Here is a 115,343-nt window from a genome sequence, read left to right as displayed (position 1 = left end):
ATATTAACCTGCGGATAGGAGAGAACCTTGCGAACAATTTTAAAGTCGGTTTGTTTATTCCAAGCTATTTCGCCATCCTCGCTTGTTTCAATATCAGGCCTCTCAACTACTGTACCGTCTGCAAATTTAACCTCTTTTTTAAAGAAGTTCATCAAATTTGAATAAAAGAAATATTTTGCTGTAGCTTTTCCAATTTCCTTATCAGATTTCGCAATAAATTTACGGACATCATATTTTTTGAATTCACCATATACAAATTCTGATGCAAGTTTGGGATATTTTTTCAACAAAGCTGTTCCAATAACTGCATTGAGATAAGCGTCATGTGCATGGTGATAATCATTAATTTCACGTACTTTGTAAAACTTAAAGTCCTTTCGAAATTGTGAAACTAGATTAGATTTCAAAGTAATGATTTTAACATCTCGAATCACTTTTTTATTCTCATCATGCTTTGCATTAAAACGAGCATCTAAAACCTGCGCAACATGCTTAGTAATTTGTCTTGTCTCAACTAACTGACGTTTAATAAAACCTGCTTTATCATTTTCGGTCAGACCGCCACGTTCTGCCTTGGTTAAATTATCAAATTTGCGTTGTGTAATCAGTTTTACTGAAAGAAGTTTGCTCCAAAATGACTTCATTTCATGAACAACTTCTATACTTGGTACATCATCAGATTTACCTCTGTTTTTGTCAGAACGAGTCAGCACACGGTTATCAAGTGAATTATCCTTAATAAAGGCTTGCGGAATAATGTGATCTATATCATATTGGCTTAGATTGTTAATATCTAAAGTTTCTCCTGTATACATATCCTTGCCATTTTGGATATAGTACAAGAATAATCGATCATTTTGAAGTTGCTGATTTTCCACATTCTTAATATTTACAGGATTGTCCAAATTCTTCAATGAATCTTGTAATAATTTAAGACGTTGCTGAGAATTTCTACGCCCCTTATCTGTCGTTTGATTTTCACGCGCCATCTCTATAATAATATTAGTAGGGTTATGCCCCATTACTTTGACTAATTCATCAACGATTTTGACACTTTGTAAAATCCCTTTCTTGATAGCAGGACTTCCAGGTAAGTCATGCACTACATTTGCAATATCATCAACATCACCAATGATTTGTGCCCTAGCAATTTCTTCTTTAAAAGAAAGAGCATCATCATTAATCAACTGCATAAAATTACGATTAGCATAACCATCATCGATTAGATAGTCTAATATTGTTTTCTTATTCTCTTTATTTCGGATGCCATTGATCAACTTGTATGACAAGCGTCCCCAACCAGTGTAATGACGGCGTTCCAATTCTTTCAATTGCTGTGTTGTAAAAATATCACTATACTTTTGAAGACGCTGGCGAATCATTTCTCTGTCTTCAAACAGAGTTAGTGTTTGAATGATATCCTCAATTATCTTTTCATTTACTTTATCATCTAAGAATGATTTATCTAAAATCTTACGCAAATCGTGATAAGTTCCAAGACTTGCATTAAAGGCTTTATTTTCCTTATCCAGTCCAGTTAAGTTAACAATTCTAAATTCTTCAAACTCTTTATTCAAATAATTTAAAAGTTTATCTTTCGTAACTTTCCGATTTTCTTTAAAAACATGATCAAAAATCTCTTGTTTCATATTTGTATCAAAGAATTTAGCTTCACCCTGTTCATTAACATACTTAACTTTGGTCAACTCGTTGTAAACGGTAAAGGTTTCGTATAGAGGACTGTGTTTGGGTAAGACTTTTTCTTCAGGTAAATACAAATCATTTAAAGTCATGCGTGTGATGAATTTTTCTGCTGATTTTTCTTTATCAAGAATATCATCAAAATTCCATGGCGTAATTTTTTCATCCGCCTTATATTCTGCCCAGGCAAAACGGCTGCCTTTTCGCGCCAAAGGACCAACATAGTAAGGAATTCTAAACGTTAAGATTTTTTCAATCTTATCTTGATTTTCTTTCAAGAATGGATAGTGTTCACCTTGGCGTCGCAAGATAGCATGCATTTCTTGCAGATGGATTTGATGCGGAATAGAACCATTATCAAATGTTCTTTGTTTTCTCAGAAAATCTTCACGATCAATTTTGTCAAGAAAATAATCTGCACCTTCAACTTTATTTAAAATCCCCTTCACGTATTTATAAAATTCTTCTTCAGTTGCTAATTTCCCACTTCTTTTTCGTAACTTTTTATCAGCACCAACATAGCCTGCATAACCGTTTTTTGTATCATCCTTAAAAATTTCCTCATATTTTTTAGGAAGTTTTTCCTTTATAAAACGTTTAAAAGCAGCTAATTCTTCTTTGTGTTCTTTATAGCGTTTAACCATTGAAGCAGACAAAGGTGCTTTTGTTGAGTTATCATCTACTGTCAAAATCCCTGACAGCAAGATGGCATCGTAAAGATTTTTAGCAGATACAAACAGGTCCGCATATTCATCTCCAACTTCCCCAAGTAACCCTTCTAAATCTTCTTCGTACGTATCTTTAGAAAATTGCAACTTAGCATCTTCAGATAATTGGAAATTCGTTTTAAAGTTTGCCTGTAGCCCCAAAGATAAAGCAATAAGATTCCCAAATAAAGTATTTTTCTTCTCAGTTGGATAATGAGCAATAAGGTTTTCTAAACGGCTAGACTTACTAACCTTTTCTGTTAGGATACTTAATGCATCAACTGTTATTTCTGATAAATGGCTTTCTTCAATAGTCTTATCATATTCTTCTACAAAATCCTTAAATAATGCTTGAACATCTGTATTTTCAGCTTTTAGGTCGCCCTCATAGAGAAAGTGACCACGGAATTTAATCATATGAGCCAAAGCCAAATACACCAAACGCAAATCAGCTTTCTCTTTTGAATTTGCTAATTCTTCCCTTAAATGATAAATCGTTTTAAATTTTTTATGATACTCTTTTTCCTCTTTTAAAGTTCCAAAAATAGGATATTTGCTTCCTTGCTTATCTTCTTCAACAAGAAATGAATCATCCAAGCGCTGAAAAAAACTCTCATCGACTTGCATCATTTCCTCAGCAAAAATTTCTTGCAAATAGCGTAGACGATTTTTTCGGCGAGTATAACGGCGCCTAGCAGTCCGTTTCAAGCGTCTTCCCTCAGCTGTTTCTCCCCCATCAAACAAAAGGGCACCTAAAAGATTTTTCTTGATATAATCTCGATTTGTATTCCCTAAAACTTTCATCTTCTTAGCTGGAACTTTATAGTCATCAGTAATCACAGCCCAACCTACACTGTTGGTACCAATATCGAGGCCAATTGAGTATGGTTTAGTCATAATACTCCCCTTTTATAAAATTGTTATTTATATCAATATTTTAACACAAAAGCGTTTACATTTAAATAGAAATATTGTATAATAATTATGTTGGAATCATTCGAAACAACACAGCAAGTTAAAATAAGGCTTTGTCCGTACTCAACTTAAAAAGTGCGCACCGATTCGGTGCTTTTTTATTTCAATCAAGAACACAAAAAAACAGCCTTACGACTGTTTTTATTTTTATCCTACTGAGCCTTCCATACTCATGTTAATGAGTTGGTTAAGCTCCACTGCGTATTCCATTGGAAGTTCTTTGGTGATCGGTTCCATGAAACCATTGATAATCATAGCCGTTGCTTCTTCTTCGCTAATGCCACGGCTCATGAGATAATAAAGCTGATCCTCCGAAACCTTAGAAACCTTAGCTTCGTGTTCCAGTGCAACATTCGAATTGTGAATTTCATTAAATGGAATGGTATCTGAGCTGGATTCACCATCCATAAGAATCGTGTCGCACTCAATGTGAGACTTTGAACCAGCACTGTTCTTGCCAAAACGGACTTGACCGCGGTAATCCGTCTTACCACCGTCTTTGGCAACAGACTTGGAAATCAATGTGCTAGAAGTCTTTGGCGCATTGTGATAGACTTTACAGCCTGCATCCAAATGCTGACCATAATTAGCAAAGGACATGGAAAGAACAGAAGTTCTTGCATTGCGGCCATTCAAAATGCTGCAAGGGTATTTCATATTGACCTTGCTGCCCAGATTTCCGTCAATCCATTCCAGAGTACCGCCTTCTTCAACCGTTCCACGCTCTGTCACCAGATTATAAACATTGTCTGACCAGTTTTGAATCGTTGTATAGCGGAAAAAAGCATCTTTTTTGACAATAATTTCCACATTGGCAGCATGAAGACTATTGGTCGTATAAGTCGGCGCTGTGCAACCTTCAATGTATTGAATAGAGCCACCCTCTTCTACAATAATGAGCGAGCGTTCAAATTGACCGGCATTCTCTCCATTGATACGAAAGTATGTCTGAACTGGCACCTGACATTGAACATTTTTAGGAACATAGATAAATGTACCACCTGACCAAACAGCACTATTTAAAGCGGAAAACTTGTGCTCTGCATTAGAAATGACTGTTCCAAAGTATTTTTTGACCAAATCCGGATATTCTTGTACTGCCGTGTCGGTATCGGTAAAGATAATGCCCTGCTTGGCAAATTCTTCTTTCATATTGTGATAGACTACTTCAGATTCATACTGAGCAACAGTTCCTGATAAAAATTGACGCTCTGCTTCAGGAATCCCCAGACGCTCAAAGGTTTTCTTTATTTCATCTGGCACTTCATCCCAACTTCTAGCCCGATCCCCACTTAATTTTTGATAATAGACAATATCATCAAATCGTATGCCGGATAAATCTGGTCCAAAATCAGGCATGGGCAATTTATGGAACAATTCTAAAGAACGCAAGCGATAATCCAACATCCATTGCGGCTCATTTTTAATTTCAGAAATTTCACGAACAACCTCTTCTGTCAGACCTTTGCCTGTTGAGAACAAAGGTTTCACATCGTCATGAAATCCAAAAGCATAATCTCGTACTTTCGTCATCTCATTCCTCCCATTGATACAAATTATCTTCTCTTATTATACTATTCTATATTAGAAATGTCAGAATATATGCCTAAAATCGAATAAATTAAGCTAAAAAAGGCTAGGAAAATTTCCCAGCCTTCTTACATGATTACCGTACTTTTTCGGCTAATGCTTCAGCGAATTTCTCCAGATTTTCAATATCTTCATCTTCTGCTGATAGATCGACTTTGACATTTTCAGCACCTTTTTCAGCACCTGTCGCTGCAAAAGCGCGATCAAAGTCATCTACTGCCTTACAAAACTCATCATAAAATGTATCGCCTGATCCAACAACACCGTAAATCTTTCCAGTCAAGTCAAGACTAGCTAAATCTTCATAAAAATCAACAATTTCATCAGGCAACTCGCCGTCACCGTATGTGTAAGAAGCAACGATTGCGATGTCTGCTTCTAGAAATTCCTCTGCATCAACCGTTGTGCACTCATCAATATCTACTTCTAAACCAAGTTCTTTTAATTTATCAGCTACAATATCTGCGATTTCTTCTGTATTTCCTGTCATACTCGCAAATACAATTTTTGCTAAAACCATAATTTCCTCCAAAAAATTCTATCAGTTTATTATAACACATTGAACAAATTGTTGCACTTCAAATCTCTTAAAGTTCCCTACTTTTCCCTTTTACTTTTTAAAATAATCATCTTATGATACAATGAATAAAAGGTAGAGCGGAGGTTATCATATGGAAATTTTCAAGCAAATTTTACATAAAATTAAAGAATATGATACGATCATCATTCATCGTCACATGCGACCTGATCCTGATGCCTTAGGAAGTCAAGTCGGTTTGAAAAAATTACTTCAAGTCAATTTCCCTGAGAAAAAGATTAAAGTAGCAGGAAAGACTGAACCTACTCTTGCTTGGCTGGCTAAAATGGATGATGTTTCAGACGATGATTACAAACATGCTTTAGTTATTGTTTGTGATACGGCAAATACTGCTCGGATTGATGATGAACGGTACAACAAAGGAGATTTTCTCATCAAAATCGATCATCATCCAAACGATGACATTTACGGAGACATTTCTTGGGTGGATACTAGCTCTAGTAGTGCTAGTGAGTTAATTGCTCTCTTTGCATTGGAAAATAAACTGAAACTAGATGATTATTCTGCTAAATTGCTTTATGCTGGAATTGTCGGTGATACAGGACGTTTCCTATATCCTGCCACAACTGCCCGCACAATGGCTGTCGCAAGTAAACTTCGCGAGTATCCCTTTGATTTTGCTGCTTTGGCTCGAAAAATGGACTCTTTCAGCTATCAAATCGCTAAACTTCAAGGCTATGTTTATGACCATTTAGAAGTCGATGAAAATGGTGCAGCTCATGTCATTTTAACTCAGGAACTTCTCAAAGCCAATCATTTAACAGATGCTGACACTTCTGCTATCGTTTCAGCTCCGGGGCGTATTGACAGCGTTGAATTATGGGGAATTTTTGTTGAGCAAGAAAATGGCAACTATCGCGTTCGGTTGCGGAGTAAATTTATCCCGATTAATGAAGTAGCTAAAAAACACGACGGAGGCGGTCATCCTCTTGCCAGCGGTGCCAATGCTTACTCCAAAGAAGAAATCGAAGAAGTTTATCAAGAATTGAAAGAATTGGCAAAAAGGAAATAATTTGGTAGAAAAGACTTGTCAAATCCGCTAGAATTTGGTAAACTATCAAAGTAACGAATCTATGGCTCGCAGAGAGACCATGGCAGAAAGGAAATTTTTAAAAATGAGAAAAGATATTCATCCTGAATACCGTCCTGTTGTCTTTATGGATACTTCAACTGGCTACAAATTCCTTAGTGGTTCTACTAAGTATTCTAGCGAAACTGTTCAATGGGAAGATGGAAACACTTATCCTTTGATTCGTGTGGAAATTTCATCAGACTCACATCCATTCTATACTGGACGTCAAAAATTCACTCAAGCAGATGGACGTGTGGATCGTTTCAACAAAAAATACGGTCTCAAATAAAAATCGTATTTACATTACAAAAAATGTTGATAATAAGCCTTTTCCAATTTTGGGAAAGGTTTTTTATATAATCAAAAAAACTTGGAATCTACGACAGTATGACATCCAAGTTTTCACCTTTTTTCACATTCAGTATTTTAATTGCTGAATAACCAATACATGGCTATCTTTTACACCATATAAACTATGAAGTTCATTGGGTTCCATGGTTAAAAAACTTCCGGGAACAAGTTGAACGGTTTGACCAGATGCTGTAAAATCAACCTTTCCTTCTAGACAAACAACAGTCACCAAAACATCAGCCTTGTGTTCAGGAATCATTTTTCCTTCTCCTAAGTGAAGGTGACGGATGATACGACTAGTTTCTTCAACAGGTGTTTCCACGACATCAATAGTAGGGTTTATTGTATAAATCTTCATGTGTATTGTCTCCTTGTGTTCAACTTTAATCCTTATAATCTCCCCCAGCAAAACCGTAATATTCTTCTAAAGATAGTCCTGAATCTGCAATCGCTTTTGCTTCTTTCCCAACATAACGCAGATGCCATTGCTCTGGCATATATCCAGTTTTGTCTTCTTTACCATTTAGATAGCGCACGACAAAACCATATTCGGCTGCATGTTTCAAGAGCCATTGGCTAGCCTTTTCTTCTGTTACTAAATTTCCGTCTGTGCCAATCAAGTCAAAAGCCAAGCCTGTTTGGTGTTCACTATAGCCAGGTCGAGCAGAATAACGATCTGCTGCTTCTTTCCCGTCTTGATTGACATAATTTTGATAAAGTGTCATTTGCATTTGATAGCTACGAAAACCGCTATATTGATGACTGATAGGATAGCCTTCGCGCTGCATAGCAGCAATCAACTCCAGCAATTTTGCTTTAGCAGTAGGATTTTCACCAGGATTGTAATCTGAAGATAATGGATAATGTTTATTTGCGATGACAATTTCATCGTATTTTCCTTTTACACTATAATAAGAACCATTATAATGAACTTTTGCTTTTTTCTTTGCTGGCTCAGAGGACGCAACTTTTGCAGACGTTGCTTTTCCTTCTTGTTTCGTTTCCACATTCGTTTTCTTTCCCCCACAAGCTGTCAAAAGAAACAAACTCGCTACTAATAAAATCCCAATCCTTTTTTTCATCTGTATCGCCTCATTTATAGAATTTTCTAATTTACATTATAGGCGTAGATATACTGTATGTCAATTCAAAAAAGCATGCATTTGCACACTTTTCATTTTTTCTAGTTAATCATTTAAGACGACCACTTTCCCAAATCCCGCTTGACTTTCGATATAAGAATGGGCTGCTGGGATTTGCTCTAACGAAAAGATTCGTTGAGGAGATATATTTTTCTGGTAAGTATCAATATAGCTAAAAAGTTCATCAATAAGCTGCTGGCTCATATTGCCTGAATAAAAACTCGTCAAAAAGCTATTATTTTTTATTTCTACGATTGGGTCAAACTCCTCTACATACCATTTGCCACCTAATTGACCAGTGTTACAGATAATTCCTGCACTTTGAATATGGTCAAATGAATTTTTTAAAGTAGCCGGACCAACTAATTCAAGGATTTTATCAAACTTTTCCTCAGTTTGCAAAACTCCTCTTTCATTTAAAATAATTTCATCAAAACCTTGATGTTGAAGCAAATCTTTTTTAGCAAGAGAACGAACTACGCCAACTACACGATTCTGTGGGAATTGCGCCTTTACCAATTTTAAGAAAGCTAATCCAACACCACTTGTCGCAGCTCGGACTAAGATTGAATCTCCTTCTTTTATCTGCAGATTTTTGAAAGAGCCAAAAGCGGTATAATAGGTCTCTGGTACTGCTGCTAACTCAGACCAAGGTAATTGGCTATCTACGGGATAAATCTGCTCATTTGGAAGTAGAGCATATTCAGCATAAGAACCGTCAAAAGCACGTCCCATTTCCCCCATGATAGAGACTATTTTTTGTCCTTCTTGCAAATCTCTCCTTGTCGTTTCAACTACTTGTCCTACACACTCAATTCCTAAAATACGAGGGAATTGAACAGTTGGAGATAGACCTTTCCGAGTGACAATTTCTGAATGATTGATCCCAAAACCTTTAATCTTGACTAGAGTCCAGCCTGCTTTTACATTCGGGATTTCTCGTTCTTCTAGAACAAATTTTTCTGGACCACCAGGCTCATAAATCACCATGGCTTTCATTTTTGATTCATAGAACTTCTCCTTAGCTTGCTAATTCTAGTAATTTTTTGACAAAATCATTTGCAGGCTGCATTTTTATTTCCTGCGGCGTGCCATATTGCTGGATTTCTCCCTTATCTAAAACGAGGATTTTCGTACCTAGTTTCAAAGCTTCTGCTATATCGTGTGTGATAAACACAACTGTAATTCCGGTTTCTTCATGCAGTAACTTTAATTCACGCTGTAACTGATAGCGCGTAATAGCATCCACTGCTCCAAACGGCTCATCCATTAGCAAAATATTAGGCGTTGCAGCTAGTGCACGGGCAATCCCCACTCGTTGCGCCTGCCCACCAGACAAAGCTGCTGGATAGCGATTTTTTAGCTGGGGATCCAAACCAAGCATGGCTAACTTTTCATCTACAACTCTCTCTATTTCCACTTGATTTTTCTTTTGTAAATTCAAAACAAAAGCAATATTTTCAGCAACTGTCAAATGTGAAAAAAGCCCATTTCCTTGAATCGAATAACCGATGTTTCGCCGCAATTCAATCAAATCCGTGTCCTGCACATCTTGACCATTGATAAGGATTTGCCCTTGATTCGGCTTGACCAAACCATTTATCATCTTTAACAATGTCGTTTTGCCTGAGCCAGAAGTCCCCACAACTGTCAGAAAAGTGCCGTCTTCAATCTTTAGATTTAGATTTTTGATAATGTCTTGTTTTCCATAAGATTTGCTAATTTCTTTGTATTCAATCATTTTTTCAAAATTCCTTTCTCTACAAGATAGTCATGAGCAACTTTAGCCGGCTCTTCTTTGTCGTTTTCTACTTTGTGGTTCAATTCTGCCATTTTACTATCTGTTAAAATACCGTCTAATTTTGCCAATGCTTTTTTCAATTGTGGGTATTTTTTTAGAGTGGCTTCTCGAACAACTGTCCCTGCCTGATAAGAAGGATAGATTTTTTTATCATCTTTCAAAACCACTAGATTGGCACCATAAAGCTGTCCATCTGTAGTAAAAATATCAATCGCATCAACTTTTCCGGATTTAATAGCCTGATATTTCAATCCGCTATCCATATCCACTTGAGATTTGAACTTCATACCATAGGTAGATTGCAAACGTGCAAAACCGTCTTCACGACCAAAGAAGTCATACTCTGCACCAAAAGTTAAATTAGGACTGGCTTTGGCTAAATCACTAAAGGTTTTAATATTGTATTTTTCTGCTACATCCTTACGAACGGCTAAGCCATATGTGTTATTAAAGCTAAATGTATTTGCCCATGCAAGTTGATATTTCTTGCGGTATTGACTTTCAAGCGTCTTAAATTGACTTTCATCATACGAGCCTGATTTTTTGAGAATAACTTCCCAGATTGTACCGGTGTATTCAGCATAAATATCAAATTCACCTTTAACCATTGCTGGATGAATATTTGAGGTACCACCACCAACACCTTTGGTCATTTTGACCTTCAGATTGGTATATTCTTCAATGACTTGCTTTTGCATTTCACCTAAGATATAGTTTTCCGTCTGTGGCTTGGTCGCAATCTTGACCGTTCCGCCCATTGGATTCATTTGCAAAAACGCGATTGTTCCTGCTGTCAAAAGAGTTATGAAACTTAAAACAACTAACCATTTTTCAGATACTTTTTTATGGTTTAAGATTGATTTTTCGACCAAAGAAAGGAGAAAATCAAAGACCAATGCCAACAAAGCTACTAAAATACTTCCGACCAAGGTCAAGGTTTGATTATTAGTGGTAATCCCACGGTAGATTGCAACCCCCAGACCACCAGCACCAACGAAAGAAGCAATCCCGGCTAGTGCAATGGTCATCGTCACCATATTGCGAAAACCTGCCATCATGACCGGAAAGGCAAGTGGCAATTGAACCTTGGTTAAAATCTGTTCGCGAGTAGAACCCATTCCTTCTGCTGCTTCAACGAGAAGCGGATCAACACCTGTAATCCCTGTATAAGTGCTCCGTACCATAGGTAAAAGTGCATACAAGGTTAGAGCTACAATTGCTGTCTTGTTACCAATTCCTGTAATTGAAATCAAAATCCCTAAAAGGGCAATAGAGGGAATTGTATAAAGAATATTCACTATTCCGATAACGACACCAGCCCAGCTTTTTTTGAAACTGATGAAAATTCCAAGCCCAACTCCCAAAATTAAAGCAAGCAAGATAGACAACCCCGATATCCAGATATGATCCCGCACCAGACTAAATAGAAACTGCCATTGATTGGTCACTAATTTGATTAACTCGTTCATGCTTCATCCTTTCTTGATTGGCTTAAATTTACTAAAATACGCTCTAAATAAATCTCAAATTCACTGATTTCCAGATCAGAAAAACCACTGTAAAAGATTTCAATGATTTCATCAGAAATTGCATCATATTCTGCTTTTAATCCTTTTGCATAATCTGTCAGACAAATCATCTTTTTCCGCTTATCTTTTTCATGAGAACACCGTTCCACAAGCTTCATGCGAATCATTCGGTCAATCATTTTGGTTAGAGTGTTCAACGTCAAGCCAGTCTGCTCTGACAGTTCGGTTTGGCTTTGATAATTTTTTTGCCAAAGCGCATGTAAAATACGTCCCTGCTCTCCATTAAAGGCTTGGATTCCTCGTTCTAACAAAATGTGGTTCATCAGTCGATTGGACAAACGATGAATTTTTCCAATGTAAAACCCACTATTAATTATTTTTCTATCCAACTGTTTTTCCTCTAAAATTATACGATATAGAAGTTTATTTATAATACTATATCGAACCTTTTTTGTCAAAGATTTGGTTTCAAAAAAAAGATGAGCAAGTGCTCATCTTGAAATAATCTTTTGTACCCGTTCCCTTAAATCAGGGATTACGGTTTCTGCAAACCAAGGATTCTTAGCCATCCAAATTTGATTTCGTGGTGAGGGGTGGACAAGCGGGAAAAATTCTGGCAAGTAGTCTTGATAATGTTTTACCGTATCAGTTAGTTTTACAGTTCCTTTTTGATGAAGGTAGTATTTTTGAGCATACTGACCAATAAGAACAGTCAATTCAAGATCTGGTAGCAAGTCTAAAATCGGCTGATGCCATTTTTCAGCAAAGCCCTTACGCGGCGGTAAATCCCCTGACTTTCCATGACCTGGGAAATAAAAGTCCATTGGAATCGCGGCAAAATAGCCTGAATGATAAAAAGTATCATAATCGACACCCATCCATTCACGCAAGCGATCACCACTCTTATCATTCCAGTACAAGCGCGTTTCCTGCGCTCTGATGCCCGGTGCTTGACCGACAATATTGATACGTGCCGTTTTAGGCGCTGCAAAAAGTGGCTCAATTCCTCGCTTTGTATATGCTTGATTTTGTGAATCAGCCATAATAGCTTTCTTAATGTCTTCTAGCGTTTCCATTTCTTGCCTCTATTTTTGATAATTCTTCTTCATGTAGCTTTTCAAATCAGTTGCCTGCCGTCCTGTGATTGTCCGAAAATCATCTGTCACAATATCCAGACAGCCTTGACTTCCAGCTTGATAAAGAGAAGCCAGCACAACACCGAAACCTTTTGGTTGATCATAAATGGCAGCAAATTCCTCAACCGTCACTGGTTGGTAGCCAATCTCGTGACCAGAAACCTCGGACAAAAGATTAGCCAGCTCCAACATTGTGTAATTGCGTTCTTGAGTCAAAACATACGTTTTTCCCTGTAGGACAGGTGACATAGCCAGTTTGACAATGGCTTCTGCACTATCTTCCCGTGAAATAAAGCTCATTTTGGCATTTCCCATTGGATAAATAACAGCCTTGCGCTCTATTAACTCAGGTAAATAAGGCACCAATGGATCATCATACATAGCATTTTTGATAATGCTGTAAGAAAATCCAGCCGACGCTAGACGAGTATTGGCATAAGCAAAGAAAGCTGCCATGTGAAATGGACTATTGACTTGATCGGCGAAAAATCCAACAAAGATAAAGTGCTTAACTCCAGCTCTTTCTGCTGCAATGACCGAATTTTCAAATTCTGGCACACGCACAATGCTTGGATGGGAAATACTTGGAATGTAAATCAAAACATCCGTTCCACGCCAAGCCTCGACCATAGAATTCACATCTAAATAATCAGCTGCTCTAACATCAATCCCTGCTGTTACATATTGACTTGCTTTTTTGGGACTTCGAACAGATAGCCGAATTTCATTAGAATTTAAATGTTTTCGTGCTTCAGCAACAACCTTTTGCCCCAATTGACCTGTCGCACTCGTAATTGTGTAAATCATAATTGTTCTCTTTCTTTGAAAGAAACTCAACTATTTCTAGCTGAGTTTACCTGTTTTATTTAATCAGTTCATAAATTGCTTCAGCATAAATAGCTGCTGCACGGAAAAGATCTTCTACATCTATAAATTCATTTGCTTGGTGCATGGTATCTGTATAGCCTGGGAACATAGCACCATAAGCAACACCGCGTTTCAAGAGACGACCAAACGTTCCTCCACCAATGATTTGCTCATAACCTTTCAGACCTGTTTGCTTTTCATACACGTCCAAAAGCGTTGTCACAAGTGGATCTTCCATTGGAACATAATGAGGAACATGCTCGTGCTCTGACAATGTCACGTTTTCTACAGGCAAGTTTTCCAATTTAGATTTGATCATTTCTGGATTGGTTCCTTGTGGATAGCGGAAATTAAGGGCAATGGTGTTGTCATCACTTGCCTCATCAAAGCGGAAGACTCCTGCATTCATAGAAAGAGCACCCATTTTTTCATCTACATAATCCACTTTCAGAGCTTTTCCTGCATGGTCTTCTAAAAGAATGTTTCCAGCCACTTCAAGATAGTTTTTAGCAGAATCTGCAAAATCAAACTGGGTCAAGAATTTCGCCAGATAAGTCGCGCCATTGACACCGGATTGTGGAGATGCTCCGTGAGCGGATTTCCCAACAATCGTAACTGTTATTTGACCACTCGGTAATTCTTGGTATTCAAATCGAAGTCCATGTTCTTTTGCAAATTCATCTAATTTATCTTCAAGATTTGGCACATTTCCTGATACCACTGCTGTTGCAGATTCAGGAACCATATTTTCACGAATTCCGCCAGTAAAACTATGCAAGTGCGTAGCTCCGCCATTTTCCCCTGCAAAATGAAGATATTCGGTGATGTTTCCTTTTTCACCATTGATAATCGGAAATTCTGCATCTGGCGAAAAGCCAAAGTCTGGCTCTGGCAGACCAACGTGTTTGAAATAATAGTCCATATCAGCCCAACCAGATTCTTCATCTGTACCAACTACAAAACGAACTTTCTTAGACGTCGACAAACCTAATTCTTTGATGATTTTCAGTCCATAATAGCAAGCCATTGTTGGCCCTTTGTCATCACTCGCACCACGCGCATAGAGTTTTCCATCTTTAATTGTTGGTGTATAAGGATCTGTATCCCAACCGCTTCCAGCCGGTACCACATCCATGTGTGCAAAAATTCCAAGAACTTCAGCTCCTTCGCCATATTCAAAATGCCCTGCATAATTGTCCACATTCTTCGTTGAATAACCATCACGCGCAGCTAATTCTAAGAATTTTTCCAAAGCCTTAACAGGTCCAGGCCCGAAAGGATGTTCTTTATCTGCTTTCGTATCATCTCGCTCGGAGTTGATTTCCAAAAGGCTAAATAAGTCAGCCAATAGAGCATCGCGACGTTTTTCAACCTCTGCTTTAAAATCAATCGTCATAAAATCATATTCCTTTCTATCAACGTTTTTCAATAATCTCATCCACTGGCAAACGATAGCTTGGATCCAGTTTATCGTCTGTGTAGCCAACAGTAATTAAAAGTTCTGGACGGAAGCGCTCATCAATGTCTAGCACTTGATTGACTTTTGACTTATCAAATCCAAGGATAATATTGGAACTAATGCCTTGATCAGTCAATGCTAAAACAAGATTCATTGCCACCAAACCAGCATTTAAAGCCAAATAATCGCTTTTTTGCTGCTCAGAATAATGCCCATATTCAACCGGTAAATTTTGCATATAATATTGCAACAATTCGTCGGACATATTATTGACCCCAGCTACACGAGCAATTTTCCGAGCTCGTTTAACTAAGTCTGTATCTGTAAAAAGAGCAATCGTCACGGGTGCTTCTGTGATTTGGTCTTTGTTTGCACCGAAAGCAATCTCAGCCAATTCTGCATTTTTCTCACGCACAACTACAAATTTCCAAGGCTGGCTATTGTGAGCACTTGGCGCTAAAGTTGCAATTTCAATCGCCGTCCGCACATCTTTCGGATCAACTGCTTTATCATTGAAATGCTTCGTTGCATGACGCTTTTTATTTAATTCAAGAAATTTCATAGGGACTTTCCTTTTCTTATTATACTAATTTCATTTTACCATAAATTGGAAGAGCTTGCAGAGGTTTTTCACGAGAAATAGTCTGATGAACTTGCTTCCCTAAAATCTAGGAGTTGGTTATCTTTTTATCTGTAGATTTGCTCAATTTCTCCTGCACGGCCTCTGCCACTTTTCGCGGTACACCCACTTCGACAATTTCATCCACGCTGGCTTTCTTGATGTTGGTCAAAGATTTAAAATGTCGCATCAAATTTTGCTTGCGTTTGGGCCCCAGTCCTTCAATGCCATCTAGTTGTGATGAGAAGGAATTCTTAGACCGGAGCTGGCGATGGAAGGTAATGGCAAAGCGGTGGACTTCATCTTGGATGCGTTGCAAAAGGAAAAATTCCTGTGAATTGCGAGATAATTCGACCACTTTCAAAGGATCGCCAAAGAGCAATTCATGAGTCTGATGCTTGTCGTTCTTTTGCAAACCAGCGATAGGAATATCTAACCCTAATTGATTTTGAATGACGTCTTTAGCAATGTTGACTTGACCCTGACCACCATCAATGACAATAAGATCAGGCGGTATTAAACCATCTCGCATGACTCGGCTATAGCGGCGCTTAATCACTTCTCGCATACTAGCATAGTCATCTGGACCGACAACTGTCTTAATCTTATACTTGCGATAATCCTTTTTGCTGGGTTTCCCATTGATAAAGACCACCATAGCTGAAACAGGACTGGTTCCCATAATATTGGAATTATCAAAGGACTCAATCCGAACTGGGGTGGGAATATTGAGCAACTGACCTAGATTTTCAATAGCTCCTTGCGTTTTTTCAACAGATTTCTCCAACAAATCAAACTTCTGCTGCAAACTAACTTGCGCATTTTTAATAGCCAAATTAACCAACTGTTTCTTCTCTCCTCGCTGAGGTTTGAGAATCTTCGTATCTACCACAGCCTGAACAGCTACATCATCAATATCAGACGGAATCAAAATTTCATTGGGAATCAGATGAGATTTTTCCTGATAAAATTGACCAATATAGGTCAGAAAATCCTCATCGGGATCATTGTAGTAAGGAAACATATTCACGTCTCGCTCAATGAGTTTTCCTTGACGGACAAAGAACACCTGCACACATATCCAGCCTTTGTCTACATAATAACCAAAGACATCCCGATTCTGCAAATCCTTCGCCATGACTCGTTGTTTAGTGCGAAGCGTCGCAATGCTTTGAAGCAAGTCGCGGTACTCAGCCGCTTTTTCAAACTCCATTTTCTCAGCCGCACTAGTCATTTTCCTTTTCAGCTCATCAATAATCTTATCATCATGCCCTTTGAGAAAGTCTGATACTTCTTGAGCCATATCTTGAAAAAAATGTGGTTCATTATGGCAGATAGTGTGAGCTCGGCACTGCCCGATGTGGTAGTAGAAACAAACCTTCTCAGGCGGATTAGTGCATTTGCGAAAAGGGAAAATTCGATCCAGCAGGCGCTTAATTTCATTGGCAGCACCTACATCAGGATAAGGACCAAAGTAGAGCCCCCCATCCTTTTTGACCTGACGCGTAATAATTAGACGCGGATATGTCTCATTGGTAATTTTGATAAAAGGGTAGGACTTATCATCCTTGAGCATGATATTGTACTTAGGCTGATTTTCCTTGATGAGATTGATTTCAAGCAGCAAAGCTTCAATGTTAGAATCCGTGACAATAAACTCAAAATCCTCAATCTCAGATACCAGCGCTTCGGTCTTAGTATCATGGCTCCCACGAAAATAAGAGCGCACCCGATTGCGCAGATTCTTAGCTTTTCCGACATAGATGATAATGCCATTTTTATCTTTATGAATATAGCAACCTGGACTAGTAGGCAACAATTCTAATTTTGATTTAATCAAGTTGTTCATAATTATCATTATAGCAAAAATGAGCAAAAGGAAGTAAAAAGGAGCATGGAAAACCTAAATTATCTGCAATATAAAAAAGAGGACAACAACGCCCTCTTTCAATAACTGAGATTTCAATTGTCTTAATTGACAATGGTCTTCGTTTCGATATTATTCAAAATCAAGATATTCTTTTTCAAGTTCAAGAACTTCTTCCATCGTTGCACATTCTGTAAGAGCACGTTGAGCGAGTTCTTGCATCTTCTTCGTATCCAATTTCTTCATCAAGCTACGTGTACGAAGAACAGATGTAGCACTCATTGAAAACTCATCCAGACCAATACCAACTAGAAGTGGAACAGCAGTTTGATCACCCGCCATTTCACCACACATACCAGCCCACTTGCCTTCAGCATGAGCAGCTTTGACCACTCGATCCACTAAACGTAAGATAGATGGGTTGTATGGTTGATAAAGGTAAGAAACTTGTTCATTCATACGGTCAGCAGCCATTGTGTATTGAATCAAGTCATTGGTACCAATTGAGAAGAAGTCAACTTCTTTTGCAAATTGGTCAGCAAGCATTGCTGCCGCTGGAATTTCAATCATGATACCAACTTGAATATTGTCCGCAACTGCCACACCCTCTGCAAGCAATTTAGATTTTTCTTCTTCCAAAATGCCTTTTGCAGCACGGAATTCAGTCAACAAAGCAACCATTGGGAACATGATACGCAATTGTCCATGCACAGATGCACGCAAAAGTGCACGTAATTGTGTGCGGAACATTGCATTTCCTGTTTCAGAAATAGAAATACGAAGAGCACGGAATCCAAGAAACGGATTCATTTCTTTTGGCAAATCAAAGTAAGGAAGTTCTTTGTCTCCACCGATGTCCATTGTACGGACAACAACTGGTTTGCCATTCATCCCTTCAAGTACAGCTTTATAAGCTTCATACTGCTCATCTTCTGTTGGGAAATCTTGCGAATCCATATAAAGAAACTCAGTACGGTAAAGCCCGACAGCTTCTGCGCCATTTGCATTCACACCTTCGACATCTTTAGGTGTACCGATATTTGCAGCCAGTTCAAAATGTTTTCCGTCAGCTGTTACTGTTTCAGCATCTTTCAGCAAATCCCATTCAGCTTTTTGTTTTGCATAGGCTTCACCCGCTGCTTTAAAGGTTGCAACTTGTTCTTCTGTTGGATTGATAATAACCTCACCAGTAATTCCATTCACGGCAACTGTATCACCGTCTTTTACTAATTCGGTAATGTTATTTGTTCCAAGAACCGCAGCAATTTCAAGAGTACGAGCCATAATAGCTGAGTGACTTGTACGTCCACCAATATTGGTTACAAAAGCTTTAACAAAGTTTTTATCTAATTGAGCGGTATCAGAAGGAGTCAAGTCATGGGCAATCACAACTACTTCTTCATTAATCATAGCAGGGTTTGGCAAGCGTACACCAAGCAAGTGAGCCAACACACGTTTGGTCACGTCGCGAATATCTGCCGCACGTTCTTGCATGTATGGATTATCTTCCATATTTTCAAAGAGAGTGATGAACATGTCTGTTACTTCTTTCAGACCTGCTTCAGCATTCACTTTTTTTGCACGAATTGTTTCTTTAATCTGACCAATCATTTCTGGATCAGAAAGTACCATTAAGTGAGCATCAAATACTTGAGCTGCTTCTTCTCCAAGGCTTTCTACTGCTTTCTCACGGATAACAGAAAGCTCGTTCTGTGAAGCTTCAAGAGCTACATCCAAACGAGCCTCTTCTGCATTTGTATCTTCGACTGAAGCAGTCTCAAATGATAAATCCGGTTGAACGAGTAGATATGCCTTAGCAACAGCAACACCGTCAGATGCTGCAATTCCTTTTAGCATTTCTGTCATGTTAAGCCAATCCTTCTTTTGTCATTGTTTCTGCGATTGCTACAATTGCATCATCAGCGTCTGCACCTTCTGCAGTAATTGTTACATCAGCCCCTTGACCAACACCAAGGCTCATAACACCCATGATTGATTTAAGGTTTACTGATTTACCTTTGTATTCAAGAGTAATATCTGAAGCAAATTTGCTAGCAGTTTGAACTAACAAAGTTGCTGGACGTGCGTGAATACCTGTTTCTGCCACAATGTGGAAATCTTTAGAAGCCATAGTTTGACTCTCCTTTAATGTAATCTTTTTGGGGTCTCATGTGATAACCCTTACAATTCTAAATTATAACATCTTTGTAAAATTTTTTCAAGAATTTTATGTGTATTCAGCAAGTCTTTTTTATGAGAATTACTGAAATTTCATTAAAACGAGATTTTCACTATCCAATTGATTGACACATTTTTAATCCATTGTTCCCTAAGGAAAGCTTAGTCTAACGAAGCCCAAAACAGGAGTTCATTCTATCTTTTTCTTTTTCCAAGAAAACACTATATCTAGTATCATGGTATTTAAAACCCCAAAACAAAACACAATATTTAGAACATAATAGTTGACAAAATTCCCTGCTTTGGATATACTAATTCCATACTGAATTTAAAGAAATTAGGAGTTCATTATGGTAACTATTTATTCAAAAAATAATTGCGTTCAATGCAAAATGACAAAACGCTTCTTAGACACTAACCATGTAGAATATCGTGAAATCAATTTGGACGAACAGCCTGAATACATCGATCATGTGAAAAGCTTAGGCTTTAATGCTGCTCCAGTCGTTCAAACTCCAACGGAAGCATTTTCCGGTTTTCAACCTGGTAAATTAAAAAAATTATCATAATTTATGACATGTACCTAATGGGAGAAATGGTTAAAACTGCGATAACTAGACAAGACCTTCTCCGTTCACTTTTTATACTCGGAAGAGTACCTTTGATGAAAACTTTGTTTTCTTCGTTCACCACCTCAACAACTTTCAAAACTGTTGAGTAATTTTGTGGGGGGAGACTACGAACTAAAATTTTCAATTTTTAGTTCTTGCCCACCCCTCTTTCTTTTGCCAAATATCAAACCTAACATTTAGAAAAGGAATACTATGGGACTCAAACAATTAGAAGATGTGACATATTTCCGTCTCAATAATGAAATCAACCGTCCAATCAACGGACAAATTATGCTTCACAAAGATAAGGAAGCCTTAGAAGCATTCTTTAAAGAAAATGTTGAACCAAATACGAAAAAATTCTCTTCTATCACAGAAAAAATTCACTATTTAATCCAAGAAAACTATTTAGAAAAAGAATTCATCCAGCTTTATTCACCTGAATACATCGAAGAGCTAGCTACCTTCATTCATGATCAAGATTTCCATTTCAAATCTTTCATGGCAGCATATAAATTCTATAATCAATATGCTCTCAAAACAAATGACGGTGAATATTACCTTGAAAGCATGGAAGACCGCGTTCTGTTCAACGCACTCTATTTTGCCGACGGTGATAAAGCAATTGCCAAAGATATTGCCAATGAAATCATTCACCAACGGTATCAGCCTGCCACTCCAAGTTTCTTGAATGCCGGACGTGCTAGGCGTGGTGAATTAGTTTCTTGTTTCTTGATTCAAGTCACTGATGATATGAATTCAATCGGTCGTTCTATCAATTCAGCTCTGCAATTATCTCGGATTGGCGGTGGCGTTGGAATTTCCCTCAGTAACCTGCGGGAAGCGGGTGCCCCTATCAAAGGTTATGAAGGGGCTGCTTCTGGTGTAGTACCAGTTATGAAGCTCTTTGAAGACAGCTTTTCATACTCTAATCAATTAGGTCAACGTCAGGGAGCCGGTGTTGTTTATCTCAACGTTTTTCACCCAGATATTATCGCTTTTCTTTCAACTAAGAAAGAGAATGCTGATGAAAAAGTACGGGTAAAAACTCTTTCTTTGGGTGTTGTCATTCCAGATAAATTCTACGAATTAGCTCGGAAGAACGAAGATATGTATCTCTTTAGCCCTTATTCTATCGAACGGGAATATGGCGTTCCATTTGCCTACATTGACATTACCGAAAAATATGACGAATTGGTTGCCAATCCTAAGATTAATAAAACGAAGATTAAAGCTCGTGATTTAGAAACTGAAATTTCCAAGTTGCAGCAGGAATCTGGGTATCCTTATGTAGTTAATATCGATACTGCTAATCGCGCGAATCCAGTAGACGGCAAGATTATCATGAGCAATCTCTGCTCCGAAATCCTGCAAGTCCAAGAACCAAGTCTCTTGAATGACGCTCAAGAATTCGTTCGTTTAGGAACAGATGTTTCTTGCAATCTCGGGTCTACCAATGTGGTTAATATGATGACTTCGCCAGATTTTGGTAAGTCTATCCGTACCATGACGCGTGCGCTGACATTTGTTACAGACAGTTCTCACATCAAAGCTGTTCCGACTATTGACCACGGCAACAGCTTAGCTCACACTTTTGGGCTAGGTGCCATGGGCTTGCACAGCTATCTGGCTCAACAATTGATTGCATACGGTTCAGCTGAGTCTGTTGAGTTTACCAGCATTTACTTTATGCTCATGAATTATTGGACACTTGTTGAATCCAATAATATTGCCCGCGAGCGTGGGGTGGTTTTCCATAACTTTGAAAAGTCTGATTATGCAAATGGTTCATACTTTGACAAATATGTGACTGGTGAATTTGTACCAAAATCTGACCGAGTGAAAAAACTCTTTGAAAATATCTTTATTCCTTCTGCAAAAGATTGGACTGAGCTACGCGAGAAAGTCATGACAGACGGTCTTTATCACCAAAATCGCTTAGCTGTTGCGCCGAATGGTTCTATCAGCTATATCAATGATGTCTCTGCTTCTATCCACCCAATTACACAACGCATTGAAGAACGCCAAGAAAAGAAAATCGGAAAAATCTACTACCCAGCAGCAGGACTGTCAACTGAGACTATTCCTTACTATACTAGCGCTTACGACATGGATATGCGTAAAGTCATTGACGTTTATGCAGCAGCTACTGAGCACGTAGATCAAGGGTTATCTCTGACCCTCTTTATGCGCAGCGACATTCCACAAGGACTCTACGAATGGAAAACCGAATGCAAACAAACGACACGCGACCTGTCTATCCTGCGCAACTATGCCTTTAACAAGGGCATCAAATCAATCTATTATGTCCGTACCTTTACAGATGACGGCGGCGAAGTTGGAGCCAACCAGTGTGAGAGCTGCGTGATTTAACGAGAATTAAAATTTCTAAAAGCCTTTCAGAACAAATTTAAACTATCTGTAAACAATAAGAATCAACTGGAATAAAAGAAAGTAATCAACATGAAAACCTATTATAAAGCCATAAACTGGAATGCCATTGAAGATGTCATTGACAAATCTACTTGGGAAAAACTGACCGAGCAGTTCTGGCTCGATACACGAATCCCCCTCTCCAACGATTTGGACGACTGGAGAAAATTATCACTTGAAGAAAAAGACCTTGTTGGTAAGGTCTTCGGCGGATTAACATTATTGGATACGATGCAATCCCAATCAGGTGTCGAAGCTATCCGAGGAGATATTCGCACACCCCATGAAGAGGCTGTGTTGAATAACATCCAATTCATGGAGTCTGTTCACGCTAAGTCGTATTCATCTATTTTCTCAACCCTTAACACGAAATCAGAAATTGACGAAATTTTTGAATGGACCAATACAAATCCTTATTTGCAAAAGAAAGCTGAAATTATCAATGAGATTTACCTCAATGGAAATGTTCTTGAAAAGAAGGTTGCCAGTGTCTTTCTGGAAACCTTCCTCTTCTACTCTGGTTTCTTTACTCCGCTCTACTATCTTGGAAATAACAAGTTGGCCAATGTAGCTGAAATCATCAAATTGATTATCCGTGATGAATCTGTCCACGGAACGTATATCGGTTATAAATTCCAATTAGGCTTTAACGAATTGCCAGAAGAAGAACAAGAAACTTTCCGAGAGTGGATGTACGACCTGCTCTACACCCTCTATGAAAACGAAGAAGGCTATACAGAAACTTTGTATGACGGCGTCGGATGGACGGAAGAAGTCAAAACTTTCCTTCGGTATAATGCTAATAAAGCTCTGATGAATCTTGGTCAAGACCCACTTTTCCCTGATACAGCTGATGACGTCAATCCGATTGTCATGAATGGTATTTCAACTGGAACCTCTAACCATGACTTCTTTTCTCAAGTCGGAAACGGTTATCTTCTTGGTGAAGTTGAAGCCATGCAAGATGATGATTATAATTACGGGTTATAAAATATCAATTAACAAAAATAACATCTAATAACACAAAAACACGAATGGGACATACCAACAATAAGTGGTACTACTCCTTTCGTGTTTTTGATTTTAAATTATGAATGATTTGCCATTTTTAAACCACTATTGAAACATCGCAATCAGCATGATTATAGCTGCTGGTGTATTGTTTAAGATATGTACAGCGATTGAATCTTTCAGATTTCCCCGACGTGCAAATGCGGCATAAAGCACTAATCCCATTGCAAAATATAATGGAAATTCTGTCCATTTTGAAATATGAGGAAGTGCAAAAATGATAGATGTTATGAGCGCTGCCACTATTTTTTGATCTTTTTCAAAGAAAAAGATCGTCGCAAAACCGCGAAACACCATTTCTTCAATCACTGGAGCTATTACTGCAACAGTTACCACATATAGCAGAGCAAAAAAGATATGATCAACAGACATAATTTTTCCTAGACTTTGTAAAGCACTATCATTACTGGTCGTACTTTGCCCTGTTAAAAGGATATTTAGATAAGTTCCAACTACTGCTACTATTCTTGCCGCTAAAAAGAACAACAATGCTTTCCCAAAATCTCCCCATGAAAAAGACAAGCTCTTCACGTCATCAGAAACATGTGTCTGGTATCTCCTCCATAAAGTGCGGATAGCAAAAAACATGAGCACAAGGTAGGCTAACACCAGTAAAATTTCTATATACACGGGCAAATCTTGCCCTCTAGCTAGAAATAACATAGGAATGCCATTGATAGCCATGACTAACACAATCAGTCCCAATAATTTTAAAATTCCAAGTCCAAGATGGGCTAATTTTTTCATTAAAATGCTCCTCGTATAACTAGTTATGTTTCATGAGATTGGGACAGAACTTATCTTGAAAAATTTAAGTTCGTAGTTCCCTCCCTGCAAGACTGCTCAACAGTCTCCCTGACTGTTGAGGCAGTGGATAAAAAAAACAGAATTTTCGTCAAAAGTGTTCTTTCTAGCTTGAAAAGCGAACAGGTTTGAGACTTGCTTCGCAAGCCCTATCCGCCACCTCAAAGCAATGCTTTGAGCAATCACCTACTGTGCTATTCGCTTATCACTAAATGAGATAGAGTCAGAGATACTTTTTGACCAGCCTTATTTAAAGTATTTCTTTATCATAGAAATATTTACTACATTGATGTAGAGGTGGATAAAGACCACGATTGCAATAGGAAGGTATTGAACTTCACGTAATAGAAGCGAAATAGTAAACAGGAGGATGTAGAACGCTGGCAAAATGAACTGATTTAACTGAAAAAGAATCTTAAAGCTCTGCTCATAATGTGCTTCTCTTTCTGCTTCATCATAGGTCTTCATCAAGGCTAAAACATCTTCAGGAAATGTAACGATTGGCAATTTAAAATGCCGAACCTGCTCAATTGTCTTTTGGAGACAATATTGTCCATATAGAATATGACTGCCTTTGAATTGTCCGACTAGACTGTAGTAAATAAATTGTCATGCAGAATAAAAGCAGATTGAGCACACGAATCATCCAACCCCAAAGTATGCTATTTAAAAAAGTTGGAAAATGGAAATTTCCTAGCCAACTACTTGCTACAAAAATTCCTAGCAAAACACTCACTACTAGTAAAACGCTAATTTTCATCCATTTTTTCATCGCTATTCTCCTTTAGATAAAATACATTTTCTACGTTTTCACCAAAAATATGTGCAATCTTCAAGGCAATGATGACAGACGGAGCATACTCTCCCCGCTCAATCAAACTGATGGTTTGTCGAGAAACTCCTGCTTTTTTAGCCAACTCTGTTTGATTCAACCTATCTCGCGCTCGAAGTTCTTTTAATCGATTTTCCAGCTTCATATGCTCCTCTCCTTTCATCTCTATTGTAACTCATTCGTGTCATTTTGACAATTATTTTTGTCAAAAATAACATTATCATTGTCAATTTAATGTAGAAATCTGTCCAATTCATATAAAAATCCCCCAAAGTTAGTTTGTACCTAACTTTGAGGGAATCCTTCAACATGATGTTGATTTGCTTGCTTCACCTATTCATTATTCTTTTTTGAACGTTTTGCTAAGATGAAGATGACAACTCCTAAAATGACAATTCCTACTAAACCAAGGAAGGTTACTTTTTCACCAGTTGACGGAAGGAAGCCACGTTTATTTTGTTTTGGCGTTTCTTTGACAACTTTGTAATTTACTTTGTAAGTAGAGAAGTGTGTTGTTTTAAAGCTAATCGTTTGATCTTTGTTGAGAACAAAATCAAATTTTTCCGCTTGCTTGCCGTCTTTCATAGCATAAACAGAATCCACCGTAGCACCTTGCTTCACTGGTACTGTCACTACTGTTGAACTGACTTGTGACACTGCTTCGCCTTTTGGATTGGTCAAGGTAATGTCATAGCTATCTGCGTTTTCTTCAATCGTCTTTTTAACTGCTAATTTGAGATTAGCTTTCACCAAATCTGCATTTTGCAAGCGAACCCCTGTGGCTGTATCCACTAAGGTATCAGAAGTTTCGCTTGGTTTAGGTTTTTCAGTATCTGATGAACTAGATGTAGACGTTTCATTTGTACTTGACGAAGATTGAGATGTAGACGAAGTGGAAGATGTGGTTGAAGATGACTCACTTGTACTTGAAGATGGTTCTAAGCTAGAGCTTGGTGGCGTTTGCTCATTTTTAATCTTTTCTTCCATTTCAGCTTCTAGAGCTTTCATTTCTTTAAAGACTTCCTCTGCACGCGCCATACTAGACGCAGTCACTTCTTCTGACGAAGCTCCACCTGCAGCTGCGTATTGTTCATCTAATTTGGCTTGTTCTTCAATCAATCGTGCTTCCAAAGCTTTCCATTTTTCTTGAATGCTATTGCCAAATAATTTTTGATGTTTAGCTGCCATATCGTAAATGTGTGACGCAACCCAGTACCAAGAATCTTTGTCATATTTCGTTGTATCAACTTGATAAGCAGCATAAGTATTGTTGATATTTCCATAGTATGGCAAGTATGGTGCAAATCGAGGGCTACCGACAGAAAGCCACATTGTGCCACCACCCATGCTAGCAGGGATATTATCTTTCAATTGGAAAATATGAGCTTCCATTACATTTGGATTGCCAAGAGGATATTTGTAGACTGGATCTACTTTTCCACGTTGAGGAATGCCTTTACCGTCTAATTCCATTTGGTCTAATGGTTTGAATTGCGTACCTTCAAAACGGTTCCGCTGCATCCGCATCACATCTGCAACGCTGATTTTCTTATTGCTAGATTGCAACAAATCAAAATATTTATCATCATAATTGACTGGTGCGTCTGGGTTCAAAGCCTTAATACCAGCCCAAGCACGCGAACGATCTGCCTCTGCCATTGGCGGATTGTAAGATTGAGAAATATGGAACTTGCCATCAATTTCCTTATAAGAATTAGCATCACGCGCTACTTTTTCCACATTTTCTGAAGCAATGACATTTTCCTTATCATTAAAATCAACACTCCCTAAGAAGAAGGTATTAGGGAAAATACTATATTTGTCGTCTGGATATTTAATGGCAACATATTGATGACCAGATAAGATTTCCATGTACCAGACACCTGTCTTATCTGCAATTGTCACAATGTTTCCTTCAGCAGCACCTTGTTTTTTGACAATCTCTGCAATGAGCTCCACACCTTCACGAGCCGTTTTTACATGTGGCAAGACAACCGTTGTCATAATGGATTCTGCTAGCCCTTTTTCTACATAAGGATCAACTTTCTGGATAGCTTTATTCGCCTTAGCTGATACTGTAGCAGAAATGGAAACTCCATGCTCATTGAAGCCTACTTCATCAAAAATACCTTCTTTGGGTGTAACGTCCGAAACAGAAGTATATTTATAGCTATGTGCGGGTAATTGCCATTCAAAGCCATTGGCTTCATCAATCAGCTTTTCTCCCGCTTGATTGTCCTTGGCTGGATGAACTTTAAAGACTTTGTTATGATTAGGCTCCAAATCCTCTGTACGACCATACAAAGTCGAACCATCTGCTGTCAAGTTCTTCCCAACAATAAAACCTGTACAGGCTTCTACTGCTTGAAAAGGAAAGAGAATAAGAGCAGATAACAGAATTGTTAAGCGAAAAATCAATTTTTTCATATATTTCTCCTTTTATGATTGCATGTTGAATACATCAACTTTTAAGAGTGAACATCACTCTTATCACCTTTTTAAAACCGTATACCTTAAATTTAGTATACTATTTTAAATCTATTTTAGCAAGCGCTTTCATGTAAGTTTTGTGTGTTTTGGTTCCTTATATCCTAAAATTCATAGTAAAAAACCAGGAAATCATTCCTGGGTACATCGTTCATATTGTGAAATCTTTTGCAGTATTTTTTGGTAATCGCTTGCTTCTAAATGATAAGTTAATTCCTCTGGGCTGTAGAAATTTTTTCTCAAAAAGAAATCGCTCGGCACTTCTAATCCTAAAGCATTCAAAACGGTCTGAGAAAATTCTACATAAGCAAATCCAATGGCTGTAATAACATTCTTGTCTTTTACAACAGGCTGATGGAGGAAATTTCCTGTTTCCAAAAAAGAAAAATACTCTACCAACTCCATATACAGACCACCTGTGTAATACCGGCTTCTCAACAAACCAGCTTTTCCTAAAAACATAGGCGATGAGGAAATAGCCGCTACCATCGTCCGCTTTGTGTCTACCCTCTCCAAAAAAGAGATTAGTCTGAAATCATAAAGGCTAACAAATGGATCTAGTGTGCCTGGCAATATGATGCAATCATACTTTTCATTTTGCACTTCTTTAAAAGTAAAATCTGGAATAACTTGCAATCCTTCTTCACTCGTATAGACTTTCTTTTCTGAAGCAAGATAATCCAAAGATTGTCCAAAAGAAAGACAAAGTATTGATGTCAAAGTTGTGATTTCCTGCAATGAACATGCTGGATACAGCAAAACTGCTATTTTCATAGATGCTCCTTCTCGACAGGTGAGGCATACCTCTTCTACAAGATTTTTATTTCCTATGTTTATCAGGATCCCAAACAAAGCTTGCGATAAAACTAAAAATAAATGTCAGCAAGCCAACAATAAGAGATAGTAGCAAAGCAATCAAACGTGGTAATAACAATAATATATTCGGACTTTTTTTCACTTCAAGAGCTGCTACTTCTGCATCTAAACGATCAAATTCTGTCTGAATACGGCGGGCGACTTCTTCCACGCCCTCATCATTCATCTTTTTGATGTCTGAAATATCAATAGGTTGTCCAAAATCCATGTCTACACGTTCGCCTTTTGCTAAACCTTTCAGGCTCATCGGTCCTACATAAACAACTGGAAGAATGCGCACCTTTGCCATTTTAGCAATTAGTGCAACGCCACCTTTCACATCTGTCGAATGTCGGCTTCCACTTGGAAACATAATCAAAGAACGATTGCTTGATTTCAACATCTTGACAGGGTATTTAATAGCAGATGCTCCTGGATTTTCACGGTCAATCGGAAATGCACCACACATGCGAATCCACCAACCGAAAACGCGATTTGTGAACAGTTCTTTCTTTGCCATAAAGATAAATTGCTTGGGTCTTGTTGCAAAAGCCATGTAAACAGGATCCCACCAAGTACGGTGTGGAGCAACTAAAATATAATTTTCCTCTTGGTCTGGAATGTTCTCCAAATGGTGGTAGTGAGCATTACCATTTAAAGCCCATAAAATCAACATCACCAATCTTCTTAAATATCTATAAAACATAGGCTCTCCCTTCTTATCCTTTTTATTATACCTTATCCAATTCTTGCTCGCAAACTTTTTTCGTCATAAAAGTGTCGCAGCCGAATGGATTCTATTAGAAATTTTACTAAAAAAATGGTATGATTATCCTCATGAACATGAAAGAATTTACGGGATTAACCCACCAACAAGTCCAAGAAAAAATTGCTCAAGGACTTACCAATGATTTTACAGCCAATACGAGTACCAGCACCTGGCAAATCATCAAGCGCAATGTTTTTACGCTATTTAATGCACTAAATTTTGCAATTGCCCTGGCGCTTGTTGCTGTGCAAGCATGGAGCAACTTGGTTTTCTTTGCTGTTATCTGCTTCAATGCCCTCTCTGGTATCGTGACAGAATTGCGAGCTAAACACATGGTCGACAAACTGAATCTTTTAAACAAAGAAAAGATAACGGTCATTCGCGATGGTAAATCTAGTCAAATCAATCCAGAAGACTTAGTCTTGGATGACTGTATTCAACTGGCTACGGGGGAGCAGATTCCAAGTGACGCAACTGTTTTAGACGGTTTTGCAGAAGTGAACGAAGCCATGTTGACAGGTGAAAGTGACCTTGTTCAAAAGGAGATTGGGGAGCAATTGCTCTCAGGAAGTTTTCTTGCCAGCGGGCGTGTTATTGCCAAAATCACTCATGTAGGCTCTGATAATTATGCTTCTAAACTGATGCTAGAGGCTAAGACTGTCAAACCAATCAATTCTCGTATCATGAAATCCATGGACAGGATTGCAGGTTTTACAGGAAAAATCATTATCCCTTTCGGAATTGCGCTCTTTCTAGAAGCTCTCTTTGTAAAACATTTACCTGTCAAAGACTCAGTTGTCAATACCTCAACGGCTCTTCTGGGAATGCTACCAAAAGGAATTGCTCTTTTAACGATTACTTCTCTTTTAACAGCTGTCATCAAGCTAGGCTTACGAAAAGTCCTCGTACAAGAAATGTACTCCGTTGAAACATTGGCCCGTGTTGATATGCTCTGTCTTGATAAGACAGGTACCATTACACAAGGGAAAATGCACGTTGAAACCTTCAGCCCACTCACAGAAGATTTTTCAGAACAAGCCATCTCTGACATTCTTAGTGCTTATATCACTGCAAGCGATGACAATAATCCAACTGCCCAAGCCATTCGCAAGCAATTTACTACTCCGACTGACTATCAAACAAGTAATATGATTCCATTTTCGAGTGACCGTAAATGGGGAGCTATGGAAATGTCGGACTTAGGTACTGTCTTTCTCGGTGCGCCTGAAATGCTCTTTCATGAAGAAATTGAGCTAGCACAGGAAGCTCAAAAGCGTGGTTCGCGTGTGCTCGCTTTAGCTATTAGTCCTGAACGCATTGACCATAAACACATTCACTTACCAAGTAGCATTCAACCCATTGCCATTTTAGAAATCACAGATCCGATTCGTGACGGAGCAGCTGATACTTTGGAATACTTACGCTCACAAGAAGTGGGCTTAAAAATCATCTCAGGTGACAATCCAATTACTGTATCAAACATTGCTGCAAAAGCTGGTTTTTCAAATTACCAAAGTTATGTTGACTGTTCAAAAGTAACGGATCAAGAATTGATTGAGTTGACAGAAAAGACAGCTATCTTTGGCCGCGTTTCTCCTCATCAAAAGAAACTTATCATTCAAACCCTGAAAAAAGCAGGACATACCACAGCAATGACTGGTGACGGAGTCAATGATATTCTAGCCTTACGGGAAGCAGACTGCTCCATTGCCATGGCTGAAGGGGATCCTGCAACACGACAAGTTGCCAATCTGGTGTTGCTTAATTCTGATTTTAACGATGTACCTGAAATTCTCTTTGAAGGACGCCGCGTCGTTAATAATATCGCCCGCATTGCACCAATTTTCCTCATTAAAACAACTTATTCGTTCATTTTGACAATCATTTGTATTTCCAGTATCTTACTGGGTCGAGCAGAATGGCTCTTAGTCTTTCCATTTATCCCCATTCAAATCACCTTGATCGACCAATTTGTTGAAGGTTTGCCGCCCTTTGTCCTCACCTTTGAGCGGAATATCAAACCTGTTGAACAAGATTTCCTTAAAAAAGCAATTTTCAAGGCGCTACCTAGCGGGCTAATGGTCGTCTTTAGCGTTTTATTTGTCAGTATTTTCGGTGGATTGCATAGTTGGTCACAACTAGAAATCTCAACTTTGCTTTATTATTTATTAGGCTCTATCGGATTTCTATCTGTTGTCCGAGCCTGCCTTCCGCTCAATCTCTGGCGGATTCTACTTATCCTCTGGTCCCTCGTTGGATTCTTTGGAACAGCAGTTCTCCTGCAAAAGTACATCGAAATCGCTACTCTAACCAGCAATAGCTTCCCAATCTATATCATTTTGATGATTTTATTTACAATTACTTTTATTGTCGTGACACACATACAGAACAAACGGGAGCAAAGTTTATAAATCTTAAGAATAATACCTATAAGCAGTAAGAAAAACCGTACATTTTTGTCTTACCACTTATTTTTGTTGCTTCTTTTCCTCTACATCATGATATAATAAGGATATATGGCAGAAATTCTTTTAAAAGACGGTGAGCGAGTCAATCAGCTCTTTTCTACTGACGTCAAAATTATTCAAAATCGAGAGGTCTTTAGCTACTCAGTAGATAGCGTGCTCCTCTCTCGCTTTCCAAATTTACCTAAACGTGGTCTTATCGTGGATCTTTGTGCTGGAAATGGTGCCGTTGGGCTTTTTGCAAGCACCCGAACCAAGGCTCAAATCATAGCAGTTGAAATTCAAGAGAGACTGGCAGATATGGCAGAGCGCTCTATTGAGCTAAATGGTTTAACCCACCAAATGCAGGTCATTCAAGATGATTTGAAATATCTCACCCACTATATCGACGGTAGCAAAGTGGACATGATCCTCTGCAATCCGCCTTATTTCAAAGTAGATGAGCATTCTAATCTCAACGCAAGTCAACACTATCTGCTTGCACGGCATGAAATTGCGACAAATCTGGAAGAAATCTGTCAAATTTCCCAACGGGTCTTGAAATCCAACGGACGCTTAGCAATAGTTCATCGTCCCGAACGATTCCTTGATATTGTTGACACTATGACTGCTCACAATTTAGCACCAAAACGCATTCAATTTGTTTACCCAAAAGCAAATCGCGAAGCCAATATGCTCCTCATTGAAGCTATTAAAGATGGTTCTCGTGATGGTCTAAAAATCCTGCCACCGCTTTTCATTCATAATGAAGATGGCAGCTACACTCCAGAAATTCATGAGATTTACTATGGAAATTAAAGCCTATATGTACGTTCTGGAATGTTCCGATGGCTCTCTCTACACAGGGTATACGACCGATGTCAAAAAACGAGTAGACACACATAATGCTGGAAAAGGCGCCAAATATACCCGTGCACGATTACCTGTTACTCTTTTGTATCAAGAAGAATTTCCCGACAAACCTTCTGCCATGTCAGCCGAGGCCCTCTTTAAAAGAAAAACACGACAACAAAAATTAGAATATATTGCAGATAAGAAAAAGTAGAAAGCGGGAGGTCTTTCTACTTTTTTACAATGATTTATTGGTTATTTTTCTTAGAAATGACAGCAACAAATACACTCAGAAAAACAACACCGATACCAGCTAAATATGACATGCTAGTTCCTGTACTTGGTAATAATTCTTTGGTTTTAGCTAATTTTTTGTCACTTGTAGTAGGCAAAGTTCCCTTGTTCCTATTCGTTTGAGAAGACTTCCCATTTTTATTAGACGAATCAGAATCTGTCAACCCAGCATGGGAGTTTTCTCCTTTTTGTTCTTTATTATTAGAATTTTCCTTTGTTTTTTTACCATCTTCATGCTGAACATTAGATGAAGATTGATTTTCTAGTGGTACAAGGGTCTGAATAGCAGTCTGTAATGCTTCACATTCTGCATCAATCTCTGCTTGTGTCGCATCATCTTTTTGTAAAATAGCTTGCGCCTCTTCTACTTGTTCTTTTAAGTTCGCAAGTGAATCCTTTGTATAATGCATAGTTTCCGCTAATTTTTCTTTTGCCGAAGAAAGAGCGGTTTCCAACTTTGTCTTATCTACTCCTTCTCTGGTTAAAAGCAAATCGTCAATTGTTCCCCATGAACCTTTATTTGCTTTCACAAATACTCCCAGTGTCACCTCTGTCTCTTTTGTTAGTGTAAAGTTCAATTTCGCTGTCTGCCAATTTGACCAACCAGCTAGTTTGACTTTTTCACTTTGAACATTTACTGCCTCAGCACGAGCAAAAGCATAAATATCTTCTGAAGCATTTGTATCACCACCTTGAATTTGAGCAGAAAATTGATAAGTTCCTGCTGGAAGTGTTACCTTTCTTTCAACGCCAGTTGTATAATCGCTTGTGCCATTGTAGAAATTCATGGCATACTTGCCTGTTTTAGGCGTGTCTTGTCTACGCTTGATAAAATCGTTAAAAGTATAATCTGAAAGATCTTCTTCCTCAAAGCTAGAATTTGATAACAAACTCTCTTGCAGCTCTGTTTCTTCATTCTTATCATATTCTAGATTTGTATTCAACCCAGTATAAACATATTTAAATGTCGCAAGTGACGGCAAAGCTTTTCCTGTAAAATCAAACAATGCTTGATTATCCCATTCAGAGCCACCGTAATTTTCCTGATTGACATTTGGATCATACCCAATGGCGGCACTAGAAGCCCAGCCCGAACCGTATTTCTCCCAAATAGATGTATTTACTTCTTTTCCTTTGGAACTAACCGGTGTCCAAGCTGGTTCCCAATAAAAGATGCCTAATGTACTTGCTTTATTCGCTGCATCAATGACATCTCGTAAGGCATGCGATTGTCCCTGAACAGAGGCAGGATAACCACCTACCAGCATTTGATTTTGTGTTCGGATAACATTTTGTTGACCATCTCCATCTTCTAATGTATAGGCATAAGAAGTCTCTGCTACAAGTGTCTTTTTCCCATACTTTTCGGTCACTGTCTTTAAAACTGAAGTCAGATTATCTAAATTACCATGCCAAAAACTATAATAACTAGTAGCAAATACATCATAATCAATATGGTGATCTGATAAACCTTTTGCGTAATTCAGTATCGTTTCCGTTTTATCTGGGTTGGTAAAATGAAAAGCTATCAGTATAGTTGCATCCACTTCTCGCACTGCTTTGGCGCCTGCTGCAAACAACTGATAGCGTTCCTCTCCTGCTTCACCTGCTATCCCGCTACTCGTTGTTTCATTACCAACTTGAACCATTCCAACATCGACACCAGCTGCTTTTATTTTTTCAAGACTAGCTTTGGTGTATTGATATAAAGCCTCTGATTTTTCAGACACATTCATATTTGTCCAATCTTTTGGTGGAACTTGACGTCCTGGATCAGCCCAAAAATCTGAATAATGAAAGTCCACTAGTAGCCGCATACCATGTGCTGTAGCTCGTTTGCCAATCTCAATCGCCTTTTCTATATCGCTATTTCCAGCGCCATAACCATGTCCGTTATGATCATAAGGATTATTCCATACTCTGACACGAATATAATTCACACCATTTTCTTTCAAAATATCAAAGATATCTTTGACATTCCCATTTTCATCTTTGTACTCTACACCACTTTGTTCTTGAGCAATTACTGTTGAAATATCCGTCCCCATGATAAAATCAGATGATAAATTTTCTACTTTATCAACACGTATTTTAGTATTTTCATTAGCTTTAATAGGAATGACTCCTCCAAGCAAACAAAGACTAGCAGCAAAAACAAGCGATAATCTTAATCCTATTTTCATACAGTTTTCCCATTTCTATTTAGTTTAATATTTTAGTGTTCGTTTTAAAAGACTGATAAAACAAGAAATAGGTTTTATCAGTTTTTAAACGAACATTTTATAAGAAGGCTAGTTATTCAAAATGCGAAAGAACGAATTGCACAGCACCTTTAGGATCACGCGTCAATTTGATATATTCAGCACCTTTTGTCGCAACAAGTTTGATGCCCAATTTATCCGTATCTTTCTTAATATCTTCATAGTAAGAATTGACTTGTGGAGCTAGCACAATCATGTCAAAATCTTTCATAATATCGTAGTGCGAACCATAAGCACCAGCTGTTGAACTGAGGTCTATGCCTAGTTCTGCTGCACCTTCTGTTAGTGCATTTGCTAGCATGGCGCTTGTCCCTGCACCGGCACATAGAACCAAAATATTATGATGCTTTCCATCTGCAACCGCTTGAATTTGATCGTCTATTTCAGCTTCTGCTGCTTCTTCAAGCTCAATCACTTCTGCCTTTTTCGCTTCTTCTTCTACTAATGAATCATCGTACGCTTTGATAAATGGAAGGTAGATGAGAGAATCAACTACAATCAACAACAGCATCAACACAATAGATAAGATTCCTGCACCCGTACCTAAAATCAAGCCAATCGGTGCTGGTGTTGCCCAAGGAAGGACATACATAAAACTGTTCATACCTAACACATCAACAAAGAACTTGAAAGCACAAACATTGATCATTGGAGTGATTAAAAATGGAATAAAGAAATAAGGATTTAAAATAATCGGTGTTGCAAACAACAATGGTTCATTGACTGCAAAACAAACCGGAACAAAGGAAGCTTTTCCGACAGCTTTTAATTGCTTAGATTTTGCAAAGAGCATGAAGAGGAATGGAACAACCAATGTTGCACCTGTACCACCCATTGTGCCAACGAAGTTTCCAAGTCCAACTGTCAACACGTTTGAAGCATGATGACCTGCTTTTACCAACTGTAAATTTGTTTCCACATTTGCATAAATAATCGCGACAATAGCTGGTTCTACAATTGAAGGACCATGCACACCAACAAACCAGAAGAGCGCCATTGCTCCCCAAATAATTGAAATTCCTAAATAGCCATCAGCTGCGGTAAACAAAGGTTGGAGAAGCGTGATAACAGCTTCTGCAAATGAATGCCCAAAGAAATAACGTACGATTGTATCAATCAGGACAGCAGCAAATACTGCAAATGAAAATGGAAAGACGTCACGGAAAGTTTGAGAAATCGTTCCAGGAACTTCTTTTGGCATCTTAATAGTAATGTCTTTCAATACACAGAATTTATAAACATTCACCGTGATAAAAGCTGCTACAAAAGCTGCTAAAATCCCTTTTGTTCCCATGTAGCCATTGGCTAAACCGTTTTCAATTTGATCCACACTTAAAAGGAGGAAGCTCACAATGGAAGCCAACATAACAGAAACCGAATTGATAGTCTTGTTGGTCGGCATATTGCGGTTCATTGATTCTGACAAACAACGAGCGGTCGTAGCGGACACGAGAACAGCTACTACACCCATAGAATAGCCATATACTTTCCAAAGCCAGGTGGAAACGTCATTTGGCAACTTAAATCCAAAAATTTCTGGAATTGCTGCTAGCAAGATAAAAATACTTGAAAATAAAATTGCAGGCATGGCGGCTAAAAAGCCGTCACGAATAGCACCCAGATAAATATTGCGTGATATTTTTTCAAAGAAAGGTTTTCCTTTCTCGATTTGTTTGATAATTCCGTTCATGGAATTAGTCCTCCTTGTATTGATTTTTATATAATTCAATAAAATCTACGATCAATTCTTTTAACAATAATGTCGTCATCAAATGATCTTGACCGTGAATAAAGATAAATCCTAAATCTAAATCTTCTCCAGCTGCCTCTTGTGCTAAAATCTGCGTTTGTGAATTGTGGGCTAAATTTAAATTTTCATCTGCTTCTTTTAAAGCAGCATCTACATTTGTAAAATTACCTTGACGAACCTCTTTCAGCAAATTCAGTAAACAACTACGTGCATCCCCCGAATAAGCTACGATTTCAAATCCTAACATTTGTAATTCGTTTTTATTCATCTTATCTCCCTTCTTAAATCACAATCTTTGTTTCACTAACATGCTTGTACCAATAAGCTGATTCCTTAGGGTAACGCTTTTGAGTTTCAAAATCAACGTAAAACAAGCCATAGCGCTTATTGTAGCCATTTGACCATGAGAAAACATCCATTAAAGACCAAAGAAAATACCCTTTTACCACAACACCAGCATCAATAGCTTTGCTTAGAGATTGCAAATACACTTTCAAATAATCAATCCGTGGCTTATCCATGACGATACCATTGTCAAACTCGTCTTTATAGCCCATTCCATTTTCAGTAATATAAATCTTTTGATAATGTGGATAGTCTTTCTTAATTCTCAATAAAAGGTCATACAAGCCTTCTGGGTAAATAATCCAATCCCAGTCTGTTCGTTCAATCCCTTCCTTGTAAATCCGTTCTCCAATGCCTTTCACTTTATAAACCGAAGTGCCTTTATCACCCGTTCCATTATGATGAATGGTTGATTCGCCCTGATAAGCCTTAACAAAATGACATTGATAATGATTGATTCCAAGATAATCATTTCGGTGACTAGCTTTTTTCATTTCTTCAAAGTCACTTTCAAGGAATTCATAACTAGCATTGTTAGCAGCGCAAATTTCATTAAGAGCTTCCATTGTTTCGTTTGAATAATAACCTAGATAAGTAGCATCTAGCAAGAAACGAATAGAAAGCGCATCATCCAGAAAAGCTGCATACTTATCTTCTTCGCTGTCTGTTGCTGGATATTTTGTTTCCAAAGAATGCACCACTCCAATTTCACTAAGGTACCCCTTCTCCTTGAAAAGATTTACTACACGCGCATGCGCATACATCATATTGTGCAGGCATTGAATCACCTTACTCAAATCGTACTGAATCCCCGGAGGAAAGACACCGAGCAAGTATTGATTGGTCGCTACAGGATAAATTTCGTTAAAAGTGCTCCAATGATGAACCTCTGGAAATTCTTGAAAACAAAATTCAGCATATTCCACAAACGCTTCAATCGTATCACGATTGAGAAAATCACCTTGATCAAACAAAACTTTCGGAGTATCAAAGTGATGCAATGTAACAAATGGCAGGACGTGGTGTTTCGCACATTCAGCAAACACACGGTGATAAAAATCTACTCCTTCTTGATTCACTTCACCACGTCCATTCGGAAAAATCCGACTCCAAGCAATAGACAAGCGCAAACCATTGATGCCGAACTTCTCACACAACTCAATATCTTTTGAATATTGATGATAAAAATCGCTGGCTGGATCTGCCAAAAATCGTCCTTGTTTTTCTAAAAATTCATCCCAAGCGACTGGACCTTTTCCACCTTCTTTTGTAGCTCCTTCTACTTGATAGGCAGCAGTCGCACCGCCAAAAATAAAATCTTCTGGTAATTGAAACATGTCTTCCCCTTTACAATAATCTTTGAATATGAATCACCAAATACACCTTTTCATTTGGATGAAGTCCTCCACCCAAATGCTGACGAATGACTTCATAAATATCTTCGCCAATTTGATAGGCTTCTGGATAATCCTTTTTGATATGTTCTTCTAAATTCTTCATGGAAACTTTTGAATCACTGTCATCTTGATCCAAACGCTCAATAAAGTACGTCAAATGAATCATTAAACGATCATAAAAATTACTATTCTTTTTCGTCCGCTTAATACCATGTTTTAAGAGCTCCTCTTGCACCAAAGCAATCATTTGTCGGGTCAGTGTTTGTTCATCTTTACTAATCACGACATCTTCGCCTTTCGCATTGATAAACTGTAAGGCCAACCGCCCAATCTCATCTTTTGGAAAATCCACATCCAATTTTTCTTTTAAAATCACCAAAGCATGCTCAGCAATTTTGTACTCCGTCGGATATTGCTCCGACATATCCGGCAAATGGTTGCTTTTATAAGTATTTCTTTGCAGCGTTTGATAACTACAATAAATATGATCTGTCAAAGTTACATAGATGTACTCTTGAACTGGAAATTGGAACTGTTGAATACCATAATCAATAATTTCATAACTAGTCGTGATAAAGTCCAAGGGAACATCTTTTAACAAAGCTGAAAAGTTTTCACGCGACTCCTCACTTTTTAACTGAAAAACCTTTTCTACTCGTTCTTCCGCTAGTAAATCCCCTTTTTTCTTTTTAAAAATGATACCGAGCCCCATGACAACAGCCTGTTCACCACTTTCATTTTTGACCACCGCAACATTATTATTTAGTGGCTGGACAATTCGAAACATTCGTGTCCTCCTTCCTAACAATCTTTTTGTAAAACATAAAAAACCATAAACAAACCAAGATTTTTTACTTGGGTCATTTATGGTCTCGCCTAATTTCTTAGTTACAATCCATGTTTTATTTAACTTTATGAATAGAGTTTAACACATTTTCAAACTTTTGTAAACCCTTTCTTACTTTATTTTTTAAAAATTTATACAAAATGGATAATTTGTGTAAATTTAAAATCTTTCATTCTATACTTTTAAAAACAGCTTACTTCTGCGCAATACCATTTGGGATAATGACTTCTTTGAGCAATTTCTCTTCTTCCTTGATGCGATTATACAAAACTACCGCATATAGAGGAAATAGAATACAAAATGAAATTAGTGCATGACAAAGTAATGCTAAACCAATCAACTCTGGAACGATGTTCAAGAAATAATTGGGATGTTTCACATAGCGGAAAAGCCAATGATCAACAAACTTATGATCGTTTACAAGCATCAATTTTACTGTCCAAATTTCACCTAAGAGCTGTGTCACAACATAGAGCATAAACATTGAAAATAGCAATAGTCCCAAACCTATAGCACTAAGTGCGTCAAACCGAACCTGACGTATCGTAGCTTCTGCAAAGCAAGAAAGGTAAAATAAAATGTGAAGAATAGTGATATACTTGGTATTTTGCACGCCATATTCGCGCCCACCATTTGCCAATATCGCTTTCTCATTCTTCATCGATATTTTTAGAAATACCAACCGAAATACAAATACCGCTAAAACAATAAGTCCTGATAAAGTCATACGACCTCCTTATAATAAAATAATCTATTTTATTATATAAAGAGGGGATTTCCTAAGTCAATACATTCAAAAAATATCATATAAACTGTAGAAAGAAATTACAATGTTGTTAGTTCGATTTCGTCTACAATTCGTTTTACATCGGCTATGTCTACTTTTGGAGTCCATTGCAGGCAGTTAGCTGTTGCATAAGCACAGGCACGAATGACAGCTTCTCTATCAACTCTCCCCTTACTTTCTAAAGCATGGCAGAGACTTCCAAGGAAAAAGTCGCCTGACGCAATAGGATTTTTAACATGAATTGTTGGAAACGTCAGTTGGAAAACATCATCTTTCAGGCGTGCGACGACTCCTTTTCCTCCCATTGTCACAATGAAATAGGGAATTTTAGTATATTCTTTGAGAAGTTTTGCTGCTTCTTCTGCAGTTTCAACTGGACATCCTGTTAATTCTGCCAATTCTTCATCGTTAATTTTTACAATGTCAGGTTGTGCTGAAAAAGCTGCTTTTAGTGCGACACCGCTTGTGTCTACTACTAAATTCACATCTTCTGGCAAAAGACGACCAATTTGTGCAATATAATCATCTGGCATCCCTTTCATCAAAGAGCCAGAAAACACAACGCTATCTCCAGATTGAATGCGCTTTATAAGATTTGAAGTGAATTGTTCTAATAAATCCTTATTCAGCTCAAATCCAGCTTCATACACAAGATAGGTCTTTCCTAATTCTGTATCAATCATAATTGTACAAGTACGCGTATTTTTATCAACTTCTGTCACAACGAGCGGAATACCGTCTTCTTCATTTAATTGTTGAATATATTCGCCCATTTTGCCACCTAACATTGTATGAATGCAAAAATTTCCTTGTTCTTCGCCTTTTTCGCAATTCAGGACATAAGCAACATTAAAACTTTTCCCACCAGCATTCTCGTGAACTTGACTTGGTCGATTGACCACATCTTCTTTAAACTGACTAAGTAAAACTGTCCGATCCAAAGCTGGATTTGGACAAACTAAATGAATCATGTTTCTTCCTTCCTTTTTTTCAATCAAAAGCCAGACTATTTCAAAAGGAATAGTCCAGCTTATTGTTATCTTATTATTCTATTTTGCATTTGTAGCGTATTCTTCATTTCGCTTAATCATTTGTTTTCTATACCAAGCAAAGATACCAATATAGAACACTAGAAAGACAATAACACCAAAGATAGCTTTGATATCGCCTGTTGTAGCATTTCCGATTGTCCAACCAAGTAATTTTTCAATTGGGCCTTCAAGAGTAGAGTGGGTAATCAATTGTGTGCTAGCTACCCCTTTAGGAAATGCATCTACGCCTTTCGCTAAGTCCGTAACAAATGGCGCAATAAGGGTTCCAGAAAGAAGGAAGAGCGGAAGCAATAGAGTTCCAAATACAATCATTCGGATAAGCTTACCGCGTGTAACAACCAGAAGTGCTGGAGTAACACCCATTGCAATAATCCCAGCAAGTGGCAAAATACCATTTCCGACTTTAGAAAGAAGGACTGCTTCTACTAGCATAATTGGTGCTAAAACATTGGCACATGCCCAGATTTCTGCACGACCTGCGATAAATGGCCAGTCAAGTCCAATATTGAATTTACGTCCTTGAAGACGTTTTGTTGCAACATTTGTAATTCCTTGTGAAAGAGGTTCTACTGCCGCGATGAACCAAGAACCAATAAGTGAGAACAATTCCAAGCAGACACCAGCTGTCAAACCAAGAGATAACCAACCTTTGATAACAAGTGACCATTTTGCTGCTTCGGCAACGCCAGATACTGGATGCGGCGTTCCCATAATTCCAATTACAATCCCAAGAATAAATCCAATGAAGAATTTAGAACCCCAGAAACCAATTTTCTTATTCAATTTTGCAGCGTCAAAGTCATATTTATCCAACCAAGGGAAGAATTTATCAAAAATCTTATCCAAAACCATGATAACTGGATTCATCATGTAGTTCATGTGAGTAGATGTCATTGGAGACGAACTTGGTGCATTGAGCAAGTCATCAAATGTTGGCTTCATTAAGTCAGAGTTAATAATTTTCATTACTCCGACAAGTACGACTGCAAGCGTTGCTACAAAGAGCGACACTCCTTGGCTAACACCATTATTATCCGCATACCATTTAATCAATAGACCTGTAATTGATAAATGCCAAATATCAAAAATATCAACATCTAAGGTATCCGTTTTTTTCGTAATTAACATCACAACATTGACGATGAGCATAATGAGTAAGAAGTAAAGCGTCCAAGCAGAACCCCATGTAATCGTCGCCAATGGTGCCCAACCAACGTCTGTAATATTGAGTTGAATTCCTGTATTTTCAACGAATTTCGCAAGTGAAGCCGAGAAAGCACCATTTAACATACCGATAATGGCACCAATACCCGTAAGAGCTATGGCAAGTTTAATACCACCTTCCAAGGCTTTGGAAAACTTCACTCCAAAGCATAAAGCAAGCACCGTCAAGACTATCAACATGATAATTGGTGCACCCATATCCAAAATGGGTTTAAAGAAGCGATTCGCTAAGTCAATAATGACATTCATAAAAAATCCTCCCGATTTTATTTTTTGAATGATAGTGAATGAAAAGTGAAATAACTATTTCAGTAGATAAAAATTGTTTTTATCTAGCGTTTCAATTTTTCATTTTTTTGTTTTTTTCTAATGAATTGCTTTAACTAAGTCCATGTTCCTTAATAGCTGCTTCAATATTGTCATATACTGGTGCACTCATGGCTGGAATACGGAATAAAATTGGTCCTGCTTCAATAACAGGAATCCCCGGTTCAAATCCCAAATCCGTTGCTGCTATTGGGGTGAAAATATCATAACCTTTTATCAAGTCTTCATTCACATCTTTGACCATTACCGCATCGCATTGGACATCATAGCCACGATTTGAAAGTTCTTCTTCAAGAGCATTTTTGATTTGGTGGCTTGAGTTTACTCCTGCTCCACAAGCTGCTAAAATTTTAATCATTGTAAAATCCTCCATTTTTAATGATTTATTGTTTCTGATATATAGTGAAATAGTTTATCTGCCTCATCCAGCTCGGATAAGGACTCTAGGTTGCCGTCAGCAGTAAAGAAATCCATCAATTGAGCCAAGATATTCGTTTGACTGGCATTAGAATTATTGATAATGAAGAACAAAAGCGATACTTGTACTTCATTTGACGGAACAATCATATTATGAAAAGTCACCGGCTGATCTAAGCGGACTACAACCACCTTTTCTGCTAAATTATGGACAATATCCGTATGCGGAATTGCTACATTCGGCAAATCTTTCCCTAAAAATTCCATGTCCAGCCCCGTAGGAAAGGACTTCTCTCGCTCAATCAAGGCGTCTTTATAAGAAGACGTTACAATGTGCCTCTCCTCAAGGAGATTTGCAACCTGATTGAAAAGCTCTTCTTGACTGTCAGCATGCAGACAAAAGACTAAATCTTTATCGAACAACTGATAAAGTTCCATCATAGCCTCCTTCTATTTTGTTCTATTTTGTTTATAAGTAAAGTATATCATTATATGTAAACGGTGTCAATAGTTTGTTATGTTTTTTTATGTTATTTTTTGTTTGACAATATTTGCGTGAGATGTTATGATGTTGTTGTGAAATAAAAAAAGGAGGTATAACAATGAAAGTTATACTAGGTACAGACCGTGATGGTTTTGAGTTAAAAAATAAAGTAAAAACTCATTTACTCCAACTTGGTTATGACATTAAAGATCTCAACGAACAAGAAGGTGCTGCTGATTTTGTCGACTCGACAGATGCTCTTGTTGAAGAATTACGAAAAGATGATACTGCCCGTGGTATTTTGTTTGATCGCTTTGCAGTTGGTTCTTATATGGTTGCAAATAAACACCGTGGCATCATTTGTGCTGCTGTTTCAGATGAGCATTCTGCTATGATGACCATTCGCCACAATTCTACACGCATTATCACTCTCGGTGCAGCTATTCTCGGTGAAGAATTGGCAAATGCCTGTGCAGAAGCTTATTTAAAAGCTGACTATGATGCTGGACGCCACCAAGTTCGCATTGATATGCTTAATAAATTATGTTAAAGGGTAGGAGGAAAAATTATGAAAATCGCTCTTGGCTGTGACCATATCGTAACAGATACAAAAATGAAAATTTCTGAACATTTAAAAGACCTCGGTCATGAAGTCATTGATGTCGGAACCTATGACTTTCACCGGACTCATTACCCAATCTTTGGTCGTCTGATTGCAGAAAATGTTGTTTCAGGAAAAGCCGATCTTGGAATTGCCCTTTGTGGTACAGGAGTCGGTATCTCTGCTTCTGCTGACAAAGTTCCCGGTACTCGTGTAGCTCTTGTTGGTGACGTTCTAACCGCACGCTATGCAAAGAAAGAACTCAATGCAAATATCATCGCTTTTGGTGGACGTATTCTTGGTCAAAATCTTATTCATAATATCGTTGATGTCTTTCTTGAAACAGAGTACGAACCAACAGAAGCCAACAAACAATTGATTGAAAAAATCGATAATAGCATTGAAGTTAATCCTGAAATCGCTAAAAATGACCATATTTTCGATGAAGAAAATGCTAAATGGGCTCGCGGTGAATACCACGACTAAAAACTCAATACTCAGAAAATCAGGCTCAGTCTAATATGGACATGGCCTGTTTTTTAATAGGATGTGTCAATACCGCACGAAAGATACAAAACAAAAATCACCTGCTCCTCTATGAATAGGTGATTAAAATATTAACTATAAAACATTTGTATATGATTTATACTTTTCTTTGACCTTTGGTGAGATATGATCATCTGTGATTACTGCATCCAAATCATCCAACTGATAGAAACAATAGAAAGAATAGCTGTCAAATTTGCTATTATCCGCCACAATGTACTTTTCAATCGCATTGTTCAAGATAATGGCATTGCCATTTCCTTCTTCTTCATTGGCAGTCGTGACATTATGACCGTCAATTCCATTGACACCAATAAATGCTTTAGAAACTTTGATTTCTTTCAATAATTTATTAGCAAATTGTCCGACAAACGTTTGTGTCTTCACCCGATAACGACCGCCAATCAGGATAATATCACAATTGGGATTATCTTTTAATTTTTCAAAAATAGGAAGCGAATTTGTCACAATACTCACACTTTTATCAGCCAAATAATCTCCGATAAAATCCGTCGTTGTTCCCGAACCGATAAAAACTGTATCACCAGAAAAAATCAAATTGGCACATTTTTGAGCAATTGTTCGTTTTTCTTCAATATTTAACATCGTTTTTTCAGTATGGGAGGCTTCATTCAAGCCATTTTTTACTTTTTTGTGAGCTCCTCCATGAACACGAGTCAACAAGCCTTGCTTTTCCAAATCAATCAAATCACGACGTATCGTCATATCTGTTACATCTAGTAACTCTTTTAATTTCTTGACAGAAACCACTCCTTGCTGATCCAATTCTTGGAGAATCACTCTATGCCGTCCTTCTTTCATTTTGTCTCCTTTCTAGTTTTATATAATTTTATTCCTCAAATATATTATACAACAATTTATTCATTTTGAAAAATTAAAAACAATATTTTTTTGATTTTTGTAAAATATTGTTTGACTTTGTTTTGTTTGTGTTCTATAATTAAACTATACAAAACAAAAGGAGTCTAAAGATGACAACAAAACAAGAAAAATTAAAACGTTTATGTGATAAAAACGGAATTATCGGCGCTTTAGCTATTGATCAACGAGGAGCTTTGCGTCGCATGCTTGGTGAAGATACTCCAGTTGAGCAATTGGAAACCTTTAAAGTGCTAGTTTCGAAATACTTAACAAAATACGCTACTTCTATCCTTCTTGATCCAGAGTTAGGTTGGAAAGCGGCGGAAGCTCGTGATAAAAACGCTGGATTATTAGTTGCCTATGAAAAAACAGGTTATGACAAAACTGTTCCCGGTCGCTATCCTGACCTCGTTGAAAATGTCTCCGTCCAACGTCTCAAAGCAAACGGTGCTGATGCTGCGAAAGTCTTACTCTATATAGATGTTGACGAAGGTAGAGCAGTCAATGACGTCAAAGAAGCCTTTATCGAACGGATTGCTTCTGAATGTAAAGCAGAAGACATGCCATTTTTCCTTGAGTTGGTTTCTTATGATGCCAAGGTGACAGATGAAAAGGAATATGCCAAACTCAAACCTCGCAAAGTCATTGAAGCAATGAAGCTTTACTCACAAGAACGATTTGGCGTAGATGTTCTCAAAGTTGAAGTTCCAGTCAATATGAAATATGTTGAAGGATTCGCAGAAAATGAAGTTCTTTACACCAAAGAAGAAGCTGCTGCCTTCTACAAAGAACAAAGTAATGCAACTTCTCTTCCATTTATTTTCTTATCTGCTGGAGTATCCGCACAGCTGTTTCAAGACACACTTCACTTTGCTAAGGAATCCGGCTCAACTTTCAACGGTGTCCTTTGTGGCCGTGCAACTTGGGCTGGTGCTACCAAAGCCTATCAAGAAGGTGGCGAAGCTGCTACAATTAAATGGCTTGAAACAATAGGTAAACAAAATATTGTTGAATTAGATGCAGTTCTCCAAGAGACTGCTACGCCTATTGTATTTAAATAACTTTGTATCTCCTTATACAATAATAAAAAGACGAATTACTATTCGCCTTTTTATTATTGTATAATTACTTATCACCTTTATTACGGATGACAAATCCTGTTTTCTTCTCACTTGAAGTATTGCGAGGTTTTTTGTGGTCTTTGCGGTAGCGCTTTTCTTTGTCAAAGCGATCGTGGCGACCACCCTTTTTGTAATTGTCACGCCCATTAGTACGGTCACGACGATCATTACTACGACGCCCATTTTTGCTGTTACGATTGCCTTTATTAGCTCCCGGAACATACTTAAATGGTAATGGCTTTTCACGCGCGATTTCTACTTCTGGTAGAGTGTCTGGATCTTGTACGGTTAAGGTCAATATATATAAAGCCAATTCTTCTGGTGTAAATTCAGTTGCCAACTTGCGAGCGTCTTTGCCAAACTTTTCAAATTGGTTGCGAATGTTTTCATCCGCAAAATCTCGCTCAATCTTTTTAAGTGCAACTTTTTTCTTAGCTTGAAAGGCTTCTTCTGCAGTGGCTGGTTTCATGCCTTTCATACGTTTTTTGGTCAAACTTTCAATGATTTGAAGATAACCCATTTCATTTGGTGCAACAAATGTAATGGACTGACCAGATTTTCCAGCACGACCTGTCCGCCCAATACGGTGTACATAACTTTCTGGGTCTTGTGGAATGTCATAATTGTAAACATGTGTAACACCAGAAATATCCAAACCACGCGCAGCAACGTCTGTCGCAACAAGAACATCTAAATTTCCGTTTTTAAAGTCGCGAAGAACACGGAGACGTTTTCCTTGGTCTAAATCACCATGAATCCCCTCTGCGCGGAAACCACGGATTTTAAGCCCACGAGTCAATTCATCAACTCGGCGTTTGGTACGCCCAAAAACGATAGAAAGTTCTGGTTGTTCCACATCCATTAGACGTGTCATGGTATCAAATTTTTCATTTTCTTTTACACGGATATAATATTGATCCACCAGTTCTGTTGTCAATTCTTTTGCTGCAATTTTGACATGTGTTGGCTCTTTCATAAACTTCACGCCAATCCGCTTGATAGCATCTGGCATAGTAGCTGAAAAGAGAAGGGTCTGACGCTCTTCCGGCACGCGTGAGATGATTGCTTCAATGTCTTCTAAGAAACCCATATTGAGCATTTCATCCGCTTCGTCTAAAATAAGCGTTTCTACATGATTGAGTTTCAGTGCTTTGCGCTTAATGAGGTCTAATAAACGTCCTGGAGTTCCAACGACAATGTGCGCGCCTGAACGGAGAGCCTTGATTTGCTTTTCAATGCTAGATCCACCATAAACAGAGCGAACTTTCACTCCTTTACTTCGACCAAAGCGGAAGAGTTCCTCTTGACTTTGGACAGCCAATTCACGAGTTGGTGCAATGACTAAAGCCTGAACAATAGGATTTTCTGTGTTAATTTTTTCAAGAGTCGGAAAACCAAAAGCGGCTGTCTTTCCTGTACCAGTCTGAGCTTGTCCAATCACATCTTTTCCTGCCATAGCAAGCGGGATTGTTTGTTCTTGGATTGGGCTGGCTTCCACAAAGCCCGCTTTGTCAATTTCTGCCAGTAATTCAGCAGATAAATGTAATTCATTAAATTTCAATTTTTTCTTCTTTCTAAAAAGGCAGTGCGAAGCCACCTTATAAAACATAGTTATTTGCAACTTATCTAGTATAACACAAAGAATGATAAAAAGATAGGTTTTATTTTTTACTTCCACGCCGTACGCATGAAGAAAATGCATGTAGCCCTTTTTCCGGAATACATGCATTTTTCAAAAAAAATTTCAAACAGATTTACCAATTAAAACTAAATACATTCATTTTGAATGAATTATAGCATAAATTATACTTAAAAAGTGATATTTATCGTGAAAACACGCTAATTGAAAACGATAATTTCTTCATGCACTTGGCGTGTTTTACTTTTTATTGGCTAGCCATTTTAAAGCTTTGGTCAATACAAGCCACAGAACGAGACTAATAACAACAATATAAATCCAAGCATTTTTATCATTAGACAATGGAAGTGGCACATTCATGCCAAAGAATCCCGTAATAACTGCAAGGACTGCTAAAAGGACTGAAATGATTGTTAAAACGGTCAAATTATCATTTAGATTATTGTTCAAAATGTTATTGTAGGAACCAGATAGTTGACTGAGAACTTGAGAAATCAAGTCTGTCATTGCTACTAACTGACGAGCTTCAATCATGACATCGTCAAACTGCTCTTTTTCAATCTCATCCAAATGACGATAAACAGCATGTCCTTTAATATGCTCCAATAACATGCGATTTTGCTTTGCAGCTGCTACCAAATAGACTATGGAAGTTTCTAAGTCTGCTAAAGCAAAGAGATTTTTCTTAGTGGTCGTTTTGTGCAATAACTGATTGATATAATCCTTTGTCTCATCCATTTTTTCGATAACAGGATAATAAGAATTGCACACTAATTCTAAACTAGCAAATAGAAATTTGTACACTGTCACAGGTTCATGATGTTCAATATAGTTTTTCATCATATCTACAACATAAGTATTTGCTCGATTGCTGACTGTTAAGAGTTTATCTTTCTGTACAATAAAGGTCATAGGAATAGTTTCATAATAGTCCTTATCCCTTTTTAAGTTTAATACATTGAAAATAAAAACGACTGTTCCTGTTTCACGATTGTAATCCATGTGCGCTCGTTCATTTTTATCTAACGCGTACTCAATCGTTTCTTCATCAATATTGTATTCCTTATAAGAATCTGGATGTTGACTTAAAATATCTGCATCTAAGTTTATCCAAGACATTCCATTTTTCAACTCTTTTTCAATAAACACCCTTTTCTCCTTTCTTGACTTTAAATAATCTAAAGGATTGAGAAAAACGCTCAATCCTTCATCAATCGTTATTGCACTTCTTTATCTAATGCTTGATATGCTAACAAACGAACTCACTTAACCCAGTTCTGTCTCAAAAATCATTATGATAAAACTCCAACAATAGCATAGTTTTTAAGTGAATCACTTCGTTAATATGCCGTGGCAAGTCTCACATTTTTTTAATTGAGTTTGAACTAAATCCTATGAAGATAGATAAAGCTTCCTATTTTTCCTAGCGTTACGACACAGAGTCAGACGAATCGATTTTATTCGTCTGACGAAGTTAGTAAGGCAGTTAGCTAGTCCCCCTACAGTGGCTAGCGTCCAACAATTAGGAACCTTCAGTTCCAATTGTTGGTACTGAGCTACGACACGAAGTCGAACAATTCGATTTTACTTATTCGACACAGTTAGTAAGCCGTTTAGGTAGACCGCACATAGTGGCTGCCGTCCAATGACAGTAACTTCAGTTACTAGTCATTGGCAACGTCTTACATTTTCTCTAACTGAGTTCGAGCTAAATCCTCCTAGAAGCAATCGCTTCTTCGTCAGATTTTCTAATTTTCTGTCGGATTTTTAACGCTCTCACATCTTCTCTTCCAACTTGACATCTGGATATTTATCGGCAAACCAGCGCAAGGCAAAGTCATTTTCAAAGAGAAAGACAGGCTGGTCAAAGCGGTCCTTGGCTAAAATATTGCGGCTGGAGGACATACGCTCGTCCAGATCATCTGGTGAAATCCAGCGGACAGTCTTTTTGCCCATGGGTGTCATGACTACTTCGGCATTGTATTCATTTTCCATGCGGTGCTTGAAGACTTCAAACTGAAGCTGACCGACAGCTCCCAACATGTACTCACCAGTCTGGTAGTTGGTGTAGAGCTGGATAGCTCCTTCTTGGACCAGCTGCTCAATTCCTTTGTGGAAGGATTTTTGCTTCATGACATTTTTAGCTGCAACCTTCATGAAAATTTCTGGGGTAAAGGTTGGCAGGGGTTCAAACTCAAACCTATTTTTACCAACTGTCAAAGTATCACCAACTTGATAAGTCCCTGTATCGTAAACCCCAATGATATCACCGGCCACCGCATTTTCTACATTTTCACGTGATTCTGCCATAAACTGGGTGACATTTGAGAGTTTGACAGCTTTTTTGATACGGGTCAGATTTACACTCATACCGCGCTCAAATTCGCCCGATACGATGCGGACAAAAGCAATGCGATCACGGTGTCTTGGATCCATATTGGCTTGGATTTTAAAGACAAATCCTGAAAAATCCTTATCCAGCGGGCTGATTTCCTGATTATCTGTGGTTTTGTGTCCATGAGGCTCTGGTGCAAACTCCAAGAAAGTGTCAAGAAAAGTCTGCACTCCAAAGTTAGTTAGGGCTGAACCAAAGAAGACAGGGGTTAATTCCCCATTAAAAATAGCTTCCTGTGAAAATTCATTTCCCGCTTCCTGTAGGAGTTCAATATCCTCTAAAACCTGAGCATAAAATGGATTGTTGCCAAATATTTTTTCTCCTTCTTCGATGCTGGCAAAGCGCTCATCACCTTTACAGAGCTCCAGTCGCTGATTGTGCAAATCATAGAGACCTTCAAAGGATTTCCCCATCCCAATCGGCCAATTCATCGGATAGCTGGCAATGCCAAGTACTTCTTCTAGTTCTTCCAGCAAATCAAGGGGTTCACGCCCGTCGCGGTCCAGTTTATTGATAAACGTAAAGACTGGGATATTGCGGTGTTTGACAACTTCAAAGAGCTTTTTAGTCTGAGCCTCAATCCCTTTGGCAGAGTCCACCACCATGACTGCGGCATCCACGGCCATGAGGGTGCGGTAGGTATCTTCTGAAAAATCTTCGTGCCCAGGTGTATCAAGAATATTGACCCGTTTTCCGGCATAGTCAAACTGCATGACAGAAGAGGTCACTGAAATCCCCCGCTGCTTCTCAATATCCATCCAGTCAGATTTGGCAAAGTTCCCGGTCTTCTTACCCTTGACCGTACCCGCTTCACGAATCTCGCCTCCAAAGTAGAGCAACTGCTCTGTAATCGTGGTCTTCCCTGCATCCGGGTGAGAGATAATCGCAAAAGTTCGGCGTTTTTTAATTTCGTCTTGAATCGTCATTTTGTCCTCTTTTTCTTTTTGATTAGTATTTTTTATCTCTATATCACAAACTCTTACTACATTGGTCTGTCCTTAACTCTTTCAACCTACCTATTATAGCGGATTTAAAGGATTTTTTCAATTGCTTAGAACATATAAAGAAGCTGGGGCAAAAGACTCAGCTTCCTTTGTTTGTATAGTCATAATTATAAGACGCAGTTTCTTGATATAAGAGACTACATTTTAGAATCTCACAATCACACTAGCAAAGAGAAAAATTACCAATATAACGATTAAAACCAGTAAATAGATAATCCGTTGTTTCCTCATTTGAAGTTCTTCTTTTTCTTCTGTCGTCATGGAAAAAACAGCCTTGTTTCGGTTTAATAAGTACAAAATCAAGCCTTCTCCCCGTTGACCGCCAGCTGCCAAAACTCCCCAGAAATTAGGATGCTTCATCCCACGCGAACCGCAGCGTCTAATTCAACTAGTTTAAACAATTGATACACAAACAGCCCATTTGTTACGACGAGTAAACCAATCAAGGTCAGCAGATAACTCTTAGAAATTGGAATGATAAAAATAAAGAAAAGAAACAAGAGACAAATATTACATATAAAGGCCAGCAAAATCTTTTTGTTGCTCTTTACAACGTTTGTCGAATCCTCTAAGTGCTGAATCATGCGCTCATATCCTTTCAGCAATTCATCCAAACTAACCTGATACAAATCACTTAACTGCAAAACATACAAAATATCCGGATAAAATTTTTCTGTTTCCCAATTTGAGATGGTTTGTCTAGATACATTTAATTTTTCTGCGACATTTTCTTGTGTCAAACCACTCATCTGACGTGCTTTTTTTAATTTTTTACCAATTTCCATTATCCCTCTCCTATCTTTCTACCTTTATTTTACTATTTTCTTTCATAAAATCTAGCAAAATTTTTTTACATTGAGAAAAAACAATAAAAAATCCTGCCAAATAAATTTGACAGAGGATGTAATGCTTAAAGCTTTAAACTAATTTTGATTGCTTTTTCCATCGCCTTTTAAAATATTCATCAAAAAGGAGCAAAGCGGTGGCCAGAACCAGTGAGACAAGTATGTAATTCACCCAGATCCGGTCTCCTTTTATAAGCGGGGGATGAGTCATCAATCCATAATTTCCACCAGTTACGGCATTGACACCAACTAAAAACAAATCCAAAGCAAATGTGTAGCCCACAATCTCATACTTCTTCAACAGCTGCTTGTCATAGTGGTTGATAAGATAAACCAGCGAATTAACCAGCAGGCAGTAATGCCCCAGAAGAAATGAAAAACTGGTGAGATGCGGAAAATCATAAGGGTCAAAAACTGGGTAACCAATTGCAAAAATCGCCCCGCTGACACCTAAAAGAGCAAAATACTGCTTGCTTCGACATTTATCTGGCAGCAGCAACATGGCAAACATGGCTAAGCGGCAATGATAAAAAGGCAGGTTATTTGCAAATGAAATATGAAAACCAAAATACCAAGAATAAAGTATAACTAATTGAAAAGCTTGTAAATATTTAAAAGTTTTCTGATACATCGGGTTTTGCGCATAGCGAACTGAAATGTAAATGAGGAACAAGAGAATTCCTATTATCGTCACATAGCCCATAGCAGAAATGGGAGGTGGTGCTGTCTTTTGAGTCGTTAAAAAATCATTCGGCATAGCTTAATTTTCCTGTCTTACTGTTTCTTCTTGTTCTTGTCTGATTTGTTTAAAGATTAGAGAAACCACGAAAATTGCTAAAGTCAAGGTCAATGAAACAAAAATATAGTTAGCAATCATTCCATGACTTCCAACTAAAGGTGGTACTTTCAAAAATCCATAATTTCCACCACTCACCAGATTTACAAATAATAATAAAAGATTCATACTAAAGCTAATCTCTCCAATTCGCCGTAAACTCAATAACTCGCTATCATAATGATTCAGCAAATAGGTGAGAGAATTTCCCAAAAGAGCATAGTGACCAATCAAATAGGAGACTAAAGTGATGTGAGGAAAAGCAAATGGGTCAAATAAAGGATAGACCAATGCACAAATAGGTCCAAATACTCCTAAAAGCGCAAAATACTGTTTATAGGTTGAAGAATCAGGCAGTAGCAAAACAGCAAACATCGCCAATCTGCAATGATAAAAAGGAAGTGATTCAGAAATTGGTGACAAGGTCACAATATACCAGCCATAAAGCACTAAAATTTGTAAACCTTGTACAGCTTTCAAAAAGTTCTGATAGCGCCTGTTTTTATGATATTTTACAGCACTATACATGACATAAATGATTCCTAAAAACATCATTCCATACCAAAATGGAGTTAATTGAGGGGCCTCCGTTTTATGACTTGTAAAAAATTCTTGTAGATTCATCTCCTACTCATCCATCCTATTACTTAATTCTTTGATAACACTTAGCTTTCTTGTTGTAGCGACAATACCTAACTTCTTTTCAAGAAAATTATTATTTAACTTCTTTTTTCTGGCATCTCTTGGTAAATACATATAAAGGCAAGCAGTTCCAACTGCAAATATTTCGTCCATAAAGTTCATTACTTGCAGTTCTGCCAATTGCTCCGTTGAAATGTAATTGTTTGTAAAAACGAGATGAATCCGTGACGAATCCAACTCCTCAGAAAAGGGATTTCCTAAAATAGCCCTTTCTAAATCGGACTTTTCTTCTACGATAATGGATAAATTTGCACCAATGCTTTCCAATATCACCTGATGCATGTGTTGTGCTAATTCTTCAGCTGGTAGGCTTGTTTCGCAAATCACATTGCCTGATTGAATATAACTTGAAACATTATCTAAACCAGATTGTTCCAACATTTGAACCAAATCACTCATCTTAGGGATCCGATTTGGTCCTGTTGGCATCACACCACGAAGGAGGGCAAGATACTGTACTTTATTTGTTACCCTTCATTCTCCAATTCCTCCACTAAACTAGCTAAGTTCATAGAGTTACTTCCTTTTATCAGCAATTGGTCCGTTGGTTTGAGTGCTTCTTTAACAGCTTTTACTAAGTCAGAAAATTGATCTTTTTCAGCATTTTTTACAAAATAATGGGCTTTTCCAGGTGGGAAAATTTCCTTAGCATAGGCAAATAGAGCAGCCATGTCCTCTCCATAAAGGAAAATTTCTGAGAGAATTTCTGGATTTAGGCTGGTTATCATGGCACCGTGCATTTGTTTAGAATCAGCCCCCAATTCTTTCATATCAGCTAAAACTGCCAGTTTCCGACCTTTTTCATTAAACGGAATCGTTGAAAATGTCTCTAAAATCAATCGCATAGCGGTTGGATTGGCATTGTAAACATCTGAAAGGATATCCGCACCATTTTTAGCTTTCTTCCACTCGGTGCGATTTCGTGTTAATTCAAGCGTTGCAAATGCTTTTTGGATCTTATCTTGTGTTACTCCTTCTTTCAATGCCACATAAGCTGCAATCATGGCATTTGTTGCATTGTATTTCCCAGTTACTGGAAGGTCAATGGCGTTATCTAAGAAATTGGTTTCAAAAGTCAAACTATCTTTTCGTTCTTCTAATTTCGTTAGGAAAATATCTTCGTCTGGACCAAAACGGACTACATTTTGCTGGCTCGGTAGAAAATCATTGATAATCTTGTCCGCTGGAACAACCAAAAGAGTCCCGTCTTTCATGCCGTCGGCAATTTGCATTTTTCCTTTTGCAATTTCATGACGACTTTTAAAGAATTCTAAATGCGCTTCGCCAATCAGCGTCACAATACCTACTTTTGGCTGCGCAATTGTGGACAGAAGGTGAATATCCCCCATGTGATCTTGTCCCATTTCCAAAACCAATTTTTCGGTGTCATCTGGCATGTGTAAAACCGTATAAGGAAGACCAATTTCATTATTGTAGTTTCCTTGCGTTTTATAAGTCTTGTAAGTTGTTGACAAGAGGTGAGCCAGCATATCTTTGGTCGTCGTCTTACCGTTAGAACCCGTAACTGCAAAGACATCTACCTTCATTTTTTCCAGATAATACTGTGCCAAACGCTGCAACGCTGCCAATACATCATCAACTAAAATATAAGGATAGTCGCCCAATTTTTTTTCTGACAAGGTTGCCACAGCACCATTTTCAAATGCCGTCACAATAAAATCGTGCCCGTCACGTGCTCCTTTAAGAGGAACAAACAAGTCTCCCTCTCCAATCAATCGACTGTCAAATTCTGCCTTTCCAAATGTACAATCTGGAAATTGATGAACATCATTTTGTGCTTTCAATACAGAAGCTACTTCATAGAACGTTAATTGCATTTTTTCACCTATATGTCTTAAATTTCTCTAACTCTCTCATTATACCACAGAATAACCTACTTTTACACACACTCGCCAAAGACATACTAAAACAATAGAAAAAAGAACCTTTCGGCTCTTTCAATCTTGTCTTACAACAAATGCTCTTCATGTTTTGCAAATGTTTCTTGCGCTAAGAGAACTAATTTCTCAATCAAATCTGTATAAGAAATGCCCATATTTTCCCAAAGCAACGGATACATCGACCATTGAGTGAAACCTGGCATCGTGTTTAACTCATTAAGGAAAATCTCGCCCTTATCAGTATAAAAGAAATCGCAGCGAGCTAAACCAACACCGCCAATAGCATGGAATGCTTTTTCAGCATATTGCCGCATAGTGGCAATGACATCTTCAGAGAGTTTTGCAGGAATATCTATGGTGATTTTGTTGTCAATGTACTTGGCTTCGTAGTCATAGAAAGCAACATCTTTCACTACCTCACCTGGCAAACTGCTTTTGGCTCCTTCATTTCCAAGTAAACCAACTTCAATTTCACGCGCATTGACACCTTGCTCAATCAAGACACGGCTATCATATTTGAAAGCCAATTCAAGAGCAGAGCGCAATTCATCTTGATTTTCAGACTTAGAAATGCCGACACTAGATCCCATATTTGACGGTTTTGTAAAAACTGGATAAGTCAGATTGGCTTCTACTGCTGCAATCTTTTCGTCTATATTTTCCCCTTCAATCACTGCTACATAGGGAACTTGCGGAATGCCAGCAGAAGCTAACACTCGTTTTGTCGTGATTTTGTCCATAGCAACACTAGAAGAAAGGATATTGCAACCCACATAAGGCATTTTCAACACTTCAAGAAATCCTTGGATAGACCCGTCCTCTCCCATTGGACCATGAAGAACGGGGAACACAACCGCCCCTTCTTCGTAAATATCACTTGGTTTAATCTTTTGACTTTCAACAACACTATCGTTTGTCATTAATTTTTCATTGTCAGCAGGTTTGCTTGAAAATTCTTGCGTCTTGATAAAGTCACCCGCTTGTGTGATAAAATAAGTCTTCACAAAGAATTTATCATAGTCAATCGCACGCATGACACTCTCCGCTGATAAGACAGAGACCTTTCGTTCGGCACTGCGACCACCGTAAAGGAGAATAATTTGTTGTTTTGCCATTTTTATACCTAACCTTCTTATCTTAAAAGAAATCTACAAATTTAATCGCTTTTTAGTATATCATATTTTAGATTGTTTTTGAATAGAAAAAGAGCTTCCATTTTCTTTTAAAGGAAAGCTCTATTTTCTTTTTTACAATTCTGTGCGATTCTCAATAGCCCGAAGCAGCGTCACTTCGTCTGCATATTCAATATCAGAACCAACTGCTAATCCACGAGCCAGGCGCGTTACCTTGATACCAGCTGGTTTTAACACCCGTGAGATATACATGGAAGTTGCTTCCCCGTCCGCTGTCGCATTGGTTGCCACAATTACCTCTGTTACCTCACTATTCATCAACCGTGTAATGAGACTTTTCAGATTGATGTCGTCTGGTCCAATACCATTCATAGGAGAAATCAATCCCTGCAAAACATGGTACAAGCCATGGTATTCTTGAATATTTTCCATAGCAGAAACATCTCGGCTATCTTCTACAACCAAAATAGTAGATTGATCCCGTGTCTCATCAGTGCAGATAGTACAAGGATCATCATCCGTTAGATTACCACAAATAGAACAATAGGTCAGCTCACGTTTCGCTGCAAGCAAATTTTTAGCAAATTCATTGACATCATCATCACTCATACCAATGGTATAAAACGCCAAACGCGTTGCTGTTTTTATGCCAATTCCTGGTAATTTTGAAAAGCTATCAATCAATTTTGCAATCGGTGTTGGATAAAGCATAGTATCCTTTCTAATTCATTGGATGCTGTTGATGATACAAGTTAATAATATCACGAGTTATACTATGGCTAACGGTTGACGATAAGTTTGTATTGTGCGGGAACACAACTGCCACTGCAATCTGCGGGTTGTTACTTGGCGCATAAGCCACTACATTCGTATTAATGGCTTCCTTTCCACCCGCAAAGGTTTCTGCTGTCCCTGTTTTGGCGCTAATCGGCACTGCTTCACCTTGTGACAAAGTACGCCCTGTGGTAAAGCCACTTGTTCCATGAACTACCTGATAAAAACCTTGTCGAATCAAATCCATATTCTCTTTTGAAATATCAACTTTATTCAGCTCTTTGGTTGACTTGGATTCAATCAGCTTTCCAAGCCCGCCCGTCTCATTATTGTCATAAATTCCTTCTACTAAGTGTGGTGCAATACGAGTACCGCCATTAGCTACCGTTGCAGCATATTGCGCCAACTGCATTGGAGTATAGTTATCAAACTGACCAAAAGCATTGGTTAAGTAGTTCGCAAACGTATATTTCTTAGGTGTGTAGCCTTCTGATTCACTTGGCAAATCAATTCCTGTAGATGCTCCCAAGCCATATTGAGCAAAGGCTTTACGCAATTTGTCCATAGAGGAATCCAAATTCGTCAAATCAATCGCCATATTGGGCGTATAAGGCGTTCCCATCATATTTAAAGCTAGTTGAACCATATAAGTATTGGATGAATATTCTAGTGCCTCTAAAGCCGTAATTTGACGAGCCCCATATTGCGTGAACCAAGAAGTGATGGCAGAGGAGCCTCCAAAAGAAATTGGTTGATCCGTCATGACTTGATTTCCTGTGATGGCTCCAGATTCCCAGCCAGCTGTTAAAGTAGCTCCTTTCACCACAGAACCCGGTACAAAGTTGTTCATAATTGTTCCAAGAGAGTCTGTTGTTAGTTCTCCTGTATTGGTATCGTGCTTCAGACCAGCCATGGCTAAAATAGCACCCGTTTTAGGATTCATCGCAACAGCATAGACCCCTTCAGAATATGTCGCATTTCCACTCGCTAATTCCGCACTAAAATACTTTCTCAAAATGTCTTCTACACCGTTCTGAAAAGCTAAATCTGTTGTTAATTTTAGATTATTTCCCTTACTACCATTGAAAATATTTTTCACGCTTTCCATATTTCCATTTTTATCAAGATTGATTTCTTTGACTGCGCGTTTTCCTTGAAGTGTAGACTCATATTGTTTTTCCAAATAACTCGTCCCAACACGATCATTAAGAGAATAGCCTTTTTTCAAATAAGCATTCACTTCTTCTGCGGGTAGCCCTGCCTTTTCACTTGAAACGCTTCCGATGATAGAAGCCAAAGAAGTATCCAACACTTTCCTGTCCCAGCTGGTGGTAATACTGATACCAGACAGTTCTTTCGATCTAGAGGCGATTGTCGCAATCTGATCAGCTGATAAATCATCCGTACGAATATTTCCCGTCTCAAAATTAGAAATAGCATTCATCTGACTAAACAAATAAATAGCTTTTTTATCTTCATCTGAGTAGTTTAACTTTGCTACATCAACACTCTTAACGGCATTATTATAAATCTTAGACTCTGCCAAACGATTTCCATCTGTACCATATTTTTTATTTTTAGGAAGCTGATTAACGACCTTCTTATAAACCTCGCTGTCTGCCAAATAATAATCTACTTGTTGACGCTCAGTAACGTCTGCGTTGGAAATAGAAACCAATGGAAGCAATTTTTGAGCAATTTCTTTAATCTTTGCAGCCGTCATTTTGTTGCTACGTGTGAAAGAAACGACTTGCTTGGTTGTATTCTCAACCAACGGTTTCCCACTCGCATCATAAATCTGCCCCCGAACCGAGCTGGTCGTCACCTTAGTCTTACTAGCTGTCGCTAATTTTTTTGTATAAAAATTCCTATGGACAACCTGCATATAGCCCAAACGCACAATTAAACTCATAAACAGTAAAATCACAATTCCAAATAATAAATTCAAGCGTCGTGGGATTGAATGGCTATTAAATGTTCTTTTTTTCTTAGACATGGTATCTCTCATTCTAGTCAAAATGCTATCTTTTATTGTACCATAAATCCACCTAAATGAAGTCGTGGAAAATGGAAAACATTGATAAAAAACACAGCTAAAAAATGAAAGCTTTGCATGATATTAAAAAGCCCTGCTTACGCAGAGCTTACAATATTTTATTGGGCTTATTTTCCAAGATAGTATTCTTTCACTAGATTCAATTTTTCATCAAATTCAAATACAAGTGGTGGGAAGTTAGGAATTTCCACGTTCATGATTTCGTCATCTGACAATTTTTTGATGTGTTTTACAAGGGCACGGATAGAATTACCATGTGCACCTACGAATACATTTTTACCGTCTTTCAAAGCTGGAGCGATTTTATCTTCCCAGAATGGAAGAGCGCGTTCCAAGGTTACTTTCAAGTTTTCTGCATCTGGAATAACAGAGTCATCAAGGTTTGCATAGCGACGATCAGTATGTGCTGAATATTGATCATCTTTTGCCATAGCTGGTGGCAATACATCATAAGAACGACGCCAAATATGAACTTGTTCGTCACCCCATTTTTCAGCTGCTTCAGCTTTGTTTTGACCTGTCAAACCACCATAGTGACGTTCATTCAAACGCCATGACTTTTCAACTGGCACCCAAAGTTGACCTGCCGCTTCAAGGGCAAGATTTGTTGTTTTGATAGCGCGTGTCAAAACAGATGTGTAAGCTTGGTCAAACTCAATACCAGCTTCTTTAATCAATTTACCAGCATCAATAGCTTGTTGCGTCCCTTTTTCAGACAAATCAACATCAGCCCAACCTGTAAAGAGGTTTGCTTTGTTCCATTCAGACTCACCGTGGCGAGCAAAAACTAATTTTACCATTAGAAATTCTCCTTTGATTTTTGAAAACTGTCTCACAGTCACTACTATATTTTACAAAATTTTTTCAAAAAAATCCAGTATCAATAGGAGAATATTTGATTTTTGATAATTTACTTTATTCAAGCAATGTACATCAATTCCTTAACTATTTTTCGAGCACTCAGGGCAAATTCCGTACATCAAAACTTGTGTCTTTGTAATTTTATAACCTGTTTGTTCTTCAGCTTCGCGCTTCAAATCAGGAATATCCACATCTTCAAAGTCTGCAATTCGGCCACATTTCTCACAGACAACATTCAGATGTTCATGCCCCATAAAATCAAAATAGGTTGTCTTATCATGGCTAATCTTAATTTCTTCTACAAAACCCTCTTCCACCAAAACTTTGAGATTGTTATAAACTGTTGCTAAACTCATATTAGGAAAGTCAGGAAGTAAATCATGATAAATTGCTTCCGCACTTGGGTGTTCATGCGTCCGAATCATATAGGCAATGATTGCCTTTCTAGTCTCTGTAATACGCACTCCCTTTGTTTTCAATCGTTGAATAACGTTTTCATAATCACCTTGAACTGTGGTTTCTAAATAAGGATGTGAGTTCATTTCCTACCTGCTCATGATTTTTTCCTTTATTATATCATGAAAATAGAAAAATGCATATTTAGAATGATTGTAAATAAACTCAAATGATAACATTGTTCTCCTTGTCTGCACTTTTACAAGAAAAAAGCCTATTGTATAACGCCGAAACGTTGGTACAATAAGCTTTTTAAAGTTTCATTATTTAACAGCGTCTTTAAGAGCTTTACCTGCTTTAAATGCTGGTACTTTAGAAGCTGCAATTGTGATTTCTGCACCAGTTTGTGGGTTGCGACCTTTACGAGCTGCACGTTCACGAACTTCAAAGTTACCAAAACCAATCAATTGAACTTTTTCACCAGCTGCAAGGTATTCAGTTACTGCTGCAAATACCGCATCAACTGCTGCTGCTGAATCTTTCTTAGTCAATTCTGTAGCTTCTGCTACTTTTGCAATCAAATCTTGTTTGTTAGCCATTTAACAAATCCTCCAAAATATTTTATGAATTAGTAGTCACTAACTCTAACAAGTATTATCATATCTAAAAAATGTTATTAGGTCAAGCACAAAACGAACTTTTTTCAATTTTTCCAAAAATATCAAACTTATTCATAGCGAACGAGGATTGCCCACGCATTTTCACCTGTATGTGTTTGAATAATAGAACCAGTCTCCAAAACAGAAATCGTTTTTTCCACACACGGTTGCAAAATCTGTTTCATTTCGTTCGCCAATTCGGCAGTTCCTGCATACGAAATTCCAATCTCTGCTACTTTTTTATCTTTTAAGCTTTCAACTAAATCATTAACCCATTTTTTGAAGGTTTTTACACCACGCCCCTTAACAATCGGTTGTAATTCATGGTTTTTCATTTGCATAACTACTCGAATATTAAGCAACGAACTGAGAAGCCCAGTCACACGACCAATACGACCACCTTTTACAAGATTTTCAAGAGTTGACACACCGATATACAATTCTGTTTTTTCACGTACTTCTTCGATTCTTGCTAAAATAACATCAAAGTCTGCACCTTCTTTTGCTAGTTTTGCAGCTTCAACCACTTGAAACTTCAAAGCTTGATCCGTAAAAGAGCTATCAATCACTGTTACATCTACATTTGCCAAGGTTGCCCCTTGTCGTGCAGCTTCGACCGTTCCAGACAAAGCATGCGACATATGGATAGAAATGATTTTATCGGCAGTTTCTCCGAGTGTTTCAAAGATTTCTGCAAAAACACCAACTGGTGGTTGACTAGTTTTCGGTAGATTTTTGCTTGACTGCATCAAATGAAGAAATTCTCCTTCTTTTAAGTCAGAATCTGAATAAACAACACCGTCTACCATTACAGACAAAGGGACGATTGTAATCTCTAAATCCTCTACAACTTGCGGTTCAATCGTAATAGATGAATCCGTTACAATTTTGATTTTTGTCATGGTTTTCCTACTTTTATAAATTTTATCTATTTAATTTATTATATCAAAAAAATAACTTTTTGTGGAATAATTTTTCTGGATAAAATATGTAAAAGATGTGTGGAGCTTCCTATTTTTCTAAATAAACAGAATTATTAAATTTTCAGAAAATAATTGACACTCTTTTATTTTTTTGTTAGCCTAGTGATGTATCTTATTGAAGCTGTTGCTTTGAAGAAAGGGTTGATAAATGAAACAGACAAAATTTTTAGGAATTCTTTGTCTTGCTCTTGTTATGATTTCAATTACAGTTGGTTCTAGTCACTTTTCGTGGTGGCAGCTGCTACATGGAGATAAGCAGACCGGGCTACTATTTTGGGAGTCACGCTTGCCAAGGACAGTCAGCATTCTCCTAGCAGGCTCTAGCATGAGCATTGCCGGGCTTCTTATGCAGACTGTTACACAAAATCATTTTGCTGCTCCTAGTACAGTTGGAACGGTTGAGGCTGCGAAATTTGGTATGTTGCTTAGTTTATTTTTCTTTCCGTCAGCCACATTAGCGCAAAAAATGCTATTTGCTTTTGTATCTGCTATTTTTTTTACGATTATTTTTATTAGATTTATCAGAAAATTCTCATTTAAAGAAACATGGTTGTTACCGCTTGTCGGAATTATTTATAGTGGGGTAATTAGTGCAGCCGGAGAAATCATTGCTTATCGTTTTGATCTTGTCCAAAGCATGACTTCATGGACACAAGGCTCTTTTTCCATGATTCAGAAGCATCAATATGAATGGTTATTTTTAAGTTTGATTATCTTGATTGCAGTATGGAAGCTATCAGCCACGTTTACCATTATGAATCTAGGGGAAGACGCCAGTCATAATCTAGGCATTTCCTTTTACCAAATGGAGGGAATGACGTTGTTTCTCATTGCATTGACGACAAGTGTGACGATGATTACAATCGGCTCTCTTCCATTTATCGGAGTCATTGTTCCAAACATCATTCGGAAATTTTATGGTGACCATATCACACGCATTAAGGGGCTGACCGCATTAACTGGTTCCTGTCTCATCTTGGTCTGTGATATTGTAGCTCGTCTAGTCATTCGCCCTTACGAAGTTTCCGTCAGCTTGATTTTAGGAATTTTAGGTAGTTTGGCTTTCGTATATCTTTTATGGCGAGGTGTTGCTCATGAATAAAATGAAGAGTCAAACAAGAAATCGCTTACTTTTATTGCTTTTGGTAGCTAGCTTGAGTGGCTTGTTATATCTCATGCCAATGGACTATCCTTTACCAGGTTTTATTATGAAATTGCGCTCGCAAAAGTTACTAGCCTATCTCTTAGTCGCCATAGCTGGAGGTCTTGCTACAATCAGCTTTCAAACAATCACAGAGAATCGTTTTTTAACACCAAGCATTCTTGGAATGGAATCTCTCTATGTCTTTATGCAGACGATTTATCTTTTCTTTGCTAGCAAATTCATCGGCAATACTGGTCATCCTTTGCTTGAGTTTATCTTAGTCTTACTCATACAGTGTGGCTTCTTTTTCTGCCTGCAACCTGCATTAAAAAAGTTACTTCAGCAAGGATTTGTATTTATTTTATTGATTTGCATGGCACTAGGGACGCTCTTTAGAAGCGCCAGTACATTCTTGCAGGTACTAATGGATCCTAATGAATATGATAAACTGCAAACAAAACTATTTCCTTCCTTTCAACGAATAAATATGGATATTCTATCTGTCGCTGCAATTATCATTGGACTAGCAGGTTTGTATTTGTTAAAGAAGAACACTATTTTGAATGTCTTTCATTTGGATAAAAAGACAACAACTATTTTAGGTGTAGAAGTTGAAAAAGAGCAAAAAAAGATACTATGGGCAATTGTTTTGCTGACTTCAACGACAACTGCTCTCGTTGGACCTATGATGTTCTTCGGCTTTATGATGTCCAATTTAGCCTATCTGTTAATCAAAGAATACCAACACAAATGGTTATTCTCAGTAGCAATTTTACTCGGTTTTCTTTCTCTAACTACTGGGCAAATGCTGGTAGAGCGTGTCTTTCAGCTCCAAATCAATGTCAGCATGGTCATTGAGCTTGTCGGAGGGTTATTCTTCTTTTATCTTTTAGCTAAGGAGGCAAAACGCTAGAATGCAATTAAAAAACGTTGGCAAATCATTTGGAAATCAAGCAATTTTAGAAGATATTCAACTGAATATTTCACCGAGCAAATTCACCGCCTTTATTGGACCAAATGGTGCTGGAAAATCAACGCTGCTTTCCATTATGAGCCGTTTGCTCAAGAAAGATCACGGTTTTCTCAGTATCAAGGGAAAAGAAATTGAAGCTTGGAACTCAAAAGAGCTCGCCAAAGAATTAACCATTTTAAAACAGAAAATCAATTATCAATCTAAATTAACGGTTGAAGAATTGGTTTCCTTCGGTCGCTTTCCTTATAGTCAGGATCGTTTGACAAAAGAAGATTTCAAAAAAGTAGAGCAAGCACTTGAATATCTGGACATTCTTGATTTAAGAAACCGTTTTATTGATACACTCTCCGGAGGTCAATTGCAGCGCGTTTTTATCGCTATGGTGCTCACTCAAGACACTGATTTTATCCTTTTGGACGAGCCACTAAACAATCTAGATATTAAGCAAAGTATTTCTATGATGAAAATCTTGCGTTCTCTCGTTGATGACTTAGGAAAAACGATTATCATTGTCATTCATGACATCAATATTGCCAGTCAGTATGTTGATGAAATTGTCGCCTTTAAAGACGGAAAAGTCTTTTATCAAGGTACAACCAATCAGGTCATGAGAAAAGAAATTTTAGATCCATTGTATGAAATGGACATTACCCTTGGGGAAATCAATGGTAAAAAAGTTTGTATTTACCTATAAATATTAATTTTGGAGGAATTTTAATGAAAAAGAATACAAAAACACTACTTCTATCTCTCTTCGCAGCTGTTGCAGTTGTGCTACTCGCTGCTTGCAGCGACAATAAACGGTCCAATTCAAAAACGACAAACTCTTCATCTGCTTCTAGTGAAGTCACTATCAAAACAGCAAATGGAGATGTGAAAGTCCCTACCAACCCTAAAAAAATTGTAACACTGGATTTAGGTGCAGCTGATACCATTCGTGCTTTAGGAAAAGAAAGCAGCATTGTCGGTATGCCAAAGAAAACTCTGCCTGCTTACTTAAAAAATTTACCAAGTAGCATTAAAAATGTAGGTAGCATGAAAGAACCGAATATGGAAGCTATCGCAGCTTTAAAACCAGACTTGATTATTGCTTCTGGTCGTACAGCTCAATATGTCAAGAAACTCAAGGAAATTGCCCCTACTGTATTATTCCAAACAGACAACAAAGACTACTGGGGTTCTACCAAGAAAAACATCCTTTCTTTAGCAAGTATCTTTGGAGAAGACGGAACCAAAAAAGCTAAAAGTGAATTAGCTACATTAGACAAGGAAATTCAAACCGTTGTTGCTGCCAATGAAAAATCAAATAAAAATGCTCTTGCGATGATGTTAAATGAAGGTGCAATATCTGCTTTCGGAGCTAAATCACGTTTTGCTTTCCTTTACAGTACTTTGAAATTCAAACCAACAGATGCTAAAATCAAAGAATCAAGACATGGACAAGAAGTCAGCTTTGAAAGTATCAAACAAATCAATCCAGACATTATCTTTGTTCTGAACCGCACTCTTGCTATCGGTGGGGACAATTCGGCCAATAAAGACTTACTGAATAACTCACTGATCCAAGAAACAAATGCTGCTAAAAACAAAACTATTGTAAACTTGACATCCGACCTCTGGTACCTAAGCGGAGGCGGACTCGAATCCACAAAATTGATGATTGAAGATGTAAAAAATGTAGCTGGGAAATAATATAAAAGAGCTGGAGAAAACCTTAAATGCATTTTCTCCAGCTCTTTTATCATCCTCAACTTCTAATTATCCTCTACCGCGAAACCATCATTTGTGATGAAATGATGTTCTAAAATTCCCTCATTTCCAAATAAAACTCCGTGGAGAACACCGCCATAGACAGCACCGCCATCCATGCCAATTTTTTGATCCTGCGTTTGCCAAAGGTGACTTGTCCCAGGCATCTCAGAAAAAAGATAAAAAGTCGGAGTATGCCCAAATACAATTATCTTTCCTGTTTGATTAAGACCTTGATGAAAGGGCTCACGTATCCAAACCTTTTGATAATCGCTTGTTTCATGCCAATCTTTTAAAGTTAAGTCAACTCCAGCGTGTACAAAAATATAGTTATCTGTTTCAACAAAGAAAGGCATCTGACGAATAAAAGACACGAGGTCTGGCGCCTCTTCCGACACGCGCTTCGCGTCTTCAACTCCATCAACAGGAGTATCTAAAGGTCGCCCCAAAATGGAATTGATTGTTGTGTCACCGCCATTGCGATGATAGTGATCATAGCCTCTCTTGGGATTATCCAACCAGGTTAGAAACATGTATTCGTGATTCCCAGAAATACAAATCGCTCCTTGCTTGTCGACAAAACTTTTCACACACTCTAAAACCGCTCGGCTGTCCTCGCCGCGGTCAATCAAATCTCCCAAAAAGATGAGTTGGCTTTCTCCATCCCATTTTTTGAGTAATTCTTTTAGCATTTTTGCTTTTCCATGTACGTCACCAATTACAAAATAATTTGTCATGATTACCTCCTGATAACAACTCATTTAGCACAAGCCAAAGAGTATTTCATTTTTTCAAGAGCTCTCTAGCCTGCGTGAGGGCTGCTTGGGTCACATTTTCGCCCGCCAACATTTTGGCAATTTCTTCGACACGCTCATCATTTGATAACAAGCGAACAGTTGAAACGGTCGAATGCTCATCAGATATTTTTTCAATGAAAAATTGATAATCCGCGATTGCAATCACTTGAGGTAAGTGCGAGATGGCAAGGACCTGTCCGTTTGAGCCAATCTTATGAATCTTTTGGGCAATAGCTTGTGCAACACGTCCCGATACACCTGTATCTACTTCATCAAAGACAATGCTGGTCTTGCCTTCCTTGCGAGAAAAAGCAGACTTGATTGCCAACATTAAACGAGACAATTCACCACCTGAAGCAACCTTAACGAGCGGTTTGTAATCTTCACCGGGATTAGTCGAAATATAAAATTCAACGTGTTCATTCCCATCGCGGCTAAATTTTCCCTTGGTAAATTGAACTCGAAAATTCGCCTTTTCCATATAGAGGTCTTGCAGTTCTTGCTGAATCTCTGCTTCTAACTGCTGGGCTAATTCGTGCCGAGCCTGACTCAGACGACCTGCTAGAGAAACCAAGTCTTTTTCCAGCTTTTTCAGCTCTTTGTTCAAATCATCTGATGAAAGGTTTTTTCCAGTAAGTAGAGCATATTCTTTAGAAATCTGCTCAAAATAAGCTAGGACATCATCTACTTGACCGCCGTATTTGCGAGTAATACTATAGATTAAATCTAGGCGACTTTCTACTTCTAAGAGACGGCCACCATCAAAATCCAAGTCTTCTAGAATATCCTCCAAACGCTTTGTCACATCTTCCAACACATAGTAAGATTCAGAAAGGTTGGTCGCAATTTCTTTGTAAGTGGCGTCATAGTCTTCAATAGCTTCCATGTCATTCATGGCAGAACGAACATTCGCTAAACTAGAAAATTCTTCATCATCCAGCATGGCATAAGCATTGGTCAAAGTGTCCGCAATCTGCTTATGATTGAGCAACTTATCACGTTCTTGATTTAAAGCTAAATCTTCACCTGCTTTTAAATTAGCTGCTTCAATCTCTGCAATTTGATATTCCAGCATGTCAATCCGCGCTTTATTTTCTTCTTGATTCTTTTGAATTGTTAAGACCTGCTTACGCAACTGACGATACTGATCAAAAGTCTGTTGATAATCAGCTTTGAGCTTGAAAAATGCGTCATCTCCAAACTCGTCCAACATGGCAATATGCAGCTGCGGTCGCATGAGTTCTTCTTGGTCGTGTTGACCGTGAATATCCACCAAATGCTGTCCAACAGCTCGCAAGACAGACAAATTAACCATTTGACCATTAATACGACTGACACTACGTCCATTTTGAAAAATTTCCCGCCGAATAATCAGCTCCTCTGTCATATCAAGCCCTTGCTGCTCAAAAATTTCAACCAAAGCCTTACTCTGCTCAATTGCAAAAAGCCCTTCAATCTCTGCTTTTGATGCACCGTGACGAATCACATCTGTTGTCGCGCGGCTTCCTAGCATCATGTTCATAGCATCAATAATAATAGACTTTCCAGCCCCTGTTTCACCTGTCAAAACGGTCATGCCTTGCTCAAAATTGAGGGAAATCTCTTCAATAATTGCAAAATTTTTAATGGAAATTTCAAGTAACATAGGCTATCTACCAATTTCTGATTTGTTCCAATACCTGATGAGCCATTTCTTCACTACGGAAAATAAGGAGAATCGTGTCATCATCGGCTAAAATACTAAAAATGTCCTTAGAAAAATCTTCTACAATTTGTCGCTTCACAAAAGCTGTGCTTCCAGGGACAAGATTGAGATTGATCATATTTCCCAATAGCTCAAACTTTAAGATATTATTGTCTGCTAACTTCAAACTCGTACTAGCTGATTTCGGTAGTTCATAAATATAAGTGTTATTTTTCAGCGGAATTTTGACAATGCCCAATTCTTTAATATCACGCGAAACAGTTGCCTGTGTTGCTGTAATTCCTGATTTCTTCAGATATTCTACAATTGCTTCTTGTGTCCCAACTTCATAGTCCGACACAAAATGTCTAATTTTTTCTAATCTTTCCTTTTTATTCATCTTTAAATTCCTTATGTGCTGTCTCTACGACCGTTGTAATCATTGCTTTTACTAGGTTTTCAGGATGAGGATTTTTTTCCAAATGGGCTAAAAATTCCACATTCCCATGCCCACCTTGAATAGGGGAGAAATCCAGACCTTGGACAGAAAATCCTGCTTCAACCATAAAGTCCGTTACTTTTTCTAAAACTGCTTGATGCACTTTTTTATCTTTCACAATCCCATTTTTACCAATCTGCTCTCTACCTGCTTCAAACTGAGGTTTGATGAGTGCCACAGCGTTCCCATTTTCAGCCAAAATCTTATACAGAGCTGGCAAAATGAGACCAAGCGAGATAAAACTGACATCAATGGAGGCAAAGCGAGGTGTCTCCTCAAAATCAGCTACTTTGGCATAACGAAAATTAAACTGCTCCATGCTGATAACACGTTCGTCTTGGCGCAATTTCCAAGCCAGTTGATTGGTACCGACATCTACTGCGTAGACTTGCCTTGCACCATTTTGCAGCATGACATCCGTAAAACCACCCGTTGATGCCCCAATGTCCAACGTAATCTGATTTTCAACTGAAATCTCAAAAACCTGCAAAGCCTTTTCTAATTTTAAGCCACCACGGCTAACATATTTGAGCTTTTCGCCTTTAAGTTTTAACTCAGTGGTCTCATCAATTTTCTCGCCAGGTTTATCGAAACGCTCACCATTCGCAACAGCAACGACTAAGCCCGCCATCACACCGCGCTTGGCCTGTTCTCTTGTTTCAAAAAGCCCTTGCTTATAAGCTAGAACATCTACTCTTTCTTTCGTCATTGAGTTTTAAACTTTCTATTATCTTTCTGATAGCCGCGCCTGAAAAAGCAAGCTCTGCTTCTAATTCTGCCAATAAATGCTCTGTTTCCTCTATCTGTTTTTCAAAGAATCGCTTTGCTCCATCCAAACCCCAAATGGCTGGATAGGTGGCTTTCTCTGCTGCCACATCTTTCTGCGGTGTCTTCCCCAAGTCTTCAAAGTTCGCTGTGATATCTAAAATATCATCTCGCACCTGAAAAGCTAAACCAAGTAATTGACCAATTTTTCTTAATTTTTCCTGCTGTGGCTGTGCCACTTCCGCAATCAAACCCGCAGCAATAAAAGGATAGGTCAGGAGTTTACCAGTTTTATTGACATGAATATTCTGTAGCTCTGCTAAACTGATGTCCTTTCCTTCGCCCTGCATATCAAGGACTTGACCTCCGACCATACCAAAAGTTCCAGCCGCCAACGACAATTCTGCGATTAAGTTTACCTTGATTTGACTAGGTAGTGCCGCTTCTGCGATCAAAGCATAAGAATCTAAAAAGAGAGAATCTCCTGCTAAAATCCCCATTGCTTCGCCAAATTTCTTGTGGCTGGTCAAGCGACCACGACGATAATCATCATCGTCCATAGCCGGCAAATCATCATGAATCAAGCTACCTGTATGAATCATTTCAAGCGCTGCTGCCACTTGGAAATGCGCTTCTGTCAGTTCCAGTCCTAGACCTTCTAGCAATTCTAAAAGTAAAAGAGGGCGAATTCGCTTGCCTCCTGCATTGACTGAGTAAAGAATCGCTTCTATCAAATCAGCAGATACCACTTTTTGAGCATAAAAAGTCTCAATAGCTTGTCCAATTCTAGCTAATTTTTCGTCTTGTTTCATTCCATTTCCATTTCTGTGCCATCAGCCTGCATAACTTTTACCAGCGTTTTTTCTGCCTGATCTAGCGTTTTTTGCAATTCTTTTGAAAGCTGCATCCCCTTTTGAAACTCAGAAATCGCTTCTTCCAAAGGAACATCTCCGTTTTCTAACTTCTGTACGATAACTTCTAAGTCTGCTAAATTTTCTTCAAATTTCTTTTCTTTCGACATCTTTTACCTCAACTTCTATCTGACCATCTCGCATCAAAATGGTTAATTGATCTTTTTTATTGATTTTCTCAATAGATTCTAACACCTGTTCATCTTTTTTGACAATAGCATAACCCCGAGCCACAATTCGGCTAGTATCCAGCATGAACAAAGCGTCAGACAGACGCTTGACTTCAGCCAGTTTATGGTCATAAACAACTGCCATATTGCTGCGCAGAAGCCGTTCCAACTGAGCTACACGCTCTTGATAAATCTGAACCTGCCTTAAAGGAGCTAGAGCCTCCAAACGATGTTGTAAAAGCCTTGCTCGCTGCACTTCCTCGTTATAATATTCGCGAATTTTTTGCTTGAGCCGTAAATTTAGTTGATCTAATTTTTGCAGGTAGCTATCATACAGTCGTCCTGGTTGTCGAAAAATGACAGACTGACTCAGCTTAGCTAATCGCTCACGATTGTAAGTAAGACGATTCGATGTGGCAGCTGCTAACCGATTTTGTTGCTGCTGCAAGTGTGCTAGGAGATCCAGCTTTGTTACAGGTGTTGCTAATTCAGCAGCCGCAGTCGGCGTTGCAGCCCGTCTATCTGCAACAAAATCTGCCAAGGTCGTATCTGTTTCATGCCCCACACTCGAAATGATCGGAATGTGCGATTCAAAAATTGCACGGACAACCACTTCCTCATTAAACGCCCAGAGATCTTCAATTGAGCCACCACCTCGACCGATAATGAGCAAATCTAAATCCTTTCGCTCATTAGCACGACGAATATTTTCTGCTACTTCAGCAGACGCTCCTTCGCCTTGCACCTTCGTCGGATAAAGAATTATCTCAACTCCCGGAAAACGACGACTAACAGTTGTGATAATATCGCGAATCACTGCTCCACTAGGACTGGTCACTACTCCAATTTTCTTTGGGAATTGCGGTAAAGCTTGCTTAAAGCACTCCTCAAAAAGCCCTTCCTCGCCTAGCTTTTTCTTGAGCTGCTCAAACTGAATTGCCAAAACTCCGATACCGTCTGGCTCCGCTTTTTCAATGATAATAGAATAAGATCCACTTGGTTCATATAGTTGAACACGACCGATGACATTAACCTTCATACCCTCTTCCAAGTCAAAACCTAACTTCTTATAAACACCACCCCAGATTGTCGCCTGAATGACTGCTTTTTCATCTTTGAGAGAGAAATATTGGTGATTAGGTCGCCTACGAAAATTAGAAACTTGCCCCGTCAGATAAACTCGTTCTAAATAAGGATCTTTATCAAACTTTAATTTTAAGTATTTGGTCAAGGTTGACACGGATAAATACTCAGACATTCCTCTCCTTTCATTTCCTGTAATGCTTCTTTATTCATAATTTTTATTATACCAAACAATCTATAAAAAATCATTTCCAGCCCTCAACGAAAAAGGAAAGACTAGTTTCCCATATCTTAAGCAGAGCCTAGCCCAACAAACTTGCCAAAATATACAAAAGATAGATATGCACAGGATAGAAAAATAACTTCATACCACGACTTTTTCACCGTTGTAAAAATACATTGGAATAACCGCAAAAACCATCATCCATTGCACAGACGTTGGATCTGTTAGATACACAAATAAAGAGACTAGTGTTAATGTCACCATTTGTGCCATACGGTGTCTGCGGAAGATATAAAAGAAAAGACCAAGGTAAACCATGACATCCCCTCCTTCAACCACGAGAATGTTCGGAATGGCCATGATAAAAAAAGCAATAATTTGAACCATCAGAGGTGATATATTTTCACTGGCTAGATAACCCAATAGAAACAAAGCCGGCAGAGCCAGAAGAATCGGTAAAAGAAAAAGGCCCAATCCTTTCCAGAATGAATAAAGTTTCTTTTCTTTCATACCCTCAACCATCAAATCCCAAGCACAGCTAGATATGCCCGCTAAGAAAAAGGCGCCAAAAGCATTATTCGCCAGCCCAACTTGACCATTGGTAAAAAAGTAACTGACAATCATGTTCCCAATAATCATAAACCATGTCATAAAGAGCAACCGTTTCAAATAAGCTTTTCAATTATGCGTATAGTACAAACTATCAGCTGCCAGAAACATAAAAAGAGGAAAAACTACGCGTCCTAGCATTGTTAACCACATCGGGGCGCCAAAAGCACCAAACATTTCGTAGATATGATCTAAAAACATAAGTAAAATAGCTAAAATTTTCAAGTTCGTTGCATTCGATATTTTCTTTAAAGATTGTAACATCATAAATTCTTCATTTCATTTTTTTCAACAAGCATAATCTTATCGAAAATTTCCCGCCCTTTCCATTACATAAACTTACATTTTCAGAAAGAAAAGTGACATTTTTGTAAGACAAAAAAATAAGGTCAAGATAAAAATCTCAACCTCATTAGGTGCAATGAATTTTCATAAGATAGTGGATATTGAAAAAGTTTATTCTCCATTTCAACTTGTACTAAGCCTCATGAGCTAAATATTACTTTTATAAATAACTAATAAAAGTTAAACTTTCTAAGTTTTTAAATATTTTTGCAGGCTTTTTCATTATAACATATTTTCTTTTTTAGCTAGCTTCTTCATCCACTTAGGGATTTCTTTACTGATTTCTGTTGGCAAGACTACATAGTTTTCTTTGCTTAACTCTTCTGCAATGGCTGAATGCAGATAGACTGCTGCTGCTACACGTTCCAGTAAAGAACTAGTCTTGAACTGCCCTGCAAAACCTGCAATCATGCCTGCAAGCGTGTCTCCCATACCACCCATTGCTTGATAAGGACCACCAATAGTCAGTTGAAAATGGTTTCCATTTCCACTTTGAAAAATAGTCGTTCCGTGCTTCTTTTGAACAACGATAGTTCCAGCAGGGAAGGAATTAACAGCTTCTTGGTTTTTTTCAACCGTTTGCTCCGCTATCTTTAGTCCGCTCAACCGCTCCCATTCTTTTTGATGCGGGGTAAAAATCGTCTGCGCTTTTGGAAATGACAAAGTTTCTTTGCTGTAAAGTGAAATAGCTCCACCGTCCATGATGAAGATTTGATGTTCACTGACAAGTTCCACTACCAGCTGCAAAACGGCTTTTTCAAGTTTACTTTCAGCTAAACCTGATCCAATCAATACTACATCTGCTTTTTGGACTTGCTCGGTCAATAGCTTTTTATCTTGTACATCAAAAGCCATTGCTTCTGGTAAATGAGCGTGGAGAGCTGCGATATTTTCCCTATCCGTCGCCACCGTCACTAGACCAGCTCCGCTATGAACTGCAGCTAAGGCTGCCATGATAATCGCTCCACCAAAAGGATATGTCCCGCCAATTAACAACAAGCGACCGTAATCCCCCTTGTGACTATGGAGTGCACGTGGCTGAACGACCTTTTCCAATAATGTACAATTGACCACTTCCATTATTTTCTCCTTTTGCATACTGCGATTCCCCTTGTCTACCTCTATTTTATATAAAGGAAAAAAGACCTGTCTAGGACATTCTTGTCTCAGACTCGTTTACTTTCTAGAATAAAACTCAATACGCAATTGAGTGGCCTTTATTACGCTGATGATATCAGCTTTTACAAACCTACTCAACCTTGCAGGGTGGGGCAACAAATTTGATTTCTTACGAAATACCATTTTTATACGTAATTTTCACGATTACACTCTTTCTGTGGGGGAGTTTGTAGTAGAATCATGGCTGTTGTCTGTCCCACTCCCGTGACATTCTTATTTTTTCAAACTCCGTTTACACGCTCGATAGGTTTGCTCCATGAGCATGGTAATGGTCATCGGACCAACCCCTCTTGGTACAGGAGTAATGAGACTTGCGGTTTCAGATACTTCATCAAATTTTACATCGCCAATCAATTTACCATTTTTATCACGATTCATACCAACATCAATCACGACTGCGCCTTCTTTGACAAAATCTTTAGTCACAAAATGTCCGCGACCAATAGCTACAACTAAAATATCAGCTTTTTTTGTAATTTCTGACAAGTGGTGTGTCCGTGAATGTGTCAGAGTCACTGTAGCATTTTTAGCTAAAAGAAGCTGTGCCATGGGCTTTCCGACAATGTTACTTCGTCCAATAACAACGGCGCGTTTACCTTCTAATTCAACGCCGTATTCATGAAACATTTCCATAATACCAGCAGGTGTTGAGGGAATCATAACAGGATGGCCACTCCAGAGTCGCCCCATATTCAGTGGATGAAAGCCGTCCACATCTTTATCAGGGTCAATTGCTAACAGCACCGCCTCTTCATCAATATGCTTTGGCAGCGGCAATTGCACTAAAATGCCGTGCCAGTCTGGATCTTGATTATATTGTTCAATTAAGGTAAGCAATTCCTCTTGTGTCGTCGTTTCTGGCAGACGTATTACTTCGCTCCGAAACCCTACAGACAAAACGGAGCGCTCTTTATTTCGTACATAAATCTGACTGGCTAGGTTATTCCCCACTAAAATCACTACAAGTCCTGGAATCAATCCTGTTTCGTCTTTTAATTTTCTAACCTTTTCTGCTAACTGTATTTGCAATTTTTCTGCCAAAGCCTTGCCATCAATTATCTTTGCCATATCCATCTCATTTCTAATTTCTTCATTCTATTATAGCAGAAACTCAGGTGTTTGTCCTATAGACTTTTTTATAGAAAGTTATAGAGCGAAACCAACCTTGTCTTTCCACCTTTTTCTACTATTTTATGAAAATTTACACAAAAAACAGAAAAAAAGGAGCTAAAAAACTTAAAATTATCTTAAACCTTAAAACTATTTTAAGGTAACTGCTTTAACATAGAACACGGTACCGATTTAGTTTAAAAATATATAGAAGGGAAGAAAATTATGCAAATAGCCAAACAGGCTTTGAATTACATCAGTAGAAAAAAAGTTAAAACTGTTCTGATTTTTCTGATACTAACATTTATTTCCACTGCTTTATCCAGTAGTTTTTCGATTATGAAAACGACGGACAATATCGAAAAAAGGATTTATGATGCTTCAAATACTGGCTTTGCTATCACCAGTAAGAATATTGAAAATCCAATTTCATTAAAAACGGCAGAGAAATTGTTAGAGAATAAAGAAATCTCAAAACATAACTTAAAATACGATGCACTGGCAACCTTGACAAATAAAACAGTTGTCAAGAAGAGACAAGGAGTGACGCGGGACAATCAAAATCCTATTCTCAACAATCTCGTTGCAGCATTGGGCACAAATAATTCTCAGTTGGAAACGACCTTTGTCAGCGGTGTCTTTAAGTTAGAAAAAGGAAAACATCTTCAAAAAAGTGACCGCTCCAAGGTGTTGATTCATGAAAAATTAGCTGCGCAAAATCATCTCAAAGTCGGTGACAAATTCAAACTGCAAGGCATATCATTACGAGACGGTGATGCAAAAAATGGCAATGAAATAGAAGTTGAAGTTGCAGGGATTTTCTCTGGTAAAAAAGAAGAAAAACAAACGGGATTAAGTTCTGATGCAACGGAAAATACTCTTTATTTGGATTATGAAAGTAGTCAACGCTTAGCAGGCTACAAAGCAACTGACTATCAGGTCACATCAGCAGTTTACTATGTTGCTAATCCAAAGAACATTGACCAAGTGGTGACCGCCGTTAAGAAAGCGCCTATTGACTGGAGCAAGTTAGATCTTGTTAAAAATACGAAAGCATTTGAGACTATCTCTTCTTCTATCACGAGTTTTAAACAGATTGTTCGTGTCTTAACATTTAGTATCATCATCGGCAGTATCATCATTCTGGCCCTGATTCTTATGTTTTGGTTGCGAGAGAGAGTTTATGAAATCGGAGTGCTCCTATCGCTTGGTATTTCAAAGACAATGATTATGTCCCAATTTGTGCTAGAGCTTGTCATCATCTCTGTGTTTAGCATGGTTCTATCCACGATTAGCGGTTCTTATCTGGCTACCATGGTCTTTAAAGGTTTTATCAAGAAAGGACAAGACGGAGCTGATTCAGCGGCACTCTTTGAAAATGTGGTACCACACCTAGATTTTGCAACAATTGGTGTGACCTATGGCATTTTGCTCATCATCATCTTATTTGCCGTAGTGGGCTCGTCCTCTATTATTTTACATAAAAAACCGAAGGAAATTTTAACCGATATTAGTTAAGGAGACAAAAAATGACGATTTTAAAAATAGATACTGTTAGTTATCAGTACAACACTTTACAAGAAAATGTATTGCAACAAATCACGACTTCATTTGAAAAAGGGAAATTTTACGCCATCATCGGGAAATCTGGTGCAGGAAAATCAACCTTGCTTTCCCTTTTAGCAGGACTTGACACTCCCACAAAAGGAAAAATCCTCTTTGAAAATCAAGACATTGCTGAGAAAGGCTACAATCACCACAGAAGCAAACAAATCTCTTTGGTCTTTCAAAATTATAATTTAATTGACTACCTGACACCTCTTGAAAATGTCCGTTTGGTCAATCCACATGCAGATAAAGAAATCTTGTTACGGTTAGGCTTGAGCGAGAAAGAGATTCACCGCAATGTCATGCGTCTCTCTGGCGGTCAGCAGCAACGGGTGGCTATTGCACGTGCTTTGGCATCAGAAGCCCCTATTATCTTAGCCGATGAACCAACAGGGAATCTAGACGCTGCTACTGCCATGGACATTATTGACATTCTTATCACCTCTGCCAAAGAGAAGAATAAATGTGTCATTGTGGTGACACACAGCAAAGAGCTGGCTGATCAAGCAGATGTTGTCCTCGAATTAAAAAATAAAAACTTAGTGGAAGTCACTAAGAAAGCGAAATGATACCCCAAGGAGAAGAAATGATATGTTACCAATAAAAAACGCTTTGGCTTATGTCTGGCGCAAGAAAATCAAAAGCTTGATTATCTTTTTCATCCTGCTAGCCATCTCTACCTTAACCTTAGGCAGCATTGCTGTTAAAAATGCGACTGACGCTGCTTCAAAAGAAACATTTAAAAATATTACCAGCAGCTTTTCCATGCAGATCAACCGTGAGGTCAATCCAGGAACACCACGCGGTGCTGGAAATCTCAAAGGCGAAGACATTGATACGATTAGCAAAGTTGCCGGTATTTCCGGCTATGTCAAACGCATGAACATTGTAGCGGATCTGATAGATCATCAACTGGTTGAAATGCCTGACGGCGACCAGCAATTGAGTGAAGATCGCAAGCAAAAATTCGGCCGTGCCATTATGGCAACAGGTATCAATGACTCATCGAAGGATGATAAATTTACTGCGGGAACCTTCAAACTAGTTGAAGGTAGACATATCAACAAAAATGACAAAAATGTTGCTTTAATTCATAAAGATTTTGCAGAAAAGAACAAACTTAAAGTCGGCGATACGATTAATATAAAATCGAATACTTATGACTATGATAACGTTCGCAAAGCTAATAAAACGACTAAAGTGACAGTTATCGGAATTTTTGACGGGAAAAATAAAGGAGGCGTTTCTAGTCCTCAAGAATTGTATGAAAATACCTTTATCACAGACTTAGAAACGACTAAAACTTTACAAGGTTCAACAGATAAAAACGCTATTTATCAAGATGCTACTTTCTTTGTAAATGGTAGCCAAGATATTGATAAAGTGATGGCGAAAGTAAAAGAAATATCATCTATTGATTGGGAAGCCTACACCCTTGTTAAGAGCACAAGCAACTTCCCAGCACTTCAATCTTCTATTAACGGTATTTACGGCGTTACTGGAAACCTCTTAATCGGAACTCTAATCTTTGGTGCAATTGTTCTGACGCTAGTATTGTTCTTATGGATCAATGGTCGTAGAAAAGAAATGGGAATCATGCTTTCAATGGGAATTAGCAAAACAAAGATTTTCTTCCAATTTATCACAGAAGTTCTCTTTGTAAGTATATTTAGCTTCATTGGTGCTTACTTTGCAGGTAGTGCTGTCAGCAAGGTGATGGGAAATAGCATTTTGAAACAAGTTACCAGTGGTATTGCTGAAAAACTAGCTCGAGAAGGTAAGAGCGCCAATCTTGGAGGCGGGGCTGAAGTGGATGGCTTTAACAAGACCCTCACTAGCCTCAATGTACATGTATCTCCTGATGATATGACCAAGGTGGTCATCTTTGGACTTGCCATTATCATCGTTTCCGTCCTCATTGCTTCAATCACGCTCCTTAGTAAGCAACCAAAAGACTTACTAATGGGTGATAATAGCAAGTAGAGCACAGAAACCATTCATATAAAGAGGCTGAGAAAAAGATCTCAGCCTCATTTTATTATGGTCAAAAACCTTTGACGCGGTAGCTAATGCTCAAAGCACTGCTTTTAAGGTTGCAAATAGAGCTTGCGGAGCAAGTCACAATTTTGTTCGTCTTTTAGGCTCCAACAAATTTCTTTGATAAACACTTTGTTTTCTTTATCCACCACCTCAACAGTCTCCTGGGCTGTTGAGCAACCTGAGCCTAAAAACAAGAGAGCGAAACTAAAAATATTCAATTTTTCGTTCTGCCCCACCATCTTACTTGATAAGTTACTTTTGCCAACCTTCGAACGGAATAACCTTGGATTCACTCTGATATATCAAAGAATGATGTGAAGTTCTTTGGATTTGCTCTCTTAGCCATTGTATGTTGTTTGTCTTTTTGCTCCCAACCATACTGATTGTTTACTGATTTTTACAGTTCTTTTGATGTGCTTTCAGCTTCTTCATAGCCCAGTCGTAGTGACTGGATGTGCAGCTGACAAAGTAGGAGCCAAGAGTACTCCCACCAACCCATTTATAAACACTCTTTGAAAACAGCTCTTCATTTGTAAAGGTTTCAGCCAGGGTTAGCACTTTTTCCTGTGATTGATGAAGCAACTTGATTGCTTTTTCTAGCGGTGTCTGTTGATGTTTTTGCCAAAATGCCACATTCATCTCACCATAGCTTCTCCAATTATAAGGTGCTGGCAAAAACGATTTTTCGACACCATTTTGATTGGAATGCACCCAATCCAAAAGCAATTGCTGCCACTCATAAAGATGAATGAGAACATCTCTGAGGTTTTTATCCCTCTTCCAATGCGCCTCTTTCTTTTTTTCATCTTTTGAAAAATCAAATGGAGTCTTTAACTCTTCTTCTGTTAATTGGGAAATCAATGACTGCAGCTTTGCATATTGCTGCGTCGCTGCACTGATCAACTCAGTCTTGCTAGTAGGTCTTACCATGTTATGTTCTCCTTCTTTTTAATAAATCATACAACAAATGACCTGACAACCTCTGTCATGTTTTTAGTTTTCTCTTTATTTTTGTCTCATTTTTTCTTTGATTTCACATTGACAGTCACAATCACCACAGTTCCCCTTTCCCTTAATGATGTGGTGCAGCGCTGCGCCAGCTAAAACTAAAATAATGATAAATACAATAATCGTGGACATAATTTCTCCTATACTGTTTGATGTGTCAGACTATCTAAAGTGATAACTTCTACTTTTTCTTTCCGTGGTTTTCTGAAGATGAAATAGAGACCAACTGCTACAACGAATAAAGCAAAGACAGTCACTGGAGATATTCCTTTTCCGTACAGCAAAACTTGACCAAACTGGTAAATCACAAAGCTGACATTATAAGCCAGTAGAGTTTGGAATGAAATAGCAATCCACGTCCACTTGGCATTGCCTATTTCCCGATGAATCGCACCAATCGCTGCAAAACAAGGAGCGCAGAGCAGATTAAAGACAAGGAATGAGTAGGCGGAAAGTGCCGTATAATGCTGTTGAAGATTGGTCCACAACTCTTTGGTAGTCTCTGTCGCGTCTGTCACTTTATACAAAATCCCAAAAGTGGAAATCACCGTTTCCTTCGCCAATAAGCCGGTAATAGCCGCAACCGTTGCTCGCCAATTGCCAAAGCCAAGAGGAGTAAAGATCCAAGCTAATCCTTTTCCTAAGGTAGCTAGAATACTATCTTCTGTTTCGACCGCCTGTAAGCTAAAGTTATAGGAACTAGCAAACCAAATGAAAATATTGGTCACAAAGATAATCGTTCCAGCACGCTTAATGAAGCTCAAAGCCTTTTGACCGGCATAACGCAACACCGTTTTGACTTGTGGCAAGTGGTAACTCGGCAACTCCATGATAAAGGGCGCTACTGCTCCACCGAGACTCGCTGTCTTTTTCAAAGCAATCCCTGATAAGACAATCGCTCCCATTCCGACAAAATAAGCGCTTGGTGCAATCCAAGGATTGTCAGGAAAGAAAGCTCCCGCAATCAAGGAAATAATTGGCAACTTGGCAGAACAAGGCATAAAGGTTGTTGTCATAATGGTAATTCTACGGTCACGTTCATTTTCAATGGTTCTACTCGCCATGACACCAGGAACGCCACACCCCGTCGAAATCAACATGGGGATAAAGGATTTTCCAGATAAACCAAACCGCCGAAAGATTCGATCCATTACAAAGGCAATCCGGCTCATATAGCCGATGTCTTCCAAGATACCCAAACAGGTAAATAAGACAAAAATCTGAGGCACAAAGCCTAGCACAGCTCCGCAGCCTGCGATAATCCCATCAATGATTAAAGATTGAAGCCAGTTGGCTACAGCTAATTGCTCTAGCAATGATTTAACACCATTTGGAATCCATTCTCCAAAGAGGATGTCGTTTGTCCAATCCGTTCCCATCGTTCCAATCGTTTGAATGGAGAGAAAATAGACCAGCCACATAACAACTGCAAAAATTGGCAAGGCTAAATAACGATTGGTCACAATACGGTCAATCTTATCCGACAAACTCAATTGATTGACATCAGCTTGCAGCGCCATTTTGACTGCTGCCTCAATAAACTCATACCGCGCATTGACAACAATGGTCTCTGCGTCTTCAGTGTAGATTTCTTCCGTAATCCGAATCGCATCTTCAATCTCTGTTTTTTGAAAATCAGACAATGCCAGCTGTTCAGATAATTCTTTATCGCGTTCAAAAAGCTTAATGGCATAAAAACGAGCTTGTTTTTGAGGTGCTGCATTCCCCAAAATACGGATAATTTCTGACAAAGCCGCTTCAAAATGACTATCGTAAATAGGATAGATCGTTTCATCCGTGCGCTCTATTTCTCGCAAGGCCTGCCGCATAACTTGGTCAATCCCTGTTTTTTTCAAAGCACTGGTCGCTACGACCGGCACCCCTAGCTGATAACTTAATTTAGTCGTATCAATCCATTTTCCTTGCTTTTCAACGACATCGCTCATATTTAAAGCCAGCACAACCGGAATCCCCGTCTCAATCAATTGCAAACTCAAGTACAGATTCCGCTCTAAATTGGTCGCGTCAACCACATCCAAAATAGCATCCGCATTGCCACTCAAAAGATAATTTCTACTGACCATTTCCTCAGAAGTATAAGGAGATAAGGAGTAAATTCCCGGTAGGTCTTGGATAATGATTTCTTTATTTTTGCGAAATAATCCACTTTTCTTCTCGACAGTGACACCAGGCCAATTTCCCACATGCTGGCTACTACCGGTTAGAATGTTAAATAAACTGGTCTTTCCACTATTCGGATTTCCCGCAAGCGCTAATTCTTTCATCCTTTTGCTCCCTTTTCGCTTTTCACAACACTAACCAGACTCGCTTCTGACTTTCTCAACGTCAAATCGTAACCTCTCAACTTAATTTCTAATGGATCACCTAATGGTGCGACTTTCTGCAACTGAACTTTTGTGTTTTTCGTCAAACCCATATCCATCAGCCTCCGTTTTAAAGCACCATCCGCATGAATTGCTTCTATATATGCCACATCTCCAACAGCTAATTCAGATAAAGGAAGGGCTGAGCAGTTGCTATCTTTCAGAACAACGTCCAGCTTTTCCAAAATAGAATTGTCCAAAGCAATCCTCGCAGCTCGAACTAAGAGAATGGCTGTATCATTTGTTTTTGAAATGATTTGAATAAAACTTCCTATCTTAATCCCTAAATCTGCTAAATGACGGACGCTCGCTTCCTCTAAATCAATTCCGACAATTTCATATTCTGTTACTAATTTCATTTGAGATAAATCCATACTCTCTCCTTTTCTGTTTGTCAAGAAATATGCTTACTATCATTATTAGTATACCACTTTTTTCTAAGAATTTCTGACAATTCTAAGGTAGATAGGCAAAAATTATTGCAAATTAAATACCCCCTAAGCAGGTGCCTAGAGGATATCTTATTAGAGACTAGCAAATTAATACAACAATTCATAAATTTCCATAGCAATCAAATCAATACTGTCAAATGTATAAGTTTCACGCGCTGCTACATCACGAAGAGTGAATACTGAGCCATTTTCTTCGTCATAGCTATAAGCTACTTCTGCTACAACAACTCCGTCACGCTCAAAATTGCGTTTCAAATTGCCGCCATCTTTTGTCATAGCATCTAAACGATTGATAATTCTTACTAAATGTGATTCCATTTTCCTTCTCCTATTCATTTATACGTTACTATTTTACCACAAATTAAAGATGAAATACCAGTAAAAGCCCTGTTTTTGATAAATTTAACACAAAATAAAACGCTTCAGTACAAAAATCTGTCTTTTAACACTTTATTCTTGCAATGTTTTAGAATACTGCTATAATAAAACTAAGAAATTTGACTATTATTGACCAATTGGTATTATTCAAACAAATTTTAAAAGAAAGAGGTAGCACATGCTTTGTCAAAATTGTAAAATAAATGAATCAACCATTCACCTTTACACAAATGTGAATGGAAAACAACACCAAGTTGACCTCTGTCAAAATTGTTATCAAATCATGAAAACAGACCCCAATAATGCTCTGTTTCGTGGAATGACCAATATGAATAATCAAAACAACTTAGACCCGTTTGATGATTTCTTTAATAATCTTGGAAATTTCCAAAATCATCAAGAACCGCAGACCCCTCCTACTCAATCAGGTGGTGGTTACGGCAATGGAGGTTACGGTTCCAATCAAGGTGGGGGTGCACGCCAGCAAACTCCGCAACAGCCAAAAGGACTCCTAGAAGAATTTGGCATCAATGTAACCGAATTTGCTCGGCGCGGTGAAATTGACCCTGTCATCGGTCGTGATGAGGAAATCGTCCGCGTCATTGAAATTCTCAACCGTCGAACAAAGAACAATCCAGTCCTCATCGGAGAGCCCGGTGTCGGTAAAACAGCTGTTGTAGAAGGCTTGGCACAGAAGATTGTGGACGGTGATGTTCCACATAAACTTCAAGGAAAAGAAGTCATCCGTTTAGATGTAGTCAGCCTAGTGCAAGGAACTGGTATCCGCGGTCAATTTGAAGAACGAATGCAAAAACTCATGGAGGAAATCCGTTCTCGTCAGGATGTGATTCTATTCATTGATGAAATCCATGAAATCGTTGGAGCTGGTGCAGCTGGAGATGGGAATATGGATGCTGGTAACATCTTAAAACCTGCTCTTGCTCGCGGCGAGCTTCAATTAGTTGGTGCCACAACTCTCAATGAGTATCGCATTATCGAAAAAGATGCAGCACTGGAACGCCGGATGCAGCCAGTAAAAGTGGATGAACCAACGGTTGAAGAAACCATTACTATTCTAAAAGGCATTCAAAAAAAATACGAAGACTATCACCACGTCAAATACACAGACGATGCCATTGAAGCAGCGGCTGTCTTGTCCAATCGTTATATCCAAGATCGCTTCTTGCCCGATAAGGCCATTGACTTGCTAGACGAAGCAGGCTCTAAGATGAATCTGACACTTAACTTTGTCGATCCAAAAGTCATTGATCAACGATTGGTAGAAGCTGAAAACCTCAAGGCACAAGCTACTCGTGATGAAGATTTTGAAAAAGCTGCTTATTTCCGTGACCAAATTGCCAAATACAAAGAAATGCAGCAAAATAAAATGGCAGACCAAGATACACCTATCATCAGTGAAAAAACGATTGAGCATATCATTGAGCAAAAAACAAATATCCCAGTTGGTGACTTAAAAGAAAAGGAACAATCGCAATTAATTAGTCTGGCTGATGATTTGAAAGCTCATGTCATCGGTCAAGATGATGCCGTTGATAAAATTGCCAAAGCCATTCGCCGTAATCGTGTCGGACTTGGCTCTCCTAATCGACCAATTGGATCCTTCCTCTTTGTCGGACCAACCGGTGTCGGTAAAACAGAACTTTCTAAACAATTAGCCATTGAACTCTTTGGCTCAGCTGACAGCATGATTCGCTTTGATATGAGTGAATATATGGAAAAACACAGCGTAGCCAAACTCGTTGGAGCACCTCCAGGCTATGTTGGCTACGAAGAAGCCGGACAATTGACAGAACGCGTACGCCGCAATCCTTATTCTCTCATTCTGCTTGACGAAGTAGAAAAAGCGCACCCAGATGTCATGCACATGTTCCTGCAAGTTCTTGACGATGGACGTCTGACAGACGGACAAGGGCGCACAGTTAGCTTTAAAGATACAATTATCATCATGACTTCCAACGCCGGTACTGGAAAAGTCGAAGCAAACGTTGGATTTGGTGCAGCGCGTGAAGGACGAACTAATTCCGTCCTCGGTGAATTGGGCAACTTCTTCAGCCCAGAATTTATGAATCGTTTCGATGGTATTATTGAGTTCAAATCTCTTAGCAAGGAAAATCTCCTACAAATCGTAGATTTGATGCTTGAAGATGTGAATAAACGCTTAGCTGTAAATGGTATTCACCTAGACGTAACAGACAAAGTCAAGGAAAAATTAGTTAATCTTGGTTACGATCCAAAAATGGGAGCTCGTCCACTTCGTCGGACAATCCAAGATCACATCGAGGATGCTATCACCGACTACTATCTTGAACATCCAAGCGAAAAAGAGCTCAAAGCTGTCATGACAAGCAACAGCAAGATTGTTATCAAATCAGCTTCAGCTAAAAAATCTGAAAACGAAGCTGACAAAGAAATCAAAACAACAGCAGATGACAATGCTGATTAGATATGAAAATCACTCCTTAGAAGTTTCTCTAGGGAGTGACTTTTTAGTTACTGAACACTGTACCTCAAAATTGTCTTTAGTTTCTCTGGAGCGGTGCGATTTTTATTGTTCAAATAAATTTCACGATGATATGCTGTGCAGCGTTTTAACCCATTTTCTTGACAGAAAGCATCCATTTTCGCGAAGGTTTGTGGTTCATCGTCAAATGGTCCTACATGAAGCATGGCAACACTGCTTCCTTCGCTTATTCGTTCAAAGCGAATCTCATTATAAAACGGATTTGGTTTTTTCACTTTTACTTTTTCGAGAGCTGTTTCAACTATTTCATTTGTAATAAACTCTGGCTGAGCAATCATAATCGTATAAACCAAGTCGTCTTTTACCAAAGTCTCTGCTTCTGTTTGCTGCCAACTCCCTTCCAAAGGGTAAACGGTAAAATCAGTAAATTCCTGATGATGAGCAGTTTTTTATACTCCATTTTAATCGCATAAGCGAGGGAATAAAGAGCAGAAACCCTTTCTGAAAAGTCAGCTTTATTTGGATTTCCTTGACCATTTAACATGATAAATGACTGCACAGGGTGTTCAATGACCACAGGAGTTTTTGGACCTTGATAAAGTTTTTTATCTAATTTTCTCCATTCATATTTCATTTGTTTGCTCCTTTCATTTTTCTATCATGAGTATAACAGAAGAAACTTGTCACCCGATGTCAACTTTTATATAAAAGTAAAATTTGTTTGAAGATTTTTCTTCTGTTTTTCCATATTTTTTATAATAGATATTCTGTTTTTTCAAAATAATCAGAAAATTTCAATTTTTCTATTGTTTTTTTGGAATAAGATGTTATAATAGACAACAAGAAAAATAAAAAAGGAGTTACGTTATGTTGATTATAGATATTATTATCATTATTTATAGTATCTTATCAAGGCGTAGCTACCGTTTTAAAATGGGATAATCATCTCCATTTTTACATGACTCCGCCTTATTCTCATTTGGGATAAGGCGGATTTTATTTTTCAAAAATAAAGGAGTTTTTTATGACAAAAGAAAACACAACCGCATCACTTACCCCTAAATCATTTTTGCATAAAGTTCTAAACGGAACCGCAATTGGTGTTATCGTAGCCTTGCTTCCTAACTGTATCTTTGCCATTATTTTCTCTTTAGACTTTTTCAAAAATAATGCTTTCTTTGCAACTTGGAATGTGGCTAACGTTCTTTTCCAAGCCACTTTATCTGCCGTAATTGGAACGCTGGTTGCCTTGGAATTTAATTTCAAAGGAATGAAAGCTGCGCTTCTGACAGCCATTGCTTTTGTTAGTTCTGGTGCTTCTAGTAAATTAGCGGGTGCTACAGAGTTATTAGGATATCTCCAAAAGCAAAAAGCCCCTGCTGAAATTACCGCAACTGCAAACAAAATGGTTACTGGATTCTACACGACCGGTACAGGGGACATTATCAATGTCATGCTAATTTGTGCCCTTAGCGTTCTCGTATTGCTCTGGCTAGAAGGAAAATTTGAATCCTTTAATTTCGTTCTTCTGCCAATCGTTGGATCGCTTCTTGCGACTGTGGGGCTATTTACACTTCCTTATGTCAAAATGATTTCTAGCTTAATCGGGCAGGGAATTATCTACTTTACGGATCTTCAGCCTTACTTAATGAGTGTTCTCATCTGTGTTACTTTTGCTATCTTAATCGTGGCTCCAATCTCAACAGTTGCAATCGGTCTTGCCATTGGACTAAATGGACTCGCTGCCGGTGCTTCTGCTATGGGGGTCGGAACAACTTGTATCGTACTTGTTGTTCATTCATTCTTCGTCAATAAACCTGGTGTAACTGCTGCTGTCGCCCTTGGTTCAATGAAAATGATGATGACCAATGTCTTTGAACATCCAATCTCTTATGTTCCTATCATTGCAACTTCTGTTGTAACTGGACTATTGGTTCCCCTCTTCACCATTACCGGGACGCCTGCATCAGCAGGTTTTGGATTAGTTGGTCTGACTGGACTCTTCGCTTCTGTTACAGGCGGACTTTCCATGGGACTGGCAATCTTAGCTTGGCTTGTCATCCCAACAGTCGTTGCCATTCTTTTCCGTCTTCTCTTTGAAAAAGTGCTCAATTTATACACAGCAGATATTTTCAAATTTGAACCTTAAAATGCTTGAAAGCCTTGACAGCACTTGATTTCTGCATTATGATATTAGTAGCATATAAGAAAGAGTGGAAACGATATGACAGTCGCAACTTTTGGAGAAAAGCAAGAAGACGTTCAATATGTGAATCGCTATGGCGTTTATGCAGTTATTCCAGATGAAAAGCAAGAAAAGATAATTTTAGTGCAAGCCCCCAACGGCGCTTGGTTCTTGCCCGGAGGCGAGATTGAGCAAGATGAGGATCGCTTAACTGCCTTAAAACGTGAACTGATTGAAGAGCTTGGTTTTACTGCTCAAATCGGTCAATATTACGGACAAGCAGATGAATATTTTTATTCTCGCCACCGCGATACCTATTTTTATAACCCTGCTTACATTTATGAAGTAAGCCAGTATGAGCAATCGCAGGCACCTTTAGAAGATTTTAATCAGCTCGCCTGGTTTCCAATCGAAGAAGCTATTTCCAAATTAAAACGTGGCAGTCATAAATGGGGAATTGAAATGTGGAAAAAGAATCATAAAGTATGAGAAATTGTTCACATTTCTTATGAAAAAGTGCTATAATAGGAATAGAATATAGGAGGAAGTCAGATGAAGCTTATTAACACGACAAACAGCCATGCACGCCTTGTACAAAGTCAATTAGAAAGTACAGATGCTACACTAGTTGAGACTTTTTCCGCTGGAAATACAGACGTCGTCTTTACGCAAGCACCTTTTCATTATGAAATTCTGATTTCAAATAAACACCGCGCCATTCGCGAACAAGAAGTTGAAAAAATTCGAGAATTTTTTCTGAAACGAAAAATTGATACAAAATCGATTGATGCCTCTCGAATTAAGACACTCTATTCAACAAACCTCATTGAAATATCCATCCCAACTAAATAAGCCTGTCAAGGCTTATTTTTTTTGTTTAAAAAAGAGTGAATTCGCAACTAAGTGCTCAATCCACTCCCGTTTTATTTCTGTCTGACATAGTTCATCATGTCGTATGGTAATGTATTGGCGGTTTCTTTGAGAGAATAATTTTCTAAATTATTGACATTTTGACGGAGAAATTTTGCATAACTAGCTGAAATCAGCTTTTCGTGTTCATATTCAAAAATAATCTTCCGCTCCAAATAATAGCCTCGTAGCATTTCCTTGATATTATTCGGTTTGATACGCGTAATAACCCGTTCAATAAAAGCACTGCTTTCAATAATTGCTGTCTCACGAATACGCGAATCTTGCAAGAAATTGATAAGCGCAGTATTATAAACACCCTTCAGATTTTCTAAACTCCCGATAATTACTTCTGTATTGGCTAGATACAGTTCGGCAATCTCTTCTCTTTCAGCCTTACTAGGCTTTGCTCTATCTTGATTGAGCCAATTACGGAAAGTAGAGCCAAATGTAACAATCTCATGCAGCAATAAGCGAGTCATTCTGAAAAAGCTAATCAAAAAATAAGTGAAGCGCGAAGCAAGGTTGCGGTTGATTCTTTGCTCCATATTCCATAAATAACGTTGGTAAATGGAATAGACACGGTTGCTTATTTTTCTTTCTTCGTAGGCTTGTTCCAAACCGTCACTTTCGATACTCAGCATCAGCAATTGTAAATCTGTCAAATCTTTTTGAACAGATCTTCCTTCTTGCTCCAAGATAAGATTTTCGATTCGTCCATGATAATTATCAATAGCCGCGTAAAGCGGAGCCTTAACTTTGGTATGTTTCAAATCTTCTTCCAATTCTTGGACAACATCATTTAAAATAGCAATATGCATGAGGTAGTCGGATGATTCTTCTTTGTTTTTTGATAAACGAGGTAATATTACAAGCCCTGTCAAAAAACTAAGCAACGTAACCCCAGCCACCAAGAAAAGCAAGAGAGGATACTTTTGTTCTAACGCTGTTGGAATCAAGAGAATGGTCGCAATAGACACCGTTCCTTTCACGCCTGAAAAAGTTAACAGAGCAATGTCTCTCCAATATTTCGACATTCTCTTTTTCAAACGCAGACTTCTCCAGAAATAAAAGCCATAAATCATGACAAAACGAGTGGCAAATAGCACAATCGTCAGTAAAAGAATTGTCAGAAGGAGTCGAAGATTATCATAAACCGGACTTTTCAAAATGGGTTCAGCTATCGTTTCCAACTCAATTCCTAAAATGACAAAGACCGCTCCATTCAGCATAAATGTGACAGTTTGCCAAATCGTATCTGTCACGGTATCAACTTGAGCTTCTAATAAAGTAATCCTTTTAAAACGACTAGCCTTAAAAATCCCTGCCACGACCACTGCAATAATTCCTGATACATAGAGTTCTTCGGCCAAAAAGAATGTCAGCAACGGTAAACTTAATTCTAACAACAGTTCTCCTGCTGTGTCTGAGACTCGCACCGTATACAGCAGCTTTTGCAACTGACGATTTAAAAAAGCTGTTAGACCACCCACAATAAAACCACCAATGATCGAAAGGATAAGTGAGATGCTGGCTTCTTGAGCCGAAAATTTCCCTGTCGTCCAAGCCGTCAGGGCAAATTGAAAGGCAACTAGACCACTCGCATCATTTAGCAAGCCCTCCCCTTTCAAAATATTTTCTACACGTTTTGGAAAGGTAAAGCGCTCAGATAAGGACGCAAAAGCCACCAAATCAGTCGGACCCAAGGCGGCTCCAACCGCGATACAAGCTGCAAGAGGAAGATACACCCATAGCCAATGCGATAAAAAACCAAGACTCAAAGTTGATAGAAAAATAACTGGAAAAATCAGATAAATAACAATCTTCCAATGCTTAAGAATACTGGTAATATCGCTTTCTTCTGCTTCTCGAAACAGTAGCGGTCCAATGATTAAAGCTAGAAACAGCTCCGTTTCTAAATGAAACGTTCCAACTGGAATGAAAAATCCCAAGCCAATCCCTAATAGAATTTGTATGAGTGGCGTTGGCAAGCTTGGAAATAGCTTGTTGGTGGCATTTGAAACAATCAGAACAGATAAAAAGATAATAATATAAAGGAGTAAGTCCACATTTTCCTCCTTTATTTTTGTTTACAGCATTTTTCAAAAAGCATCTTCTGCTCGGAGATTTTTTGCTCTATTTTCGATAAATCGCGATGCTCAATCATTTTTTGACAGCGCTCCATTTCAAGATTGACTAATTTTTTCTTAATCCGAAGCATTTTTTTGCTCATCTGCGCATCGTTTACTTGCTTTGCTAAGATTTCTCCATTGGTTGAATCTAGATATTGACTACGCAAACAGTTCAATTTTTCATGTAGATATTGCTTATCCATTTTTCTCCCCACTTAGGTCATTTTTAATTTCTCAATCATCACTAAAAAGGGGGGCTGATTGATTTGGTTGATTGTTTTATAAAGGGCGACAGTAAATTCCTGCTGCGGCAATTGACTGACAAAATCTAAAACTGCATCTCGCTCCACATCGCCACCTGTATGTCCATAATAAATCATGATTGCAATCCGACCGCCAGTTACTAAGCGCTGACATAATTTTTCCAAAGCCTGAATAGTTGTATGTGGCTGCGTAATCACTGTTTTATCTGCCGACGGAAGATAGCCTAGATTAAAAATAGCTGCTTTAATACTTGCAACATATTGATCCACATTTTCGTGACCTGTTAAAAGCAGTTCAACATTGTCCAATTTAGCTTCTGCCAAGCGCTTGGTAGTTTGCTCAACGGCTTGCTCTTGAATATCAAAAGCATACACTTTTTTAGCCAATCGTGCCAAGAAAAGCGTGTCGTGCCCATTGCCCATAGTGGCATCAACGACGATGTCTTCATCAGTCACTACTTCCTCTAAAAAAGCATGTGCCATTTGTAATGGTCTTAACATATAAATCGTTGCTCCTTTGCTTTACACCCTTGAACGCTGCCGCGACGGTTCATTTCCTGTTCAATCGCATTGAGAACTTCCCATTTGTTGAGGCTCCACATAGGGCCAATTAACATATCTCGTGGCGCATCGCCTGTAATCCGATGAATGACGATATGCTTAGGGATTATTTCTAATTGGTCACAAACAATTGAAACATACTCATCTTGGCTAAGCAGCTGCAAGCGTCCTTCATGATAATCTCGTTGCATGCGTGTGTTGGTCATTAAATGCAAAAGATGTAATTTAATCCCTTGAATGTCATTGTCTGTCACACAGCGGCGAACATTTTCTATCATCATTTCGTGAGTTTCACCAGGTAAGCCATTGATTAAGTGAGAAACTATCTCGATTTTTGGAAATTTCCGCAGACGTTGAACCGTTTCAACATATAATTCATAGGAATGTGCGCGGTTAATCAATTGCGAAGTAGCTTCATAAGTCGTCTGCAAGCCCAGCTCTACCGTCACATGCATGCGTTCAGATAATTCTGCTAGATAAGCAATCGTCTCATCAGGCAGGCAGTCTGGTCTGGTTCCAATGTTAATACCTACAACTCCTGGCTCATTGATGGCTTGCTCATATCGCTCACGAATGACCTCCACCTTATCATGGGTATTGGTGAAATTTTGAAAATAAACTAGATATTTCTTGACTTCAGGCCACTTTCGATGCATAAAATCAATTTCCTTGTAAAATTGCTCACGAATCGGTGCTTCTGGTGCTACAATGGCATCACCTGACCCAGATACCGTACAAAAAGTACAGCCACCATGAGCTACCGTTCCGTCTCGATTAGGGCAATCAAAGCCAGCATCAATCGGAACTTTAAAGGTCTTCTCTCCAAATAGTTTTCGATAATAAGCATTTAACGAATTATATGGTTTCATAACTTTCATTGTACCACAAAATAAAACAGAACTCGCGTTCGGAGTTCCATTTACACTTTACTAATGTCCGTTGGCTTCCATTGGTGCTTTTTCAAATCCACACAGCCATTCGTTTTAAAAGTCACTCCTTCGGCCCAAAGGAGATGTCTCTGCTCCTCCCACGCTGGCGCTAAGCGTCCTGCGGAATTAACCACACGATGGCAAGGATACTTCCCATAAAGTCCAGCCTGAGACAGGACGCGACCTACCAAACGAGCATTTCTTTCTCGCCCTATCAAATGCGCAATTTGTCCATAGGTAGTCACTTTTCCCACAGGAATGCAGGCTACAACTGATAAAATTTGATTTATTAATTTTTCATTCAATACTTTATTCATCAGCATTTCCCTTGTGACAACCTAATTTTGTTTTCTTCTAAAACGCCATTGGAAGCGCAACTTATCATAATAAGGAAATTCAATATGCAACATCCCTAAACCTAAGAAAAGACTTCCTAAAACATCTGTTGGATAATGAACTCCTAGATAAACGCGAGATGTCATGATTGTAAGAATGAATACCATGAGTAACACTTGCAGCAAATGTCTGAGATGACGATTTTTCACGCGCTGGCTCACAATAATCACTAACGCCCCAACAACTAATGTCGAAGCCAAGGCATGTCCACTCGGAAAAGAAAATCCACCTTCTTCTACTAAATGTTGGATCGTAGGACGAGGACGTTGATAGACATTTTTCAAAAGAGCCACTAAAATTCCCGTCAAAGCAAGATTTCCAGCCAAAAGAATCGCCTCACTCCACCATTTTTTATGATAAATTGCAATAAAAAGTGCAACGTTTACTCGTACTCATCCACTAGAGCTTCACAAGCAGTTCTGTAAGCTAAACATTTTCGTGGTCGGTGATTGATATCATATAAGGCCTTGTTCAAAGCCTCATCAGAGATAGCGGCTAAATCTGTTTTCTTTGGGAAATATTCTCTTAGTAAGCCATTTGCGTTTTCATTGCTTCCTCTCTGCCAGGATGAATAGGCGTCCGCAAAGAAAAAGGAAATTCCTAAATTCTCTACCAGAGGATAGCAGGCAAACTCTTTTCCCCTGTCTGAAGTGAAGGTTTTAAGAGCCTCTTTTGGAAATAGCCTACAAAGTTGTTCGATGGCTGAAAACATGGATTTGGCTGTTCTGTCTAGTATCTTGAAAGCTAAGTAAAAGCGCGTTTTTCGCTCCAGAAAGGTCGCTAAACAGCCCTTGCTTTTGCCTCTGGAAGACACCACAGTATCGAGCTCCCAGTGACCAAAGGTCTCACGATTCCTGACCTCTTTAGGACGTTTGGCAATCGATGTGCCAATCCTAAATGTCCCACGTGTTTCTTTGGGTTGTCGAGTTTTTCCTTTACGACGAAGGATGCTTAAATCCAGATCAATCAAACCAGCATAGAGCCAGTTATAGATAGTTTTAAAAGTTACCATTGGCTTTTGTTCAAGCTGATAGCGGCCACAAATCTGTTCAGGCGACCAGGAGGATTTTAAACCGTCTTCAATTTCCTTTTTCAACTTTGGTGTCAAACGAGACTTCCGACCTTTTTGCTTAGCCCTGTGGTCATAATGTTCCTGTGCTAAGGCTGCGGAATAACCATTTTGGCATCGTCTTAACTCTCTTGAAATGGTAGACTTATGGACGCCAAGTTTATTTGCAATTTGGCAAGGTTTCAAACCTAATTCTAAGTAGGTTTCTATCTTTATTCGGTCGGTTATGGTAAGATGGGAGTAGCTCATAGATTTTCCTCGGGTTCTGTTTGTGTGGTTACTTACAGTTTACACCAATGAAACGCTATGAGTTTTTTTGTTGCACTATATTTTACAATTTATCTTATAAAGAAAAAGACCAACTAAAACTGCGACCCAGGTCACAATAACGGGGGTATTGATTAGACTGGTCAAGCTAGAAAAAAACATGGTCAATGCATGTGGCAAATTGCCACGCAAAGTCGTTTGAAGTAGGCTATCAAATCCTTTTAATTGACCTGAATGAAACTTAACAACATATCCTAGAATTACAAAAAGCAAAAGGGCAAAAGAGCCCTTGGTTAAAAAAGTTTGTTTATTTTTCATATTTGATTAAAATCGGCTTTAAAAGCAGATAAATCAGCCAGAAGGCAACTGCAAAAACCACACCTTCTAATAGATTAAATGGAATGACCATTGCAAATAGATAGTTTGCCACGCCCAGAATCTTTGAAATATCAAAATTAGCAAATGTTGCATAGAGTGGAATAGCATAGGCATAGTTGAGAATCAGCATTGCCAAGGTCAATCCGAGCGTCCCCACCACAGAAGCGATTAGAAAACGAACGGTTGTCTGCTCTTTTTTCCAAATCAAAGCAAAAGCAATTACGAAAACAGCAACCGCAATGATATTCATCGGCAAGCCAATATAAGTATTGACGCCTTGATTGTTCAGCAGCAGTTTGAGCGCCGAACGAACCAATAAAATGCTCAAAGCGCCACCTAAATCCAGCACCACTAATCCCAGTAAGATTGGTAAAATACTGAAATCTAGCTTTAAAAAGCTAGCCCCCGGTAAAATCGGGAAATCAAAGAACATCAGCAAAAATGAAATTGCTGAAAGAATGGCAACAACAGCCATTTTGCGTGTATGTGTCATAACAGGTTCCTCCAATTTATAAAAATTAGAGAAGCTGGAAGGCTGGCTGAAGAACAATTTCTCTAAATCAACGGAACCTTTGAAATAGTATAAGAAAATCTCCTTAAATGAAATTTAAAAGCTGTAATTTTAGACCTTCTTCATTGCCTTTCGTCTTCTCCCATCCAGACTGTACTGTCGGTTGTGGACTTGCACCACATCAGCTTACGCTCGCGGACTTAAAGCAGCTATCCAGTTGGCAAAGATTTTGTTTTTAAATGAAGTGGCGTTTCAAGGGTACACAAAGAAACTACAACGCTATATAAAAACAAAAGATTGTCAACGGCTACAAATTACCGCCGGTCGGGAATTTCACCCTGCCCTGAAGACCCTTTAATCATAACAAAAAAAGCCTGCTAGAGCAAGCATTTTATCCGATGTCGTCCATTCTTTTAAGAAATCCTATTTTAATTTGTCATGTGCATAGTGATGTACTAGATCTAATCCTGTAAAATCTTGCTGGCGCAGGGCTTCATACACCATCATACAAACTGTATTTGACAAATTCAGACTTCTGACATGCTCATCGTTCATCGGAATCCGCAGGGCTTTTTCAGAATGAGCACGCATAAAATCTTCTGGCAATCCCTTATCCTCACGCCCAAACATGAAATAGTGATTTCCAGCAGTTGCAAAATTTTCTTCCGCATAAACCTTCTCCGCAAACTTAGAAATCAAATACAATTGTCCGTCCATTTTACTCATGAATTCTTCTAAATTGTCATAATAAGTAATGTCCAGCTTATCCCAATAATCCAAGCCAGCTCGTTTCATCTTACGGTCATCAATCGGAAATCCCATTGGTAAAATGATATGAAGTGGTGAATTCGTTGCTGCGCAAGTCCGAGCAATATTACCCGTATTCTGTGGGATTTGCGGTTCAAAAAGAACAATGTGGTTTTGAAATGTTGTCATATGTTATAGCCTTCTCATCTATCTTAGTGAACTGTAATTGCTATCAAGCAAAAAAATAGCCACACTGCCCGGAGTCAAGCTCAGCAGACAGCGTGGTTTAAGGCTCATTAACTTACATCACAACAGGTTTGAGGTAAATCAATGAGGGTACTTTATTAGTATATCACTTTCTTAGCACATGTCAACAAAAAAAGCTTTATTTTTTCATATTTTCTAGATTTTTATGACGAATTTTCAAGTTTTATCTTTTTATTTTCAATTACTGGACTCTTTTGAATAAAATATCTCTTTTTCTTTCTTCAAAACGATGAAATTTTTGTAAAAAAAGGGTATGATAGAGGGGTATACTTGGGAGGTATAACATGAAAATTATTGTCGTTGGTGGCGGTAAAGTAGGCTCTGCACTTTGTCGTTCACTTGTGGCTGAAAAACACGATGTGATTCTCATTGAGCAAAACGAAGCCGTACTGAATCGCATCACCAAGCGTTATGATATTATGGGCATTGTGGGTAACGGTGCCAATTTTAAAATTTTAGAACAGGCTGATGTCGGACATTGTGACATTTTTATTGCCATGACGGAGCAAGATGAAGTCAATATGATTTCAGCTGTATTAGCTAAAAAAATGGGTGCAAAAGAAACGATTGTTCGTGCTCGTAACCCAGAGTATTCAAATTCTTATTTTAAAGAAAAAAATATCCTTAGTTTCTCTCTCATAGTCAACCCTGAATTGCTAGCAGCACGCTATATTGCAAATATCATTGAATTTCCAAATGCGCTTTCTGTTGAGCGATTTGCCAATGGACGCGTCAGCTTAATGGAATTTAAAGTTAAGCAAAATAGTGACCTCTGTCAGATGACCATGTCTCAATTTCGCAAAAAATTTGGCAATGTCTTGATTTGTGCCATTAACCGCAATGGACAATTGCTCATTCCAGACGGTGAAATTACCATTTTGCAGAATGATATTATCTATGTCACCGGAAATCGGGTTGATGTTATTCTTTTCCATAATTTCGTGCGACCCAAAGTTATTAAAAGTTTGATGCTCATTGGTGCAGGAAAAATCGCTTACTATCTACTTAATATTTTAAAAAATAGCAAAATCAAACTAAAAGTGATTGAAATCAATCCAAAGCATGCTGAATGGTTTAGCCAAGAATTTCCACATTTACATATCGTTCAAGATGACGGTACTGCAAAAGACATTCTGCTAGAAGAAAGTGCTCAACACTATGATGCTGTTGCCACTTTGACTGGTGTCGATGAGGAAAATATCATTTCATCTATGTTCCTTGAAAGCATGGGCGTGCAAAAAAATATCACGAAAGTCAATCGAACTAGCTTGCTTGAAATCATTGACAGTTAGGAATTTTCAAGCATTGTAACACCAAAGAGAATCGCTGTTGACACGATTATGCACTTTGTCCGCGGACGTGTGAATGCTCAATATTCTGATTTACAAGCCATGCACCACCTTGCCAATGGACAACTTGAAACTCTGCAATTTCAAATAAAGGAAGAAAATAAAATGACTGGAAGACCACTTTCCAGCCTCAAACTGAAAAAAGGTGTCTTGATTGCTGCCATTATCCGAAATGGAAAACCTATTTTCCCAACGGGGGAAGACCACATTCAAATAGGCGACCAAATCATCGTCACGACACTAATCCAAAATATCACGCAAATCTATGATTTATTAGAGAGGTAAGCCATGAATAGAAGTATGATTCGTTTCCTCCTCTCAAAATTGTTAATCATTGAAGCAGGGCTGCTACTGATTCCCCTCATTGTAGCATTTATCTATCATGAACCCAATCAAAACCTGCTCTCAATTAGCGCTACAATTGGCATTCTCTTGGCAGTTGGACTTTTAGGTAGTGCTGTTAAGCCTAAAAATCATCACATTTATGCCAAGGAAGGGGTTCTGATTGTCGCCTTATGCTCTGGATACTTTGGTCCTTCTTTGGGGCTCTTCCTTTTGTTTTTTCGGGACAAATTCCTCATCTTATCGACGCTTTCTTTGAGATCAGTTCAGGCTTTACAACAACTGGAGCTTCTATCTTACCAGACGTCTCTGTTTTGTCACATTCCCTACTCTTTTGGCGTAGTTTTACCCACTTAATCGGAGGTATGGGAGTACTCGTCTTTGCTCTTGCTATTATGGAAAATAATAAAAATAGCCATTTGGAAGTAATGCGAGCTGAAGTCCCTGGTCCTGTTTTTGGTAAAGTTGTCTCTAAATTAAAGGATACTGCACAAATTCTCTATTTGCTGTACTTAGCACTTTTCGCTATTTTTGTAGTGATTTATTATCTGGCAGGAATGCCTCTATTTGATAGTTTTATTATTGCCATGGGAACAGCGGGAACAGGAGGCTTTAGTGTCTACAATGACGGAATTGCGCATTATCACAGCTCATTGATTACTTATTTAGTGAGCTTTGGTGTGCTCATCTTTGGTGTGAATTTTAATCTGTATTATTTCCTATTGCTAAGAAAATTCAAAACCTTTTTTGGTGATGAAGAATTGCGAACTTATCTCATTATTGTAGCATCTACAACGATTTTCATCTGCCTTAATGTCTTTCATATCTATCAAGACCTCTCTCAAACTTTGGAGATTTCATTTTTTCAAGTCTCTAATATTATTACTACAACCGGCTTTGGTTTTGGAGACATCACGGCTTGGCCACTCTTTTCTCAGTTCATCCTCCTCATTCTCATGTGCATAGGAGGTTCTGCTGGTTCAACCGCCGGCGGTTTAAAGGTAGTTCGTTGCTTAATGCTAGTTCGCATTGCTAAAAATCAAGTATTGTCCACCCTCTCACCAAAGCGTGTATTGACTCTGCACGTCAATCATAGTGTCATTGACAAAGACACTCAGCATAAAATCTTAAAATACCTTGTACTTTATACGATGATTATCATCTTTCTCATTTTTATCGTTAGTTTAGACAATAATAACTTGATGACAGTCGTCAGTGCCGTTCTTAGCTGTTTCAACAACATTGGGCCAATGTTAGGAACAACTGATAGCTTTGCCATCTTTGGTCCTATTTCCAAACTCCTACTCTCTCTTGCCATGATTGCAGGGCGTTTAGAGATTTACCCAATGATCCTGCTCTTTATGCCACAGACATGGTCCAAACGATAGCATATCGCCTGAAAATCGCTGGTCATAAAACTAATATCTCAGACTGTAGACAAGCCACCATTTTGGTAGGTTTGTCTTTTGTTTTCTAGAGGAAATGCTCCTTTGGATTGTTTTTTTATTTTCTTTTATCAACTAAGTCATAAATAAAAGCCGTAAGAAACCTGAATTTCCTATGGCTTCGTTTGTCTATTCTTTTGTAAATACAAGATTTTGTAAGTCAACAGTCTCACAATATTAAAATTCAAGAGCAAATATTTTGACAGGGTTAAATTCTGGGTGATAAAATAATTCAAAATAAAAACGTTTTCAAATAAGAAATAATTTTATTCTGTAGCTTCACCAGCTCTTTTTATTAACCTACAAATGATTAAGGAGTACAGAACAATGCCTTTAGAAATAATTACTAAAGAAGCATTTAAGCAACATTATCAAAAAGCGAAACGAAAATCCTTTATCCAATCCGTAGAAATGTCTATTCTATTGAAAAAAAGAGGATATAATGTTGAGTTCATTGGCTTCTTTGATAACAATCAATTACAAGTATCAGCATTATTATTTAGTACAAAAATGGCAGGTGGTTCATACCTAGAAATCAACTCTGGACCCGTTGTCACTAATTATGAGTTCTTGCCTAAATTTTATGAAGAGTTAAAAATCTATGCAAAACAATTAAATGCTATGGAGCTGGTTGTGAAACCCTATGATATTTATCAAGTCTTCAATAGTAAAGGCGATCCCATTAGTACAGAAAAGAAGGAACTTGTATCTATGCTCACCAACCTGAATTACCAATTTGATGGCTTGCAAAAGGACTATCCTGGAGGTGAAGGTGATTGGCATTTTGTAAAAGACCTAGATGACTTAACAGAAGAAACATTACTAAAGTCTTTTACTAAATAAGGAAAATCATTAGTCAAAAAGGCTAAAACATTTAGTATAGAACTGCATAAACTTAAACGTAATGAGCTTTATAAATTTAAGCAGATTACTTCATCAACTTCTGAACGTCGCAACTATAATGATAAGACTTTAGATTATTATGAAAAATTTTATGATAGCTTTGGAAGCAATGCAGAATTTATTATAGCGAGCATAAATTTCAAAAATTATCTGGAGCATTTACAAAATAATCAGGATGAATTATCTAAAAAGATTAAATTACTACAAGATTATCTTGAAGAAAACAACCATTCCTCTGAAAAAAAACTGAATCAATTTCGAGAACTATCTAGTCAATTTGAAACGTTTGAAATACGAAAAAACGAAGTATACCAACTATTAAAAAAGTATGGAGACAAAAGTACAATATTAGCTGGCAGTCTTTTTGTATACACTCCCCAAGAAACGGTCTATCTCTTTTCTGGATCCTATCCTGAATTTAACAAATTCTACGCACCCGCTCTTTTGCAAGATTATGTAATGCGAGAATCAATCAAGCGAGGTATTCCCTGTTACAACCTTTTGGGTATTACTGGTCATTTTGATGGTTCTGACAGTGTATTTCGTTTTAAACAAAATTTCAATGGTTATGTCCTGAGAAAAATGGGAACTTTTAGATATTATCCTTCCCCGTTTAAACATATAACTATTCAAATAATTAAAAAAATTTTAAATAGATAAATCCTAAAATACCTTCCATGGTTTTGCTACACTTGCTTAAAAAACTATGCAAACCAATATAAAATCTTCATTAGGTGTGTAATCCTAGTGAGATCTTTGTGATTAGTAATTTATTGTGTTCATCTCAAAAAGCAACAATAATTCTTACTCATTCTCCGCTGAGATTGGTTTACTATCTACTTCTTATCAGATAAGCTATGATGATTCTATTTAAACACAAAAAAGAATGTTAGAGACAAACTAACATTCCATAATTTTTCACTCTGATTATATTATAGAGAAAGCATTTTTGCACTATTTTAAAGTTTACCGTATAGGAACTAAATGAAACAACAATTTAGTGCGTAGTCTCATCTTCGAAACATACTACATGTTATCTTTCACTGCGATTGCTACCATTCTAGCTTTGGCACGCACCTGACCCGCTACTGTCATCTCCATTGCCACAATGGCTTTTCTTTGGCCCAGTTCTTCAAGTCGAGAGATAACCGTAATTTCCTCATCAATGGGCGTTGGACTTTTATAATCTATTTCCAAGCGAGCTGTGATAAATCGTCCAATGACCGTTTCTTCTGTCAAATCTAAGCCCTTATTTTGATGAGCAAACCAGGCTGCTGAAGCGGTACCATGACAGTCAAAAATCATGGCAATCATACCGCCAAATAGATTAGCCGGAACACCACCGGTATACTGTTGAGCTGGTGTTATCTTGCTAATGCAGCTAGTTCCGTTTAGACTAGGATAAGTTTTTAAATGCAAGCCTGACTCATTCTTAGGACCGCATCCCCAACAATGCTGGAATCGCTCACCATAAGTATCTTGAATGGCAATATTTCTTATTTCCAAAATCATTTGCTCTCCTTTTTAAGATTAAATTTACAAGCGCTTTCATGATTATTATATCAGTCTTTAAATGAAGAGTAAATACGAAGTAGATTCAAGATATTTTAATCGTTCGTCTAAGCTGACTTTATAGAAAAGATAGTTAGATTTCACACAGCGAATGCCTTTAAAACTTTTCAATTTTCATTGAGTATGAGATGAACCAGCAACAAAAGGCCAGCGAGAAATACAAAAAACGAGCAACTTTGATTTTCTGTTAGTTAGAATGTCAAAATTATTCGTTTTTCTTATTTGTACTATTAAGTTATAGTATTTTATAAAGAATCTCTGGTTGACCTCTTTATAGAGGATGCGTCTCAACCTTTTTCTTTGTCTTCTGCATAATTGCGCTTCAAACTAAAAACATCTGGTACAGGATCATCTCCTCCTTCTGCCCAAGGATGACAACGCAAAATACGTGCAATTCCCATTAAGACACCTTTAGCACCGTGCTTTTCAATCGCTTGAATCATGTAATTTGAGCAAGTCGGCTGATAGCGACAAGAAGGTGGAAAGGCTGGCGAGATAAACTTTTGATAAAAACGCACTGGTTCGATAAAGATTTTTTTCATCATTTTTTCTTCGTCACAGCTAGGTTATGCAACTGGCTGACCTCTTTTTTATTGAGACGGCGAGCTTCACCCGGACGAAGACCAGTTAAATTCAAATGACCAAATTGCGTACGAGAAAGTTTATCTACTTGCAAACCAACAGCTTCAAACATCTTTTTCACTTGGTGATTTCGTCCTTCATGAATGGTCAACTGAACAACCGAACGATTCTTAACCGGGTCTACTTTCAGAATTTCGTAAACCGCTGGTTTGGTTTTTTTGCCATCAACTTCCACACCTTTGGTCAAGGGACGGAGAACTTCTTTATCAGCCACCCCCTTGACACGAGCTACATAGACCTTATCAATTTCATTTCGCGGATGAATCATCTCATCTGTAAAATCGCCATCATTTGTCAAAATCAAAGCACCTGACGTATCCCAATCAAGTCGACCAACTGGATAGATTCTCTCTGTGACATTTGGCAACAAATCAACTACCGTTGGACGACCTTTGTCATCTGTCACGCTAGAAATGACACCGCGTGGCTTATTTAAGAGATAGTACACTTTTTCTTCATTGTAAATCGGCTGACCACTGACCTCAACACGATCACCTGACTTAATCGTCGTCGCCAACTCACGAACAACTTGTCCGTTTACAGTGACCAGCCCTTGCTTTATCAATTCTTCTGCTTTTCTACGACTAGCAATCCCAGCATGGGCAATATATTTATTGATTCTCATCCTCTATCCTTTCAGTAAATAGCTGACTTTCTTCTGCTATTAACTCTGTCTCTTCTACTATTGGCAATTCTTCTAAGCTATTGATTCCCATATAATCCAAAAAATAATCCGTTGTCACATAAAGATTTGGGCGCCCTAGCACTTCTTTTTTTCCATTTTCACGAATCAAGTCAAACATCTGCAACTTTGAAATCGCACCACTAGAATTGACCCCACGAATCTCATCCACTTCCATTCTCGTAATAGGCTGCTTATAAGCAATAATGGACAAAGTTTCCAAGGCAGCTCTTGATAAACTTTGATTGATAGGGGCTTTTGAATATTCCCGCAACAATTCAGCAAAATCTTGCTTGGTAACAATTTTATAAGTATTCGACGTCTCTAACAAGGCAAGACTTGAATCTTCATCTTTTTGATACTTTTCTGCCAATTTCTCCAAACTCTGTGTCACTCCCGTAGGAGGCATAGAGAGGAGCTCTGCCAGTTGACGGACACGCAAGCCGTCCTCGCCCGCCACAAAGAGCAGGGCTTCAATCTCTGCTAACTTACTCATTTATTTTTCCTATTAGATAAATATTCCCAAAATTTTCTTCCTGCATTACTTGGATTTCTTGGACTTTTACTAGTTCCAATGTCGCTAAAAATAAGGTAATCACTTCATTCATATCTTTTGTTTCTGAAAAAATGGCTTGCAGAGCTATTTTTTCCTGAGAATGACAGCGCTCACGTATCACATCCATCATGTCTTCGATTTTATATTCGTCTTTGACAATCGTTGTATGACTTTGAGCAAATTCTTCTCTTTTTTGCGTCATCAATTTTGAAAAGGCCAAAAATAAATCAATCGTTGTCTTATCATGGAGCAATGTTGCGTCTTCATATACCAATTCAATTTTAGGTTTGGAATAATAAAGAGCTCGTTCTTCATGTTGCTCCGCCATTTTCTCACCTAACAATTTGAATTTCCGATATTCCTCAATTTGAGAAAGCAAATCTTGCTCCAAATCTTCTTCAGTTTCTAAGCTATCAGCTACTTTGGGTAAGAGTTTTCGGCTTTTAATCAACATGAGCTGACTTGCCATTACCATGTATTCACCCGTCACTTCTAACTTCATAGCTTGAAGCGTCGCTACGTAAGCCAGATATTGCTCAATAACCTCTGTAATCGGCACATCATAGATATCCATTTGGTATCTTGACACCAAATGAAGCAATAAGTCCAATGGGCCTTCAAAATCTTTAATTTTTATGTCCATTATCTGTATTTTTCCAACGTCATCATTGTTTTCAAGCCTAAATTGCGCGCAATTTCATATATTTCTACGCCTTTTTCTCGCTGGCGTAAAATATATTGCTCCCGCAAACTCTGAGCTGATAAAGTAGCTTGATTTTTTTCAATCAAAAAAGCTTCTAATTGACGAAAGCCCCATTGCCGCGAATAGCTTTTTCCATTCTTTTCTAACAAGTAAGTTCCTTCCAGAGTTGTTTCCAATTCTCCAATCAATTGGTCTGGAATGGGCACAATGCGCTTTTGACCTGCTTTCTCAATGCGAATAATCTGAAAATCCAGATTGACATCTGCTACCTTCAACTGCAAAATTTCGCTTGGTAAAAGCCCCATTTCTAAAATGAGAAGCGCAATCAAGCGACCGTTGTATTGATTTGTATCTGCATAAAAATCAGACAAATCCAAAATTTCCGCATCGTGTTCTTTCGGAATTCCCACTTTTGGCAACTCCAAACGATAAAAGTCTGAAATCAATCGTTGCTTATATAAATAATGCAAAAATTGATTGACAGCAGATAATTTTCGTTTCTGAACAGAAGGTTTAAAGTCAGCGATAGAAGCTTGGTAAATCCGCAGATTGGTCTCTGTAATTTTTGCATGGGTCACATCTACGAATTGCTCCAAATCATAAAAATAAGCTGTTTTTGAATTCTCAGATAAATTTTTTCTTTCTAAAAAGGCTGTTATTTCTTCTTTCATTTTGGATGAATCTCGTATTCATTCGCAAAACTATGCAAAAGGGCATTGACCGCTTTTAAGATAGATTTGCGTGTAATAATTCCTTGAAATGTATTGTCCCGATCAACAACTGGCAAGAATGACTCATCTACTAACTTATGCAGCACTTCTGTCAATGTAAAATCTGGACCGACTGTCAGGTCATCTTTTTTCGCCATGTGCACAATATCTGTTGTCATAAATTCCTCATCAGGAATTTCGTGCTGCATCTGATAAGACAAGATATCTGTTAGCGAAATGGTGCCAACAAACTTTTTCTGATCTGTCACCACGGGTACTCGTGAGTAGGTCATCTGACTTAACAACAAAATAGCATGATCAGCATTGTGAGTATCAATTAAAACAGCCAAGTTTTCTGCCGGTGTTAAAAAAGTATCTTCTTGCTGTAAGAGAAAATTTTCAAATTCTTTGGCAATCATCGAGTAAACTCCTTTGATAGGCGAGAATACAGTTCGTGTTGACGCGTATAATAGTCCACTTGAAATGCATCATCACTAATCTCTACCTTAGCATACAGTCGCTCATTGATAACACCGCGCGGTTGGCTGATAGAGCCTGGATTTAAAAAGAGCGTTTTTCCTTCCATCCACGCATCTGGAATATGTAGATGCCCATACAAACAAATATCTGCATTTACCTCTTGTGCCCAGAGGTCCAATTTTTGAAAACCAAAATTGATCTGTTGAAGATGTCCGTGAGTTTGCGCAATAATGGTGCCGTTTAAGTCTGTCACTAAGCGATCTGGATAACCATCATAGAAATCCATGTTCCCAGCTACAACGTAAATCCCTTGCCATACTTCATCATCACTTGGCAATTCAGAATCACCATTATGAAAAATAGCATCTACTTTCCCAAGATAACGTGCCTTTATCTCTTCTACAATAGCTCGATCGCCATGAGAATCACTCATTACGATGATGGTTTGTTTTGCCATGCTGGAAATACCTCCACTAATTTTTGAACTGCTTGAGCTCGATGTGATTGAGCGTTTTTTTCTTCCATTGTTAATTCTGCAGATGTTTTGCCTGTTTCACCTACTAAAAATAAAGGATCATAGCCAAATCCATTTTCACCTTTCGGCTCAAAATTGATATAGCCCGGCCAATCAGCCTCTACGACCAGACTTTCTTTGTCAGGACTTGCCACCACAAGAGTTGTATGAAACTGTGCAGAGCGGTCTTTCAAGTCGAAAACCATTGCCAATTCATGTAGCAATTTTGCATTGTTTTCTAAGTCTGTTGCATCATTTCCAGCAAAGCGAGCAGACCAAACTCCAGGAAGACCACCTAGTGCATTCACTTTTAAGCCTGAGTCATCCGCCAATACCATTTTGCCAGTCAGCTTAGAAATGGTCTCTGCTTTCAAACGAGCATTTTCTTCAAAAGTCATCCCAGTTTCTGCTACCTCTGGCAAATCAGGGTAGTCATTTAGGTTTTCAATTTTGTAGCCTAATTTTTCAAATATTTTACGAAATTCAGCAGTTTTTCCTTCATTGCGAGTAGCGACTAAAATCGTATCTCCGACTGTCAAACCTGACAAGTTTTTCTGAGAAAAGAAATCATTCAGCTGAATCCCATTTTTAGGCAAATGCACTAAAACTAACTGTCCCTTTTCCGTAATCAGAATAGCATCTTTATGAAATTGCGCCTGAAACTGTGAATTTTGATTCTCATTGATCATTTGCAAGACGAATTGGACAAACGACATCATTGAGCTATATTGCATAACCGTAACAGAAAATGCTTGACCTTCAACTACTAATTGACAGAGCTCTTCTTCCATACGACTGAGTTCTTCCGAATCAACATCCTTAAAATGGAAAGTTCCGCCACGAGAAGACCATTCTCCAACATACCAATCTTGGGTATCTTTATACTCATAAATTTTGCTACTCATAAGGTCACATGCTCCACATTTATTTCTTTATTTAACCACGTTTCTGCAATTTCAGCAAAACTTTTCGCATTTGCTGTGGTAAAAAAGCGGTGTTGAGGAAATTCTCCTTCTCTGCTGTGATTGATTTCAAAATAATTGAGCAAAACAGAAATGTCCCGCACGCATTCTGCTCCACTATCAATCAGTTTCACTGTTGGTCCCATTACATTTTGAATGACTGGTTTTAGCAAAGGATAATGCGTACAGCCTAGCACTAAAGTATCTACCTTGCCTTTTAACGGCATCAAGCTCTCATAGACCACTTTTTTCGTAATGCTAGACGACAGCTCGTTAGACTCTACCAGTGGGACAAGCTTGGGACAAGAAAGACTTGTCACCTCCACTTCCGGTAAGAGACGTTCGATTTTTTGCCGATAAATATCTGATTGAATCGTCATTGGCGTTCCAATAATGCCAATCTTCCCATGTTGAGAGGCTTTGATTGCCGCACTAGCTCCTGGTAAAATCACTCCTAAAACTGGAATATCCAATTTTTCTTTGATTTCTTCCCAAACCACAGCAGTAGCTGTATTGCAGGCAAGAACAATCATTTTGACATTTTTAGTTAAGAGAAATTGCACTAATTGCCATGTATACTCGCGAATCTGATCTGCTGGTCTTGGTCCATAAGGCGCACGTGCAGAATCACCGATATAAATCACTTCCTCATGTGGAAGCTGCCGCATCAATTCACGAACAACTGTCAAACCGCCCACTCCTGAGTCTAAAAAACCAATTGGTCGATTATCCATAAGTTCTTCTTTCTAAAGAAGGGACTGGGTGCAAGTCCCAAATCCCCATTCATTTATCTCTTTAAAAATCAAATTTTATACTGTTTTAACAGCTTATTTTTTCTTTTTAGCATTTTCAAGTGCTGCTTTTTGTTGATTTTTAATTTGACGATACACTTGTTGTACCTTTGCTTCATTTGGTTTTTGTCCATTTGCAGATAGCATTGTACGAACCGCATCAATATTCAAACGTGGATTGTCTGCAAATTCTTTTTCAATTTGTTTGCGAACTAGATACATTCCAGCGAGCATGCCACCAAAAAAAGCCACAATAATCAACAAAATAGCTAATAGTAAATTCATAAATATGTAATCCTCTTTTCCCTTTTTACATCTTCTTATTATATCAAAAATTGTCTATTTTTCAAAATCAAAGCCATACAAAGTTGCGAAGTAATCCTCCGGTATTTCAGCACGCCGAATCATTCGCACACTGCCGTCTTCTTCCAGTAAAATCTCAGCTGAACGAAGTTTGGCATTATACTGATAGCCCATTGAAAAACCGTGCGCTCCTGTATCGTGAATCGCTAAGGTATCTCCAATATTGGTAATCGGCAGTTTGCGCTGAATGGCAAATTTATCATTGTTTTCGCAAAGACTGCCGACCACATCCACTATTTCTGTCTGTCCGTCTGGGTGATCCATATTTGTAATATGATGATAAGCACCATACATGGCGGGACGCAGCAGGTTCACTGCTGAAGCATCTACACCAATGTAAGTGCGGTAAGTCTTCTTTTTATGCAATACTTTCGTCACCAATAATCCATGAGGGGCCAGCATAAAACGTCCCAGTTCCGTAAAAATTTTAACCTTTCCTAAGCCTGCAGGTGTTAAAATTTCCTCATAAACTCGACGAACTCCTTGTCCAATCGCTAAAATGTCATTTGCTTTTTCTTCTGGACGGTAAGGAACGCCTACTCCGCCTGAAAGATTGATAAAATCCAAGTCCACATTGGTCTCAGCCACAATCTCAACGGCTAATTCAAATAGCTGATGGGCTAATTCAGGATAATAATGATTCGTAACAGTGTTAGAAGCCAATAAGGCATGAATCCCAAATTTTTTAACGCCCAACTTTTTTAAATCTTTAAAAGCTTGAATAAGCTGCTCTTTGGTCATCCCGAATTTGGCTTCTTCTGGAGAATCCATAATATCTGTTCCCAATTCAAACACACCGCCTGGATTATAGCGACAAGAAATAACTTCTGGAATGCTCGCCACTTCCTGTAAAAATGCAACATCTTCATAAGCATCAAGATTGATAGTAGCTCCCAATTCACGCGCAAATTGCATTTCTTTTGCAGGCGTGTCATTGGACGAAAACATCATGTCATTTCCTGAAAAGCCTACTTTTTGGCTCATCAAAAGTTCTACATAGCTGGCGCAATCTACTCCACAGCCTTCATCTTTCAAGATTTTCAAAATAGACGGATTCGGAGTTGCCTTTACTGCAAAATACTCTTTAAATCCTTGATTCCAAGAAAAGGCTTCCTGAAGCGCGCGAGCTGTCTCACGAATTCCTTTCTCATCATACAAATGAAATGGAGTTGGAAATTGAGCAGTGATTTCAGCTAACTTTTCGCAACTAAGAAATGGTTCTTTCATAGCAAGTCTCATACTTTCTTTTCATTTGCTTTATTATATCATAAAAAAAGAAGCTGAAACCAGTCCAACTTCTAATTCTTACTTTTAATTATCTCTTCCAAAAATACGAAGAATGCTGAGGAACAGATTGATAAAATCAAGGTAAAGGCTTAAGGCGAGTGAAACTGCCCAACCAGCTGCTACATTTCCTCCCGATTGCTCATAGACATAGCGGATTCGTTGATTATCCCAAGCAATCAATCCAGAGAAGATAATCACACTAATAATGCTAATAATGAAATCTAGTCCAGAACTTCTAAGGAAAATATTCACCAAACTAGCGATGATAACTCCAATCAGACCTGCAATAAAGGCTCTGCCCAGACCAGAAAGATCTTTTTTGGTAAATTTCCCAATCAATGCCATAGCAAAAAACATCGCTGAAGAAGTAATGAAGGCTGCTAAAACCGTTGCTTGTGTGTAAAGAGCCAACACTAAACTAATCGTAAAGCCATTTAAAGCCGAATAAACTAGAAAAGTTGGCAATGCGGCTGGATTGTTTTTGGCAGACATTCCTGAAGCTACCCAGACAAGAACCAACTCAGCAAAAATAGCTAAGTAAAAAATCCAACTATTCGCCATTATTACTGAATAAATCACATCTTGAAATATTGTTAACATCAAAGCCGAGACAAGGGCAGAAATGCCAATCCCCATACCGACTAATGAATAAACTTTAGCGTAAAAACTATTGATACCACTATTTTCTTGAATAACTGTATTGTTCATAAGCTCTCTCCTTTATTATGATATGTTACGATTTTAACATTTTTCGATGGAAAAGTCTTCTTTTAGCCATTCTTTTCCGAACTGGCGCCATGGCTTCCTTGATTGCCCAGTATTTATCCACCATAGTGACAATATAGCCTTCTTTATACCGTGGTGGTGCTACTGTTGCACCCCACATATGTTTGATAATGATGTCTTCTTCTACTTTATTTAAATTGGTTACTTTCCGTGCATTTCGTACTGCTAAACGAGGATGTACCCAAGCATGACTTTTATTGAATTTCGTTTCTCGCCAATCATAATAAAACATATCGTGCAAAAGACCTCCACGCGCGGTACTTTTTGCATCCCAACCTAATTTTTTAGCAATTTTATAGCTCGTATAACTAACATGAATCGAATGTTCCAAACGATTGGAATAAATATGGTGTGTTATGGTTTTTAATTTCTGGACGCGTGGTTGAGCAATCAATTGTCCAACATGCTCCATATACTCTTTGTCTTCTTTATAAAGCATAGAACCACCTCCATGTGCTTCTAATTATAAATATATTTCTAAATTTTAGCTTAAAGCAAAGATGAGAATACCTGCTGCCACGGCGACATTTAAACTCTCAGCTCGTCCTTTCATCGAAATATGAATGAGGTAATCAGCTGCTTCTGCCATTTCAGAACTAATCCCCTGACCTTCATTTCCCAACACAAGAGCAAAATCCGACAGTGGTGCTAACTCCCGATAATCCATCGAATCTTTTGAAAGTGTCGTTGCCAATATCGGAAATTGTACTTGTTTAGCAAGGTCAAGAAAATCTGCTGTTTTTACTCGATAAATAGGCAAATGAAAATGACTGCCTTGCATGGAACGCAGAGTTTTCAGATTGTAAATATCTGCTGAATGCTGCGAAATAAACACCCCGTCATAACCAGCCGCATCAGCTGTTCGGATAATCGTGCCCACATTCCCCGGATCCTGCACATCTTCTAAAAAGAGATATTTCCCTTTGAGAACTGAAGGAATCGTCGCTTCCTCAAAAGCAAGCTCTGCTACAATGCCCTGCGGTGTTTTCGAATCCGCTAAATCCGCCAAAATTTCTGCCGTCACTACATAAACTTGAGGAAAATCCCGCACTCTGTCGACAAATTCTTCTAAAACAAAGATATTCCTAATTTTAGCTTGTGCCTTGACTGCTTCTTCAAATAAATGCCAACCCTCAATTAAGTACGAGTCCTTCCGATATTTTTTTTGAAGTAATTTTTTAGTATTTTTTACCACATTATTAGCTTTTGAAGTTATAATATTCATAGAACTATTATATCACAAAAAGGAGGCTCACATGCAAAAAGTAAGAATGATTGCGCAAGGTCGCGTACAAGGGGTCGGATTCCGTTGGGGTGTTTACACACTTGCCACAGAAATCGGCGGTATCACCGGGCGTGTCTGGAATAATGAAGACGGAACCGTAGAGATTTTAGCACAAGCAGAAAATTCTGCCCTCATGGCAAAATTCATCCAAGAAATCCGCAAAGGACCAACGCCATTTTCAAAAGTTAGCTATTTAGATGTCACAATGGCTAATTTTGAATCCTATTCAGATTTTAAAATTGCAAATTAGGTCCTAAGAACTATTGTATATTTAGGAAAAAAACAGTAGAATAGAAAGGTATTATTTTTTAGAAAAAGGAAACAAACACGTGAAAAAATTAAATCGTATTTTATTCTCAGGGTTGGGACTGTCTATGCTTCTGCTACTCTCAGGATGTGTGCAAGTCAAAGACGGCAAGCCTGTTGGATTTGTCTGGGATATTATTGGAAGACCGATGAGTCTGGCTATTCAGTATTTTGCTAATAACATGGGGCTAGGCTTTGGCGTCGCCATCATCATTGTTACTTTGATTGTGCGCTTGATTATCCTTCCGCTTGGACTTTATCAGTCTTGGAAATCAACTTACCAATCAGAAAAGATGAATTATTTGAAGCCTATTTTTGAACCTATCCAAGAACGCATGAAGAATGCGGAAACACAAGAAGAAAAACTGGCTGCTCAGCAAGCACTCATGGCTGCCCAAAAAGAAAATGGTGTCAATATGCTTGGTGGGATTGGATGTCTTCCCCTCCTGATTCAATTGCCATTTTTCTCTGCCCTTTACTTTTCTGCTCAATATACTGAAGGAGTAGCTAAGAGTGTATTCCTAGGAATTCCACTCGGAAAAGCCAGCATTCTTCTCACCATTATCGTCGGAATTCTGTATTTCATTCAATCTGCTTTGACCCTTGTCGGCGTTGATGAGGTTCAAAAAGAGCAAATGAAGAAAATGATGTACATGAGCCCGCTCATGATTGTCATCTTCTCGTTCACAGCTCCAGCAGGTGTAACACTTTATTGGGTAGTCGGTGGTTTCATCATGATTATCCAACAATTGATTATCAATCATTACATCCGTCCTCAGCTCAGAAAACGCGTAGCTGAAGAATACAAAAATAATCCACCTAAAGCCATTAAAAATTCTGGTCGTAAAAAAGATGTGACACCTCAAGCACAGGCCGTTATTGAAAATAGAAAACAAAATAAAAAGAAAAATCGTAACGCTGGAAAACAACGTTCAAGATAAGCAAAAAAGCTGGAACAATCATTCCAGCTTTTTGCTTGCCATTCAATCAGAAAAGCATCTTACTATTATGAAATGGCACCCTACCTATCCAATCCTCCACCTGAATAAATAGAATGCCCTCATTTAAACATAAAATTACCAAAATTCACGGACAAAATCATTTTCTAAGCGTTCACTATAAAACAATTCTGACAATGACTTGTCATCAAAAATACGTAGCAAATTTTTTAAATCATAAGCCAATTCGAGGGTATCCAACTCTTCACGCGCCACCCACCTAACTTCACCTTCTTCTGATGAGCGGAGATGTCCTGAAAATTCATTTGTGCGATAAAGAAAGACCAGATAACGAATGCCTTCTGCCGTGTACCAATGTTTCATACCAACCAGTCTAGGATGATGGATTGTTAGTCCCGTTTCTTCATAAATTTCACGCACAACTGCTTGGTGGAGGCTCTCCTTTTCTTCTATATGTCCACCAGGTAAAGCTGCTCCTGACCAAGAATACATCTTGGGGTCACGAATCTGCATGACAATGCGATTCTGATCGTCTTCAATCAGACACATATTAGTTAAAATTACTTGAGATTTACGGGACATATTTTTCTCCTCTAAACTTTGTATCAAATAGATAAGAATTTGGGACAGGTTTCATAGTTGCTATCGCAGCCATCAACCTATCCCAATCCTTTATTTTTTAAGCTGTTTTTTCGACTTTTAGGATTTTTACATCATAACTGCCCACAGGTGTTTCAACTGTAGCAGTATCGCCTGTTTTCTTGCCAATTAGAGCTTGTCCAATAGGACTTTCATTAGAAACCTTTCCAGCAAAAGCATCTGCTCCTGCTGCACCCACAATCATATAGACTTCTTCATCCGTTTCACCAACTTCTTGAATCGTAACGGTCTTACCGATAGCAACTTCATCTTGTGCCACTGCATCGCTATTTACAATTTCAGCGTAACGAATCTTAGTTTCCAGACTTGAGATTTGTCCTTCAACAAAAGCCTGCTCATCTTTGGCTGCTTCATACTCACTATTTTCTGATAAGTCTCCATAAGAGCGAGCAATTTTAATACGTTCTACCACTTCTGGACGACGAACTAATTTAAGTTCTTCTAATTCTTTTTCAAGTTTTTCCTTTTCTTCAAGGGTCATGGGATAAGTTTTTTCTGCCATTATTTTTTCTTCTTTCTATTTTTAAAATAAAGAGGGAGTGGGACAGAACTCAGCTTGAAAATTTTAGTT

115 protein-coding genes, 6 pseudogenes and 1 riboswitch (1 of these 122 cut by a window edge) are annotated in these 115,343 nt (G+C 38.3%); of the genes and pseudogenes, 27 read left to right on the top strand and 94 right to left on the bottom strand.

From position 1 onward, the window contains the following. The 3 genes from cas9 to EL079_RS01160 form a co-directional block, all read right to left on the bottom strand. A protein-coding gene (gene cas9 / locus EL079_RS01170; protein ID WP_003031511.1) for a type II CRISPR RNA-guided endonuclease Cas9 crosses the window boundary here: on the bottom strand, positions 1 to 3,305 show its 5' portion. 886 nt of this gene lie to the left of the window's left edge; 3,305 of the gene's 4,191 nt are visible here — the first part of the coding sequence; the start codon lies at positions 3,303 to 3,305; the stop codon falls past the left edge of the window. Between the two features lie 225 nt (positions 3,306 to 3,530). Next, positions 3,531 to 4,916, bottom strand: a complete 1,386-nt coding sequence (gene sufB / locus EL079_RS01165) for a Fe-S cluster assembly protein SufB (protein ID WP_003023872.1) — start codon at positions 4,914 to 4,916, stop codon at positions 3,531 to 3,533. A gap of 133 nt (positions 4,917 to 5,049) precedes the next feature. After that, the gene (locus EL079_RS01160) at positions 5,050 to 5,493 is read right to left on the bottom strand and encodes a flavodoxin (protein WP_003031508.1); all 444 of its coding nucleotides are present in this window, start codon (positions 5,491 to 5,493) and stop codon (positions 5,050 to 5,052) included. A 151-nt stretch (positions 5,494 to 5,644) separates the two neighbouring features. Between EL079_RS01160 and EL079_RS01155 the strand changes: the two genes are divergently transcribed. Together EL079_RS01155 and EL079_RS01150 are read left to right on the top strand one after the other, a co-directional pair. After that, positions 5,645 to 6,583 (top strand): DHH family phosphoesterase, encoded by a 939-nt coding sequence (locus EL079_RS01155; protein ID WP_003031512.1) that lies wholly within the window; start codon positions 5,645 to 5,647, stop codon positions 6,581 to 6,583. 103 nt (positions 6,584 to 6,686) lie between these two features. Continuing rightward, positions 6,687 to 6,932 (top strand): type B 50S ribosomal protein L31, encoded by a 246-nt coding sequence (locus EL079_RS01150; protein ID WP_018543558.1) that lies wholly within the window; start codon positions 6,687 to 6,689, stop codon positions 6,930 to 6,932. A 129-nt stretch (positions 6,933 to 7,061) separates the two neighbouring features. Here EL079_RS01150 and EL079_RS01145 read toward each other — a convergent pair whose 3' ends face one another. The 13 genes from EL079_RS01145 to EL079_RS01085 all read right to left on the bottom strand — a co-directional run bounded on the left by EL079_RS01145 (position 7,062) and on the right by EL079_RS01085 (position 19,545). Further along, positions 7,062 to 7,352: an AraC family ligand binding domain-containing protein gene (locus tag EL079_RS01145; RefSeq protein WP_004224691.1), complete on the bottom strand. Its 291-nt coding sequence runs from the start codon at positions 7,350 to 7,352 to the stop codon at positions 7,062 to 7,064. A 25-nt stretch (positions 7,353 to 7,377) separates the two neighbouring features. Further along, positions 7,378 to 8,076 carry an LD-carboxypeptidase LdcB/DacB gene (ldcB, locus tag EL079_RS01140; RefSeq protein WP_004224686.1) on the bottom strand — a complete coding sequence of 233 codons (699 nt, stop codon included), beginning with the start codon at positions 8,074 to 8,076 and terminating at the stop codon, positions 7,378 to 7,380. Between the two features lie 105 nt (positions 8,077 to 8,181). Then, a complete protein-coding gene (locus tag EL079_RS01135) occupies positions 8,182 to 9,135 on the bottom strand; it encodes a zinc-binding alcohol dehydrogenase family protein (protein ID WP_004224695.1) in 954 nt (317 codons plus the stop codon). Between the two features lie 22 nt (positions 9,136 to 9,157). Further along, the gene (locus tag EL079_RS01130) at positions 9,158 to 9,877 is read right to left on the bottom strand and encodes an ATP-binding cassette domain-containing protein (protein WP_004224688.1); all 720 of its coding nucleotides are present in this window, start codon (positions 9,875 to 9,877) and stop codon (positions 9,158 to 9,160) included. Beyond that, on the bottom strand, positions 9,874 to 11,406 hold the full coding sequence (locus tag EL079_RS01125) for an ABC transporter permease/substrate-binding protein (RefSeq protein WP_004224694.1): 1,533 nt from the start codon (positions 11,404 to 11,406) through the stop codon (positions 9,874 to 9,876). Before EL079_RS01125 ends, EL079_RS01130 begins: the two co-directional genes overlap by 4 nt. After that, a complete protein-coding gene (locus EL079_RS01120) occupies positions 11,403 to 11,855 on the bottom strand; it encodes a MarR family transcriptional regulator (protein WP_018543559.1) in 453 nt (150 codons plus the stop codon). The genes EL079_RS01125 and EL079_RS01120 overlap by 4 nt, the downstream gene beginning before the upstream one ends. A gap of 102 nt (positions 11,856 to 11,957) precedes the next feature. Beyond that, the gene (locus tag EL079_RS01115) at positions 11,958 to 12,542 is read right to left on the bottom strand and encodes a uracil-DNA glycosylase family protein (RefSeq protein ID WP_003023831.1); all 585 of its coding nucleotides are present in this window, start codon (positions 12,540 to 12,542) and stop codon (positions 11,958 to 11,960) included. Between the two features lie 9 nt (positions 12,543 to 12,551). Further along, complete coding sequence (locus EL079_RS01110) at positions 12,552 to 13,409, bottom strand: SDR family oxidoreductase (RefSeq protein ID WP_003031908.1); 858 nt, start codon at positions 13,407 to 13,409, stop codon at positions 12,552 to 12,554. Positions 13,410 to 13,464: 55 nt separating this feature from the next. Then, positions 13,465 to 14,865: a dipeptidase PepV gene (gene pepV, locus EL079_RS01105; protein ID WP_003031919.1), complete on the bottom strand. Its 1,401-nt coding sequence runs from the start codon at positions 14,863 to 14,865 to the stop codon at positions 13,465 to 13,467. Between the two features lie 19 nt (positions 14,866 to 14,884). Further along, entirely contained in the window at positions 14,885 to 15,490 is a 606-nt protein-coding gene (locus EL079_RS01100) for a nitroreductase family protein (RefSeq protein ID WP_003031915.1), read from the bottom strand. A 106-nt stretch (positions 15,491 to 15,596) separates the two neighbouring features. Then, complete coding sequence (gene uvrC, locus EL079_RS01095; RefSeq protein ID WP_003031930.1) at positions 15,597 to 17,396, bottom strand: excinuclease ABC subunit UvrC; 1,800 nt, start codon at positions 17,394 to 17,396, stop codon at positions 15,597 to 15,599. Between the two features lie 150 nt (positions 17,397 to 17,546). After that, positions 17,547 to 19,280 (bottom strand): phosphoenolpyruvate--protein phosphotransferase, encoded by a 1,734-nt coding sequence (gene ptsP, locus EL079_RS01090; protein ID WP_003031909.1) that lies wholly within the window; start codon positions 19,278 to 19,280, stop codon positions 17,547 to 17,549. A 1-nt stretch (position 19,281) separates the two neighbouring features. After that, positions 19,282 to 19,545: a phosphocarrier protein HPr gene (locus tag EL079_RS01085; protein WP_003023815.1), complete on the bottom strand. Its 264-nt coding sequence runs from the start codon at positions 19,543 to 19,545 to the stop codon at positions 19,282 to 19,284. Positions 19,546 to 19,942: 397 nt separating this feature from the next. Between EL079_RS01085 and nrdH the strand changes: the two genes are divergently transcribed. The 3 genes from nrdH to nrdF all read left to right on the top strand — a co-directional run bounded on the left by nrdH (position 19,943) and on the right by nrdF (position 23,626). After that, positions 19,943 to 20,161, top strand: a complete 219-nt coding sequence (nrdH, locus tag EL079_RS01080) for a glutaredoxin-like protein NrdH (RefSeq protein ID WP_003023812.1) — start codon at positions 19,943 to 19,945, stop codon at positions 20,159 to 20,161. 255 nt (positions 20,162 to 20,416) lie between these two features. Further along, positions 20,417 to 22,576 (top strand): class 1b ribonucleoside-diphosphate reductase subunit alpha, encoded by a 2,160-nt coding sequence (nrdE, locus tag EL079_RS01075; RefSeq protein WP_003031917.1) that lies wholly within the window; start codon positions 20,417 to 20,419, stop codon positions 22,574 to 22,576. A gap of 90 nt (positions 22,577 to 22,666) precedes the next feature. Continuing rightward, a complete protein-coding gene (gene nrdF / locus EL079_RS01070; RefSeq protein ID WP_003031918.1) occupies positions 22,667 to 23,626 on the top strand; it encodes a class 1b ribonucleoside-diphosphate reductase subunit beta in 960 nt (319 codons plus the stop codon). Between the two features lie 126 nt (positions 23,627 to 23,752). On the opposite strand, the gene EL079_RS01065 is transcribed toward nrdF, so the two are convergent. The 6 genes from EL079_RS01065 to EL079_RS01040 all read right to left on the bottom strand — a co-directional run bounded on the left by EL079_RS01065 (position 23,753) and on the right by EL079_RS01040 (position 29,391). Further along, on the bottom strand, positions 23,753 to 24,454 hold the full coding sequence (locus EL079_RS01065) for a CPBP family intramembrane glutamic endopeptidase (protein ID WP_003031923.1): 702 nt from the start codon (positions 24,452 to 24,454) through the stop codon (positions 23,753 to 23,755). A gap of 303 nt (positions 24,455 to 24,757) precedes the next feature. Then, positions 24,758 to 25,018, bottom strand: coding sequence for a DUF3169 family protein (locus EL079_RS09760; RefSeq protein ID WP_003031914.1), 261 nt, complete (start codon positions 25,016 to 25,018; stop codon positions 24,758 to 24,760). A 242-nt stretch (positions 25,019 to 25,260) separates the two neighbouring features. Continuing rightward, a complete protein-coding gene (locus EL079_RS01055) occupies positions 25,261 to 25,488 on the bottom strand; it encodes a helix-turn-helix transcriptional regulator (RefSeq protein ID WP_003031926.1) in 228 nt (75 codons plus the stop codon). A 188-nt stretch (positions 25,489 to 25,676) separates the two neighbouring features. Then, entirely contained in the window at positions 25,677 to 27,770 is a 2,094-nt protein-coding gene (locus EL079_RS01050; RefSeq protein WP_003031911.1) for a C69 family dipeptidase, read from the bottom strand. A gap of 192 nt (positions 27,771 to 27,962) precedes the next feature. Continuing rightward, positions 27,963 to 28,604: a DJ-1/PfpI family protein gene (locus EL079_RS01045; RefSeq protein WP_003031928.1), complete on the bottom strand. Its 642-nt coding sequence runs from the start codon at positions 28,602 to 28,604 to the stop codon at positions 27,963 to 27,965. A 46-nt stretch (positions 28,605 to 28,650) separates the two neighbouring features. Then, positions 28,651 to 29,391 (bottom strand): lysophospholipid acyltransferase family protein, encoded by a 741-nt coding sequence (locus EL079_RS01040; protein WP_003031913.1) that lies wholly within the window; start codon positions 29,389 to 29,391, stop codon positions 28,651 to 28,653. A 119-nt stretch (positions 29,392 to 29,510) separates the two neighbouring features. On the opposite strand from EL079_RS01040, the gene EL079_RS01035 reads away from it, so the two are divergent. The 3 genes from EL079_RS01035 to EL079_RS01025 all read left to right on the top strand — a co-directional run bounded on the left by EL079_RS01035 (position 29,511) and on the right by EL079_RS01025 (position 32,964). Further along, positions 29,511 to 31,865 carry a cation-translocating P-type ATPase gene (locus tag EL079_RS01035; RefSeq protein ID WP_003031932.1) on the top strand — a complete coding sequence of 785 codons (2,355 nt, stop codon included), beginning with the start codon at positions 29,511 to 29,513 and terminating at the stop codon, positions 31,863 to 31,865. A gap of 105 nt (positions 31,866 to 31,970) precedes the next feature. Next, positions 31,971 to 32,717: a tRNA1(Val) (adenine(37)-N6)-methyltransferase gene (locus EL079_RS01030; RefSeq protein ID WP_003031916.1), complete on the top strand. Its 747-nt coding sequence runs from the start codon at positions 31,971 to 31,973 to the stop codon at positions 32,715 to 32,717. After that, positions 32,707 to 32,964: a GIY-YIG nuclease family protein gene (locus EL079_RS01025; protein WP_003031921.1), complete on the top strand. Its 258-nt coding sequence runs from the start codon at positions 32,707 to 32,709 to the stop codon at positions 32,962 to 32,964. Before EL079_RS01030 ends, EL079_RS01025 begins: the two co-directional genes overlap by 11 nt. 34 nt (positions 32,965 to 32,998) lie before the next feature. Here EL079_RS01025 and EL079_RS01020 read toward each other — a convergent pair whose 3' ends face one another. The 10 genes from EL079_RS01020 to EL079_RS00975 form a co-directional block, all read right to left on the bottom strand. Beyond that, a complete protein-coding gene (locus tag EL079_RS01020) occupies positions 32,999 to 35,227 on the bottom strand; it encodes a glycosyl hydrolase 53 family protein (RefSeq protein ID WP_018543562.1) in 2,229 nt (742 codons plus the stop codon). Between the two features lie 112 nt (positions 35,228 to 35,339). Next, on the bottom strand, positions 35,340 to 36,995 hold the full coding sequence (locus EL079_RS01015; RefSeq protein WP_003030423.1) for a PTS lactose transporter subunit IIBC: 1,656 nt from the start codon (positions 36,993 to 36,995) through the stop codon (positions 35,340 to 35,342). Between the two features lie 4 nt (positions 36,996 to 36,999). Then, positions 37,000 to 37,323, bottom strand: coding sequence for a PTS lactose/cellobiose transporter subunit IIA (locus tag EL079_RS01010; RefSeq protein WP_003030041.1), 324 nt, complete (start codon positions 37,321 to 37,323; stop codon positions 37,000 to 37,002). Between the two features lie 13 nt (positions 37,324 to 37,336). Then, complete coding sequence (lacG, locus tag EL079_RS01005) at positions 37,337 to 38,737, bottom strand: 6-phospho-beta-galactosidase (RefSeq protein WP_003023781.1); 1,401 nt, start codon at positions 38,735 to 38,737, stop codon at positions 37,337 to 37,339. Between the two features lie 10 nt (positions 38,738 to 38,747). Beyond that, on the bottom strand, positions 38,748 to 39,584 hold the full coding sequence (locus EL079_RS01000) for a PRD domain-containing protein (protein WP_003030416.1): 837 nt from the start codon (positions 39,582 to 39,584) through the stop codon (positions 38,748 to 38,750). Positions 39,585 to 39,837: 253 nt separating this feature from the next. Then, positions 39,838 to 40,371, bottom strand: a complete 534-nt coding sequence (locus EL079_RS00995) for an isoprenylcysteine carboxyl methyltransferase family protein (protein ID WP_003030422.1) — start codon at positions 40,369 to 40,371, stop codon at positions 39,838 to 39,840. Between the two features lie 98 nt (positions 40,372 to 40,469). Further along, positions 40,470 to 41,402, bottom strand: a complete 933-nt coding sequence (locus tag EL079_RS00990) for a 1-phosphofructokinase family hexose kinase (protein WP_003030431.1) — start codon at positions 41,400 to 41,402, stop codon at positions 40,470 to 40,472. Between the two features lie 78 nt (positions 41,403 to 41,480). After that, positions 41,481 to 42,956, bottom strand: coding sequence for a PTS galactitol transporter subunit IIC (locus EL079_RS00985; protein ID WP_003023771.1), 1,476 nt, complete (start codon positions 42,954 to 42,956; stop codon positions 41,481 to 41,483). A gap of 130 nt (positions 42,957 to 43,086) precedes the next feature. Beyond that, positions 43,087 to 43,392 (bottom strand): PTS sugar transporter subunit IIB, encoded by a 306-nt coding sequence (locus EL079_RS00980; RefSeq protein ID WP_003023769.1) that lies wholly within the window; start codon positions 43,390 to 43,392, stop codon positions 43,087 to 43,089. Between the two features lie 17 nt (positions 43,393 to 43,409). Then, entirely contained in the window at positions 43,410 to 43,889 is a 480-nt protein-coding gene (locus EL079_RS00975) for a PTS sugar transporter subunit IIA (RefSeq protein WP_003023767.1), read from the bottom strand. A 164-nt stretch (positions 43,890 to 44,053) separates the two neighbouring features. Here EL079_RS00975 and lacA point away from each other — a divergent pair, with 164 nt between their 5' ends. Next, positions 44,054 to 44,485, top strand: a complete 432-nt coding sequence (gene lacA, locus EL079_RS00970) for a galactose-6-phosphate isomerase subunit LacA (protein WP_003030052.1) — start codon at positions 44,054 to 44,056, stop codon at positions 44,483 to 44,485. Between the two features lie 18 nt (positions 44,486 to 44,503). Next, complete coding sequence (lacB, locus tag EL079_RS00965; protein WP_003030426.1) at positions 44,504 to 45,022, top strand: galactose-6-phosphate isomerase subunit LacB; 519 nt, start codon at positions 44,504 to 44,506, stop codon at positions 45,020 to 45,022. Positions 45,023 to 45,157: 135 nt separating this feature from the next. On the opposite strand, the gene EL079_RS00960 is transcribed toward lacB, so the two are convergent. After that, positions 45,158 to 45,904, bottom strand: a complete 747-nt coding sequence (locus EL079_RS00960; protein WP_003023761.1) for a DeoR/GlpR family DNA-binding transcription regulator — start codon at positions 45,902 to 45,904, stop codon at positions 45,158 to 45,160. 170 nt (positions 45,905 to 46,074) lie between these two features. On the opposite strand from EL079_RS00960, the gene lacD reads away from it, so the two are divergent. Further along, a complete protein-coding gene (lacD, locus tag EL079_RS00955) occupies positions 46,075 to 47,025 on the top strand; it encodes a tagatose-bisphosphate aldolase (protein ID WP_003030420.1) in 951 nt (316 codons plus the stop codon). 64 nt (positions 47,026 to 47,089) lie between these two features. Here lacD and EL079_RS00950 read toward each other — a convergent pair whose 3' ends face one another. From EL079_RS00950 to EL079_RS00875, 16 genes are all read right to left on the bottom strand, one after another. Then, the gene (locus tag EL079_RS00950; RefSeq protein ID WP_022524455.1) at positions 47,090 to 48,646 is read right to left on the bottom strand and encodes a DEAD/DEAH box helicase; all 1,557 of its coding nucleotides are present in this window, start codon (positions 48,644 to 48,646) and stop codon (positions 47,090 to 47,092) included. Between the two features lie 318 nt (positions 48,647 to 48,964). Further along, positions 48,965 to 49,873, bottom strand: coding sequence for a magnesium transporter CorA family protein (locus EL079_RS00945; protein WP_003030418.1), 909 nt, complete (start codon positions 49,871 to 49,873; stop codon positions 48,965 to 48,967). A 627-nt stretch (positions 49,874 to 50,500) separates the two neighbouring features. Continuing rightward, entirely contained in the window at positions 50,501 to 52,045 is a 1,545-nt protein-coding gene (locus EL079_RS00940; RefSeq protein ID WP_003030432.1) for a peptide chain release factor 3, read from the bottom strand. Positions 52,046 to 52,267: 222 nt separating this feature from the next. Beyond that, a complete protein-coding gene (locus EL079_RS00935; RefSeq protein WP_003041359.1) occupies positions 52,268 to 52,483 on the bottom strand; it encodes a hypothetical protein in 216 nt (71 codons plus the stop codon). Beyond that, on the bottom strand, positions 52,480 to 52,908 hold the full coding sequence (locus tag EL079_RS00930; protein WP_018543563.1) for a helix-turn-helix transcriptional regulator: 429 nt from the start codon (positions 52,906 to 52,908) through the stop codon (positions 52,480 to 52,482). Before EL079_RS00930 ends, EL079_RS00935 begins: the two co-directional genes overlap by 4 nt. 133 nt (positions 52,909 to 53,041) lie before the next feature. After that, a complete protein-coding gene (locus EL079_RS00925; RefSeq protein WP_003031415.1) occupies positions 53,042 to 53,725 on the bottom strand; it encodes a YwaF family protein in 684 nt (227 codons plus the stop codon). A gap of 3 nt (positions 53,726 to 53,728) precedes the next feature. Then, the gene (locus EL079_RS00920; protein ID WP_003031419.1) at positions 53,729 to 54,427 is read right to left on the bottom strand and encodes a YwaF family protein; all 699 of its coding nucleotides are present in this window, start codon (positions 54,425 to 54,427) and stop codon (positions 53,729 to 53,731) included. Between the two features lie 3 nt (positions 54,428 to 54,430). After that, a complete protein-coding gene (locus EL079_RS00915; RefSeq protein WP_018543564.1) occupies positions 54,431 to 54,934 on the bottom strand; it encodes a DUF1697 domain-containing protein in 504 nt (167 codons plus the stop codon). Between the two features lie 38 nt (positions 54,935 to 54,972). Beyond that, the gene (locus tag EL079_RS00910; RefSeq protein WP_003031426.1) at positions 54,973 to 56,343 is read right to left on the bottom strand and encodes a UDP-N-acetylmuramoyl-tripeptide--D-alanyl-D-alanine ligase; all 1,371 of its coding nucleotides are present in this window, start codon (positions 56,341 to 56,343) and stop codon (positions 54,973 to 54,975) included. Positions 56,344 to 56,474: 131 nt separating this feature from the next. After that, the gene (locus EL079_RS00905) at positions 56,475 to 57,521 is read right to left on the bottom strand and encodes a D-alanine--D-alanine ligase (RefSeq protein ID WP_003031425.1); all 1,047 of its coding nucleotides are present in this window, start codon (positions 57,519 to 57,521) and stop codon (positions 56,475 to 56,477) included. A 132-nt stretch (positions 57,522 to 57,653) separates the two neighbouring features. Beyond that, on the bottom strand, positions 57,654 to 58,250 hold the full coding sequence (recR, locus tag EL079_RS00900) for a recombination mediator RecR (protein ID WP_003031408.1): 597 nt from the start codon (positions 58,248 to 58,250) through the stop codon (positions 57,654 to 57,656). 10 nt (positions 58,251 to 58,260) lie between these two features. Beyond that, positions 58,261 to 60,321, bottom strand: coding sequence for a penicillin-binding protein PBP2B (gene pbp2b, locus EL079_RS00895; RefSeq protein ID WP_026248181.1), 2,061 nt, complete (start codon positions 60,319 to 60,321; stop codon positions 58,261 to 58,263). A gap of 155 nt (positions 60,322 to 60,476) precedes the next feature. Beyond that, positions 60,477 to 61,169, bottom strand: coding sequence for a phosphoglycerate mutase (locus EL079_RS00890; RefSeq protein ID WP_003023729.1), 693 nt, complete (start codon positions 61,167 to 61,169; stop codon positions 60,477 to 60,479). A gap of 141 nt (positions 61,170 to 61,310) precedes the next feature. Next, positions 61,311 to 61,772: a Fur family transcriptional regulator gene (locus EL079_RS00885; RefSeq protein WP_003031404.1), complete on the bottom strand. Its 462-nt coding sequence runs from the start codon at positions 61,770 to 61,772 to the stop codon at positions 61,311 to 61,313. Positions 61,773 to 61,949: 177 nt separating this feature from the next. Further along, complete coding sequence (locus tag EL079_RS00880; protein WP_003023726.1) at positions 61,950 to 62,225, bottom strand: HU family DNA-binding protein; 276 nt, start codon at positions 62,223 to 62,225, stop codon at positions 61,950 to 61,952. 128 nt (positions 62,226 to 62,353) lie between these two features. After that, positions 62,354 to 63,187 carry a DegV family protein gene (locus EL079_RS00875; RefSeq protein WP_003031393.1) on the bottom strand — a complete coding sequence of 278 codons (834 nt, stop codon included), beginning with the start codon at positions 63,185 to 63,187 and terminating at the stop codon, positions 62,354 to 62,356. Between the two features lie 229 nt (positions 63,188 to 63,416). Here EL079_RS00875 and EL079_RS00870 point away from each other — a divergent pair, with 229 nt between their 5' ends. The 4 genes from EL079_RS00870 to EL079_RS00855 are packed head-to-tail and all read left to right on the top strand — an operon-like array spanning position 63,417 to position 67,077. Beyond that, entirely contained in the window at positions 63,417 to 64,370 is a 954-nt protein-coding gene (locus EL079_RS00870; RefSeq protein ID WP_018543565.1) for an ABC transporter permease, read from the top strand. After that, positions 64,363 to 65,325, top strand: coding sequence for an iron chelate uptake ABC transporter family permease subunit (locus tag EL079_RS00865; protein ID WP_003031397.1), 963 nt, complete (start codon positions 64,363 to 64,365; stop codon positions 65,323 to 65,325). Before EL079_RS00870 ends, EL079_RS00865 begins: the two co-directional genes overlap by 8 nt. A gap of 1 nt (position 65,326) precedes the next feature. Then, positions 65,327 to 66,079, top strand: coding sequence for an iron ABC transporter ATP-binding protein (locus tag EL079_RS00860; RefSeq protein WP_003023720.1), 753 nt, complete (start codon positions 65,327 to 65,329; stop codon positions 66,077 to 66,079). Positions 66,080 to 66,102: 23 nt separating this feature from the next. Continuing rightward, positions 66,103 to 67,077, top strand: a complete 975-nt coding sequence (locus EL079_RS00855) for a siderophore ABC transporter substrate-binding protein (protein WP_003031428.1) — start codon at positions 66,103 to 66,105, stop codon at positions 67,075 to 67,077. A 62-nt stretch (positions 67,078 to 67,139) separates the two neighbouring features. Here EL079_RS00855 and EL079_RS00850 read toward each other — a convergent pair whose 3' ends face one another. The 11 genes from EL079_RS00850 to EL079_RS00805 all read right to left on the bottom strand — a co-directional run bounded on the left by EL079_RS00850 (position 67,140) and on the right by EL079_RS00805 (position 76,467). Beyond that, the gene (locus tag EL079_RS00850; RefSeq protein WP_003031430.1) at positions 67,140 to 67,871 is read right to left on the bottom strand and encodes a metallophosphoesterase; all 732 of its coding nucleotides are present in this window, start codon (positions 67,869 to 67,871) and stop codon (positions 67,140 to 67,142) included. A gap of 46 nt (positions 67,872 to 67,917) precedes the next feature. Next, entirely contained in the window at positions 67,918 to 69,576 is a 1,659-nt protein-coding gene (recN, locus tag EL079_RS00845) for a DNA repair protein RecN (RefSeq protein ID WP_003031389.1), read from the bottom strand. A gap of 7 nt (positions 69,577 to 69,583) precedes the next feature. Then, positions 69,584 to 70,015, bottom strand: a complete 432-nt coding sequence (locus tag EL079_RS00840) for an arginine repressor (RefSeq protein ID WP_003031395.1) — start codon at positions 70,013 to 70,015, stop codon at positions 69,584 to 69,586. After that, positions 70,008 to 70,823 (bottom strand): TlyA family RNA methyltransferase, encoded by an 816-nt coding sequence (locus EL079_RS00835; protein WP_003031420.1) that lies wholly within the window; start codon positions 70,821 to 70,823, stop codon positions 70,008 to 70,010. Before EL079_RS00835 ends, EL079_RS00840 begins: the two co-directional genes overlap by 8 nt. Next, positions 70,789 to 71,691, bottom strand: a complete 903-nt coding sequence (locus EL079_RS00830) for a polyprenyl synthetase family protein (protein WP_003031414.1) — start codon at positions 71,689 to 71,691, stop codon at positions 70,789 to 70,791. The genes EL079_RS00835 and EL079_RS00830 overlap by 35 nt, the downstream gene beginning before the upstream one ends. Next, the gene (locus EL079_RS00825) at positions 71,688 to 71,900 is read right to left on the bottom strand and encodes an exodeoxyribonuclease VII small subunit (RefSeq protein ID WP_003031417.1); all 213 of its coding nucleotides are present in this window, start codon (positions 71,898 to 71,900) and stop codon (positions 71,688 to 71,690) included. Before EL079_RS00825 ends, EL079_RS00830 begins: the two co-directional genes overlap by 4 nt. After that, on the bottom strand, positions 71,878 to 73,218 hold the full coding sequence (xseA, locus tag EL079_RS00820) for an exodeoxyribonuclease VII large subunit (protein WP_003031416.1): 1,341 nt from the start codon (positions 73,216 to 73,218) through the stop codon (positions 71,878 to 71,880). The genes EL079_RS00825 and xseA overlap by 23 nt, the downstream gene beginning before the upstream one ends. 189 nt (positions 73,219 to 73,407) lie before the next feature. Then, positions 73,408 to 73,917, bottom strand: coding sequence for a hypothetical protein (locus EL079_RS00815; protein WP_022524457.1), 510 nt, complete (start codon positions 73,915 to 73,917; stop codon positions 73,408 to 73,410). A 27-nt stretch (positions 73,918 to 73,944) separates the two neighbouring features. Then, positions 73,945 to 74,142 carry a TraX family protein gene (locus EL079_RS09755; protein ID WP_003031402.1) on the bottom strand — a complete coding sequence of 66 codons (198 nt, stop codon included), beginning with the start codon at positions 74,140 to 74,142 and terminating at the stop codon, positions 73,945 to 73,947. Between the two features lie 300 nt (positions 74,143 to 74,442). Continuing rightward, positions 74,443 to 75,300, bottom strand: a complete 858-nt coding sequence (locus EL079_RS00810) for an NAD(P)H-hydrate dehydratase (protein ID WP_018543566.1) — start codon at positions 75,298 to 75,300, stop codon at positions 74,443 to 74,445. Positions 75,301 to 75,612: 312 nt separating this feature from the next. After that, positions 75,613 to 76,467 (bottom strand): bifunctional methylenetetrahydrofolate dehydrogenase/methenyltetrahydrofolate cyclohydrolase, encoded by an 855-nt coding sequence (locus tag EL079_RS00805; RefSeq protein ID WP_003031287.1) that lies wholly within the window; start codon positions 76,465 to 76,467, stop codon positions 75,613 to 75,615. 267 nt (positions 76,468 to 76,734) lie between these two features. Between EL079_RS00805 and EL079_RS00800 the strand changes: the two genes are divergently transcribed. The 3 genes from EL079_RS00800 to EL079_RS00790 are packed head-to-tail and all read left to right on the top strand — an operon-like array spanning position 76,735 to position 80,100. Beyond that, a complete protein-coding gene (locus tag EL079_RS00800) occupies positions 76,735 to 78,027 on the top strand; it encodes an ABC transporter permease (RefSeq protein ID WP_003031280.1) in 1,293 nt (430 codons plus the stop codon). Between the two features lie 11 nt (positions 78,028 to 78,038). Continuing rightward, positions 78,039 to 78,686 (top strand): ABC transporter ATP-binding protein, encoded by a 648-nt coding sequence (locus EL079_RS00795; protein ID WP_003023699.1) that lies wholly within the window; start codon positions 78,039 to 78,041, stop codon positions 78,684 to 78,686. A gap of 22 nt (positions 78,687 to 78,708) precedes the next feature. Next, on the top strand, positions 78,709 to 80,100 hold the full coding sequence (locus EL079_RS00790; protein WP_003031283.1) for an ABC transporter permease: 1,392 nt from the start codon (positions 78,709 to 78,711) through the stop codon (positions 80,098 to 80,100). Positions 80,101 to 80,204: 104 nt separating this feature from the next. Here EL079_RS00790 and EL079_RS00785 read toward each other — a convergent pair whose 3' ends face one another. The 6 genes from EL079_RS00785 to EL079_RS00760 all read right to left on the bottom strand — a co-directional run bounded on the left by EL079_RS00785 (position 80,205) and on the right by EL079_RS00760 (position 84,319). Next, a complete protein-coding gene (locus tag EL079_RS00785; RefSeq protein ID WP_223349563.1) occupies positions 80,205 to 80,450 on the bottom strand; it encodes a hypothetical protein in 246 nt (81 codons plus the stop codon). Between the two features lie 94 nt (positions 80,451 to 80,544). Continuing rightward, positions 80,545 to 81,087, bottom strand: coding sequence for a ClbS/DfsB family four-helix bundle protein (locus tag EL079_RS00780; protein ID WP_018543567.1), 543 nt, complete (start codon positions 81,085 to 81,087; stop codon positions 80,545 to 80,547). A gap of 75 nt (positions 81,088 to 81,162) precedes the next feature. Continuing rightward, entirely contained in the window at positions 81,163 to 81,297 is a 135-nt protein-coding gene (locus tag EL079_RS00775; RefSeq protein ID WP_003031275.1) for a FeoB-associated Cys-rich membrane protein, read from the bottom strand. 8 nt (positions 81,298 to 81,305) lie between these two features. Then, a complete protein-coding gene (gene feoB / locus EL079_RS00770) occupies positions 81,306 to 83,450 on the bottom strand; it encodes a ferrous iron transport protein B (RefSeq protein WP_003031281.1) in 2,145 nt (714 codons plus the stop codon). Next, a complete protein-coding gene (locus EL079_RS00765) occupies positions 83,447 to 83,923 on the bottom strand; it encodes a FeoA family protein (RefSeq protein ID WP_003031292.1) in 477 nt (158 codons plus the stop codon). Before EL079_RS00765 ends, feoB begins: the two co-directional genes overlap by 4 nt. Positions 83,924 to 84,088: 165 nt before the next feature. After that, complete coding sequence (locus EL079_RS00760) at positions 84,089 to 84,319, bottom strand: DUF1797 family protein (protein WP_003023686.1); 231 nt, start codon at positions 84,317 to 84,319, stop codon at positions 84,089 to 84,091. A 238-nt stretch (positions 84,320 to 84,557) separates the two neighbouring features. Here EL079_RS00760 and EL079_RS00755 point away from each other — a divergent pair, with 238 nt between their 5' ends. Then, the gene (locus tag EL079_RS00755; RefSeq protein ID WP_003031274.1) at positions 84,558 to 86,843 is read left to right on the top strand and encodes an ATP-dependent Clp protease ATP-binding subunit; all 2,286 of its coding nucleotides are present in this window, start codon (positions 84,558 to 84,560) and stop codon (positions 86,841 to 86,843) included. Positions 86,844 to 86,890: 47 nt separating this feature from the next. Here the strand turns inward: EL079_RS00755 and EL079_RS00750 are convergent. Continuing rightward, a pseudogene (locus EL079_RS00750) lies at positions 86,891 to 87,495 on the bottom strand (GyrI-like domain-containing protein). 390 nt (positions 87,496 to 87,885) lie between these two features. Here EL079_RS00750 and EL079_RS00745 point away from each other — a divergent pair. From EL079_RS00745 to EL079_RS00735, 3 genes are all read left to right on the top strand, one after another. Further along, entirely contained in the window at positions 87,886 to 89,010 is a 1,125-nt protein-coding gene (locus tag EL079_RS00745; protein WP_003031278.1) for a PTS sugar transporter subunit IIC, read from the top strand. A 75-nt stretch (positions 89,011 to 89,085) separates the two neighbouring features. Further along, complete coding sequence (locus EL079_RS00740; protein ID WP_003031294.1) at positions 89,086 to 89,535, top strand: NUDIX hydrolase; 450 nt, start codon at positions 89,086 to 89,088, stop codon at positions 89,533 to 89,535. 63 nt (positions 89,536 to 89,598) lie between these two features. After that, positions 89,599 to 89,898 (top strand): DUF1827 family protein, encoded by a 300-nt coding sequence (locus EL079_RS00735; RefSeq protein ID WP_003023675.1) that lies wholly within the window; start codon positions 89,599 to 89,601, stop codon positions 89,896 to 89,898. 71 nt (positions 89,899 to 89,969) lie between these two features. Here the strand turns inward: EL079_RS00735 and EL079_RS00730 are convergent, their stop codons facing one another. The 10 genes and pseudogenes from EL079_RS00730 to EL079_RS00685 form a co-directional block, all read right to left on the bottom strand. Next, entirely contained in the window at positions 89,970 to 92,024 is a 2,055-nt protein-coding gene (locus EL079_RS00730; protein ID WP_003031282.1) for a cation:proton antiporter, read from the bottom strand. Between the two features lie 11 nt (positions 92,025 to 92,035). Then, positions 92,036 to 92,290, bottom strand: coding sequence for a hypothetical protein (locus EL079_RS00725; RefSeq protein WP_003023671.1), 255 nt, complete (start codon positions 92,288 to 92,290; stop codon positions 92,036 to 92,038). Positions 92,291 to 92,302: 12 nt separating this feature from the next. Continuing rightward, positions 92,303 to 92,851, bottom strand: a complete 549-nt coding sequence (locus EL079_RS00720; protein WP_003023670.1) for a tRNA (mnm(5)s(2)U34)-methyltransferase — start codon at positions 92,849 to 92,851, stop codon at positions 92,303 to 92,305. After that, positions 92,845 to 93,789 carry a TIGR01212 family radical SAM protein gene (locus EL079_RS00715; RefSeq protein WP_003023668.1) on the bottom strand — a complete coding sequence of 315 codons (945 nt, stop codon included), beginning with the start codon at positions 93,787 to 93,789 and terminating at the stop codon, positions 92,845 to 92,847. Before EL079_RS00715 ends, EL079_RS00720 begins: the two co-directional genes overlap by 7 nt. A 41-nt stretch (positions 93,790 to 93,830) precedes the next feature. Then, the gene (locus EL079_RS00710; protein WP_003023667.1) at positions 93,831 to 94,157 is read right to left on the bottom strand and encodes an MGMT family protein; all 327 of its coding nucleotides are present in this window, start codon (positions 94,155 to 94,157) and stop codon (positions 93,831 to 93,833) included. A gap of 21 nt (positions 94,158 to 94,178) precedes the next feature. Further along, positions 94,179 to 94,613: pseudogene (locus EL079_RS00705) on the bottom strand (phosphatase PAP2 family protein); the annotation flags it as partial. A gap of 5 nt (positions 94,614 to 94,618) precedes the next feature. Further along, complete coding sequence (locus EL079_RS00700) at positions 94,619 to 95,554, bottom strand: IS30 family transposase (RefSeq protein WP_126438392.1); 936 nt, start codon at positions 95,552 to 95,554, stop codon at positions 94,619 to 94,621. A gap of 93 nt (positions 95,555 to 95,647) precedes the next feature. Then, positions 95,648 to 95,890 (bottom strand): annotated as a pseudogene (locus tag EL079_RS00695) (phosphatase PAP2 family protein); the annotation flags it as partial. Then, a complete protein-coding gene (locus tag EL079_RS00690; RefSeq protein ID WP_003031637.1) occupies positions 95,880 to 96,443 on the bottom strand; it encodes an ECF transporter S component in 564 nt (187 codons plus the stop codon). The gene EL079_RS00690 and the pseudogene EL079_RS00695, both read right to left, overlap by 11 nt. A 148-nt stretch (positions 96,444 to 96,591) precedes the next feature. Then, positions 96,592 to 96,816, bottom strand: a riboswitch (FMN riboswitch). Between the two features lie 68 nt (positions 96,817 to 96,884). Next, entirely contained in the window at positions 96,885 to 97,397 is a 513-nt protein-coding gene (locus EL079_RS00685; RefSeq protein ID WP_003030225.1) for a tRNA (cytidine(34)-2'-O)-methyltransferase, read from the bottom strand. A 362-nt stretch (positions 97,398 to 97,759) separates the two neighbouring features. Here EL079_RS00685 and trkA point away from each other — a divergent pair. The 3 pseudogenes from trkA to EL079_RS00670 all read left to right on the top strand — a co-directional run bounded on the left by trkA (position 97,760) and on the right by EL079_RS00670 (position 102,174). Then, positions 97,760 to 99,109: pseudogene (gene trkA, locus EL079_RS00680) on the top strand (Trk system potassium transporter TrkA). A 3-nt stretch (positions 99,110 to 99,112) separates the two neighbouring features. Beyond that, positions 99,113 to 100,554, top strand: a pseudogene (locus EL079_RS00675) (TrkH family potassium uptake protein). A 384-nt stretch (positions 100,555 to 100,938) separates the two neighbouring features. Further along, a pseudogene (locus EL079_RS00670) lies at positions 100,939 to 102,174 on the top strand (aminoacyltransferase). A 366-nt stretch (positions 102,175 to 102,540) separates the two neighbouring features. Here the strand turns inward: EL079_RS00670 and EL079_RS00665 are convergent. The 15 genes from EL079_RS00665 to EL079_RS00595 all read right to left on the bottom strand — a co-directional run bounded on the left by EL079_RS00665 (position 102,541) and on the right by EL079_RS00595 (position 112,787). After that, complete coding sequence (locus EL079_RS00665; RefSeq protein WP_003031600.1) at positions 102,541 to 103,026, bottom strand: acyl-CoA thioesterase; 486 nt, start codon at positions 103,024 to 103,026, stop codon at positions 102,541 to 102,543. A 347-nt stretch (positions 103,027 to 103,373) separates the two neighbouring features. Beyond that, positions 103,374 to 103,628 carry a membrane protein insertion efficiency factor YidD gene (yidD, locus tag EL079_RS00660; RefSeq protein WP_003031659.1) on the bottom strand — a complete coding sequence of 85 codons (255 nt, stop codon included), beginning with the start codon at positions 103,626 to 103,628 and terminating at the stop codon, positions 103,374 to 103,376. Further along, positions 103,628 to 104,353, bottom strand: a complete 726-nt coding sequence (locus tag EL079_RS00655) for a pseudouridine synthase (RefSeq protein ID WP_003023648.1) — start codon at positions 104,351 to 104,353, stop codon at positions 103,628 to 103,630. The genes yidD and EL079_RS00655 overlap by 1 nt, the downstream gene beginning before the upstream one ends. Continuing rightward, entirely contained in the window at positions 104,340 to 104,906 is a 567-nt protein-coding gene (gene scpB, locus EL079_RS00650) for an SMC-Scp complex subunit ScpB (protein WP_003031630.1), read from the bottom strand. The genes EL079_RS00655 and scpB overlap by 14 nt, the downstream gene beginning before the upstream one ends. After that, positions 104,899 to 105,609, bottom strand: coding sequence for a segregation/condensation protein A (locus EL079_RS00645; RefSeq protein ID WP_003031621.1), 711 nt, complete (start codon positions 105,607 to 105,609; stop codon positions 104,899 to 104,901). Before EL079_RS00645 ends, scpB begins: the two co-directional genes overlap by 8 nt. Then, positions 105,609 to 106,340 carry a site-specific tyrosine recombinase XerD gene (gene xerD, locus EL079_RS00640; RefSeq protein WP_003031606.1) on the bottom strand — a complete coding sequence of 244 codons (732 nt, stop codon included), beginning with the start codon at positions 106,338 to 106,340 and terminating at the stop codon, positions 105,609 to 105,611. The genes EL079_RS00645 and xerD overlap by 1 nt, the downstream gene beginning before the upstream one ends. Further along, positions 106,337 to 106,798 carry a cyclic-di-AMP-binding protein CbpB gene (gene cbpB, locus EL079_RS00635; protein ID WP_018543705.1) on the bottom strand — a complete coding sequence of 154 codons (462 nt, stop codon included), beginning with the start codon at positions 106,796 to 106,798 and terminating at the stop codon, positions 106,337 to 106,339. The genes xerD and cbpB overlap by 4 nt, the downstream gene beginning before the upstream one ends. Next, positions 106,795 to 107,316 carry a metallophosphoesterase gene (locus EL079_RS00630; RefSeq protein WP_003031635.1) on the bottom strand — a complete coding sequence of 174 codons (522 nt, stop codon included), beginning with the start codon at positions 107,314 to 107,316 and terminating at the stop codon, positions 106,795 to 106,797. Before EL079_RS00630 ends, cbpB begins: the two co-directional genes overlap by 4 nt. Further along, complete coding sequence (locus EL079_RS00625) at positions 107,292 to 108,278, bottom strand: nucleoside-triphosphate diphosphatase (RefSeq protein ID WP_003031632.1); 987 nt, start codon at positions 108,276 to 108,278, stop codon at positions 107,292 to 107,294. The genes EL079_RS00630 and EL079_RS00625 overlap by 25 nt, the downstream gene beginning before the upstream one ends. Then, complete coding sequence (gene racE / locus EL079_RS00620) at positions 108,275 to 109,069, bottom strand: glutamate racemase (RefSeq protein ID WP_003031588.1); 795 nt, start codon at positions 109,067 to 109,069, stop codon at positions 108,275 to 108,277. The genes EL079_RS00625 and racE overlap by 4 nt, the downstream gene beginning before the upstream one ends. 93 nt (positions 109,070 to 109,162) lie before the next feature. Next, entirely contained in the window at positions 109,163 to 109,411 is a 249-nt protein-coding gene (locus tag EL079_RS00615; RefSeq protein ID WP_003031614.1) for a YneF family protein, read from the bottom strand. Between the two features lie 54 nt (positions 109,412 to 109,465). Further along, positions 109,466 to 110,716 (bottom strand): diaminopimelate decarboxylase, encoded by a 1,251-nt coding sequence (locus EL079_RS00610; protein ID WP_003031595.1) that lies wholly within the window; start codon positions 110,714 to 110,716, stop codon positions 109,466 to 109,468. Positions 110,717 to 110,800: 84 nt separating this feature from the next. Continuing rightward, the gene (locus EL079_RS00605; RefSeq protein WP_003031636.1) at positions 110,801 to 111,484 is read right to left on the bottom strand and encodes a Bax inhibitor-1/YccA family protein; all 684 of its coding nucleotides are present in this window, start codon (positions 111,482 to 111,484) and stop codon (positions 110,801 to 110,803) included. A 25-nt stretch (positions 111,485 to 111,509) separates the two neighbouring features. After that, positions 111,510 to 112,001 (bottom strand): HDIG domain-containing metalloprotein, encoded by a 492-nt coding sequence (locus EL079_RS00600; RefSeq protein ID WP_003031612.1) that lies wholly within the window; start codon positions 111,999 to 112,001, stop codon positions 111,510 to 111,512. A gap of 45 nt (positions 112,002 to 112,046) precedes the next feature. Beyond that, positions 112,047 to 112,787: a TrmH family RNA methyltransferase gene (locus tag EL079_RS00595; protein ID WP_003031604.1), complete on the bottom strand. Its 741-nt coding sequence runs from the start codon at positions 112,785 to 112,787 to the stop codon at positions 112,047 to 112,049. Between the two features lie 31 nt (positions 112,788 to 112,818). Here EL079_RS00595 and EL079_RS00590 point away from each other — a divergent pair, with 31 nt between their 5' ends. Next, positions 112,819 to 113,097 (top strand): acylphosphatase, encoded by a 279-nt coding sequence (locus EL079_RS00590; protein WP_003031650.1) that lies wholly within the window; start codon positions 112,819 to 112,821, stop codon positions 113,095 to 113,097. 79 nt (positions 113,098 to 113,176) lie between these two features. Beyond that, entirely contained in the window at positions 113,177 to 114,094 is a 918-nt protein-coding gene (gene yidC / locus EL079_RS00585) for a membrane protein insertase YidC (RefSeq protein WP_018543707.1), read from the top strand. Between the two features lie 135 nt (positions 114,095 to 114,229). On the opposite strand, the gene EL079_RS00580 is transcribed toward yidC, so the two are convergent. Next, the gene (locus EL079_RS00580; protein WP_003031591.1) at positions 114,230 to 114,694 is read right to left on the bottom strand and encodes an 8-oxo-dGTP diphosphatase; all 465 of its coding nucleotides are present in this window, start codon (positions 114,692 to 114,694) and stop codon (positions 114,230 to 114,232) included. Between the two features lie 97 nt (positions 114,695 to 114,791). Further along, on the bottom strand, positions 114,792 to 115,274 hold the full coding sequence (gene greA / locus EL079_RS00575; protein WP_003029952.1) for a transcription elongation factor GreA: 483 nt from the start codon (positions 115,272 to 115,274) through the stop codon (positions 114,792 to 114,794). Between the last annotated feature and the right edge of the window lie 69 nt (positions 115,275 to 115,343).

It is taken from the genome of Streptococcus anginosus (genome assembly GCF_900636475.1).
GTDB lineage: Bacteria > Bacillota > Bacilli > Lactobacillales > Streptococcaceae > Streptococcus > Streptococcus anginosus.
This window is presented reverse-complemented; position numbering and strand designations above follow the sequence as displayed.

Coding starts and splice junctions, on each gene's coding strand:
- sufB (WP_003023872.1), bottom strand. CDS start 4,916: ATGACGAAAGTACGAGATTATGCTTTTGGATTTCATGACGATGTGAAA.
- EL079_RS01160 (WP_003031508.1), bottom strand. CDS start 5,493: ATGGTTTTAGCAAAAATTGTATTTGCGAGTATGACAGGAAATACAGAA.
- EL079_RS01155 (WP_003031512.1), top strand. CDS start 5,645: ATGGAAATTTTCAAGCAAATTTTACATAAAATTAAAGAATATGATACG.
- EL079_RS01150 (WP_018543558.1), top strand. CDS start 6,687: ATGAGAAAAGATATTCATCCTGAATACCGTCCTGTTGTCTTTATGGAT.
- EL079_RS01145 (WP_004224691.1), bottom strand. CDS start 7,352: ATGAAGATTTATACAATAAACCCTACTATTGATGTCGTGGAAACACCT.
- ldcB (WP_004224686.1), bottom strand. CDS start 8,076: ATGAAAAAAAGGATTGGGATTTTATTAGTAGCGAGTTTGTTTCTTTTG.
- EL079_RS01135 (WP_004224695.1), bottom strand. CDS start 9,135: ATGAAAGCCATGGTGATTTATGAGCCTGGTGGTCCAGAAAAATTTGTT.
- EL079_RS01130 (WP_004224688.1), bottom strand. CDS start 9,877: ATGATTGAATACAAAGAAATTAGCAAATCTTATGGAAAACAAGACATT.
- EL079_RS01125 (WP_004224694.1), bottom strand. CDS start 11,406: ATGAACGAGTTAATCAAATTAGTGACCAATCAATGGCAGTTTCTATTT.
- EL079_RS01115 (WP_003023831.1), bottom strand. CDS start 12,542: ATGGAAACGCTAGAAGACATTAAGAAAGCTATTATGGCTGATTCACAA.
- EL079_RS01110 (WP_003031908.1), bottom strand. CDS start 13,409: ATGATTTACACAATTACGAGTGCGACAGGTCAATTGGGGCAAAAGGTT.
- pepV (WP_003031919.1), bottom strand. CDS start 14,865: ATGACGATTGATTTTAAAGCAGAGGTTGAAAAACGTCGCGATGCTCTA.
- EL079_RS01100 (WP_003031915.1), bottom strand. CDS start 15,490: ATGAAATTTCTTGAATTAAATAAAAAGCGTCATGCAACGAAGCATTTC.
- uvrC (WP_003031930.1), bottom strand. CDS start 17,396: ATGAACAACTTGATTAAATCAAAATTAGAATTGTTGCCTACTAGTCCA.
- ptsP (WP_003031909.1), bottom strand. CDS start 19,280: ATGACAGAAATGCTAAAAGGAATTGCAGCATCTGACGGTGTTGCTGTT.
- EL079_RS01085 (WP_003023815.1), bottom strand. CDS start 19,545: ATGGCTTCTAAAGATTTCCACATTGTGGCAGAAACAGGTATTCACGCA.
- nrdH (WP_003023812.1), top strand. CDS start 19,943: ATGGTAACTATTTATTCAAAAAATAATTGCGTTCAATGCAAAATGACA.
- nrdE (WP_003031917.1), top strand. CDS start 20,417: ATGGGACTCAAACAATTAGAAGATGTGACATATTTCCGTCTCAATAAT.
- nrdF (WP_003031918.1), top strand. CDS start 22,667: ATGAAAACCTATTATAAAGCCATAAACTGGAATGCCATTGAAGATGTC.
- EL079_RS01065 (WP_003031923.1), bottom strand. CDS start 24,454: ATGAAAAAATTAGCCCATCTTGGACTTGGAATTTTAAAATTATTGGGA.
- EL079_RS01055 (WP_003031926.1), bottom strand. CDS start 25,488: ATGAAGCTGGAAAATCGATTAAAAGAACTTCGAGCGCGAGATAGGTTG.
- EL079_RS01050 (WP_003031911.1), bottom strand. CDS start 27,770: ATGAAAAAATTGATTTTTCGCTTAACAATTCTGTTATCTGCTCTTATT.
- EL079_RS01045 (WP_003031928.1), bottom strand. CDS start 28,604: ATGAAAATAGCAGTTTTGCTGTATCCAGCATGTTCATTGCAGGAAATC.
- EL079_RS01040 (WP_003031913.1), bottom strand. CDS start 29,391: ATGTTTTATAGATATTTAAGAAGATTGGTGATGTTGATTTTATGGGCT.
- EL079_RS01035 (WP_003031932.1), top strand. CDS start 29,511: ATGATTATCCTCATGAACATGAAAGAATTTACGGGATTAACCCACCAA.
- EL079_RS01030 (WP_003031916.1), top strand. CDS start 31,971: ATGGCAGAAATTCTTTTAAAAGACGGTGAGCGAGTCAATCAGCTCTTT.
- EL079_RS01025 (WP_003031921.1), top strand. CDS start 32,707: ATGGAAATTAAAGCCTATATGTACGTTCTGGAATGTTCCGATGGCTCT.
- EL079_RS01020 (WP_018543562.1), bottom strand. CDS start 35,227: ATGAAAATAGGATTAAGATTATCGCTTGTTTTTGCTGCTAGTCTTTGT.
- EL079_RS01015 (WP_003030423.1), bottom strand. CDS start 36,995: ATGAACGGAATTATCAAACAAATCGAGAAAGGAAAACCTTTCTTTGAA.
- EL079_RS01010 (WP_003030041.1), bottom strand. CDS start 37,323: ATGAATAAAAACGAATTACAAATGTTAGGATTTGAAATCGTAGCTTAT.
- lacG (WP_003023781.1), bottom strand. CDS start 38,737: ATGTTTCAATTACCAGAAGATTTTATTTTTGGCGGTGCGACTGCTGCC.
- EL079_RS01000 (WP_003030416.1), bottom strand. CDS start 39,584: ATGTTTCGAATTGTCCAGCCACTAAATAATAATGTTGCGGTGGTCAAA.
- EL079_RS00995 (WP_003030422.1), bottom strand. CDS start 40,371: ATGACTTTATCAGGACTTATTGTTTTAGCGGTATTTGTATTTCGGTTG.
- EL079_RS00990 (WP_003030431.1), bottom strand. CDS start 41,402: ATGATTCATTTAGTTTGTCCAAATCCAGCTTTGGATCGGACAGTTTTA.
- EL079_RS00985 (WP_003023771.1), bottom strand. CDS start 42,956: ATGAATGTCATTATTGACTTAGCGAATCGCTTCTTTAAACCCATTTTG.
- EL079_RS00980 (WP_003023769.1), bottom strand. CDS start 43,392: ATGATTAAAATTTTAGCAGCTTGTGGAGCAGGAGTAAACTCAAGCCAC.
- EL079_RS00975 (WP_003023767.1), bottom strand. CDS start 43,889: ATGGAACTTTATCAGTTGTTCGATAAAGATTTAGTCTTTTGTCTGCAT.
- lacA (WP_003030052.1), top strand. CDS start 44,054: ATGAAAGTTATACTAGGTACAGACCGTGATGGTTTTGAGTTAAAAAAT.
- lacB (WP_003030426.1), top strand. CDS start 44,504: ATGAAAATCGCTCTTGGCTGTGACCATATCGTAACAGATACAAAAATG.
- EL079_RS00960 (WP_003023761.1), bottom strand. CDS start 45,904: ATGAAAGAAGGACGGCATAGAGTGATTCTCCAAGAATTGGATCAGCAA.
- lacD (WP_003030420.1), top strand. CDS start 46,075: ATGACAACAAAACAAGAAAAATTAAAACGTTTATGTGATAAAAACGGA.
- EL079_RS00940 (WP_003030432.1), bottom strand. CDS start 52,045: ATGACGATTCAAGACGAAATTAAAAAACGCCGAACTTTTGCGATTATC.
- EL079_RS00935 (WP_003041359.1), bottom strand. CDS start 52,483: ATGAAGCATCCTAATTTCTGGGGAGTTTTGGCAGCTGGCGGTCAACGG.
- EL079_RS00930 (WP_018543563.1), bottom strand. CDS start 52,908: ATGGAAATTGGTAAAAAATTAAAAAAAGCACGTCAGATGAGTGGTTTG.
- EL079_RS00925 (WP_003031415.1), bottom strand. CDS start 53,725: ATGCCGAATGATTTTTTAACGACTCAAAAGACAGCACCACCTCCCATT.
- EL079_RS00920 (WP_003031419.1), bottom strand. CDS start 54,427: ATGAATCTACAAGAATTTTTTACAAGTCATAAAACGGAGGCCCCTCAA.
- EL079_RS00915 (WP_018543564.1), bottom strand. CDS start 54,934: ATGCCAACAGGACCAAATCGGATCCCTAAGATGAGTGATTTGGTTCAA.
- EL079_RS00910 (WP_003031426.1), bottom strand. CDS start 56,343: ATGCAATTAACGTTCTATGAAGTAGCTTCTGTATTGAAAGCACAAAAT.
- EL079_RS00905 (WP_003031425.1), bottom strand. CDS start 57,521: ATGGCAAAACAACAAATTATTCTCCTTTACGGTGGTCGCAGTGCCGAA.
- recR (WP_003031408.1), bottom strand. CDS start 58,250: ATGCTTTATCCAACACCGATTGCAAAATTGATTGATAGCTTTTCAAAA.
- pbp2b (WP_026248181.1), bottom strand. CDS start 60,321: ATGAGAGATACCATGTCTAAGAAAAAAAGAACATTTAATAGCCATTCA.
- EL079_RS00890 (WP_003023729.1), bottom strand. CDS start 61,169: ATGGTAAAATTAGTTTTTGCTCGCCACGGTGAGTCTGAATGGAACAAA.
- EL079_RS00885 (WP_003031404.1), bottom strand. CDS start 61,772: ATGAACTCACATCCTTATTTAGAAACCACAGTTCAAGGTGATTATGAA.
- EL079_RS00880 (WP_003023726.1), bottom strand. CDS start 62,225: ATGGCTAACAAACAAGATTTGATTGCAAAAGTAGCAGAAGCTACAGAA.
- EL079_RS00875 (WP_003031393.1), bottom strand. CDS start 63,187: ATGACAAAAATCAAAATTGTAACGGATTCATCTATTACGATTGAACCG.
- EL079_RS00870 (WP_018543565.1), top strand. CDS start 63,417: ATGAAACAGACAAAATTTTTAGGAATTCTTTGTCTTGCTCTTGTTATG.
- EL079_RS00865 (WP_003031397.1), top strand. CDS start 64,363: ATGAATAAAATGAAGAGTCAAACAAGAAATCGCTTACTTTTATTGCTT.
- EL079_RS00860 (WP_003023720.1), top strand. CDS start 65,327: ATGCAATTAAAAAACGTTGGCAAATCATTTGGAAATCAAGCAATTTTA.
- EL079_RS00855 (WP_003031428.1), top strand. CDS start 66,103: ATGAAAAAGAATACAAAAACACTACTTCTATCTCTCTTCGCAGCTGTT.
- EL079_RS00850 (WP_003031430.1), bottom strand. CDS start 67,871: ATGACAAATTATTTTGTAATTGGTGACGTACATGGAAAAGCAAAAATG.
- recN (WP_003031389.1), bottom strand. CDS start 69,576: ATGTTACTTGAAATTTCCATTAAAAATTTTGCAATTATTGAAGAGATT.
- EL079_RS00840 (WP_003031395.1), bottom strand. CDS start 70,015: ATGAATAAAAAGGAAAGATTAGAAAAAATTAGACATTTTGTGTCGGAC.
- EL079_RS00835 (WP_003031420.1), bottom strand. CDS start 70,823: ATGACGAAAGAAAGAGTAGATGTTCTAGCTTATAAGCAAGGGCTTTTT.
- EL079_RS00830 (WP_003031414.1), bottom strand. CDS start 71,691: ATGAAACAAGACGAAAAATTAGCTAGAATTGGACAAGCTATTGAGACT.
- EL079_RS00825 (WP_003031417.1), bottom strand. CDS start 71,900: ATGTCGAAAGAAAAGAAATTTGAAGAAAATTTAGCAGACTTAGAAGTT.
- xseA (WP_003031416.1), bottom strand. CDS start 73,218: ATGTCTGAGTATTTATCCGTGTCAACCTTGACCAAATACTTAAAATTA.
- EL079_RS00815 (WP_022524457.1), bottom strand. CDS start 73,917: ATGACATGGTTTATGATTATTGGGAACATGATTGTCAGTTACTTTTTT.
- EL079_RS09755 (WP_003031402.1), bottom strand. CDS start 74,142: ATGATGTTACAATCTTTAAAGAAAATATCGAATGCAACGAACTTGAAA.
- EL079_RS00810 (WP_018543566.1), bottom strand. CDS start 75,300: ATGGAAGTGGTCAATTGTACATTATTGGAAAAGGTCGTTCAGCCACGT.
- EL079_RS00805 (WP_003031287.1), bottom strand. CDS start 76,467: ATGGCAAAGATAATTGATGGCAAGGCTTTGGCAGAAAAATTGCAAATA.
- EL079_RS00800 (WP_003031280.1), top strand. CDS start 76,735: ATGCAAATAGCCAAACAGGCTTTGAATTACATCAGTAGAAAAAAAGTT.
- EL079_RS00795 (WP_003023699.1), top strand. CDS start 78,039: ATGACGATTTTAAAAATAGATACTGTTAGTTATCAGTACAACACTTTA.
- EL079_RS00790 (WP_003031283.1), top strand. CDS start 78,709: ATGTTACCAATAAAAAACGCTTTGGCTTATGTCTGGCGCAAGAAAATC.
- EL079_RS00780 (WP_018543567.1), bottom strand. CDS start 81,087: ATGGTAAGACCTACTAGCAAGACTGAGTTGATCAGTGCAGCGACGCAG.
- EL079_RS00775 (WP_003031275.1), bottom strand. CDS start 81,297: ATGTCCACGATTATTGTATTTATCATTATTTTAGTTTTAGCTGGCGCA.
- feoB (WP_003031281.1), bottom strand. CDS start 83,450: ATGAAAGAATTAGCGCTTGCGGGAAATCCGAATAGTGGAAAGACCAGT.
- EL079_RS00765 (WP_003031292.1), bottom strand. CDS start 83,923: ATGGATTTATCTCAAATGAAATTAGTAACAGAATATGAAATTGTCGGA.
- EL079_RS00760 (WP_003023686.1), bottom strand. CDS start 84,319: ATGGAATCACATTTAGTAAGAATTATCAATCGTTTAGATGCTATGACA.
- EL079_RS00755 (WP_003031274.1), top strand. CDS start 84,558: ATGCTTTGTCAAAATTGTAAAATAAATGAATCAACCATTCACCTTTAC.
- EL079_RS00745 (WP_003031278.1), top strand. CDS start 87,886: ATGACAAAAGAAAACACAACCGCATCACTTACCCCTAAATCATTTTTG.
- EL079_RS00740 (WP_003031294.1), top strand. CDS start 89,086: ATGACAGTCGCAACTTTTGGAGAAAAGCAAGAAGACGTTCAATATGTG.
- EL079_RS00735 (WP_003023675.1), top strand. CDS start 89,599: ATGAAGCTTATTAACACGACAAACAGCCATGCACGCCTTGTACAAAGT.
- EL079_RS00725 (WP_003023671.1), bottom strand. CDS start 92,290: ATGGATAAGCAATATCTACATGAAAAATTGAACTGTTTGCGTAGTCAA.
- EL079_RS00720 (WP_003023670.1), bottom strand. CDS start 92,851: ATGTTAAGACCATTACAAATGGCACATGCTTTTTTAGAGGAAGTAGTG.
- EL079_RS00715 (WP_003023668.1), bottom strand. CDS start 93,789: ATGAAAGTTATGAAACCATATAATTCGTTAAATGCTTATTATCGAAAA.
- EL079_RS00710 (WP_003023667.1), bottom strand. CDS start 94,157: ATGAATAAAGTATTGAATGAAAAATTAATAAATCAAATTTTATCAGTT.
- EL079_RS00700 (WP_126438392.1), bottom strand. CDS start 95,554: ATGAGCTACTCCCATCTTACCATAACCGACCGAATAAAGATAGAAACC.
- EL079_RS00690 (WP_003031637.1), bottom strand. CDS start 96,443: ATGACACATACACGCAAAATGGCTGTTGTTGCCATTCTTTCAGCAATT.
- EL079_RS00685 (WP_003030225.1), bottom strand. CDS start 97,397: ATGACAACATTTCAAAACCACATTGTTCTTTTTGAACCGCAAATCCCA.
- EL079_RS00665 (WP_003031600.1), bottom strand. CDS start 103,026: ATGATTTTGGAAATAAGAAATATTGCCATTCAAGATACTTATGGTGAG.
- yidD (WP_003031659.1), bottom strand. CDS start 103,628: ATGAAAAAAATCTTTATCGAACCAGTGCGTTTTTATCAAAAGTTTATC.
- EL079_RS00655 (WP_003023648.1), bottom strand. CDS start 104,353: ATGAGAATCAATAAATATATTGCCCATGCTGGGATTGCTAGTCGTAGA.
- scpB (WP_003031630.1), bottom strand. CDS start 104,906: ATGAGTAAGTTAGCAGAGATTGAAGCCCTGCTCTTTGTGGCGGGCGAG.
- EL079_RS00645 (WP_003031621.1), bottom strand. CDS start 105,609: ATGGACATAAAAATTAAAGATTTTGAAGGCCCATTGGACTTATTGCTT.
- xerD (WP_003031606.1), bottom strand. CDS start 106,340: ATGAAAGAAGAAATAACAGCCTTTTTAGAAAGAAAAAATTTATCTGAG.
- cbpB (WP_018543705.1), bottom strand. CDS start 106,798: ATGATTGCCAAAGAATTTGAAAATTTTCTCTTACAGCAAGAAGATACT.
- EL079_RS00630 (WP_003031635.1), bottom strand. CDS start 107,316: ATGGCAAAACAAACCATCATCGTAATGAGTGATTCTCATGGCGATCGA.
- EL079_RS00625 (WP_003031632.1), bottom strand. CDS start 108,278: ATGAGTAGCAAAATTTATGAGTATAAAGATACCCAAGATTGGTATGTT.
- racE (WP_003031588.1), bottom strand. CDS start 109,069: ATGGATAATCGACCAATTGGTTTTTTAGACTCAGGAGTGGGCGGTTTG.
- EL079_RS00615 (WP_003031614.1), bottom strand. CDS start 109,411: ATGAATTTACTATTAGCTATTTTGTTGATTATTGTGGCTTTTTTTGGT.
- EL079_RS00610 (WP_003031595.1), bottom strand. CDS start 110,716: ATGAAAGAACCATTTCTTAGTTGCGAAAAGTTAGCTGAAATCACTGCT.
- EL079_RS00605 (WP_003031636.1), bottom strand. CDS start 111,484: ATGAACAATACAGTTATTCAAGAAAATAGTGGTATCAATAGTTTTTAC.
- EL079_RS00600 (WP_003031612.1), bottom strand. CDS start 112,001: ATGCTTTATAAAGAAGACAAAGAGTATATGGAGCATGTTGGACAATTG.
- EL079_RS00595 (WP_003031604.1), bottom strand. CDS start 112,787: ATGAATATTATAACTTCAAAAGCTAATAATGTGGTAAAAAATACTAAA.
- EL079_RS00590 (WP_003031650.1), top strand. CDS start 112,819: ATGCAAAAAGTAAGAATGATTGCGCAAGGTCGCGTACAAGGGGTCGGA.
- EL079_RS00580 (WP_003031591.1), bottom strand. CDS start 114,694: ATGTCCCGTAAATCTCAAGTAATTTTAACTAATATGTGTCTGATTGAA.
- greA (WP_003029952.1), bottom strand. CDS start 115,274: ATGGCAGAAAAAACTTATCCCATGACCCTTGAAGAAAAGGAAAAACTT.